The 115,343-nt window shown below is 53.2% G+C and carries 90 protein-coding genes (2 of these 90 cut by a window edge); 49 read left to right on the top strand and 41 right to left on the bottom strand.

Annotation, left to right across the window (positions count from 1 at the left end; genetic code table 11):
* Both F0P93_RS20980 and F0P93_RS20975 read right to left on the bottom strand, forming a co-directional pair.
* Positions 1 to 955 carry the 5' portion of a PP2C family protein-serine/threonine phosphatase gene (locus F0P93_RS20980; RefSeq protein WP_150879569.1) on the bottom strand. The gene continues 497 nt to the left of window position 1, outside the view, so 955 of the gene's 1,452 nt are visible here — the first part of the coding sequence; it begins with the start codon at positions 953 to 955; the stop codon falls past the left edge of the window.
* Between the two features lie 146 nt (positions 956 to 1,101).
* Positions 1,102 to 2,109: an FHA domain-containing protein gene (locus tag F0P93_RS20975; protein ID WP_150879567.1), complete on the bottom strand. Its 1,008-nt coding sequence runs from the start codon at positions 2,107 to 2,109 to the stop codon at positions 1,102 to 1,104.
* Positions 2,110 to 2,342: 233 nt separating this feature from the next.
* Here F0P93_RS20975 and F0P93_RS20970 point away from each other — a divergent pair, with 233 nt between their 5' ends.
* Positions 2,343 to 3,521 carry an aldose epimerase family protein gene (locus F0P93_RS20970; protein WP_150879564.1) on the top strand — a complete coding sequence of 393 codons (1,179 nt, stop codon included), beginning with the start codon at positions 2,343 to 2,345 and terminating at the stop codon, positions 3,519 to 3,521.
* 125 nt (positions 3,522 to 3,646) lie between these two features.
* A complete protein-coding gene (locus F0P93_RS20965; protein ID WP_225309575.1) occupies positions 3,647 to 4,783 on the top strand; it encodes an endo-1,4-beta-xylanase in 1,137 nt (378 codons plus the stop codon).
* A gap of 137 nt (positions 4,784 to 4,920) precedes the next feature.
* Here F0P93_RS20965 and F0P93_RS20960 read toward each other — a convergent pair whose 3' ends face one another.
* From F0P93_RS20960 to F0P93_RS20950, 3 genes are all read right to left on the bottom strand, one after another.
* Complete coding sequence (locus F0P93_RS20960; protein ID WP_114409907.1) at positions 4,921 to 5,250, bottom strand: hypothetical protein; 330 nt, start codon at positions 5,248 to 5,250, stop codon at positions 4,921 to 4,923.
* Between the two features lie 126 nt (positions 5,251 to 5,376).
* Positions 5,377 to 6,588, bottom strand: a complete 1,212-nt coding sequence (locus tag F0P93_RS20955) for an alpha/beta hydrolase family protein (protein ID WP_150879562.1) — start codon at positions 6,586 to 6,588, stop codon at positions 5,377 to 5,379.
* A gap of 101 nt (positions 6,589 to 6,689) precedes the next feature.
* The gene (locus F0P93_RS20950) at positions 6,690 to 9,161 is read right to left on the bottom strand and encodes a S9 family peptidase (RefSeq protein ID WP_150879561.1); all 2,472 of its coding nucleotides are present in this window, start codon (positions 9,159 to 9,161) and stop codon (positions 6,690 to 6,692) included.
* Between the two features lie 133 nt (positions 9,162 to 9,294).
* Between F0P93_RS20950 and F0P93_RS20945 the strand changes: the two genes are divergently transcribed.
* The 3 genes from F0P93_RS20945 (at position 9,295) to F0P93_RS20935 (ending at position 11,205) form a co-directional block, all read left to right on the top strand.
* The gene (locus F0P93_RS20945) at positions 9,295 to 9,582 is read left to right on the top strand and encodes a YciI family protein (RefSeq protein ID WP_150879559.1); all 288 of its coding nucleotides are present in this window, start codon (positions 9,295 to 9,297) and stop codon (positions 9,580 to 9,582) included.
* Between the two features lie 108 nt (positions 9,583 to 9,690).
* Positions 9,691 to 10,377, top strand: coding sequence for a hexitol phosphatase HxpB (gene hxpB / locus F0P93_RS20940; protein WP_150879557.1), 687 nt, complete (start codon positions 9,691 to 9,693; stop codon positions 10,375 to 10,377).
* A 15-nt stretch (positions 10,378 to 10,392) separates the two neighbouring features.
* Positions 10,393 to 11,205 carry a PhzF family protein gene (locus F0P93_RS20935; RefSeq protein WP_150879556.1) on the top strand — a complete coding sequence of 271 codons (813 nt, stop codon included), beginning with the start codon at positions 10,393 to 10,395 and terminating at the stop codon, positions 11,203 to 11,205.
* Here the strand turns inward: F0P93_RS20935 and F0P93_RS20930 are convergent.
* Positions 11,202 to 11,615 (bottom strand): DoxX family protein, encoded by a 414-nt coding sequence (locus F0P93_RS20930; RefSeq protein ID WP_150879554.1) that lies wholly within the window; start codon positions 11,613 to 11,615, stop codon positions 11,202 to 11,204. The two genes, F0P93_RS20935 and F0P93_RS20930, sit on opposite strands and share 4 nt — an antisense overlap.
* A 347-nt stretch (positions 11,616 to 11,962) precedes the next feature.
* On the opposite strand from F0P93_RS20930, the gene F0P93_RS20925 reads away from it, so the two are divergent.
* The 4 genes from F0P93_RS20925 to F0P93_RS20910 all read left to right on the top strand — a co-directional run bounded on the left by F0P93_RS20925 (position 11,963) and on the right by F0P93_RS20910 (position 15,250).
* Positions 11,963 to 12,415, top strand: a complete 453-nt coding sequence (locus F0P93_RS20925; protein ID WP_150879552.1) for a GNAT family N-acetyltransferase — start codon at positions 11,963 to 11,965, stop codon at positions 12,413 to 12,415.
* 79 nt (positions 12,416 to 12,494) lie between these two features.
* On the top strand, positions 12,495 to 13,634 hold the full coding sequence (gene hemW, locus F0P93_RS20920) for a radical SAM family heme chaperone HemW (protein WP_150879550.1): 1,140 nt from the start codon (positions 12,495 to 12,497) through the stop codon (positions 13,632 to 13,634).
* A 106-nt stretch (positions 13,635 to 13,740) separates the two neighbouring features.
* The gene (mtgA, locus tag F0P93_RS20915; RefSeq protein WP_150879548.1) at positions 13,741 to 14,547 is read left to right on the top strand and encodes a monofunctional biosynthetic peptidoglycan transglycosylase; all 807 of its coding nucleotides are present in this window, start codon (positions 13,741 to 13,743) and stop codon (positions 14,545 to 14,547) included.
* Positions 14,548 to 14,770: 223 nt separating this feature from the next.
* Entirely contained in the window at positions 14,771 to 15,250 is a 480-nt protein-coding gene (locus F0P93_RS20910; protein ID WP_150879546.1) for a response regulator, read from the top strand.
* Positions 15,251 to 15,258: 8 nt separating this feature from the next.
* On the opposite strand, the gene F0P93_RS20905 is transcribed toward F0P93_RS20910, so the two are convergent.
* The 5 genes from F0P93_RS20905 to F0P93_RS20885 form a co-directional block, all read right to left on the bottom strand.
* Entirely contained in the window at positions 15,259 to 15,585 is a 327-nt protein-coding gene (locus tag F0P93_RS20905; RefSeq protein WP_150879544.1) for an MGMT family protein, read from the bottom strand.
* Positions 15,586 to 15,602: 17 nt separating this feature from the next.
* A complete protein-coding gene (locus tag F0P93_RS20900) occupies positions 15,603 to 16,166 on the bottom strand; it encodes a DUF3109 family protein (RefSeq protein ID WP_150879542.1) in 564 nt (187 codons plus the stop codon).
* 18 nt (positions 16,167 to 16,184) lie between these two features.
* Entirely contained in the window at positions 16,185 to 18,491 is a 2,307-nt protein-coding gene (locus F0P93_RS20895) for a lytic transglycosylase domain-containing protein (protein WP_150879540.1), read from the bottom strand.
* 6 nt (positions 18,492 to 18,497) lie between these two features.
* The gene (locus F0P93_RS20890; RefSeq protein WP_150879538.1) at positions 18,498 to 19,163 is read right to left on the bottom strand and encodes an O-methyltransferase; all 666 of its coding nucleotides are present in this window, start codon (positions 19,161 to 19,163) and stop codon (positions 18,498 to 18,500) included.
* Between the two features lie 155 nt (positions 19,164 to 19,318).
* The gene (locus tag F0P93_RS20885; RefSeq protein ID WP_150879536.1) at positions 19,319 to 20,566 is read right to left on the bottom strand and encodes a M16 family metallopeptidase; all 1,248 of its coding nucleotides are present in this window, start codon (positions 20,564 to 20,566) and stop codon (positions 19,319 to 19,321) included.
* 132 nt (positions 20,567 to 20,698) lie between these two features.
* Between F0P93_RS20885 and F0P93_RS20880 the strand changes: the two genes are divergently transcribed.
* Positions 20,699 to 21,319: a DUF3575 domain-containing protein gene (locus F0P93_RS20880; RefSeq protein WP_150879534.1), complete on the top strand. Its 621-nt coding sequence runs from the start codon at positions 20,699 to 20,701 to the stop codon at positions 21,317 to 21,319.
* An 86-nt stretch (positions 21,320 to 21,405) separates the two neighbouring features.
* Here F0P93_RS20880 and F0P93_RS20875 read toward each other — a convergent pair whose 3' ends face one another.
* Genes F0P93_RS20875 through F0P93_RS20865 form a run of 3 tightly spaced genes read right to left on the bottom strand, consistent with a single transcriptional unit; the run spans position 21,406 to position 24,831 of the window.
* Complete coding sequence (locus tag F0P93_RS20875) at positions 21,406 to 21,753, bottom strand: hypothetical protein (RefSeq protein WP_150879532.1); 348 nt, start codon at positions 21,751 to 21,753, stop codon at positions 21,406 to 21,408.
* 18 nt (positions 21,754 to 21,771) lie between these two features.
* Positions 21,772 to 24,501: an FtsX-like permease family protein gene (locus F0P93_RS20870; RefSeq protein WP_225309574.1), complete on the bottom strand. Its 2,730-nt coding sequence runs from the start codon at positions 24,499 to 24,501 to the stop codon at positions 21,772 to 21,774.
* A gap of 3 nt (positions 24,502 to 24,504) precedes the next feature.
* Entirely contained in the window at positions 24,505 to 24,831 is a 327-nt protein-coding gene (locus tag F0P93_RS20865; protein WP_150879530.1) for a PadR family transcriptional regulator, read from the bottom strand.
* A gap of 240 nt (positions 24,832 to 25,071) precedes the next feature.
* Here F0P93_RS20865 and F0P93_RS20860 point away from each other — a divergent pair, with 240 nt between their 5' ends.
* Positions 25,072 to 26,070, top strand: coding sequence for a glycosyltransferase family 9 protein (locus F0P93_RS20860; RefSeq protein ID WP_150879528.1), 999 nt, complete (start codon positions 25,072 to 25,074; stop codon positions 26,068 to 26,070).
* A gap of 65 nt (positions 26,071 to 26,135) precedes the next feature.
* Positions 26,136 to 27,011, top strand: a complete 876-nt coding sequence (locus F0P93_RS20855) for a mechanosensitive ion channel family protein (protein ID WP_150879526.1) — start codon at positions 26,136 to 26,138, stop codon at positions 27,009 to 27,011.
* On the opposite strand, the gene F0P93_RS20850 is transcribed toward F0P93_RS20855, so the two are convergent.
* The 5 genes from F0P93_RS20850 to F0P93_RS20830 form a co-directional block, all read right to left on the bottom strand.
* Positions 27,008 to 27,817 (bottom strand): hypothetical protein, encoded by an 810-nt coding sequence (locus F0P93_RS20850; RefSeq protein WP_150879524.1) that lies wholly within the window; start codon positions 27,815 to 27,817, stop codon positions 27,008 to 27,010. The two genes, F0P93_RS20855 and F0P93_RS20850, sit on opposite strands and share 4 nt — an antisense overlap.
* 124 nt (positions 27,818 to 27,941) lie before the next feature.
* Positions 27,942 to 29,345 (bottom strand): tetratricopeptide repeat protein, encoded by a 1,404-nt coding sequence (locus F0P93_RS20845; protein WP_150879809.1) that lies wholly within the window; start codon positions 29,343 to 29,345, stop codon positions 27,942 to 27,944.
* 182 nt (positions 29,346 to 29,527) lie between these two features.
* Positions 29,528 to 30,559 (bottom strand): SDR family NAD(P)-dependent oxidoreductase, encoded by a 1,032-nt coding sequence (locus F0P93_RS20840; RefSeq protein WP_150879522.1) that lies wholly within the window; start codon positions 30,557 to 30,559, stop codon positions 29,528 to 29,530.
* A complete protein-coding gene (locus F0P93_RS20835) occupies positions 30,540 to 31,037 on the bottom strand; it encodes a hypothetical protein (protein WP_150879520.1) in 498 nt (165 codons plus the stop codon). Before F0P93_RS20835 ends, F0P93_RS20840 begins: the two co-directional genes overlap by 20 nt.
* The gene (locus tag F0P93_RS20830; protein ID WP_225309573.1) at positions 31,030 to 32,085 is read right to left on the bottom strand and encodes an AAA family ATPase; all 1,056 of its coding nucleotides are present in this window, start codon (positions 32,083 to 32,085) and stop codon (positions 31,030 to 31,032) included. Before F0P93_RS20830 ends, F0P93_RS20835 begins: the two co-directional genes overlap by 8 nt.
* A 172-nt stretch (positions 32,086 to 32,257) precedes the next feature.
* Here F0P93_RS20830 and metG point away from each other — a divergent pair, with 172 nt between their 5' ends.
* Positions 32,258 to 34,339, top strand: a complete 2,082-nt coding sequence (gene metG / locus F0P93_RS20825; protein ID WP_150879516.1) for a methionine--tRNA ligase — start codon at positions 32,258 to 32,260, stop codon at positions 34,337 to 34,339.
* Positions 34,340 to 34,831: 492 nt separating this feature from the next.
* Here metG and pth read toward each other — a convergent pair whose 3' ends face one another.
* Positions 34,832 to 35,395, bottom strand: coding sequence for an aminoacyl-tRNA hydrolase (pth, locus tag F0P93_RS20820; RefSeq protein ID WP_150879514.1), 564 nt, complete (start codon positions 35,393 to 35,395; stop codon positions 34,832 to 34,834).
* Positions 35,396 to 35,513: 118 nt separating this feature from the next.
* Between pth and pyrR the strand changes: the two genes are divergently transcribed.
* Genes pyrR through F0P93_RS20805 form a run of 3 tightly spaced genes read left to right on the top strand, consistent with a single transcriptional unit; the run spans position 35,514 to position 36,978 of the window.
* Positions 35,514 to 36,053: a bifunctional pyr operon transcriptional regulator/uracil phosphoribosyltransferase PyrR gene (gene pyrR / locus F0P93_RS20815; RefSeq protein ID WP_150879512.1), complete on the top strand. Its 540-nt coding sequence runs from the start codon at positions 35,514 to 35,516 to the stop codon at positions 36,051 to 36,053.
* Between the two features lie 54 nt (positions 36,054 to 36,107).
* Positions 36,108 to 36,473, top strand: coding sequence for a DUF1304 domain-containing protein (locus F0P93_RS20810; RefSeq protein ID WP_150879510.1), 366 nt, complete (start codon positions 36,108 to 36,110; stop codon positions 36,471 to 36,473).
* A 25-nt stretch (positions 36,474 to 36,498) separates the two neighbouring features.
* Complete coding sequence (locus F0P93_RS20805; protein ID WP_150879508.1) at positions 36,499 to 36,978, top strand: group II truncated hemoglobin; 480 nt, start codon at positions 36,499 to 36,501, stop codon at positions 36,976 to 36,978.
* Positions 36,979 to 36,981: 3 nt separating this feature from the next.
* On the opposite strand, the gene F0P93_RS20800 is transcribed toward F0P93_RS20805, so the two are convergent.
* Positions 36,982 to 38,814 (bottom strand): alpha-amylase family glycosyl hydrolase, encoded by a 1,833-nt coding sequence (locus tag F0P93_RS20800; RefSeq protein WP_150879506.1) that lies wholly within the window; start codon positions 38,812 to 38,814, stop codon positions 36,982 to 36,984.
* Between the two features lie 677 nt (positions 38,815 to 39,491).
* Here F0P93_RS20800 and F0P93_RS20795 point away from each other — a divergent pair.
* Both F0P93_RS20795 and F0P93_RS20790 read left to right on the top strand, forming a co-directional pair.
* Positions 39,492 to 44,468 carry a putative Ig domain-containing protein gene (locus tag F0P93_RS20795; protein ID WP_191908878.1) on the top strand — a complete coding sequence of 1,659 codons (4,977 nt, stop codon included), beginning with the start codon at positions 39,492 to 39,494 and terminating at the stop codon, positions 44,466 to 44,468.
* Positions 44,469 to 44,888: 420 nt separating this feature from the next.
* Entirely contained in the window at positions 44,889 to 45,122 is a 234-nt protein-coding gene (locus F0P93_RS20790; protein WP_133299898.1) for a hypothetical protein, read from the top strand.
* 133 nt (positions 45,123 to 45,255) lie between these two features.
* Here F0P93_RS20790 and F0P93_RS20785 read toward each other — a convergent pair whose 3' ends face one another.
* The 3 genes from F0P93_RS20785 to F0P93_RS20775 all read right to left on the bottom strand — a co-directional run bounded on the left by F0P93_RS20785 (position 45,256) and on the right by F0P93_RS20775 (position 48,629).
* Entirely contained in the window at positions 45,256 to 47,214 is a 1,959-nt protein-coding gene (locus F0P93_RS20785; protein WP_191908877.1) for a heparinase II/III family protein, read from the bottom strand.
* Positions 47,215 to 47,491: 277 nt separating this feature from the next.
* Positions 47,492 to 47,848 (bottom strand): LytR/AlgR family response regulator transcription factor, encoded by a 357-nt coding sequence (locus F0P93_RS20780; protein ID WP_114408088.1) that lies wholly within the window; start codon positions 47,846 to 47,848, stop codon positions 47,492 to 47,494.
* A 124-nt stretch (positions 47,849 to 47,972) separates the two neighbouring features.
* Entirely contained in the window at positions 47,973 to 48,629 is a 657-nt protein-coding gene (locus F0P93_RS20775) for a sugar transferase (RefSeq protein WP_150879500.1), read from the bottom strand.
* Positions 48,630 to 49,475: 846 nt separating this feature from the next.
* On the opposite strand from F0P93_RS20775, the gene F0P93_RS20770 reads away from it, so the two are divergent.
* The 18 genes from F0P93_RS20770 (at position 49,476) to F0P93_RS20685 (ending at position 72,388) form a co-directional block, all read left to right on the top strand.
* Entirely contained in the window at positions 49,476 to 51,788 is a 2,313-nt protein-coding gene (locus tag F0P93_RS20770; RefSeq protein WP_150879498.1) for a TonB-dependent receptor, read from the top strand.
* Between the two features lie 271 nt (positions 51,789 to 52,059).
* A complete protein-coding gene (locus F0P93_RS20765; protein WP_191908876.1) occupies positions 52,060 to 52,998 on the top strand; it encodes a DUF4249 domain-containing protein in 939 nt (312 codons plus the stop codon).
* Between the two features lie 86 nt (positions 52,999 to 53,084).
* A complete protein-coding gene (locus F0P93_RS20760) occupies positions 53,085 to 53,423 on the top strand; it encodes a hypothetical protein (RefSeq protein WP_150879494.1) in 339 nt (112 codons plus the stop codon).
* Positions 53,424 to 53,565: 142 nt separating this feature from the next.
* Positions 53,566 to 54,894, top strand: coding sequence for a hypothetical protein (locus F0P93_RS20755; RefSeq protein WP_150879492.1), 1,329 nt, complete (start codon positions 53,566 to 53,568; stop codon positions 54,892 to 54,894).
* Positions 54,894 to 56,675 (top strand): ABC transporter ATP-binding protein, encoded by a 1,782-nt coding sequence (locus F0P93_RS20750; RefSeq protein WP_150879490.1) that lies wholly within the window; start codon positions 54,894 to 54,896, stop codon positions 56,673 to 56,675. Before F0P93_RS20755 ends, F0P93_RS20750 begins: the two co-directional genes overlap by 1 nt.
* A gap of 19 nt (positions 56,676 to 56,694) precedes the next feature.
* A complete protein-coding gene (locus tag F0P93_RS20745; protein WP_150879488.1) occupies positions 56,695 to 57,540 on the top strand; it encodes a serine/threonine-protein kinase in 846 nt (281 codons plus the stop codon).
* 48 nt (positions 57,541 to 57,588) lie between these two features.
* Positions 57,589 to 58,548: an MBL fold metallo-hydrolase gene (locus F0P93_RS20740; RefSeq protein ID WP_150879486.1), complete on the top strand. Its 960-nt coding sequence runs from the start codon at positions 57,589 to 57,591 to the stop codon at positions 58,546 to 58,548.
* A gap of 15 nt (positions 58,549 to 58,563) precedes the next feature.
* A complete protein-coding gene (locus tag F0P93_RS20735) occupies positions 58,564 to 59,091 on the top strand; it encodes a hypothetical protein (RefSeq protein ID WP_150879480.1) in 528 nt (175 codons plus the stop codon).
* A 709-nt stretch (positions 59,092 to 59,800) separates the two neighbouring features.
* Entirely contained in the window at positions 59,801 to 61,030 is a 1,230-nt protein-coding gene (locus F0P93_RS20730) for a caspase family protein (RefSeq protein WP_150879474.1), read from the top strand.
* Positions 61,031 to 61,078: 48 nt separating this feature from the next.
* A complete protein-coding gene (locus tag F0P93_RS20725; RefSeq protein ID WP_150879468.1) occupies positions 61,079 to 61,681 on the top strand; it encodes a hypothetical protein in 603 nt (200 codons plus the stop codon).
* A 15-nt stretch (positions 61,682 to 61,696) separates the two neighbouring features.
* Entirely contained in the window at positions 61,697 to 62,731 is a 1,035-nt protein-coding gene (locus F0P93_RS20720; protein ID WP_150879463.1) for a hypothetical protein, read from the top strand.
* Positions 62,732 to 62,741: 10 nt separating this feature from the next.
* A complete protein-coding gene (locus tag F0P93_RS20715) occupies positions 62,742 to 63,761 on the top strand; it encodes a hypothetical protein (protein WP_150879459.1) in 1,020 nt (339 codons plus the stop codon).
* On the top strand, positions 63,758 to 65,323 hold the full coding sequence (locus F0P93_RS20710; RefSeq protein WP_150879456.1) for a caspase family protein: 1,566 nt from the start codon (positions 63,758 to 63,760) through the stop codon (positions 65,321 to 65,323). Before F0P93_RS20715 ends, F0P93_RS20710 begins: the two co-directional genes overlap by 4 nt.
* A gap of 20 nt (positions 65,324 to 65,343) precedes the next feature.
* Entirely contained in the window at positions 65,344 to 66,855 is a 1,512-nt protein-coding gene (locus F0P93_RS20705; protein ID WP_191908875.1) for a DUF4384 domain-containing protein, read from the top strand.
* Positions 66,856 to 66,910: 55 nt separating this feature from the next.
* Positions 66,911 to 68,668: a M48 family metallopeptidase gene (locus tag F0P93_RS20700; RefSeq protein ID WP_150879454.1), complete on the top strand. Its 1,758-nt coding sequence runs from the start codon at positions 66,911 to 66,913 to the stop codon at positions 68,666 to 68,668.
* 4 nt (positions 68,669 to 68,672) lie between these two features.
* A complete protein-coding gene (locus F0P93_RS20695; protein WP_150879453.1) occupies positions 68,673 to 69,947 on the top strand; it encodes a caspase family protein in 1,275 nt (424 codons plus the stop codon).
* 50 nt (positions 69,948 to 69,997) lie between these two features.
* Positions 69,998 to 70,867, top strand: a complete 870-nt coding sequence (locus F0P93_RS20690) for an LpoB-related protein (RefSeq protein ID WP_150879452.1) — start codon at positions 69,998 to 70,000, stop codon at positions 70,865 to 70,867.
* 9 nt (positions 70,868 to 70,876) lie between these two features.
* Complete coding sequence (locus F0P93_RS20685) at positions 70,877 to 72,388, top strand: caspase family protein (protein WP_150879451.1); 1,512 nt, start codon at positions 70,877 to 70,879, stop codon at positions 72,386 to 72,388.
* A gap of 7 nt (positions 72,389 to 72,395) precedes the next feature.
* On the opposite strand, the gene F0P93_RS20680 is transcribed toward F0P93_RS20685, so the two are convergent.
* From F0P93_RS20680 to F0P93_RS20645, 8 genes are all read right to left on the bottom strand, one after another.
* Entirely contained in the window at positions 72,396 to 74,999 is a 2,604-nt protein-coding gene (locus F0P93_RS20680; protein ID WP_150879450.1) for an SIR2 family protein, read from the bottom strand.
* A 105-nt stretch (positions 75,000 to 75,104) separates the two neighbouring features.
* The gene (locus tag F0P93_RS20675) at positions 75,105 to 76,715 is read right to left on the bottom strand and encodes a hypothetical protein (RefSeq protein ID WP_150879449.1); all 1,611 of its coding nucleotides are present in this window, start codon (positions 76,713 to 76,715) and stop codon (positions 75,105 to 75,107) included.
* 106 nt (positions 76,716 to 76,821) lie between these two features.
* Positions 76,822 to 78,219: an MSCRAMM family protein gene (locus F0P93_RS20670; protein ID WP_150879448.1), complete on the bottom strand. Its 1,398-nt coding sequence runs from the start codon at positions 78,217 to 78,219 to the stop codon at positions 76,822 to 76,824.
* A gap of 5 nt (positions 78,220 to 78,224) precedes the next feature.
* The gene (locus F0P93_RS20665) at positions 78,225 to 80,456 is read right to left on the bottom strand and encodes a S8 family serine peptidase (RefSeq protein ID WP_150879447.1); all 2,232 of its coding nucleotides are present in this window, start codon (positions 80,454 to 80,456) and stop codon (positions 78,225 to 78,227) included.
* Between the two features lie 20 nt (positions 80,457 to 80,476).
* Positions 80,477 to 83,284 (bottom strand): virulence factor SrfC family protein, encoded by a 2,808-nt coding sequence (locus tag F0P93_RS20660; protein WP_150879446.1) that lies wholly within the window; start codon positions 83,282 to 83,284, stop codon positions 80,477 to 80,479.
* 67 nt (positions 83,285 to 83,351) lie between these two features.
* Entirely contained in the window at positions 83,352 to 84,227 is an 876-nt protein-coding gene (locus F0P93_RS20655; protein ID WP_150879445.1) for a hypothetical protein, read from the bottom strand.
* Between the two features lie 45 nt (positions 84,228 to 84,272).
* Positions 84,273 to 87,425 carry a virulence factor SrfB gene (locus tag F0P93_RS20650; RefSeq protein WP_191908874.1) on the bottom strand — a complete coding sequence of 1,051 codons (3,153 nt, stop codon included), beginning with the start codon at positions 87,423 to 87,425 and terminating at the stop codon, positions 84,273 to 84,275.
* 22 nt (positions 87,426 to 87,447) lie between these two features.
* Complete coding sequence (locus F0P93_RS20645) at positions 87,448 to 87,921, bottom strand: hypothetical protein (RefSeq protein ID WP_150879443.1); 474 nt, start codon at positions 87,919 to 87,921, stop codon at positions 87,448 to 87,450.
* Positions 87,922 to 88,200: 279 nt separating this feature from the next.
* Here F0P93_RS20645 and F0P93_RS20640 point away from each other — a divergent pair, with 279 nt between their 5' ends.
* The gene (locus tag F0P93_RS20640; RefSeq protein ID WP_150879442.1) at positions 88,201 to 88,983 is read left to right on the top strand and encodes a hypothetical protein; all 783 of its coding nucleotides are present in this window, start codon (positions 88,201 to 88,203) and stop codon (positions 88,981 to 88,983) included.
* A 67-nt stretch (positions 88,984 to 89,050) separates the two neighbouring features.
* Positions 89,051 to 89,947, top strand: a complete 897-nt coding sequence (locus F0P93_RS20635; RefSeq protein WP_150879441.1) for a hypothetical protein — start codon at positions 89,051 to 89,053, stop codon at positions 89,945 to 89,947.
* Between the two features lie 27 nt (positions 89,948 to 89,974).
* Here the strand turns inward: F0P93_RS20635 and F0P93_RS20630 are convergent, their stop codons facing one another.
* From F0P93_RS20630 to F0P93_RS20610, 5 genes are all read right to left on the bottom strand, one after another.
* Complete coding sequence (locus F0P93_RS20630; protein ID WP_150879440.1) at positions 89,975 to 91,462, bottom strand: C1 family peptidase; 1,488 nt, start codon at positions 91,460 to 91,462, stop codon at positions 89,975 to 89,977.
* Between the two features lie 12 nt (positions 91,463 to 91,474).
* Positions 91,475 to 94,279, bottom strand: a complete 2,805-nt coding sequence (locus F0P93_RS20625; protein WP_150879439.1) for a caspase family protein — start codon at positions 94,277 to 94,279, stop codon at positions 91,475 to 91,477.
* A 13-nt stretch (positions 94,280 to 94,292) separates the two neighbouring features.
* On the bottom strand, positions 94,293 to 95,132 hold the full coding sequence (locus F0P93_RS20620; RefSeq protein ID WP_150879438.1) for an anti-sigma factor family protein: 840 nt from the start codon (positions 95,130 to 95,132) through the stop codon (positions 94,293 to 94,295).
* Positions 95,120 to 95,785 carry an RNA polymerase sigma factor gene (locus F0P93_RS20615; RefSeq protein WP_150879437.1) on the bottom strand — a complete coding sequence of 222 codons (666 nt, stop codon included), beginning with the start codon at positions 95,783 to 95,785 and terminating at the stop codon, positions 95,120 to 95,122. The genes F0P93_RS20620 and F0P93_RS20615 overlap by 13 nt, the downstream gene beginning before the upstream one ends.
* Positions 95,786 to 95,875: 90 nt before the next feature.
* Positions 95,876 to 96,484 (bottom strand): hypothetical protein, encoded by a 609-nt coding sequence (locus tag F0P93_RS20610; protein WP_150879436.1) that lies wholly within the window; start codon positions 96,482 to 96,484, stop codon positions 95,876 to 95,878.
* Between the two features lie 99 nt (positions 96,485 to 96,583).
* Here F0P93_RS20610 and F0P93_RS20605 point away from each other — a divergent pair, with 99 nt between their 5' ends.
* Positions 96,584 to 97,240 carry a LuxR C-terminal-related transcriptional regulator gene (locus tag F0P93_RS20605; RefSeq protein ID WP_150879435.1) on the top strand — a complete coding sequence of 219 codons (657 nt, stop codon included), beginning with the start codon at positions 96,584 to 96,586 and terminating at the stop codon, positions 97,238 to 97,240.
* Positions 97,241 to 97,349: 109 nt separating this feature from the next.
* A complete protein-coding gene (locus F0P93_RS20600) occupies positions 97,350 to 98,813 on the top strand; it encodes a hypothetical protein (protein ID WP_150879434.1) in 1,464 nt (487 codons plus the stop codon).
* 21 nt (positions 98,814 to 98,834) lie between these two features.
* Here the strand turns inward: F0P93_RS20600 and F0P93_RS20595 are convergent, their stop codons facing one another.
* Positions 98,835 to 100,808 (bottom strand): sensor histidine kinase, encoded by a 1,974-nt coding sequence (locus F0P93_RS20595; protein ID WP_150879433.1) that lies wholly within the window; start codon positions 100,806 to 100,808, stop codon positions 98,835 to 98,837.
* A 252-nt stretch (positions 100,809 to 101,060) separates the two neighbouring features.
* Between F0P93_RS20595 and F0P93_RS20590 the strand changes: the two genes are divergently transcribed.
* The 3 genes from F0P93_RS20590 (at position 101,061) to F0P93_RS20580 (ending at position 103,511) form a co-directional block, all read left to right on the top strand.
* A complete protein-coding gene (locus F0P93_RS20590) occupies positions 101,061 to 101,522 on the top strand; it encodes a hypothetical protein (protein ID WP_150879432.1) in 462 nt (153 codons plus the stop codon).
* Positions 101,523 to 101,546: 24 nt separating this feature from the next.
* Positions 101,547 to 101,804 carry a hypothetical protein gene (locus tag F0P93_RS20585; RefSeq protein WP_150879431.1) on the top strand — a complete coding sequence of 86 codons (258 nt, stop codon included), beginning with the start codon at positions 101,547 to 101,549 and terminating at the stop codon, positions 101,802 to 101,804.
* 111 nt (positions 101,805 to 101,915) lie between these two features.
* Positions 101,916 to 103,511 (top strand): SUMF1/EgtB/PvdO family nonheme iron enzyme, encoded by a 1,596-nt coding sequence (locus tag F0P93_RS20580; protein WP_150879430.1) that lies wholly within the window; start codon positions 101,916 to 101,918, stop codon positions 103,509 to 103,511.
* A 53-nt stretch (positions 103,512 to 103,564) separates the two neighbouring features.
* On the opposite strand, the gene F0P93_RS20575 is transcribed toward F0P93_RS20580, so the two are convergent.
* Entirely contained in the window at positions 103,565 to 105,463 is a 1,899-nt protein-coding gene (locus F0P93_RS20575) for an AAA domain-containing protein (protein WP_150879808.1), read from the bottom strand.
* Positions 105,464 to 105,536: 73 nt separating this feature from the next.
* Positions 105,537 to 106,541, bottom strand: coding sequence for a LacI family DNA-binding transcriptional regulator (locus F0P93_RS20570; protein WP_150879429.1), 1,005 nt, complete (start codon positions 106,539 to 106,541; stop codon positions 105,537 to 105,539).
* 318 nt (positions 106,542 to 106,859) lie between these two features.
* Between F0P93_RS20570 and F0P93_RS20565 the strand changes: the two genes are divergently transcribed.
* The 5 genes from F0P93_RS20565 to nagB all read left to right on the top strand — a co-directional run bounded on the left by F0P93_RS20565 (position 106,860) and on the right by nagB (position 113,463).
* Entirely contained in the window at positions 106,860 to 107,957 is a 1,098-nt protein-coding gene (locus F0P93_RS20565; protein ID WP_150879428.1) for an amidohydrolase family protein, read from the top strand.
* Between the two features lie 98 nt (positions 107,958 to 108,055).
* The gene (locus F0P93_RS20560; RefSeq protein ID WP_191908873.1) at positions 108,056 to 109,426 is read left to right on the top strand and encodes a heparin lyase I family protein; all 1,371 of its coding nucleotides are present in this window, start codon (positions 108,056 to 108,058) and stop codon (positions 109,424 to 109,426) included.
* Positions 109,427 to 109,557: 131 nt separating this feature from the next.
* Positions 109,558 to 110,664: a GHMP family kinase ATP-binding protein gene (locus tag F0P93_RS20555; RefSeq protein WP_225309572.1), complete on the top strand. Its 1,107-nt coding sequence runs from the start codon at positions 109,558 to 109,560 to the stop codon at positions 110,662 to 110,664.
* Entirely contained in the window at positions 110,661 to 111,518 is an 858-nt protein-coding gene (locus F0P93_RS20550; RefSeq protein WP_150879425.1) for a sugar phosphate nucleotidyltransferase, read from the top strand. The genes F0P93_RS20555 and F0P93_RS20550 overlap by 4 nt, the downstream gene beginning before the upstream one ends.
* Before the next feature lie 13 nt (positions 111,519 to 111,531).
* A complete protein-coding gene (gene nagB / locus F0P93_RS20545; protein WP_150879424.1) occupies positions 111,532 to 113,463 on the top strand; it encodes a glucosamine-6-phosphate deaminase in 1,932 nt (643 codons plus the stop codon).
* 59 nt (positions 113,464 to 113,522) lie between these two features.
* Here nagB and F0P93_RS20540 read toward each other — a convergent pair whose 3' ends face one another.
* Positions 113,523 to 114,590 carry a LacI family DNA-binding transcriptional regulator gene (locus F0P93_RS20540; RefSeq protein ID WP_150879423.1) on the bottom strand — a complete coding sequence of 356 codons (1,068 nt, stop codon included), beginning with the start codon at positions 114,588 to 114,590 and terminating at the stop codon, positions 113,523 to 113,525.
* A gap of 412 nt (positions 114,591 to 115,002) precedes the next feature.
* On the opposite strand from F0P93_RS20540, the gene F0P93_RS20535 reads away from it, so the two are divergent.
* Positions 115,003 to 115,343, top strand: partial view of a DUF4091 domain-containing protein gene (locus F0P93_RS20535; RefSeq protein ID WP_150879422.1) — the 5' portion only. 1,411 nt of this gene lie beyond the right edge of the window; the window shows 341 of its 1,752 coding nt (coding positions 1-341); its start codon is at positions 115,003 to 115,005; its stop codon lies beyond the right edge, outside the window.

The following is a 115,343-nucleotide window of genomic DNA, read 5'->3' as shown; positions in this document are numbered from 1 at the left end:
CCTGGTTTTGATACCAAACCAGTCCCGCAATGGTTCCCGCCAGCACCAGCCCGATCAGAATCCAGAAACCCGTCAGGCTCCGTTTGGCCGGTTCGGTCTTTCCCGAAGTCGTTTTTGGACTAATGGCTGGAGCCGGTTTTGACGACGGTTTCAACGGCAACGTCTGGTCGGTAGAGTTGGCAACCACCGGTTGCGGGGTGGCTGGCGTCGTGTTTTGGGCCAGAACGACGGTAATGTTGTCGTTGCCGCCTTGTTTATTGGCGAGCCCAATCAACTCGGTTACCTGTTTTTCAAGGGAAAGGTTTTGATCCAGAACGCTCTGAATCTGGGCCTGCGTAATCATATCGGTCAGACCGTCGCTGCACAGCAGCAGCAAATCGCCCGGCAGAAAGTCCGTTTCGCCCGATTCCAGAAAATCCGGATCATCGACCCGGTGCGCCATCGACCCCACTTCGCGCAGGATTTCGTTCCGTCGCGGGTGTTGCATGGCTTCGGCTTCCGTCAGTTCGTTGGCATCCTCCCGGACGCCCACCATCGAGTGATCGTGGGTGAGTTTTTCGAGGATGCCCCGACGGTATCGGTACAGGCGGGTGTCGCCCACATGCACAAAATACAGTTTTTGGGTACGGCTATCAGCCACCGCCGTCGTCAAGACACAACACATCTGCGCCAGTTGGGGGTTCTGCTCGCGCTGCGCATTGATCTGGTTGTTGGCAAACACGACGGCTTCGCGCAGCATCGACAACGGATCGCCGTTGGGCGTCGCCATGTACTGTTCGATCGATTCCTTCGCGATGGCCGCGGCCCGGTCGCCCCCGGCATAACCGCCCACGCCATCGATGGCGGCCAGCAACGCGCTGGATTCCGACCAGATCGTCGAGCAGATGAACGTATCCTGGTTATTTTTTCGGCGTTGGCCTACATTGGTCTGACCGGCAATGAGAAACGGATTCATTTAACTGGGGAAACGTGGCGAAATAAACAGTTCTACTGAATAGAACCGCTGGCAGCGCATTCTGTTGGCTTTATCGGGGTAAATCCTGAAAATGCCGGACCACCAGGATGAGTACAAACAGCAGCAGCAACACGACAAACAGCGCATCAATCATGGCGTTGAAAGGTTAGGGTGACCATGCTATTGAGCAGAATCTGAGCCTGATCCGGCAGCGCGTACCACTGCGGACTGGCGGGTTCGCTGCGCGGAATAAGCTGTTCGTTCACCCGGGTTTCGTTGCGGCTGAACGACGCAATCTGGAAGCCCCGGATTTCGTCGTTGTAGCGAATCCGGGCGTGGGGGTTCGAGACGTAAGCCGATTCGAGCAAAAGGTAGTTGGGAAAATGCTGGTTATCCGGCTCTTTTCGCGCCACCACGATTTCGCGGTCGCGCATCAGGTACGAATCCTCCTTGTTCAATTCCGCAATGTAATGGTTGATCTGAGCCAGTCCGGCACCCAGGCTGCGGGGCAATCCCGGCGCATGGCGGGTCGCGGGGGCTCCGACCGGTGGTCGTGGGGAGGTTGGTGCCGGTGTCGAAAACGTAAACTTCACGACAAACGCACCGGGTTCCCGAAAGTCGATGTGCTGGAAGGTGTTCGGGTCGATGTCCACTTTCTCAAACCGGTTGGTCTGTTTGACCCGGCGTGTAACGTGAATCCGGTCCGGTGATTGCGCCGGGTCGTTTCCGGGTAAAATACCGGTCAGGGCACCCACCACTTTGACATCCGTTGGCGTGACCGGTTCTCCGCCAAATTCACGCCCGCCCCCAAACTTGAAGAACCAGTTGGCGGCCACCGGCACCACGCGTTCGTAGTTCGACTTTTCGGACTCAATGAAAGTCGTAAAGGCATTCACCGCTTCGTTGACAATGACCGGAAACGCATTCTGGCGCGCTTCGTAGGTGTCGGGATGCAGAATGATCAAAAAATGCGCATTGAAAAGCATGCTTTTTCCGACGGATTCCCGCGGTACGGAGTCCTGAAAAGACGCCACCAGTTCGTTCAGAATGCGGGTATTGGAAACGGTAGCAACCGGATTGGTTTTGGGCTCACTGGAGGACGGCACCAGGAGATTCCCTAATTTATTAAGCCAGTTGCTGGGCTGATCTGCCATGAATGAATTCCGTTAGGATGGTATTGTCTCTTTAACGCTGAATGTAAAAGATTTCTTTTGATGGATCAAGAAGTTCCTGCGTCCGGTTTGGAGTAGGTTATACCGGTTCCAGCCCTTTTCCATTCAGATTTATAGTTTTTACAAAATAAGTCTGATATTTGATGCCCGGCTTTCTATTCGAACTCGAAGCGGGATAGCCGTTTTATAAACCCCGATACCTTCTAAACGTTCGTATGAAACAATTCTTTCTCTCCGCCGTCCTGCTGGGGATGCTCGTCGGCTGTAATAACTCCCAAAAACAACAAGAATCGTCAACCATGTCGGATAGTACAAGCACAGCGACCGCTGATTCAGCCAGCGGTTTGCCTGATCGCTCGCGTTTTCAGAAAGACGTCGAAGGGAAACAGGCTGATTTATTTGTTTTGACCAATGCCAGCGGAATGAAAGTCGCCATCACAAACTACGGCGGCCGCATTGTCAGCATTCTGGTGCCGGATAAAACCGGTAAACTACTGGATGTAAACCTGGGCCACAGCAGCATCGATGACTACTTGGAAAACGAATCGTTCTTCGGAACGCTGGTGGGTCGGTACGGCAACCGGATCGGAAAAGGGAAATTTACGCTCGACGGCAAAACGTATCAGCTCGCGACCAACAACGGCCCCAATTCCCTGCATGGGGGTAAAAAAGGCTTCAACGCCAAGATGTGGGACGCCACGCCGGTGGGCAGCAACGGCCTGAAACTGCACTATGTTTCGCCGGATGGCGAAGAAAATTATCCGGGAACGCTGACGGTCGATGTGACGTATACACTGACCGATGATAATGGCATCAAGATTGATTATCAGGCTACTACCGACAAAAGTACGGTCGTGAACCTGACCAACCACGCCTATTTCAACCTGAATGGCGAAGGCTCCGGCTCCGTGGCCGACCATCTGGTGGAAATCAAGGCCGATCGCTACACGCCGGTGGACGCAACCCTGATTCCGACGGGCGAACTGGCTCCGGTGGATGGAACGCCGTTCGACCTGCGGAAACCGGTTGCCATCGGCGAGCGCCAGGATGCCGACCACCCGCAGATTAAAAACGGGGGCGGTTTCGACCATAATTTCGTTCTGAACGGCGGCCAGACCGCTGAACCACGGCTGATTGCCACAGTGACCTCGCCCAAAACCGGCATCTCGATGGATGTGTTGACGACGGAGCCGGGGGTGCAGTTTTACGGCGGGAACTTCCTGAATGGAAAACGGATCGGCAAAAGCGGCAAACCGTACGACAAACGGTCGGCGTTCTGTCTGGAAACCCAGCACTTTCCCGATTCGCCCAATCAGTCCAAGTTCCCAACGACGGTTTTGAAACCGGGTGAAACGTACAAAACCACGACGGAATACCGGTTTTCGGTGAAGTAATTTTTTCTTTTAACGCTAAATGTAAAATGATGAATGCTAAATGTAAAAGTTAGGAGCAGCCAGCCGATCACTTTTACATTTAGCATTCATCATTTTACATTTAGTCTTAACAGTCCTTACAACTTGTGAAAAATCAAATTCAATTTAGACTACAGACTGCTATTCTGGTCGTTCTGGCGGTTTTGTCACTCCAGGCCAGCGCGCAGCAGTGGACGCCCAAGCAGGCTAACGACTGGTATAAAAGCCAGCCCTGGCTGGTGGGGAGTAATTTTATGCCCGCCAGTGCCATTAACCAGTTAGAAATGTGGCAGGCCGAAAGCTTTGATCCGAAAACGATTGATAAAGAACTGGGCTATGCCGAGAAGCTGGGCATGAACACGATGCGGGTTTTTCTGCACGACATGGTGTGGCGGCAGGATGCCAAAGGGTTCAAAAACCGCATTGACCAGTTTCTGTCGCTGTGTGCCAAACACAACATCAAACCCATGCTGGTGTTGTTCGACTCGTGCTGGGACCCGCAGCCGAAGCTGGGCAAACAACATGCACCCGTTATGGGGCGGCACAATTCGGGCTGGGTGCAAGGCCCCGGCGCGGCCATTCTGGGCGATAAAAGCAAGTGGGAAAGTCTGCGGAGTTACGTGAAAGACATCGTGGGTTCGTTCCGGGCCGACAAGCGGATTCTGGCGTGGGACATTGTCAACGAACCGGATAACGACAACGCCAACAGCTATGGCCGCAACGGCAAAATCAAAACCGAATTGCCCAACAAAGCCCAACTCGGCACCGAACTGGTGAAAGCCGGTTTTGGCTGGGCGCGGGAAGCCAAACCAACACAGCCCATTACGTCGGGACCCTGGAAAGGGGATTGGTCGTCGCTCGAAAAAATGGATGATATGAACCGGTTTCTGGTTCAGAATTCCGATGTGATTACGTTCCACAACTACGGAAAGCCGGATGATTTCAAAAAGCGGGTAGCGGATCTTAAGAAATTTGGCCGCCCCCTGATCTGTACGGAGTACATGGCTCGCCCGGCGGGTAGCACGTTTGAAGGCTCGCTGCCGATTGCGAAAGCCGAGAATGTGGGAATGATGAACTGGGGCTTTGTGTCCGGTAAATCGAACACCATTTATCCGTGGGACTCGTGGCAGAAGCAGTACACCGCCGAGCCGCCGGTGTGGTTCCACGATATTTTCCGCGAGAACGGTCAGCCGTATATTCCAGCCGAAACGGCATTTATCAAGAAGATGACTGGGAAGAAGTAATGGTTTTGATGGCTAAAAAAAATGGTTAAATGGTTGAACATGGTTTTGATGACAGAAATGGTTAAAAATTGTTAGTAGCAATTCAACCATTTTTAACCATCAAAACCATTTTCAACCATTTAACACTTAAAAGAATTTTAATTCTCCTGCATTTTCTCACCGGCTTTTTCTACTTTCTTGCCGGTTTTGCGTTTCGCTTCACGCGCTTTCTGCTTGGTTTCTTTGGCCGTTTCCCGAACCTCATCGCCCGCGTCGTCCGCGGCTTTGTCTATTTTCTTACCGGCTTTTTTGGCTTTCCGTTTCGCTTCCTGCTTGGTTTCGCGGGCTTCGTCTCCTACCTCATCGGCGGCTTTTTTCACCGTTTGGCCGGCATGATGCGCGGTCTCCTTCGCTTCCTCTTTCACTGTCTGCGCATTTGCTGTAAAACCGAATGCGGCCAGCAGAGCAACAATCCACAATTTTTTCATGATGTTGGTTGGAATTATTTTAAGTCTCCTCTTATAACCAGCATCCGAGGGCAATTGTTGGGTAAAACCAGAAAATCCTCCTTTGCCGGGAGGATTTTCTGGTTACTCTGAACGTTAAGCGGCTGATTACTGGACGCTTGAGAAAAAGAGATACGTTTGCAGCAGGTAGTCGATAACCGCCGTGCCGTGGTCTTTTCCGGGCAGCGGTTTTATTTCGACATTGGTAGCTCCCCGTTTTCGCATGGCGTCGTAGGCATCCTGCGTATTGAAAAAGAACACCAGATTATCGGCATCACCGTGGAACAGATAGGTTGGCGTTTTGGGCTTCCAGTCGTAAACATCGTTGTCTTTGACCGCATTCAAAAACCCGGTTTCCGTCCCGTCGTTCACCGCTTTCTTGAAACTATCCGTGAAGATATCGCTGATGCTAACGTTGATGTTGATGTTTATTCCATTCTGGGTGGCCTGCGTCGCATACGGCTCTTTCAGATAATAACTCATCGGTTTGTTGAGCTTATACAAGCTGTTATACGTGAGCATTGTCCACAGATACAGGCGGTTATAGCTGGCAATACCGTGCGTTTTCTGGTTGATGATGTACTTCATGAAGGCCGTTTTGTGGTAAGCCCCCGCGCCAATGCTGGAAGCTGCCAGCGTAAATTCGGACGGAAATTCTTCTTCAATCTTTTTCTGCAACGACATCGTGGCAAAACCGCCTTCCGAGTAGCCGGTAAGCAACAGCCGGTTATCCCATTTGATCGACTTTTGCTTGATGAATTCTTTCGCGGCCCGAATCATGTCCAGCGAGGCCGTGGCCAGCCCTTCGCGGTGTTCGTAGGTATGCGGAATAGCCTTCGATTCACCGTAACCGATGTAGTCCGGGCAAACCATGATGTAGCCGTTGGAGGCAAAAAACGTACCGCCAAAAGCGGCATCGCTGCCCGGCCCGAAATTGGACGGCGCATCGGCATCGTTCAGAATGGTTCCGTGTTGCTGGCTGATCATCGGCACCGCCGTCGTGACGGTCGGAACAATAATCGCTCCCGACGCTTTCGTGGCCGTTCCATCGGGCAGTTTGGTGTTGTAAACCAGTTTATACACCTTGACATCGTAGCGCAGAAATCCCTTGATAATGCTCTGGTACTGAGCCGGGAATTGCTGGGCAATCTGCGTCCCAAGCTGATCCTTGGTGAATGCGTTAATGTCGGAACTGCTGACCAGATAAACATCGGGTTCGGGTTTGGGATCAGAACCGGTTCCGGTGGTATCACAGCCCGACAGAAGAACCGTGATGGACAGGAGAAGGGACAGCAGAAACTCCTTGCGATTAATCAGCATACGAATGAGTTGGGTCGTAAAGGGGTAGAAAAAGGGCGTTTTCCGGAATCAGAAAACGCCTGTTTTGACAACAACGCTCCAAAGCGCTTAGTTCGTGTCGGTTAAAGCCGTTCCTCAAATAATTTCAGGATGCGCTTGTACTCGTCCATCCAACTGGTGGGTTCCACAAACGCGTGGTCTTCAACGGGATAGGACGCCACTTCCCAGTTTTCTTTCCGAAGCTCGATCAGTCGCTGGGTGAGCCGGACAACATCCTGGTAATGAACGTTTACGTCGACCATGCCGTGGCAAATGAGCAGATGCCCTTTCAGGCCGTTGGCAAAATAGATGGGCGAACTCCGGCGGTAGGCCAGCGTGTCGCTAAACGGTTCGTTCAGAATGTTGGCCGTGTAGCCGTGGTTGTAGGCCGCCCAGTCGGTCACGGGCCGCAGGGCGGCTCCGGCCGCAAACACGTCGGGCGTCGTGAACATGGCCATAAGGGTGATAAAACCGCCGTACGAACCGCCGTACAAACCGATCCGTTTGGCATCCACGCCCTGGGTTTTGACGAGCCACTGGGCCGCATCGACGTTGTCCGTTAAATCCTTGCCGCCCATGTGCCGGTAGATGCCCGTCCGCCAGTCGCGACCGTAGCCCGCACTGGCGCGGTAGTCGATGTCCAACACCGTGTAGCCCTTGTCGGCCAGTAAGTTATGGAACATGTATTCCCGAAAATACTGGCTCCACCACTTGTGCGCATTTTGCAGATAGCCCGCGCCATGCACAAATACCACGGCTTTTCCATTGGGTTTGGCGGGTTTGTACAGCCGTCCGTAAATGGTTTGTCCATCGCGGGCCGGAATGGTTACGATGGCCGGATCACGCCAGGAATACGCCTGAAATTCAGGGGTTAGTGACATCGTAAGCTGAACCGGCGTTGGTGCAGGGGACAGTTTTTGCTTCCCTTTGTTTACGCTTACTAGTTCGTTTTTCACTAAAAACAACTCCCACGGTTTGTTGCTGTAAGAGTAGCGAATGGCCAGTTGGGTTTCATCGGGCGAAAGCGTCACGTCGTTGGCACCAGTCATCGTGGTCAGTTTCACGCGTTCTCCACCGTCGACGGCCATCCGGTAAAAATGCTGCTCGCCGGGATGAAGCTCATTGGTGGTCAGGTAAAAGAATTTCTTGTCGTTCGACAATTGGATCTGCTGCACCTCGAATTTCCCCTTTGTCAACTGCTTTTTCTCGCCCGTTTCCACATTGACCGTGTAGAGGTGGGAATAACCGTCGGCTTCGGAAGGGAAATAGAAGGTCTGATTATCCGCCAGAAAACCGGTCATGCCCGTCAGAGGGCCAAAACCGCTGACCCACGCTTCGTCGCGCTGACGGTCGAGGAGTTTCAACTGCCGGGTGGCAGGGTCGAGCCGCATGATCCAGCGGTCTTTGTTGTCGAAGGCGCGGATGATCACCACGGCGTATTTGCCGTCTTCCGACCAGATTGGCCCACTGATCGTCACGCTGCGATCCGCCAGTTTTTTCGTCTTTTTGATCGTGTCGGTGGTCACTTCGGCGGCCGATGGACCGCGCCGGTTGCCATCGGGAACGGATGCCGGCGACGGAACGGTTTTGGCATAATCCGGCGAATCCGTAATCCCCGGAATCGATTTGGTCGAAACCGCCTGAATCGTATCCCGCTGAATATCATACACGTAAAACTCGGAACTGGCCAATGGGGCGCCGACTTTGGTGCGGGCGGTGAGGTCTTCCGTAAAACCGGATTCCGTTACGTAGCTCGGCACAATGGCGGTTTTGGCTCCCTGTGCTGACTTTTGCAGTGAGAACGTCACAAACCGGCCGTCGGGGCTGAGTCGCTGATTCTGAACGGTTTTTCCTTCGGTATAGAACTGCTTCGGACGTTTGGGTTGCCCGGCTTTCGTAATTTTCTCGCCCTCGTCCTTCTTCGCTTTCCGTTCTTTTAGCACATCGAACAGCGCCAGTTGGTCGCGTTTGAGCCAGGTTTCCTGATCGTTGGTCTTGGGGTCCGGTTTTTTGGTGCCGGGGTCAAGGTTCGTGACCTGCGTCCATTCGCCGGTTGCCAGCGAAACCGTGAAGAGATTGTTCGACCGGGCAAAAACCACTTTTTGCTCATCGCCACTGAACGATGGATTGCTTTCCCGCTCAACGGTATTGGTCAGTTGCCGGACGGTTTGCCCGCTGGTTTTGCCCGGTTTGCAGTCGAGCAGAAACAGGTCGCCGTCTTTTTCGTAGAGTTTCAGGGTGCGGGCGCGGTTGTAGGTTCCGCCGGTAGCGGGAGGTAGTTTTTGCCGTTCCGCAGCGGCCACTTTGACGGGTTTTCGGTCGCCGGTGAGGGGTATTTTATACAGCGAATCCCCTTTGGCTTTCGTCGGGTTCCAGTTGAAATAAATCGTTTTGGAATCTTCCGCCCAGAAAACCCCCGATGGCGACGTTCCGATCCAGCCCTTTGGATCCTGCATGATTTTTTCGACGGTGAGCGGGGGTGGGCTTGAGGTCGGCGTTTGGGCTGTTGCCCTGACAATCAGCAGACAACCCAATCCGATGAGCAGTTGTTTCATTGATGAATAAGAGGCTAGTACGCTTTTAAACAATGAAATTAGCGAGAAAAAGGGAAAAGGCTTAGATTTGGACAAAAACAAGCGTTGGAACCTCCAACTTTGGTGTTATTTTTTGGTATAGTATTGAAAAAGGATGCGGTACGTTATTCACGCTTACGATTATACCGACGATCAGGCCATGGACCGGCGTCTGGCCGTTCGCCCGAACCACTTCGATGGCGCGCGTCAATTGAAAGCCGACGGGCACTTTGTGCTCGGTGGTGCATTGCTCGACCCCGACGGCAAGATGATTGGCTCCATGATGTTGCTCGATTTTGATACGGAAGACCAATTGAACGACTGGTTGCAGAACGAGGTGTATATTTCAGGAAAAGTTTGGGAACGAATTGACATCAAGCCGTTTAAGCAGGCGGATGTATAAGAAAATGTACGGTTCACGATTTTTGGTTTACGGTTGCTCACGCATGCTATTTGTAACACGCGTCAGCAACCGTAAACCAAAAACCGTAAACCGAATACCGAAAAACGAATGATTCAGGCAGCAATATTTGACATGGACGGCCTTCTGGTCGATTCGGAGCCGTTCTGGCGGGAAGTAGAGATTGAGGTATTTCGTACAGTCGGTCTGGAAATGGACGACGAGATGTGTAAACGGACTACCGGTTTGCCCACCGACACCGTGGTGCGGTATTGGTACGAAAAATACCCCTGGCACAACCGGAGCGTGGAGGAGGTGAATGCCGATATTATTCAGGGTGCCTACGATCAGATTGGAAAACGCGCGGGGCCGATGCCGGGCGTTCCGGCCATTCTGGAGTTGTTTCGGCAGCAGGGCATTCCGATGGCGATTGCGTCGGCATCGCCCATGCACCTGATTGAAGTCGTGCTGGACCGGCTGAACATCCGGTCGTATTTCACCCTCTGGCATTCGGCCACCCTGGAAAAACGCAACAAACCGCACCCGGATGTTTATCTGGGAACGGCCCGTAAACTCGGCGTTGAGCCTCACCGGTGTATTGCGTTTGAAGATTCCGGAAATGGCCTGAAATCGGCTCACGCGGCTGAAATGCTGACGGTTTCGGTACCCGCCGATTATGAATTCGATGACCCGAAGTTCGACCTGGCTACGCTAAAAATTCCGTCGTTGACGGCGTTTACCCTGTCCCAATTGCGGGAACTGGAAAATCAATTGTCAATCACACAAATAACCCGCTGAAAACCTAAACCCACTATGCCTATCCGCCTTTATCAACTTGATGCGTTTACCGACCAGCTTTTTGGCGGAAACCCGGCTGCGGTCTGCCCGCTGACGGAATGGCTACCCGACGAAACCATGCAGGCCATTGCGGCAGAAAACAACCTGGCCGAAACGGCTTTTTACGTGCCGACCGATCAGGAAAACGGTTTTTATCACATTCGCTGGTTTACGCCCACGGTAGAAGTCGACCTGTGTGGTCATGCCACGCTGGCGTCGGCCTACGTGGTGTTTTTCCTGGAAAAAACGGCCGAAGGCGATGCCATTGCGTTCGATTCACGCAGCGGATTGCTGCGGGTTCGGCGCGAAGACGACTGGCTCGTGCTGGATTTTCCGACCGACAGCACGCACATCGCCATTCAGCCACCGGCCCTGGAAACGAGTCTGGGCGGTATCAAACCGGTGGAAGTGTTGAAAGGGAAAACGGATTACCTGATTGTTTTCGAGAACGAGCAGCAGATTCTGGACATGCAGCCCGACTTCCGCGAACTGGCAACCATTCCGGCGCGCGGGGTGATCGTAACGGCACCCGGAAATGCAACCGAAAACGGCCCCATCGACTTTGTTTCCCGGTTTTTTGGTCCGCAGTCCGGCATTGACGAAGATCCGGTGACGGGTTCGGCGCATACGACCCTCATTCCGTATTGGGCCGAAAAGCTCGGTAAAACGGAGCTGACGGCCCGCCAGATTTCCAAACGGGGTGGTTTTCTGCGGTGTAAATTACTGGAGGATCGCGTTGAAATTGCCGGACAGGTGAAACTCTACCTGACGGGCGAATTCGAACTTTAAAGTCCCTCATCGACCGACGGTTTTCCGGGGCCATTCAGGAGCAGAAAGACACTCATTGCCACCAAATTAAGGGCTGGCATGGTGTTTTTGTACGTATCCTGAATGGCCACATGCCCCACCAAAACCGCCAGCACAAAGTTGATCAGCAGGAAAAAAGCCGCCCAGCGCGTCCAGAGTCCGGCAATCATCAGAATCGCTCCCAAAAACTCGGCATAGGCCGACAGCGTTGCCCCGACCAGCGGCAACGGAAATCCCAGACTTTTCAGCCAGTCGGCATACCCTGGAATTCCTTCGGCGGGATGCAAGGCCGTATGCCCGGCCGCGTCGATGAGTTGATAGCCGAACGCCAGCCGGAGCAGGAAGGGCGCATAGGGGCGAAGGCGGGATACACGAGCGGATGCCTCTTTCATGGAAAATTTCAATTAATAGGAGTGGTGATTTATGTCCCGTTTAAAAACAATATTTGTACTTATTCTAAATAAGTAATACTTTTGTTGCGCAATGTTGAAAGCGCCATGAATGAATTGACCGAAAAATCGTTTGAATTCTCTTTTGCAGCCGAAAACGCCAAAGCGTTTGGTGCTAACCCTTTTCTGGGGGAAGCGGACTGTGTGTTTAAAAAGTGCTGCAAAAAATGGAAAAAGAAAGGGAATCACTGCAAAAAGTGCCCCGAAAAGTAAAAGTTTCTTCCAAGATACCTTCTTCTTTTTTAGCCGTATCGTAAAAAGATGAGCGGTATTTCTGCCAACTTTGTGGCATGAAATGCCACTACGAAATGTACGACGGTTTTCCCCCCGAAACCACGCTGCAAGGAATAATTCAATTGCACCAGCGGGTATTCACCGGTCAGACACCCGAACAGCTTTTTCAGGAATTTGAGGAAATGAAAAACCGCCGGTTGTTGACGATCGTGGCTACCGACGATCAAACGATTGTGGGCTATAAAATGGGATATCAGCGTAAACCGGGCCATTTCTACAGTTGGCTGGGCTGCGTAAACCCGGATTACCGGCGGCAGGGCATCGCGGGCGAGCTGATGCGCCAGCAACACGACTGGTGCAAAACCAAAGGCTACCAGACCGTTCGGACCCACACCCGCAATCAATGGCGCGACATGCTCATCCTGAATCTGCGACACGGGTTTGACATTATCGGAACCGTCACCAGCACGAACAGCCACACCACGTTAGTACTGGAAAAGACGCTTTAAAGACAGACTTTTCCGGCAGACCGGGTTCGCTCCGTCGTTCGCGGGGAACTTGATCCGGTTCAGATTTGTAGTTTCGCCGATGCATCTGTACATCCACATCCCTTTCTGCAAACAGGCCTGTCACTACTGTGACTTTCATTTTAGCACCAGTCTGAAGCAGAAAACGGTGCTGGTCGAGGCACTTTGCCGGGAAATCGAACTGCAAAAAGACTACCTCCCCACCCGCCAGCTGGAGACCATTTACCTGGGTGGCGGCACGCCCTCACTGCTGAACGAATCCGAATTGCAGCAGCTTTTCGAGACCATTCACCGGTTTTATACCGTGGCGCCGGATGCTGAAATTACGCTCGAAGCCAATCCGGACGATTTGGTGGGACCGGCGGCAGACCCGCTGGCTCCGTTGCGGCTTTTTCGGCAGTATGTCAACCGGTTGAGCATTGGCATTCAGTCGTTTCATGAGCCGAATTTACGCCTGATGAACCGCGCCCATTCGGCCACCGAAGCCGAAAAATGTGTGCAATTCGCCCGGGAAGCCGGTTTTGATAACCTCACGATTGATCTGATTTACGGCATTCCCGCCGAAACACACGGTGTTTGGGAGGACGATCTTTCGAAAGCGCTTTCGTTTGGCATCCCGCACATTTCGGCCTACTGTCTGACCATCGAACCGGGGACGGTTTTTGGAAATTGGCAGAAAAAAGGCCGGTTGCAGGCTGCCGACGACGAATTTGCCGCCGACCAGTTTACGATCCTCGTGCAAACGCTGGTGGCCCATGGCTACGAACAGTACGAAATCTCGAATTTTGCCCGGCCGGGTTGGGAAGCCCGCCACAACAGCAGCTACTGGAAACGGCGGCCGTACTTGGGCATTGGCCCCAGTGCGCACTCGTTCAACCACCACAGCCGTCAGTATAATGTCGCCAACAATGCGCAGTATGTCCGGGCCATTGAAAAAGGCGAAATTCCGGGAATGGTCGAGGAATTGTCACGGGCTGATCAGGTAAATGAGTATGTCCTGACAGGAATCCGGACGAAATGGGGCTGCGATGTCCGGGAGCTTACGGCGCTGGCCGGAACCGATTTTGAAGCGCTTCGCCGGACTGAACTGCAACGTTTATACAACCGGGGCTGGCTCTCGCTCCAGAACCATCGATTAACCTTAACCGAAGCCGGCAAACTGTTTGCCGACCGCGTAGCCTCGGAGCTTTTTATCAGTTAGGAGTGAAGAATTAAGAGTTATGAGCGGGATGACGTATGCTAACCTAAAACTCATAACTCTTAATTCTTCACTCATAACTCATTACTCTTTACTATTTTTACGTTTAATGAGTACTCTTCGTTCCGCTAAAGTCAATCGTTTGCGCTCGTCAACCCCTTCTTCGGCCTCCTCCCGTTCGGGCCAGTCCCCGCGCATTGGGGCTTCTCTCCGTCAGCGTCCGTGGCTGGAACGGGCGGTTCGGCTGGTTGCTAAATTGATCACGCTGTCTTTTCTGCTTTCGTTTGGCTGGGTGGTGCTGCTGAAATACCTGCCGGTTTCGTTTACGCCCCTGATGATTTCGCGGAAACTGGAAGCGATGGGCGAGGATCAGGACAGCAGGCTCTACAAGAACTGGACGCCCTACGAATCGATTTCGAAGGAAGTGGCGCTGGCCGTCGTGGCGTCGGAAGACCAGGCGTTTCCAGCCCATTGGGGATTCGATTTCGACGAAATTCAGGATGCCATCAAAGACAACCAGCACCGGAAACGGCCGCGGGGTGCCAGCACGATTTCGCAGCAGGTGGCCAAAAATGTTTTTCTGTGGAATGGCCGCAGCTACCTGCGCAAAGGGCTGGAAGTCTATTTCACATTTTTGATCGAACTGATCTGGGGCAAGGAACGCATCCTGGAAGTGTATCTGAACGTGGCCGAAACCGGCCCGCTGACCTTCGGAGTCGAGGCCGCTTCCCGGCGGTATTATGGTCATTCGGCTCAATCCCTGACACGAACCGAGGCTGCCCGCATTGCCGCCGTTTTGCCCAACCCCCGCCTGTTCTCCATCAAAAAACCGTCGGCTTATACCCAGAAACGAACCCGCCAGATTGCCCGCCAGATGCGCTATCTGGGTGGGCGTGCTTACCTTAAAAATTTGTAAAACCGTTAATTTATTCGTATTTTTAATACGAAAGAAAAGTCTGATTTAGAATAGTTATAGACTGATCTAAATCTTACAGATAAGTAAGCTGGTTTTCCTTTTAAAGCGGCTTTTTTTCTTTTCATTCATATGACATAATCTCTGTTAATCGGTTCTGTTCACTAATTTTATTGTTAGGAACGCACACCATCGTAACGGCACCCTTTATCTGATCAGTATCACAATGCCACAGTCGGCCAAGTTATTGCACTCCCCTTCCTTACAGCGAAAAATCTATGTCATCATCGTTGATGATGATGAGGATGATCGCCATTTTATTCATCGGGCGTTTCAAAACGTGGGGGCAAAACACCAGATTCTGCAGTATGAAGATGGTGAGCAGTTGATGCACAGTTTGCTGGAAAGTGACGAAGCCGAAGAGAAAATTGCCCGGTGCGGACTCATTATTCTGGACGTTAATATGCACCGGATGAGCGGAATCGAAGTGTTGGAAGCCATCAAAACCAACGATTCGTTAAAGCATATTCCGACCGTGATGTTATCGACCTCTATTGAGGAAGATCTGGTGCAAAAAGCCTACAGTCTGGGAGCCAATGGGTATCTCCAAAAGCCCAATCTCATGGACGATTACAACCACCTGGTCATTAGCATGCAGGCCTGTTTTCTGGAGGTTCCCAGTGTTCGCTGGTCCAAGCTGCTCTGAGCTTCCGGTTATTGCAATTCGGTTGTCGGGTCCCAAAGCACTTTTCTGAATTCCACGACACGGTCGTCCTGTACCAGAACCCCTTCGGCCGCCAACAACTCCTGCATGGCAGTTGGGCTGCCAAAAAAATGTTTGCCGGACAAAACGCCGATCCGGTTGACAACGCGGTGGGCTGGCACATCGCGCCCGTGGGCCGCATTCATGGCCCAGCCCACCATGCGGGCTCCCGCGCGCAGGCTCAGGTACTGAGCAATGGCGCCGTAGGTCGTCACCCGCCCCGCCGGAACGAGCCGAACCACGTCGTAGACATCTTCAAAGTAATCGCGGTGTTCCATACGCACCCGAATCAGGGCTACTTTTCTTCGATTTCCTTCACCAGCTCGCCATACCAGGCCGGGCCGTACATGCGGATCAGGGGTTCTTTCAGAAACTTGTAGACTTCGACGCCCAGTTGTTCGCCAAAGTCACAGGCCGGACTGCAAATGGGCCAGCGGTCGTAATTGAGGGCGTGAAAACTGTCGTATTTGGTGATCCGGATCGGGTACAGATGGCACGAAATGGGTTTCTTGAAATCCACTTTCCCGTCATTATACGCTTCCTCGATACCGCATTTCAGAATACCGCGTTGGTCGTAATTGGCAAAAACGCATTCGCGCCCTTCGATAGTGGTCGTAACAAAACCGCCGTCCTCGTCGGATTCGTACAAGCCGTCCTTTTCGATGGCGGCCACGCCTTCGGGCATCAGGTACGGTTTGACCAGCGGATAGATCGCGTCCAGTACCGCCAGTTCCGAGGTCTCCAGCGGGGCACCCAGATCGCCTTCGACGCAGCAGGCACCCTTGCATTTGTCCAGGTTACAGACGAAAAACTTCTCGGCCACATCATCGCTGATGCAGGTGTTGTCAATGAGTATCATGGATTTGTCGGACAGACCTTATTTCTTGATTATTTTCAACTGCTGGCCTACGTTGACCCCGCCACCGGATAGCTGGTTCCAGGTCTGGATTTGCTCAACGCTAACGCCGTATTGTTTCGAAATGCGGAACATGGTTTCCCCTTTCTGCACGGTATGGTACACGATTTCTTCCGACACCTTCGCATCGACCGCCGAACGGCCGGAGGTTGCGGGCTGGCTTTTGGATACGGCCCCGTCACCTCTGATCACCAGCGCTTGACCCACCGCCAGTTTGTCGTTCTGAGTCAGGCGGTTCCAGGCCAGCAGGTCATTAACCGACACGTTGTAGAGCCGCGAAATGCTGTAATAGGTTTGTCCCGGTTCTACTCGGTGCGTCATCGGTCCGGCATTTCCCGACCGCGTCGTCGTTGCGGGAGCCAAACTGGTGTGGGTCACTTTGGGTGAAGATTCTTCCAGCGGTTCAGCCGTAGGGCGCCTGGCACTGGCGGTTATGGGAGCGGGAGCAGGTGTTGTCCGGGAATCGGTCGGTTTCCGCTCGGCTGGACGGCTAACCGGTGCTGACGTCGTAGTGCGGCTGGGCGCAGGTTCGCTGCCGAAGTCGGTTGAGCGTTCCGGGCGAACAATGACAACCCGCTGTGTCGAACCGGAATTCTGCGTAGTCACCGTCGGCGTGCTGGCGACCGTTTGGTCAGAAACCGGTGGTTTCACCACAGTATTTACGGTATTCTCCTGATTTTCAACGGGTCGGCTGGCGGGTGCGCTGCTGGGCGTGGTGGTCGTTACGCGCGTATCCGGGGCTGGCGAAGGAGTGGTTGCGGGCGCGTCCTTCGATTCAACCAGTTTGGGTGAATACAGTTTGCGTTCGGAGGCATTTCTGGGAATGGTGTTCGCCGGGCGATCGGAAGGCGTTGACTGGCTCACCCGGTTGTCGCTTGGGCTGGATTGGCTGGCAATCGGTCGGGAAGCGGGGGCCGGTGTGGTCGGCGTTTTGATGATTTCGACGGGTTTATTACCCGGACGGCGTTCGCGCAGCCACATGACCCGGCCCACCTGCAAACGATCCGAACGATCGATGCGGTTGTAGCGCAGGAGTTTTTTCAGCCGGAGTCCGTACATCTGCGAAATGCTCCGCACGGTTTCGCCCACCTGCACTGTGTGGTGAGGAACAACTGCCTTCCGCATCTTCTTCGCCAGATAATAGACTTCATTTTCAGTCACCGGGTCGCGGTCACTCATGTCGTTGTAACGCAGGAAACTTGATACGCTGACCCGGGCTTTGCGGGCCAGTGTCGAGGCATTGTCACCCGCCAGGGCCTGAATCCCGGGCAAGCCGTTGATTTCATACAGCACCACATCCGGTTTGCCTTTCGAATAATTGACCTTGCGCAAAACCGGAAAACCGGTGTCGAATTTCGCTCTCGTCACGACCTCCGGGGCTTTGGTTTGTGCGACCAGCTTGGCTTGCTGGGCCTGACGCCGGAGCGCAGCCGCCTGATCGCCCGTGGCCGGAATGGCCAGAATGTATTCCTTATCGGACGGAATCTGGTCGCCCAGAATCCAGCGATTGTATTTCCGGATTTCCGGTTCGCTAATTTTCAAGTCTTCCGAAACCCGGGTAACGGTTTTTCCACTGCCATACGGGTATTCGATCAGGGCTACGGAATTCGCCGTCTGAAAAGAGGGCAGCACGCTCTCGAAAGCCAGTTTATGGGCAAAAAAACGAAGAATGTACCGGTCGGTTTTGCTGTCCAGCGTGACTTCCTGGGCGTAAGACCATTCCGCCGGAACGAGTTTGCTGATGCCGGTGGTGCCGAGGTAATACGAAAACAGGGACGATACCCAGTTGTTGTAAACCGTGTTGTTTCGTTTGAAATACCGGGCGGCTCCGCGGGTGGAAGCAACGATGCTCTTGCGCTCGTCCACTTCGTCATCAACGCGCATGCCGTGGTCGGTAGCAGTTTCTTTTTTGAATTGCCAGTAGCCAACGGCCGTCGAGGATGAAACCGCGTCGGGAACCAGTGAGCTTTCCTGAACGGCCAGATACTTCAGATCGACCGGTACTTCTTCTTCCGCCAGAATGGATTCGATCAGCGGAAAGTAGAGGACCACGCGGTCGAGTTTGGCGTCCCAGTATTTTTTGTTGGATTGAACCAGAGAGGTAATGTCCTGTCGGATAATCCGGCGGGCGCCTTCGTCAAAACGAACCGTCAGATCGGCGAAGCGGATGGATTCGGGAACGTCGGCGGGCACCTGAGCGATGCCGGAGAGAACGAGAAAAGGGGCAAAGAAAAGAAAAAAGGGGAGAGTCAAAAGTCTCTTTTTCATACGCTGTTATCGTTTGTAAATCATCATTAATCCGTCCCGTACGGGCAGCAGAACCTGCTCGACGCGCGAATCCTCACTCACTTTTCGGTTAAAATCAAGCACGGCCTGCGTGTCTTTGTCGGCCCGGCGTTCGGCGGCCGTTCGTCCCTTGCCAATGGGCCGGACGACCTTGCCGCTCCACAGGACATTATCAGCTAAAATGATGCCACCCGGTCGCACCTTGTCAAAAACCAGGTCGTAATACAAACTATAATTTTCCTTATCGGCATCGATAAAGACCAGATCGAACGGCCCTTCGAGGGCCGGGATCAGTTCGGGGGCCAGACCCAGCCGGAGGTCGATCCGCGACCCTACCGGCGATTGGTTCCAGTAGGAGCGGGCAAAGGATTCCAGTTCGTCGTCTTTTTCGATGGTCGTCAGCACGCCATCATCGGCCAGCCCTTCGGCCAGACACAGGGCCGAATACCCGGTAAAGGTGCCGATTTCGAGAATTCGGCGGGGACGGAGCATCCGGGAAATCATGGCTAAAAACCGCCCCTGCAAGTGGCCGGAAAGCATCCGCGGATAGAGCATCCGGGCGCGGGTATTTCGATTAAGCTGGCGCAGCAACTCGCTTTCGGGCGAGGTGTGCGCTTCGGAATACGCTGAGATTTCAGGTGGCAAAAAATCCATGCCGGTTGACTGTGAGCCTGTATGGCCCGGTTTACTTTAGGCGGTTGAAAACGAAACCCGGTGATCGTGTAAAAATACGACTATTCTGTTAACGGGAATGAGCCGCTCCTATTTTATCATGGCATCTTTATAGGAGCGAACGGGAAGCGCGGTTGTTACTCGTCCTCGTCCGGTTCCGGCACAAAAGTGAGGTAGCTCAATTGGCTTTCGTCGAACATCTCGTTGGCCAGGTCCTGCATCAAACCGGCATCGACTTCCCGGATTTCCTTGAAAATCTCCTCCAGCGAGTCCAGTTTACCCGTGTCCAGAATGCTTTTTCCCATCGTGAGCATAAAGCTCTGGTTGCTTTCTTCCGACATGGCCAACTGGCCCATCAACTGCTCTTTCGTGTTGTGAAGTTGCAGTTTGGTGAGCGATTTTTCACGCAGGGCTTTCAGTTCGCGGGTGATGAGTGCGCTGCTGCGGTCGAGGTGTTTCTGGTCGGTGCCGAAGTAAATTCCCAGAAAACCGGTATCCAGAAAGGGCGTGTAACTGGCTTCGATGGAATAGACCAGCCCGAATTTTTCGCGCAGGTTCATGTTCAGCCGGGAGTTCATGCCCGGTCCGCCGAGCAGATTAACCAGCATGAAAAACGGCAACCGACGGGGATCAGCCAGCGCATACGACGGGCGGCCAATGGCGCACTGGGCCTGCGTAATGGGCCGCTCCACCGTCACCCGCTGCGGTTCGTAGCTTTCCGGGGCCAGCCGTTTCCGCTCCGAGGTGCGGTGGGGAATATCGATCAAGTATTTGGATGCAATCTTTTTGACCTTGCTGAACGGCAGGTTGCTGACCGACGAAAAAACGACCCGTTCGGTGTCGAGATTGTCGACGATAAACGACTGGAGTTGATCCCGCGTAAAAGATTTAACGGTTTCGGGCGTGCCGAGGATGTTGCCGCCCAGCGGGTGATTTTTGAAAACCACCTGGTCGAAATCGTCCTGGAGCGCATCTTCGGGCGAGTCGTAATACATCGCCATTTCTTCCAGAATCACGCTCCGTTCCTTTTCGATCTGCTTTTCGGGAAACACCGAATGGAAGGCAATGTCGGCCAGTAGTTCTGTAGCTTTTTCGAAATGCAACCCCAAAACCGACGCGTGAAAGCAGACTTTCTCCTTGGTCGTATAGGCATTCAACTCACCACCCACGGTTTCGAGCCGGTTGATGATGTGAAAGGATTTGCGTTTTTTGGTTCCCTTGAAGGCCATGTGTTCCCAGAAGTGGGCCAGGCCCTCCTGTTGGGGCAATTCGTCGCGGCTGCCGATGTCGAGCATGATGCCGCAATGGGCAATTTGGGTATGCGGTACTTGTTTATGAACAATCCGGATTCCGTTCGGTAAGGTGTATACTTCGTAATCTTCCATTCTTTTCCAACCCTTTTGGAATGCGTAGGGTCTGATAATCAGCCATACCGGCGGTTGTTTGCTGCGCGTGCAGTTGCAGGTACAGAATTAAAAACTAAATTTAGTCAAAGAATAGTTCATCCCAATACAACGATGAAGACAATCTACCTGCTGTTGCTCGGTTTACTCGCTTTCAGTCATGGGTTGTTTGCGCAACGGATTCGTTCCCAGATTGGGGTGAATGTGGTGCCGTTATTCGATAAAACCGTAGAAGTGAACGCGAGCTGGACGAACAGTCCGAACTATGACTTCTACTTTCAGGGGGGCTATACTTTTCCTCGCCATTACCAGAAAAATAAAAATGATTTTGAATGGCAATATTGGGAAGGGAAATCGAGTGGTGCTTATTTACGGGTAGGGGGAAGAGCTTTTCTAAATCCAAACAGGAAGTTTCGGATGTTTCTGGGTGTGCAGTTAACGGAGAGCTACTTCAAACAGTCTGGCACGAACTATCAGGTAATTGAATGCATTGTGGCGCCTTGTTATCCCCTTGAAAGTGCCGCTGCCCAAAAAAACGATAGGTTGAGTGCCGGCATTACAGGTGGATTCAGGACTAATCTCGCTTCGCGTTTAACGTTGGATTTGGGCATTCAGGCCAATGCGTATGTTTTCGGGAAACCGGATTTATTGAACAATACCGTGTACGTGCCGGGAGTTGGTAGAAAAACGGTGCAAGGTGTCGCGTCGATTCAATACACACTGAAAGGCCGGTGAATTGCCCTGTTTCCGGTTTATGTGGTTTCAAGAATACTCTTCCTTGGAATTTGATCGGTCATCTGTAGGGATGGCTAATTGAATGCTTATAGCGGCCGAAGCCGCGCCGGCTTTACCGGCCGGAACCGGAGGACTAATCCCGTGAAAAATACGACCAAGACTCCTAAAACCGTCAGAATGACCCACGGCATTTCATGCAGTGGTGGCGAAATACCGAGGGACGTGTAGACCCGGTATTTGAGCATTTCCTTGCGCAGCGCACTCATGTCCGACACATCGAATGCCCGGTTGAAATGGATTTTACGTCCGTTTTGCGTGCCGTCGATCCGGATCGAGAGCGTTTTCTCGTCGTCGCTGATGCGCGTTCGCAGCGAAGATTGGGCCATTGCGGCCGTGCCGATGGTTAGTATCAGGCTGAAAAAAAGGAGTTTCATGGAATCTGTTGTTTGGTTTCATTCACTGCGTAAGCTTTTCACCGGATTCACCAGGGCGGCTTTGATGGTCTGGAAACTGACCGTCGCCAGCGCAATCAGAAGAGCAGACAGGCTCACACCGGCAAAAACCCAGAGACTGATCTGAATACGCTCCCGGTAGTTGTCGAGCCACGTATTCATCAAAAACCAGGCAATCGGAAGGGCAATCAGCAGGGCGATCAGCACCAGCTTGACAAAGTCCCGTGAAAGAACCACGATGATGTTCGGAATGCTGGCGCCCATCACTTTCCGAATCCCGATTTCTTTCGTCCGCTGCTCGATCACCATCATGGCGACGGCGAACAGACCCAGACACGACAACAGAATGGCGATGCCAGAAGCCAGGCTGCAGATTTTTGCCATCTGTTCCTCGTTCTGGTACCACGCATCGACATTGGCGTCCATGAACGTACCCATGAATTCCGATTGCGGGGCCACTTCCTGCCAGACCGCTTTCAGCTTCTCCATCGAACCCGCCAGACTTTGCGGAGTGACGCGGATAAAGATGTAATGAATGGTTTCCGAATGGGAAAGATGCATCGTGATGGGGCGGTTTTCATCGGCTAGCGAATACAAATGGAAATCCGGAATGACGCCGATAATTTCCGATTTGGTGCCCGTCGTATCTTCATCTTCGCCCATAAACAGACCCACCGGTTTGGGTTCGCCCAGCATTTTGGCCATGCTTTCGGTAATAATAATCCGGTTTACCGAATCCGTCGAATAGGAGCGATTAAAGTCACGGCCCGCTACGGGTTTTATATTCAGGGTCTTCAGGTAATCATAATCGACCAACAGGATATCCGTCGCCACATCTTTTCCCTTGTATTTAAATCCGAGGGAGGTTCGCGAACTGACCCGATCCCGCCCGCGACCGATGTTGACGCTCGTGCCCGTTACGGCCAGCACCGCAGGATCAGTTGCCAGTTTGTTTCGCAATCGCCCGAGCACCTGCCGGCCGTCCACCTGATTGCCCACCGGAATGCTGATGACCTGTTCTTTTTCAAAACCGAGCGGCCGGGTGCGCAGATGATCGACCTGCTGGGCAGCAATGATGGTGCAGCAGGCCAGCAAACACGACATTGCGAACTGGGTAACGATCAGGGAATTGCGTAAAATGCCCGGTCGTTTCATCGACAGTTTGCCTTTTAGCACTTCCACCGCGTTGAACCTCGCCATTTGCCAGGCCGGATAGCCCCCGGCCACGAAGGTAACGAGTGTAAATACGCCGAGAATCAGGCCCACAAAATCGGGTTTGAGCATGTATTCCAGTTTCAGCCGGGCGTCGAACGTGGCGTTAAACTGCGGCATCAGCAGGTAGGTGAGGAGTATACCCGCTAAAAAACCCATCAGACACAGCAGGGTCGATTCGCCCCAGATCTGGACAAAAAGCTGGTTTTTGAGCGCTCCCAACGATTTCCGGACGCCAACTTCCCGGGCGCGGGTGAACGACCGGGCGATGCTCAGGTTGATAAAATTGATGCAGGCAATCAGCAGGATAAAAAAGGCCATTCCCAGCAGCGTATACACAATCGCAATCGGGGTACCTTTTCCGCCGGCTATGTCCCGGTCAAAATGTACCTTGGAAAGCTGCTGCAATCGGATGGCAAACAAATCACCCCGTTGATCGGGCTGGGCTTTTTTCTCTTTGAGGTCTTTCAGCGCACCGGAGAAGTATTTTTGGGCAAATGGTTTCAGGCGGTTTTCGAACGATGCCTGATCGACCTGGGGCGGCAATTTTAGGTAAACCGTATAAAAATGGCCATTCCACTGGTCCTTGTTATTCTGATAATTCGGCGCATTTTCGATTCGGACCAGGGCATCGTACTGAATCGACGAATTGTTGTAGGGGGCATCGCCGATGACGCCGGTGACGACGTACTGCTTCTGATCGGCGTCGCGGCCCACCAGCACGGTTTTTCCCATCGGGTTTTCAGTGCCAAAAATCGCCGTCGCCATGTTCTCGCTGAGGACGATGCTGCTCAGGTCACGAAGCGCGATTTCCCGGTTTCCTTTGAGGAAAGGAAATGAAAATAGTTTTAAGAAATCCTGATCGGTGTGCAGCAGGAGCTTGTCGAAATACTTCCCTTTCGCTTCTACCAGGCTTTTCCGGCCGCTCATAATCCGCGTTGCGGCTTCCAGTTCGGGATAGTCGGCTTTCAGAGCCGGTACAAAGGGCAGCGGCATGTTGGCACTGCGCGTCGCTTTTTCCGGGTCATTCGAGAAAAGATAGGTCTTGAAGATCCGGTCGCCATCCTGATGAAAGGAGTCGTAGGTCAACTGTAGATAGGACGTCAGGAACAGAAAAACGCAGATGCAGAAGGCCACCGAAAGGCCCACCACATTGATAGCCGCGTAGCTCTTGCTCTTCCAGAGGTTACGAAAGGCGATCTTTAAATAATTACGGAGCATGTCTGGTTGCAGAAAAAAAGGTTGGCGTTCGTCACTAAAATGGGATCGGTGAGCGGTTTTTGAAACTGGATTGGCAGACGGTTTTATGAAAGGGGCCGTTCGTCGTTTCAGGAAATACGGTCGGCAGAATTTGATCACTTCCAGCGTGTACAGCCGACGGGCTTTCCGGACACCAAACTCGGCGACCTGATCGGCAAACTGCTCGTGCAGATCACCCAGGAGTTCTTCCTGCAAAGCGGGAGGGCACAATCCCTTCAGCAAACGGTCGGCCCAGGCGGGTGGTTGAGGAGTGTTCATGGGCTATGACCAGGATGGGTTTGGAATGGATTCCCAGAGTTCGTTGCGTACCTGCCGCATCTCGCTCAAGGTTTGTTTGCCGGCGGCCGTGATGCCAAATAGCCGCTTTCGGCGGCCACCCCGCGCGGCCGTGGCCCCGCCCAGTTCGGAGCTTACAAACCCCTTATCTTCCAGGCGGTACAGGGCAATATGAACACCGCTCAGGCTGATGACGCGATCCGTGCGCTGCTTGAGTTCAGCCGCAATCGTCACGCCATACGCACTTCCGTCCAGCACCGCAACGGTGAGTAAAACCAGTTCTTCAAATTCGCCCAGATATGGTCTTCCCATGGTTTTTTGCATTTCCTTGTTATTTGCTAAACAAATGCCTTGCCAAACTGCCAGAATGCCTTTCTGGTTGCAATAGAGCCGGTTTTGATGGCGGACTGAAGAAGAATTTGTCCAGAAACGGACAGCGGATGTACACAAATGGACAGAATCCGGTCTCCGGTTTTTGGAATCAGGGGTTTTTAATCTAATATTGGATGGATTAACTTGTTGAGAGGTAAAGGCCATCCTGAAATTTGTTAAATGAATCAACCTGCCCGGTTTCTCATTGTCCAAACCGCTTTCATCGGCGATGTTATTCTGGCCACCTCACTGGTGGAAAAACTCCATTTCCATTTTCCCGACGCCACCATCGACTTTTTGCTTCGAAAGGGGAACGAAGGGTTACTAAAAAATAACCCTCATGTGAACGATGTACTGATTTGGGATAAAAAAAACGGGAAATACCGCGATTTGCTGCGCTTGATCCGGCTCATTCGCTCCCGTCGCTACGACAAGGTGATCAACCTGCAACGGTTCGGCGCCACGGGTTTGCTCACTGCACTGTCGGGGGCCGAAGAAACCGTCGGGTTTGAGAAGAATCCTTTCTCGCGCTTCTTTACCCACCGCATCGAGCACCGGATTGCGCCTGACGTTCACGAGATTAACCGCAACACGGAACTGGTTAGCTGGTTCACCAATCACACGGCTTTGAAGCCCCGGCTGTATCCATCGCCCGGCGATTTTGAGCGCGTAAAACCGTATCAGACCCAACCGTACATTTGTCTGGCACCGACATCGGTCTGGTTTACGAAACAGTATCCGGAAGAAAAATGGATGGATTTTCTGCGGCAGATACCACCTTCGCTGACGGTGTATTTGCTGGGCGCTCCGTCGGATTCCGAAGCCGCGGAGCGAATCCGGCAGGGTGTCGGCAGCGAACGGGTGGTGAATCTTTCCGGTAAGTTATCGTTTCTGGAATCGGCGGCTTTGATGAAAGGGGCGCAGATGAATTACGTCAACGATTCGGCCCCCCTGCACCTGGCGACGGCGGTAAATGCCCCGACAACGGCTATTTTCTGTTCGACCATTCCGCAGTTCGGTTTCGGGCCGCTGGCCGACGATTCGCAGCGGATCGAGATCGAAGAAATGCTCGACTGCCGTCCCTGCGGTCTGCACGGGCGTAAAACGTGTCCGCTGGGCCATTTCCAGTGTGCCTACGGAATTCGGACGGAGCAACTGATCCAAAGGCTGCCCAGGTGAGGTCCGTTGAAACACATCGGCTTCGGCATCGGTTTCTACCTTATCATACCTTGTCTAGTGTGCCTATGCTGAATCTAGGAGACGTAGCGCGGCTCATTTTCGAACGTCTGGAAGGCTGGGTCAAAACCGCCGTTCTGTATGTACCGAATCTGGCGGTGGCGCTGCTGGTTATTTTGGTTTTTAATTTCGTATCCCGGTATTTCCGCAGGCTGGTGGTACGGGCTTTCGACCGGTTTAGCGATAACCTGTCGCTCATTAACCTGACCGGAACCGTCGCCCAGTTGGTGGTGATGACGCTGGGTTTGTTCATCGCCCTCGACATTCTGGGGCTCGAAAAAACCGTGGCGTCGTTGTTGGCGGGGGCCGGTGTGCTGGCGCTGGCCATCGGTTTTGCGTTTCAGGACCTGACGGCCAACTTCATTTCGGGAACGATCATTGCCCTTCAGCGACCGATTGAAGTCGGCGATGTGGTAGAAACCAACGGTTTTCTGGGGAAAGTGGTCCGCATCAAACTGCGTTCAATTGTGCTGGACAATTCGGCGGGGCAAACCATCGAAATACCAAGTAAGGATATTTTTCAGAAACCGATCACCAACTTCTCCCGCACCGGCGAACGGCGGATCGAACTAACGGCGGGGGTGTCGCACCTCGATGATTTAAGCAAAGCCCAGCGGGTGGCGATCAGCGCCGTAAAGGCCCTGCCGTTTATCCGGAAAGACAAACCGGTTGAAATGCACTACAAGGGCGTTTCGCTCGAAATGATCCAGTTTCTGGTCTGGTTCTGGATCGATCCAACCAAAGTGGATGCCACCAAGGCGTTGAGCGAAGCCATCATGGTCGTCAAAAAAGCCTTCGGCGAAAACGAGGTACTGATGCTTTTTCCGCCCCACACCTACGACCTGAAAAAACGCGCCAGTGAGTCCGCCGAATCGTCCAATTAATAGGTTTCGTATTCGTACTGCTCCAGAAGGGTGGAGTTGTCGGCCAGCAACCGCCTGACCGGCAGGTTGTTGTCGTAAACATAGCGGTATTCGCTTACCGACGGTTTACTCAGCGTCCCTGCTTCAACCTGATAGGTAGACGTCCGAATGCAGTTGTTTTTCGACCAGCTCATCTGGTCGAAAATGGGGCATTCGGCCAGGCAATACGGATTCGGTTTATTGTCGTATTCGTACACGATCCGGCGGGTGGTGGTGGTCGCGGCTGCGTTCCGTTGCAGGGGGGTGGTCGTCACGGTTTCTTCGATCAGGTTGCCGCTGGCGTCGTAGCGGTACTGGCTGGCAGTCAAAGTAACCGGTGAGCGCCCGGCCATTTCACCCCGGGGCGGGTACGTATACCGCTGACGGCCCACAATCTGACCGGTGGCATTGTAGATCAGGGAGTCTGAAAAAAAGAGCGATTTTTCGGGTTTATCCAGTGAAAGCCCTCTGCGGAGCAGGTAACGTTCTTTCGAATTCAGGCGTCCCTCCCTGCTGTAGTTATACTGTTCCGAATAGCCGTAATTCCACGGCGTTTCGGGCGTTTGGTACCGCATCGAATAGGTGGTCAGTTTGCCGCCGGTGCCGTAACTGTGCTGAAACTGACTGAGGGGTGCCTGTTCGCGGGTAAGTTCTTCTTTACTGAGTTTGCCGTCGGCATCATAAAAAAACTGCCGGGTCGTGCCATCGGTGTAGGTGATTTTTTTGAGTCGATTTTGGGCAACGGCGGGTTGAACACTGGCGAATCCGACTAATAAGCTAAGAAACAAGAAAGATATGAACGTTTTCTGCATAACGTTGAGTCTGTATTGGGTTTACGAGTCGATTGCAAAAACTATGCCCGTAAAAAAAGCCACTCTAAAAAGGGCGGCTTTTACGGCGGAATACGCCAAATTAATTTTTACGGTACTGCTCGATGATCTTGTAGAGCGCTTTCTGTTTTTCCAGTTCCGGAAAGAAATCGAACAACAGAACGTGCTGGTCGTAGTTGAGCGTTAAAGCCGCTTCCAGACTAACGAGCGCTTCGCGGTAGGAACCGGCATGGATGAGGTAAATCACGGCCCGGTAGTACAAATCCGCTTCCTGCGGCAGTTCCTCGATGCCCATCTCAATGATTTCGTGGGCGCGGGTGAAATCCCCCTGGTCGAACATCACGAGTGACCATTGCAGGTATACATCGACATTGGCCGGATCGGCTTCCACGGCTTTCTCAAACGCTTCGAGACTCGATATGCCATTGCCCAGCTTGTACTCGGTTTCGGCCAGAGCGAGCCAGTATTCGGCATTTTTCTCGTTCAGTTTCAAGGCTTTCCGCAAAAACGGAATGGATTCGTGCCATTTGCCCAATTCACTCAGGCAAACGCCAATCCCGTAGTAGCCCTCATCCCAAAGACTATCGAGATGAACGGCATCGCGGTAGCGCGTAATGGCTTCTCCGTAGCGGTTTTGTTTCTCCAGACTAGCACCCAGGTAACAATACGTTTCGGGCGTAGCTTCCTCGTACTTCAGCGTACTGCGGTAAGCTTCCTCTGCTTTCACAAATTCGCCCAGGTTCATGTACGTGTTGCCGAGATTGAAATACGCCGACGCAAAATCTTCTTTGATAATCGTCGCGTAGTCATACGCTTCGGCCGCGTCTTTATACCGGCTCAGTTTGCTGTAGGCAATACCAATGTTGTACCAGGCGTTGTGCGAGTAAGGGTCGCGGTCGATGAGTTGCTGGTAGTAATCCAGACTGTTTTCCAGTTCGCCGATCAGGTCCAGGCAAAACGCCAGTTCATAAAGAGAATTTTCGTTGTTAATGTTGTGGTTAATCGATGTTTTATAATTCTCGATAGCCTGCTCGTATTTTCCCCAATTCTGATAGGTTTGCCCAATTTGAAAATAGATGTCGTCCTTCTCGTCGGCGGTTTCCAGCAGATCATTTAAAATCTCAACGGATTGTTCGAAATTCCCGGCGAGGTTACTGATCGTTCCCTGCATGTATTGAATATCGGGGTCGCTGGGGTTATACAGGGCGGCTCGATCCAGCAGACCCAGGGCCTGCTCATACTTTCCGTTCGTAGCCAGCAACTGGGCTTTATCCAGCATCAATTCCAGCGAGTAGGGGAAATTTCCGAGTCCGGCTTCGCAGGCTTTCATGGCCTTTTCCAGATCGCCTTCTTCCATGTAATGTTCGACCATCTGCTCGTAGACATCCAGATCGAAAAATTGGTTTTCGGAGCCGTCCAGCATACTCTCAAATCGCTGTATCGAGGCCTTTATTTCGCTTTCTCTTTCCTCAAACTCTTGCTCCATATTCACTTCGTACAGGGGTTACGTATATACTATACACCACTATTCAGCGTGGAAATGTAGTAGAAATATACAACTAATAATCTATTCCGCAACTATTCGCGCAAAAAAAGGAGGCAGTGGTTTTGGGCCGGTTTTCGCATGAATTGGCGATCAGTATTTTAGATCCGATTCACGGCCAGTGGTCACTGCTTCTGCTTGAAAAACACAGAAATCCGGTGAATCGTTTCGTCGGTATTGCGGTAGCGGAAAGGGAGCCTTTTTTCGATCTTCCGGCCATCATACTGGTAATTTCCCGATGCCGACCGAGCGGTTTCGCGGGTAATCAGCGGGGGCTTGCCCGTGATCCAGGAGCGGATGGCTTCGACGGGCCACAGCAACTGCGTGAGTTTGGGGGCAACGCGGTATTTCGTTCGTTTTTTGCCCATCGCATCCGCCATCTTGTCCAGAAATTCCTTATACGTCAGGCTTTTCGCGCTTAGAATAAACCGTTCGGCGGTGATGAGGCTCTGCATGAGCTGAAAAACTGCTTCGGCCACATCCCGCACATCGACCAGATTGACCATCCCGGCGGGGTAGAACGGTTTTTCGTCGTAGGCATACTTGAAGAGCTGGGTGCTGCTGCGCGTCCAGTCACCTTCGCCCAACACCAGCGACGGGTTGACCATCACGGCGTCGAGTCCTTCGGCAATCCCGCGCCAGACTTCCAGTTCGGCCCGGTATTTGGTTTGGCCATAAAAGGAGTTCTGGGGCGACTCTTCCCAGCGTTGCTCTTCATCGATCACGATGGCTGCGTTGGAGTTCTCACCTTTGATCGTCGGGCGACCGACGGCGGCCACCGAACTGACGTAGCCCAGTTTCCGAACGCCCTTCGCCAGACAGAGATTAACCACATTGGCCGTTCCTTCCACATTGACTTTGTCCATGCGGTCGCGGTCTTTCGGCGAGTAGGAAATCATGGCGGCCACGTGAATCACATCGACGGTGCCGCGGGTCAGCACGGTTTGGAGCGCGTCTTCCAGCGATGGGATATCCAGAATATCGCCTTCGAGCCAGGTGACGCGGTCCTGGCTGTCGTTCAGTAAACTCAGATCACTGTTGGCGCGCCGGAGAGCCGCCACGGTTCGGCCTGCGTCGAGATACCGCCGGATGATGTGGCTGCCGATGAGGCCGTTGGCGCCGGTGATGAGGGTGATATCAGGGAGTGAGGAAGTCATTCAGGATGTTTTCGAGGGTGATGAAACCGGGTGCCTGGCGGGTTTGGAGGTCGGTGAGGAGTTGGAGGTAGTTAGGATCGGTTTGGATTGATGGCGTTTTTAGCTTTTCTCCCAATAATTTGGGCTTAATGGGAAAACCGTACAAAGCTAAGTCTAGATTTACTTGCTCCGCATTCCAAATCAGGAAACTTTCAATGGCTTTATCAATGATAATGACATATTCAGCCGAGTCAGGCTTATGCATGAAGCAGGTTTTATTTTGCTCATTTAGCTTTACAAACAAATCGAAATAGCGTGGTTTAACCTTGTCATTATCAATTATTCCGACTACTACATCTGCCGATTGGATGCCTATTTGCATGTCTTTTGCCACTTCCGTACCTGCTGAATGTATAAGTAGGTTTTCATCTTTTACTAAAAACCGTATTAAGGCCGTATCAGCGTGACATTCAGGATATAATAGTACGGTCTTAGGCATTAGGCTCAAATTTATTCAGATTGAAAAACACATTGGTACTATAGTCCAGAATGTCACGGAATTCTTCTTGTGTCAACGCTTTTACTTTTGTCTGGTAATCATGGTAATACGTAATAAAAACATTCAAATCCGAGTAATCCATTTTGGCGATAAATGGATGAAGCATGTAAGGGCTGTGTGTTGAAATGAAGTATTGGTTATCTTCATCGTAAATCATTCGGTAGGCTAGTGACTGCGTATACGGCGGAAATGAGTGTACTTCCGGTTCTTCGAAGATAAGTACTGAATCCTTATTAGACTCAATGGCTGATATATAAAACATATACCGCCGGAAGGTGTCAGCTATTGAGAAGAATGGATATTGTTTGACATAGGGCCCTTCCTTTTTTTGTAGAATAAACTCCTGCTTTGCATCAAATAAAACGAGTTCCAATTGCTGCTCGGTAAACAACTTCGCAAACTCGCTCCATAAATCTTTGTTTCTCCTTACTATTTCATACAAGTTTGGCCCTCCTGGCGGAAGGAGGTATTGACTAAAAGTACTATCGAAGGTATTCAATGAAAGAAAATCATACTTTTTAACAGGACTTGTACGGTATGTATCAAAATGATCCCGCTCACCACGATTAGAAAATATACCTGCTCCAACTGTTGTTACCTTACCTTTGTTTTTGATGGTAAAACTTCTGTTGCTTGAAGAGTCGATATTGCTTCTTCTTGTAAGCATAAAAGATTTTTCAGTAGGATCTTCGAAGTAATTATCCTGTTTGAGTTCGGCGGAAAGTTGGTTTGTCGTTATTTGGATAGGGTGCTCAGGATCATTATCGGTAAATAAATCTCTTACATCCTCATACCGAATCGCTCCGCTCAAGTACTTATCGTCACTATAATTCGCCCCCAACAACCCCAACCCCTCCAAAATATTCGATTTTCCCACATTCGGCTTGCCGATGAAGACGTTGACGCGCTTGCAGTCCAGCCGCAGGTCTTTGATCGACTTGAAGTTTTTGATTTCAACCCAGTTCAGGAAATTATTCGTGCTTTCCATGGTGTTATCCAGATCCGCCCGGTGACGAGCATTTTTGTAAACATAACAACGTTTGCCGCCGATTTGCTAATTTCGCGCCAAAATTAGGTTTTGAAAGGTGCGTTTGACGGAAGATGGAACCCGCCATTGTTTCTGTGTTGAACCGAATACCGAAAACCGTAAACCGACGAACATGTCACTCGAAAATCCGCAACGCTATACCGTCACGGCGGCCCTGATTTACGCCAACGGCCCGATTCACATCGGACACCTCGCCGGTTGTTACCTGCCCGCCGATATTTATGTGCGGTACCTCCGTGCAACGGGCAAAGACGTGGCCTTTATCAGCGGCACCGACGAACACGGCGTTCCCATCACGATCCGCGCTCAGAAAGAAGGCATTACGCCCCAGCAGGTGGTCGATAAATATTACGTCCAGATCAAACGCGCTTTTGAAGATTTTGGAATTTCGTTCGACCTGTACTCCCGGACGTCGAAACCGATTCACCACGAAACTTCGCGGGAGTTTTTCCTGAATCTGTATCACAACGGGCATTTTACCGAAGAAGTTACCGAGCAGTACTACGACGAAACGGCGAAGCAATTTCTGGCCGACCGCTACATCGTGGGCGTTTGTCCGGTTTGCGGAAACCCCAATGCGTACGGTGATCAGTGCGAAAACTGCGGTTCGACCCTCAGCCCGACGGAATTGAAAGAACCGCTGCGCTCGATGCTGTCGGGGGCCAAACCGGTTTTGAAAGCCACCAAAAACTGGTATCTGCCGCTGGACCGGATGCAGCCGCGCATCGAGGAATACGTCAACAGCCATCCGGAGTGGAAAACCAACGTGATGGGGCAGTGCCAGTCGTGGCTGAAAGAAGGGCTGCGGCCCCGCGCCATGACCCGCGACCTCGACTGGGGCATCAAAGTGCCGCTGCCCGATACGGACGGCAAAGTGCTGTACGTCTGGTTCGATGCGCCAATTGGCTACATTTCGATGACCAAAGAATGGGCCGAACAGCAGGGGAAAGATTGGGAATTGTACTGGCGCAATAAAGACACGAAACTGGTTCATTTCATCGGAAAGGACAACATCGTGTTCCACTGCATCATTTTCCCGGCGATGCTGATGCACGAGGGAAGCTATATTCTGGCCGACAATGTGCCCGCCAACGAGTTTATGAACCTGGAGGGCGACAAGATTTCGACCTCGCGGAACTGGGCGGTGTGGCTGCATGAGTACCTGGACGAACTGCCGGGCAAGCAGGATGTGCTGCGCTACGTGCTGGCGGCCAATGGCCCCGAAACCAAAGACAGCGAGTTTACGTGGAAGGATTTTCAGACCCGCAACAACAGCGAACTGGTCGGGATCTTCGGCAATTTTGTGAACCGGGCGGTGGTGCTGACGCAGAAATTCTGCGAAGGCAAAGTGCCGGCCAAAGGCGAGCTGAACGAAACCGATCAGGCCGTTTTGAACGAACTGGCCCAGTTTCCGGACCGCATCGGTCAGGCCATCGAGCAATACCGTTTTCGCGAAGCGCTCACGTATTTGATGGATCTGGCGCGGCTGGGAAACAAGTATCTGGCCGAAACAGAACCCTGGAAAGTGGCCAAAACCGACTTGCCGCGCGTCAACACCATTCTGAACATTGCCTTGCAGATTTCGGCCAGTCTCAGCATCGTTTGCGAACCGTTTCTGCCTTTTACCGCCGAAAAATTACGGAAACTGCTGAATACCGACCGGATTACACCGGAAGACGCCGTCGGATCGGCTTTTCACTGGATCAATGCGGGCAAACCGGATTTGCTGCCGCACGGCCATGCCCTGGGCGAAGCGGTTTTGCTTTTTGAGAAACTGGAAGATGAGGTTATTGCCCAACAAATCACTAAACTGCACGAATCCAAACGCATGAACGAACTGGCTACCAAAACCATTCCGGAAGCCAAACCGGCGATTCAATACGATGATTTTGCCAAAATGGACATCCGCATTGGAACCATCCTGGAAGCCGAACGCGTCCCGAAAAGTGATAAACTCCTGAAACTGAAAGTGGAGGATGGCACCGGCCCACGCCAGATTCTGAGCGGTATTGCCAAACATTTTGCCCCCGAAACCCTCATCGGCAAGCAGGTAACATTCCTGGCTAACCTGGCCCCCCGGAAAATGATGGGACTGGAATCGCAGGGAATGATTCTGATGGCCGAAGACCGCGATGGCAGCCTGTCACTGATCGGGCCGGATAAGGCGGTCTGGAACGGGGGGACGGTGTCCTGAAGAAGATTACCTGAACCGCTCAGGCGGTTCAGATAGCTATAAAAAAGATAAAGCCTCCCGATCATTGCGAGAGGCTTTATACTGACTATTCCTAAACCCTTAACCTTTTCTTCTTGAATAACTTAGCGGTTTCTTCCTGTCTTTTAAATCATACCGTCTGGCCGCTTTATACTCTAACTACACTTAAGACGTAACAATAATTCAGAAGTAACGCAACAAAATCTTTTTATTTCAAATTAACTTAGAAATTCCTGATTTTGTTCAATTGCTCTCCCGTTGAAGAACAATGCAAATATCGCAATAAATTTTAAGAGTACAAATTTTATTTTTTAATAATACAGGTAGGGATAGGGGGTATGGTATTGATTTGTAATGCGTTATAACCCCATTTCTATGCTGTTTAACCGCTATATTGAAACAAAATACTACAAATCACACAATTTACCCAAAGGAAATTTTTATTTTAGAAAATGAAAAAATCTTCAAATAGTTCTATTTTTGGTTGAAAAAATTCATCGTGTGTTGTAGCCCGGAAGTACAAAAACTGAGGACTGCCTCTCCCGCCCGGTCAAGATGGTCTGGCAATTCCGCTAGTTCTTCGGGTGGAAACGTTCCCAAAACAAAGTCTACCTGTCGGCCTTTCGAGAAATCGTTGCCAATTCCGAATCGAAGCCGGGCGTATTCCTGCGTACCCAGCACGTCATCGATGCTGCGCAGACCGTTGTGACCACCCGCCGACCCCTTCGGCTTCAGTCGCAGCTTTCCAAACGGTAAATCTTTGTCATCGGTGATAACCAGCAGATTTTCAGTGGGTATACTGAAATGTTTCAGATATGAACTGACCGCCCGACCGCTCAGATTCATGTACGTCGTGGGTTTGATGAGGTGGATAACCTTTCCCTTGTGGCGCCATTCGGCGGTGTAGGCCAGGCGGTTGGTGGAAAAACTAAAACCGTGGTGAGCCGCCAGCCGATCCACCACCATAAAACCGGCGTTGTGGCGGGTCAGCATATATTCCGGGCCGATGTTGCCCAGCCCGGCGATGAGAAATTTCATAGAAAACCGTTTTTGAGGGGTCCGTCAATCGAATCCGGTTGCAAAGTTCGCAGAAACCTTTCAACAAAAAACACCTCCTGAAAACCGAAAACTGAAAACCGACTACTATCTTTCGTTCATGAACCAAAAACGCCTTATCCTCGCCAGTCCGTTGCTGGAGATTGTTATCAGCCGGTTGTGTCAGGAACTGATTGAAAACCACCAGGATTTTGCCGAAACGGTGGTGCTGGGCATGCAACCGCGCGGTATTTATTTTGCCGAACGCATTGCGCGGGAACTGAGCCGGACGCTGCAGAAAGAAATACCGCTGGGCTACCTGGACGCCACTTTTTACCGCGACGATTTTCGCCGGCGCGAGTCGCCCTTGCGTCCCAACACGACGCATGTGCCGTTTCTGATTGAAAATAAGAAGGTCATTCTGGTCGATGATGTAATTTCGACGGGGCGGATGGTGCGGGCCGCGCTCGATGCCATGACGGCTTTCGGGCGGCCCCGAACGATTGAACTGCTGGTGTTGATCGATCGGCGGTACAACCGCGATCTGCCCATCAAACCCGACTACATCGGCAAGCGCGTCAACACGCTGGAGTCGCAGCGGGTACTGGTGGAATGGACGGAGCAGGGCGCGGAAACCGACCGGATCTGGCTGATGGAGTAAACGGTTCTCTTCTGTTTAAAAACTTTTGCGGTTACGATTCTAAATCCTACGACCATGCTGGTTAAAATCCTGATTGGGTTGGTGGCGGTGCTCCATCTCTACATCCTCTGGCTCGAAATGTTCGCCTGGACCACCCGGGGGCCGAAAGTGTTCAAGAACTTCCCGGCTCACTTATTTCCGGCAACCAAGGCCCTGGCGGCTAATCAGGGCCTGTACAACGGTTTTCTGGCTGCCGGTTTGATTTGGTCACTGCTCATCAGCGATCCGGTCTGGCACGCCAACGTGGCGCTCTTTTTCCTGTCCTGCGTGGCCGTCGCCGGGCTCTATGGAACCCTGACGGCGGATAAAAAAATCTTCTTTACCCAGGCTCTGCCAGCCTTGATTACGATCGGGCTGTTGCTGGTTCAATACAACTGGTGAAGCTGGAGCCACTGACGACACAACGATGAACGAACACACCACCCCCACGCTGAACGACTGGCTGGGCGGTACCAACCGGCTGGAACAACTAACGACGCTCTTCTATCAGAAAGTTTTGAAGGACGAACTGCTCGAACCCGTCTTCCGGCACATGTCGCCCGAACACGCCAGCCACGTCGCCCATTTTATTGGCGAAGTTTTTGGCGGACCCAAACACTACACGGAAACCGACGGCGGAAGCCACGCCAGCATGGTGGCGCATCACCTCGGAAAGCAGCTCGACGAGCCCAAACGGCGTCGGTGGATGAGCCTGCTGCTTGAAAGCGCGGATGAAATTGGCCTGCCCGACGACCCGGAGTTCCGTTCGGCGCTGCTGGGCTATCTGGAATGGGGAAGCCGGATTGCGGTGTTGAATTCGACAGCGACCGACAACCCTGTTCAGGCCGATGCGCCAATGCCGGTCTGGGGCTGGGGCGAAACCGGTGGCCCGTATGTCCCGGAGTAAGGGTCAGGCATAGATGACAAAACCGCCCGGCGGAACGGTGAGCAGAATGGCGCGCCCATTGCGAACCTCCACCCGGGTCGTTGACTGAACCTGGGCGGGAAGGGTCGAATACAGGCACGTCAACAACGTTCCGGGCCGGTGGAGTTCATGGTCGATGGTTACCCAGGCGGTTTGCTCGCTGTCCGGGTCGGAATTGATGGCACAGACGATTTCCTGCCGGTTGAAAAGCCGCGACCAGGGCACAACGGAGCGCAGTGGGTCGCCAGGCAGGGTGGGGAGCCCGAAATGAATACCGTCGCCGGAAATGGGCCGCAGGTATTGCCGTCCTCTCCGCAATGCCAGGTGCTGTTTTCGCAACGCCAGAATCCGGGCGATGGCTTGAAACGTGGGGTGGTCTTCCCGAAAAAAATGACGCTGGCGGCTCCGGAAAGCCCCAAAATCCCCGCCAAACAGGGCTTCCCGAACGGAATGCTCGTCCCCCTGCCCGTCGAAACCCTGTTCCGTGCCGTAATAGAGGCACGGGATTCCCAGCGTGGTGGCCAGAAGTCCCACCGCGGCAAGGAGTTGCGGGCTGGCATCCGGGTCGGCGCAGAACCGGGTTTTATCCTTACCCATGGAATTGGAATCGTCGAAACCAGTCACGAACCGGTTTCGAAACCAGGTGTGTGACCCCTTGCCGATCGCTTCAGAATGGCGGAAAAGATGAAAGTAATCGGTGGGGTTCCGGTATCCTTTCACCACGGAGGCAAATTTTTCGGGTAGATTGTCGATGCCCGAAGCCGCATCCAGTCCGATTTGTTCCAGCGTCTCGCAGACCTGCTGCCGCTCCCCGGTCAGTTCGCTGATCAGGTAAAAATTCTCTTTGCCGATGCCGGCGGCAAACTCCTTCAAAACGCCGGTGAAATACCGGATTGCGCCGGGGTCCAGGAGATAGGCCGGGTCGATCCGGTAGCCGTCGAGGTCGGCGTAGGCCATCCAGAATTTATACACCTCACAAAGTGCTTTCAGAGCCGGGGCCGGGTGGTAGTTGGCCCCGCAACCGTGGCCGTGGTGGATGTTTTTCAGAGACGCCACATCGCCTTCGATGCGTTCGGAAGCGGTGGCCGACGCCCGGATTGCTCCTTTTTGCGAAAAGGTCGATGGCTCCTGAAAATCGGCGGGCCAGACGGCGCCGTCGGGCCAGGCATCCGGCCGTTTGGTAAGGTCAACGGGTTTAAACGGCAATGACGGATTGCCATGCTGGTCGCGGTAGCCCATCACCGGGTGGGGCAGGTCCCCTTGGTGGTAGTTCGGTTGCCCGGACTGGTAGACAAACACATCGCCCACGTGATTAAGGATAATATCCAGGATAACGTATAGACCATACGTGTGGGCCGTTTCCACCACTTCGCGGAATGCTTCGGGCGTGCCAAACCGGGGTTCGACATCCAGAAAATTCTGAATACCATCTCCCGTATACGTTTCCTGGGCATGGGCCTGTTTCAGAACCGGACTGATCCGGACGACGGTGACCCCCAGCCGTTTCAGATAGCCCATCTTGCTTTGTAACCCTTTCAACGTTCCGCCGGCAAAACGACGCCCTGCCACCCGCCACGTTTCTGCTTCTGACGCGGTTTGTACGGCATTTTCTGCATCGGAAGGGGCGAAAACCGGGGTCGTGCCGGAATGAACGATTTCGCCCGCATTCGACAGAAAGCCCTGTTCATGCCCATCCGAAAACCGATCCAGCAGCAGAAAATAGAGAACCTGGTCTTCCCAGGCTCCGGGCGATGGGTGGAAAGTCCGGTTGGTCAGGGCTTCAAAATTGATCTCGTTAATCTGTCGGTACTGTAGCATGGTTTTAGGAGGCCTTTAAACGCTACGGATTGGGTGGGTCCGGTTCACGCCGATTTACGGCTGAAAATAGTCGGTTTTTTGCTCATCTGGGCAATAGGATCGACTGATCATTCCGCAATACCGGAACATTCCTTATCCGCAATTGCCCTTTCTGAAACCGCCCCGCGCTGGTTGCGAGCGGAAGTTAGACGTCACCCTGCCAAGTCGTTCGACGGCTGGATTTATCGGTAATTGTGGTGTTCTAAAATTCGGTTGATTCTCGGTTTTGAGTGGCCATTACTGTGAGAAAAACCGTTCTCTAAATTTTTTCAAATAAAATGATTGGTATGCAAATGTCTGAAATTCAAGTATTTGTACCAAAGAATAACAAAAAATTCCATTGGCACCGCTTTTGCATTATTCATCTCGCTAGCAAATCGAATACTGATTATCAGACAAAAGGATTCATAAATCCATACCTATGTCCATAGTTTAATGGCAAAGGATGGCCTGTATGAAGTGTAAGAGAAGAAACGGGGTATTTAGGCAAATACCCTTTTGTTGGATCACAAAATTGCTCAACGGTACTTATGATTTCAAATCTACCTGTACGCATTACGCGTTCTCACTTCCCTGTCCAGTTTCCGAAGCATGTTTTTAAAATAGCCTTGCTTCTTGTTGCATCTTTTCAGTTTGCCATGGCCCGACCGGCGGATACTCCGCCCCCGCATGCTGCAAAAAATGCCCGGTTTTCTCCGCCCGTAATCGATAGCCAGCGGTATATCGGTCTGACGATTTTCAATTTCGAGACGGATGCGCGCATCGACGACGAACGCATCGAACATTCGGCCGCCACGGGCTGTAATGCCGTTGAAATCACCATCAACTGGGACCGGGTTTATCCCACGGTCGAGAGTAGCGCAAGCTGGGATGTGATCGATTCGCACATTCAGACTGCCCAACGGCTGGGTCTGAAAATTGCGCTGCGGGTCCATGTCGGTCGCGACGCGGTGCGGCTTGGCGGCTTCTGGGGGCTCCACGAAACCATGCAGGCCGCCGATAGCTCCCGGAACCTGACCAAGGGAATTATTCAGTTTTCGTTTTCACACAAACAAACCGTCGATCGGGCCAATTCGTTTGTGCTGGAAGCTGCCAACCGCTACCATTACCTCCAGGAACAGGGTCAGCTTCTGTTTTTCTCGGTCGTGTCATCGCCCGCGCTGGAGGCTGAATATTCGCCGGTTTACGATCCCCCGTCGGGCAACAAATACGTGGTTCCCTACGATTACAGCGTGTCGGAGCTGGAAGCCTTTCGCCAGTATCTGCAGGCCCGCTTCAGTTTGGCTCAGCTCAACCAACGCTGGGGAACCGACTTCAGTGAGTGGAGCCGCGTGCGACCGCTGCCCCACATTCCTTCCAATCCGTATGCATCGCACACGGGGATTCGGGGCGAGGACTGGTATGTGTTTCGGCACCGCCAGTTAAAAGGGTTTATCGACAAGATCAACAACACCGTCAAAGGGGTCGATCCGGGCATCGTTGTCGTCAACCAGCACGGGTGCGTCTGGGACCGGCTCTCGGGCTTGCGGGCGTCGCTGGCTTTCAAAAACCTGGGCCAGTCGGTCGATGGTCTGAAGTTCAACGACGGGCCGGATTACAACCACCGGTTTTCGATGGATGTGGTTCGGACGAACCTCCGGCCGGGCGCGTTTATGATCAACGCCGTGGACGGGATGTTCCACACGTCGGTATCGACCGAGAAATATTACGAACAGATTTCCCAGTGTTTCGAACACGGCGCCAAGATGCTGACACTGGCCAACTTTGGTGGCACAAACGCCCGGCAAAAACTGACGGATCTGATTACGATGGTGGTCAACAACGGGTTGTTGAACCAGCCCGTCACCCAGGTTCAGACGGTCGGGGCAGCCATTGGCTATAAACTGTCGGATATTTTAAAGAACCACATGATCGCCCAGGAGCGGTGGGGGCAGCGGTATGCGCAGAACGGGAACAAACCGGTACGAATTGAACTGGATGAAGATTTGCTTCGGAATGAAGCCCCGGTGATCAATAACCTGCCCGTTTTGAGTCAAACCCTGACCGACCAGGCGGCTTCCGTGGGGCAACCCTTTAGTTATTCGATTGGACAGGCTTTTACCGATACGGATGGTTCGATTGTGAGTGTTGAAGCGAGCGGCTTGCCGGAAGGCATCAGGTGGGTGAGTGCAACGGGCGAGTTTACGGGCACCCCCACGCGGGTACAGTCGGCCATGGTGACGCTGACGGCCCGTGACAACCTGGGTGCCACGGTCACCGGAAGTTTCCGGATGACGGTCACCGATCCCGGCGGAACCAACCAGGCTCCGGTTGCCCCGGTTGTTGCTGTTCCCCTGGGAGAAGTCGGGAAAGCCTTTTCGCACGTACTGCCACCGTTCACCGATCCCGAAGCGCAACCTTTGATTCACCGCATTGCGGGTACGGTACCGGGGTTGACCTATTCGGCAGAAACGAACGCCCTGACTGGCACACCAACCACGGTGGGCGTGTTTTCGCTGACCTATACGGCGGCCGACCCTTCCGAAGTGGTTTCCTCAGTTCCGTTACAGGTTACCATCCGTGAAGCCGCTCCGGTGGTGAAACGAACCGGTAATTTTGAAGGCTACCTTGACAAATACAACTGTGAGGGCGACATCTGGGGCTGGGTCTGGGACCGGAACCTGCCCAATACGCCCATGCCGGTGGAAGTACTCGACGGTCTGAATGTGATCGGCACCTTTACCGCCAATGTCAACCGACCGGACCTGGTGGCCGCCAAAAAAGGCAACGGTCTGCACGGGTATCAATTCCTGATTCCGGCCAGTATCAAGGACGATAAACCGCACGTCATCAGCATGCGGATCGAGAATTCGGATTATTATCTGAAGGGCTCGCCGATCACGCTGAACTGTCCGTCCAGTACGGCTCAGGTGGCCGAACCGGGCAATACGCCACCCGTTGCCGTTCCGATTCCCATCCTGTATGCATCGGTCAATGTCCCATACTCGTATACAATTCCGGAATTCATTGACGATGAGAACCAGACGCTCATATACGCCATGTCCGGGGGCGTGGTTGGACTGACCTATAACCAGGCTACGCATTCATTTAGCGGAACACCTACCCAACTCGGTACGTTTACGGCCAGTCTCATTGTATCGGATGGTCAGGGCGGATACACGCCCTCGCTGGTGACGATTGTGGTAACGACGGCTCCCCAAAACCGTCCGCCGGTGGTGAGCCAAACCATTCCGGATCAAACGGCGCGCGTGGGAGAACCCTTTGCGTATACCCTGGCGGCCGGTATTTTTACCGATCCCGATAACAACCTGAGCAGTATTCAGGTGAGTGGGTTACCTGATGGCCTGACCTACAACGCCGGCAGCCGGTTGATCAGCGGGACGCCAACCACCGATGGGGTGGCCACGGTAACGGTGAAGGCGACGGATGCGTTGAGTGCAACGGCCGTTACATCGTTCAGGATTACGACCAATGCCGCCCCCAAACCGGCCCCCATTCCCAATCTGCCACCGGCCATTGTTCAGGCTCCGGTCGATCAGACGGTTACGGTTGGGCAGTCTTTCATTTTTCAGGTTCCGCTTGAAACGTTTGCCGATTCCGACGGAACCATCGCCAGCATCGCCGTCAGCGGTTTGCCCGCGAGCCTGAGTTATAACCAGAGCAACCGTACCATCATCGGAACCCCGACCGCGCCCGAAACCGCAACCATCACGATAACGGCCACCGATGACGACGGCGGAACCGCCACGGTTGCGTTCAAACTGGTGGTTGTGGCTTCGCCCTCACCGCCGGAAAACAAGGCTCCGCAGGTCAGCAGCCTGATTCCGAACCAGACCGCTACCGTCGGACAGCTTTTCAGTTATACGCTCGGAGCCGGGGTCTTCACGGATTCGGATGGCAGCATTTCGAAAGTAGAAATTGTGAACGGCTTGCCCAACGGACTGACGTATACACCGGCTACGCGGGTGATCAGTGGAACGCCGACCGCGCCCTCCACCACGACGGTGACGGTGAAAGCCACCGACAATCAGGAAGGCTTCGTAACCACCACCTTCCAGCTATCGGTGAACCCGGCGCCGGTTCCGGAAAATACCCTGCCCGTGGTGGCACAGACCATTCCGGATCAGACCGGAACGGTCGGACAGGCGTTCAGCTATACGATCGGAGCCGGGGTCTTTACGGATCCGGATGGCAGCATTTCGAAAGTGGAGATTGTGAGCGGTTTGCCCACCGGGCTGACGTATGCGCCAGCTACGCGGGTGATCAGCGGAATCCCTACGGCTCCCACCACCACCACAGTGACGGTGAAGGCCACCGACAACCGAGAAGGCGCCGTCACAACGACCTTCCGGCTGGCGGTGAACCTGGCTCCGAATGTCCTGCCCATCGTGGCGCAGACCATTCCGGATCAGACCGGAACGGTCGGCCAGGGGTTCAGCTACGCGATTGGCGCCGGGGTCTTTACGGATTCGGACGGCAGCATTTCGAAAGTGGAGATTGTGAGCGGTTTGCCCACCGGGCTGACGTATGCGCCAGCTACGCGGGTGATCAGCGGAATCCCTACGGCTCCTTCCACCACGACGGTCACGGTGACGGCGACGGATAACCGAGAAGGCTCCGTCACGACGACCTTCCGGCTGACGGTGAACGAGGCTCCTGTCAATCAACTGCCCGTTCAGGCGCGTGACTTGCCTGGCCAAACGGCAACGATCAGCATTGCGTATTCCTACACAATTGGCAAGTCGCACTTTTCGGATCCGGATGGGAACATCGCGTCGGTCGAGGTCACCAATTTGCCAAAAGGACTTTCCTACAATCCGACAACCGGTGTCATCAGTGGCGTTCCCACAACGGCTCAAACCGTTGCGGTCAGCGTGAAGGCAATCGACAACAAGGCGGGTTCCGTGGTCGTCACCTACAACATGACGGTAAAAGAAAACATCGTCATGAAACTCTACAAGGCTGGGAAAGGGCCGGAACCGCAGAACTTCATTCAGGAATTGAACCACGAGACGGTTTTGATGGCCAATACGCTGCCAGCGATGATCAACATCTTTTTCGAAATTGAGACGAAGGTACAGAGTGTGAAGTTTGAGCTCACGGGTCCTAAAAATGTCAATTTTCAGGAAAATTTTGCGCCCTGGGCACTGGTGGGCGACAACGGAGGAATTCCGCCCCTGGTTGGGGTCTACATGCTGAAAGTGACCGGTTACAAAAACCCCAATGTGCAGGGCAACCAGCTTGTCACACGGCTCATTACATTCTACATCAGGAATATTTCCGGTAAACGCGAGAACGCCGAAGTTTCGGTGGCAAACCCCGGCCTTACCGCCGAATCGGCGGTCTGGGGTGTTTATCCCAATCCGTTCCGCGATCAAATCACGGTTAACCTGCCTCAGGAATCCCAGGAGCAGATCGTACCCCTGGCACCGTATCGTTTCTCGATCGTTTCGCCGACGGGACAGCAAGTACCGGTTTCGGATCAGGACACGCGAATTGAAGCGGGCAAGGCTACCCTCAATGTACAATCGAACAACTTGCCGGGGGGAATGTATCTGCTCCAAATTCAACGGGGAGAGGGGCTTCTCCGGACGCTGAAAGTACTCAAGGAGTAATTCCAGCGAGCCAATCAATTTAATAACCTGGACTAACAGAAAAGCCTGCTTCCTCTGGAGGCAGGCTTTCTATATAAAAAAGGCTCTGTATTTCGTTGTAGAAAAACCGTTGGAACGGAAAGGCAATACGAAATGTAAACTGCTAAATGAAACGTAAAGCGTGCCGGGCCACCTTGACCGGTTGCCTTCCTTTCCAGGGACCCCCCAGCAGCTTCCACAGAATCCTTGTGTTTGGGTGGAGGCTGGTTCGGGAAAATAGGAAAATATATTTACGTTTTTCAGTAGTTGGCTGGTTTGTAACCGTATTTGAGGTTTTATAGCTTTAAAGTTTACTACCGAATAATAAATTTGATAAGTATTATTACTTAATTTATTTGCGGATTATTACCTTTGAACTGTCTTACCGTAACTGTACTTTTAATGAACACGCTCAAGAACGCATCCTACCTGACGACTTCAAATCGGTCACGCAATCAATTGCAGTCCTGTAGTTTTACGAATTTGCCACAAGCCATCGGGTGTGCCAACCAGTTTTTTATGGAAGGCCTGAATGCCCAGATTGTTGCCCGCGACAATACGTCTTTTCTGGTTGTTTCTCCCGAAATTGCCCGCCAAATGTTTACAAAAGGATTTCGTTTGCTGTATGGCAACTAATACTTTGGAAATAGATTTTTACTAGTGAGAATATCAGGTTATTTGAAAAGAAAAAACCAGTCAATTGACTGGTTTTTTTCTTAACTACTCTATCCATGTTACTATCTTTTTTTGTTCTTGCCCGGAGTTTCGTTCAGGATTGCACGGTAATCTGATGCTGCAGTTCAACCCGCCGTTCGGCTCCCAGGGTTAAGTAGGCCCGGAAAACGCAGGTGGCCTGTTTCTGATACAATCCCGCCGAATACCACCCCAGCAAACCCGGCTGCTGCTGGCCATTGACGACCTCGACCTGTAAGGCCGGATCGATTTGCAGGACTACCAGCCGTTTTGTTTGGGGGTGAGAAAGGATAAAATGGTTGCGGCCTTTGGCCCGGAACCGGATGGCCGGATGAACGTGGAAAAGGACTTCAACCGTATGATTTCCATTCCGTCGGCTTTCGACCTGATCGTCGATCAGCAGGCGGTTGTTTCGTTTATCGAACTCCATCCGGCGCTGGTGTGAACAACCGATCCGGTCATATCCATTGTGGGAGGCAATAACTTCGTCAGAATAGTCACTTATTTCGGCTTTGTGGGTCGTGGTGACATACGGGTTCAGCCACCGCAGATCGGGGTCCTGCAACGCCTGATTTTCGGAGTCGATGCAAACCGTATTGTGGGCGCGGGTGCTGACAAAATACCGGCGCCAATCCGAATTGGTGTGGTGTACATACGTGCCTGAATCGACGAAAAAAGGCTGTCCATCGACGTGCATGACGAACGACAGCGCATCCGCGTGGCCGTGGGGAACCAAAGCCGAAGCGCCCAGCGTGGCAGCGTTGAAATGGACGTAAATTTCACTTCTCCCGGGCTCCTGTTTGCGGAGGATGTAATGCCCTTCTGCCGGGTAAAACTGGCTGCCCAGGGTCGTTTCCCGCGCCGGAACGGCCTTGAATTTCTGAAGACCTTCGTCGCCGAAAAGCAGGCGGTTTTTCAGGTCGAAACCGTGCGATCGTTCTTTGGAAAGCGGATCACCAAACAGAATCGCCGAGGCCGTGAGCAGCGACCGGAAAGGGCCGTCCGGTGTCGGGTCATCCAGACTCCACAGGCATCCGCTGCCTTCATCACCATAGGCGGGTACATGGCCCTGGTCGTCGAGCAACTGGGCGATGTACGAAAGGATGTTCTCCAGTTGGTGGGTATACAGGTCTGAAAACGGATTTCCGGTGCGTAGACCGGTCAGGTAAGAGAGCAGCAAAAGGTCCGTAATGAACGGAATAGAACCGGCGGATTCCGCCCGATTGATTCCGTTGGGCCCCTGTTGTCGCTGCATTTCCTGCTCCAGACCACTTTGAGCAAACGAATTCCAGGCCGGCGATTCCGGGAACTTCCAGAACGAACTGGCGACAAACAAGCCCGCATAGCCGGCAATGAGCTGGTGGCTGGCGGTCGAATGAAACGGGAGGTTGTTGCGACTGTAGAGGCAGTGCTGGTAAATGATCGGGAGCCAGACTGATTCGACAAAGCGTTGAAAAACCGGGTCGGTTTTTGCCAGAATAGACGCATCCAGAATATTCCAGCAGATAAACCAGTTGACCAGCCGGATGTTCACTTCCAGATTGCTGTACCAGTTGACACCGAGCAGATAAGGATTGGCCTTGACCCAGGTCGAAACGAGGGTAATAAGCCGGCTTAATTCCCGCGGGTCGGCCGTGAGCTGGTAGCGCAGTGCCAGTGCCGGCAGAAAAAGGAACCGGTTGACCTCCCAGACGTATTCGACATTCCCAAAAGCCGCGTTTTGAATATTGATTTCCTTCGCGTAGGTCAGCGGAAACCGTTTGTTGGTACTCAGGTCGAGGTGCCAGTCAACCGGGTAGCTATAGTCAAGTGTCTGCTCAAATATCTTCTGCTCGTTTAAAAGCGGAAAAGCCGGAAGGATGTCGGAGGAAATGGCGAATATACGCTCGGGCCAGGTGGCTAATAGAACGGTTGCTTTCCAACCAACCTGTTGTTTATCAGACTGTTTCTGGAAATACTGTCGCAGCCGGAAGCCCACTTCTGCGGTCGATAAGGACCGCAGCCGGTAATAAAACCAGTGATACCGATTCAGCATTTTTACGTTACACGTTGAGTAAGAATCAGAATAAGCCCGTTGCAGACCAACTCTGTGAAAGATGAATGAGTTGGGCGTGCCGAAGCGATGCAGGGGCATGAAAGCAATCGGTGAAGGGCCCGGTGGTGCTTCTATACGCTCTTTCGAACGGCTTGCAGCAACACACCAGGCCATACCGGTCTTTCATCGTTTGCGTTGAGTAAATGGCAGTATGGGTGTCGACGACCGCTTACCGGGCATTCTCATTCGTTTCCCGGCAGGCAGCATCGGCCTGTTTTCAGGAAACCAGTAGGTTGAAGAATTTCGCCAGTGTGACAATGGATTTAACTCTCCGACGACTGACCGAAAGGCGGGTTTCGTCTGATAATTCAACCCAGCTATTGTGCATATCGTGCAAATCCATTTGAATAATATGCTCCGGATTGACCAGATGCGACCGCGAAATACGCCAGAAGGAAGGGTGATATTCTTGTTGTTCCTTCAGGGTATAGCTAGAAACAAAACCGTTCTGTTTGTTGAGAAAAATGCGGCTATAGTTACTCCAGCCTTCAAAAAAGAGGATTTGTTTGGCAGAAATCGTGACAGCTCTCCCTCTGCGGTCTCTAACTTTGATACTGGTGCGTGCGGTATTCATGGAAAAGTAACGATGAGTACATAGCTTTCTTTAACGTTAGCAAACACTATGCCATTATGTTACTATTTTTCCTTTTTAGTCACAATTGTTGTCCGTTAATTAGCGAATGCCATACCCCTTTACCTCAATTTAGGGCTTTCATTCGGCCCCTGATCGCCCACCAGCAAATTTTAAAATCCAGCCAAAGGGAGTGCTGGCGAGCATACCACCGGTCGTAGCGAAAAGCATGCGGCATTTGAATCAGGCCCGGTGTTGCAGCGGTCTCAAGGCGGGTTTGAACCAGGCCGGTAATGCCCGGACGCACCGTCTGGCGTTCGCGATAACCAGAAACCGTCCAGTATTGCGCATCATACTGAAGCGTGTGGGGGCGGGGGCCAACCAAACTCATGTCGCCCAGCAACACATTGAAAAAATTCGGTATTTCTTCCAGACGGCTGGTTCGCAGAAACTGACCCACCGGCGTGACGTCGGTCTGCGGCTGGTGAGTAGACTGGTATTTTTTCCGGGGATGATAAACCGTTGTGCGAAATTTAAGACAACGGAATGGGCGACCGTTCCGGCCGGTGCGAAGTTGGGCAAAAATAACGGGCCCCGGTGAGGTCAGGCTGACGGCCAGCGCAATGAGGGGAACGAGCCAGATGAACACAAGGGCCGTCAGCAGTAAGGTAATGAAAAGGTCAACTAGGCGCTTTCCGACCCGTGCATACACCGTGGGTGCGCCCTTTCCCGTGCTGTCGGCACGGGAAGGAAGGGTATGAACCCTGGATACAAGACTAATCATACACGTTGAGAGTAAAAAGAATCAATATTAAATAAGTACAGTTTATGCGTTTGACTGAAATCACCGGCTATTCCCCTGAAGTGGACAACATTTAGTTGTATTTAACCAACATAAATAGTTGATTATTTAAGGTTTTCCGGGTAGGGAGAGTATCTTTTGGATCAGAGATAGGACAAAAAGAAGGACTTTTTGACTTAAAATATATTTTTTAAAAGAAATAACGGGGTCAAAACCCACCCAAGCCTACTTGAACACGATTATTTATCAGACAATAATAACCCTCAAAAATTCCCCGGACAACTAATCACTTTGAAAAGTGAGTGAGTGGTTTTTCTTCGTTTTATTATTTTTTTGGATTTTCTGGCCGTATGGTGGCCAGATCCCGTTTTTGCCCGGGAAAGACCATCGGCGGGGTGTTTCGATGGGCCAGCCTACTTGACCTCCCGGCGGTTACTTAGTCAGTACTTAGTAATTATTTATGCAGTTATTTGCAGGAAGTCATTGGGAAAAATGTATTTATTTCTGCTTTGGGTAGTATCTGAAAGATTAAAATTTAATTAAAATTAGTGTCTGATAAAAAATCTACTGTTCTTTAATTGAAGTGTAAATTACTGTAATTCATATAGTTAAAAGATTTTATTTGCTCCTTCAAATAGATGAAAAAATTATTTTATTTACTTTTTTTTCTAATCGGTTACCCAACATGTCTGATAATGTATTTACTTTGCATTAAGTAAAAGTACTCAGTATTATTCTCTGTCTGATATTGTGAAAGCATCCTCTACTCTTGCAAAGCTATTTTTTGCATTAGCGACCATTTCGGCGGCAGCGCAAACCCCGGCAACTATGTCGGGGTTTGTCTGGGAAATGGGCAATCGCAAGCCACTTTCCGGCGTCCACGTTTATTGGGCCGGTCACCAGACGGGAACGGTTACTGATGCCGCCGGTTTTTACACCTTATCCGTTCCGGCAAACGATAGCCTCACGGTAATTTTTTCATTTGTAGGTTACGAAACGGTTACCCGCAACCTCCTTGCTAAGCCATCTAAGCAGACACTGGATATATACCTGACGCCCGGGCAGACCCTGACCGAGGTGTCGGTTAAAAGCCAAATGGCGCGGCCAAAAGATAGCGACAACGCCCAACTCAGCCGCATCGAAGTTCCGATTGCCCAACTTCATAAAATACCGGCTTTGCTGGGCGAAAAAGACGTACTGAAAGTGATTCAGCTTCTGCCGGGTGTTCAGAAAGGATCGGAAGGAAACGCGGGCGTCTACGTCCGGGGCGGTGGGCCGGATCAGAACCTGATTATGGTCGACGAAGCCGTGGTCTACAATCCCAGCCACCTGCTCGGCTTTTTCTCGATATTCAACGGCGACGCCCTGAAGGGAGTCGAACTGACGAAAGGCGGTTTTCCGGCGCGGTACGGCGGCCGGCTGTCGTCGGTCATCGAAATGGGCATGAAAGAAGGCGATAAGAACAACCTGCATGGTACGGGCAGCATCGGTCTGATTGCCTCCCGGTTAACGCTCGAAGGCCCGTTGCAGAAAGGCAAAGCGTCGTTTCTGGTGTCGGCGCGGCAGTGTTATTTAGGATTGCTGACGCAGGCACTCTCGCCGGGCCCGGAATCCGGCCTTCCGTCCCGTTCCGGTTTCTACGATTACAACGCCAAACTTTCGTTCGATCTGAGCCCGCGCGACCGCGTGTATCTGAGCGGGTATACGGGAGCCGACCAGTTTACCAGCCAGCGGATTTACAACGACCGCACCCTCGAATCGGGGCTTGGCTGGGGAAACTCGACGGGTACCCTGCGCTGGAGCCACCGGTTTTCCAACCGCGTGTCGGGTCATACGGCGCTGGTTTTCAGTCACTACAAAATGCAGGTTTCCAACGAAGAAACGGCCACGATTGCCAACCAGCCCGGGGCGGTTTTCCGGCTGGAGTATCTGTCGGGCATCCGGGATTTTACGCTGAAACACGACCTCGATGTCTATGCCGGTTCGACGCATCAATTGCGGTTTGGTTTTCAGGCAACGTCTCACCGGTTTACGCCCAGCGCGGTCGTTTCGGCCAAACTGGAAACCGGCACACCGTCGGTGCGGGGCGATCAGGCCATCGAGGTGGTGGAATCCGGGGCGTATGCCGAAGATTTCTGGCAGCCGACGAACCGCTGGCGCATCAACGCCGGGTTGCGGCTGAGTTATTTCTGGCACAAAGATGCACAGTATTTCCGGCCGGAACCCCGCCTGTCGGTGGCCTACAAACTACCGGCCGACTGGACGGTGAAAGGAGCCTATGCCATGATGAACCAGTATGTACACATGCTGTCGAGTTCGGGTGCCGGGCTGCCCACCGATCTGTGGGTGCCTACTACCGACCGCGTGAAACCGCAACAATCTGAGCAACTGGCTATTGGGGTCGTGAAAGATTTCAATGCCGACATTGCGCTCACCGTTGAGGGCTATCACAAAACGATGACCAACAACATCAGTTACAAAGAGGGCGCCAGTTTTCTGCTGACCAACACCACAGCCACGGGCGCGCCCGCCCGTTGGGAAGATAATGTGACGGCGGGCAAAGGCTGGTCGTACGGGGGCGAGGTGATGCTCCAGAAAAAAACCGGTCGCTTATCCGGGTGGCTGGGTTACACGCTGTCGTGGACACAATGGCAATTTGCGGATCTGAACGGCGGCCGGAAATTCTTTCCGCGCTACGACCGTCGGCACGACTTCTCGGTGGTTGGCGTATATGAGCTCCGTCAGCGGTGGACATTGTCGGGAACGTGGGTGTACGGAACCGGCCAGGCCCTGACGGTTCCAGTGTCGCGGTATGCCGTGAGTGCCAACAATCCGGATCATTCCAACCCCAGTGCCAGCCCGTTTATCGACACCCGAAACGTGAAAGATTACGGCGAGAAGAACAGTTTTCGGGCCGAAGCCTTCCACCGGATGGACCTCAGCCTGCAATACCATACCAAGAGAAAGTCGCGCGAAAGTATTTGGGAATTAAGTGTTTACAATGCTTACAACCGGCGAAATCCTTTTTATTATTCGCTGGAAGGGAAAGTGGAAATCGACAACAAACCGTCGAAGTCGGTGCTCTATCGGTATTCGCTTTTTCCGGTCGTTCCCACGGTTAGTTACACGTTTAAGTTTTGATTTGAATACAACCGAGTATCCTTGAATACAATCACGTACAGCTAATGCAATGGAGCATTTCTGTACGATCATTAAAGTACAGTGGGTGTAATTGAGTGCTCCTGTGCGGTTTTTAAAATGCAGTGGGTGTAATTGAGCACTCCTGTGCGGTTTTTAAAGTGCAACAGGTGCAATGGAGCACGGTTGTGCGGGTTCTGAAGTGCAAGGGGTGCAATGGAGTACTCCTTGTGCGGTTTTAGTGAATAACTCTCTGTCTTACCCACTTATTACCATGAAACGGATATACGTCGTATCTCTGCTTGTTATGCTATTGGCCACCGGTTGCCAGAATATGCGTCAGGAAATTGAGCCCGAAGGGTTAACGCAAGTCGCTAAAAAGCTGGTTTTGATTGGATTCATTTCTCCGCAGGACACGGTTTTAGCCATCAAAGTGAACAGTACCCGCCCCGTTGCCGATCCCAATTACACGACGAATTACGGCGTGGTACGGGATGCCAAAGTAACGCTCACGGCGGGTGGCCGGTCAATTCAACTCACGTATAACGGCAAGAACGATTATTACCAGGCCGATCCGAAAAAATTTCCGATTCGGGCGGGCGAGACGTATCAGCTCACGGCGCAAACCCCCGACGGGCTGAGTGCCTCCGGTGTCTGTACGATTCCGCAGGCCCTGCGCCTGCAACAGGTTCGGCTCGATTCGTCGGAGGATGCCAGCCGTCAGAAAGAATATTTTGTCCGGTATTATTGGCAGGATGCGCCGTCCGTAACCAACTATTACCAGACAATTGGGGTCTTTGCTTATGCCAAGTCGTGCCCCACCTGCAAAGCGGAAGCAGGCACGAAGCCCAGGGCCGAAACCACGCCGGTTCTTTTTGAATCGCTGGGAACCGTTAACACGCTGTTGTCGGACGGTGCCAGAGACGGCAAAATGCTGGAATCAAACCGGGGGCTTCTGAACCAGAGTACGACGACAACCCAGACTCTGTCTGACAAAATGACCTTCGTTAATCTGTATGACAAGGCTACTGTGAAGGCGAGCTTACTCCATGTGGATGAGGCCTATTACAAGTATCACCAGGCGCTGGAACTGCAAAAAAAATCGGATGGGAACCCGTTTGCGGAGCCGGTTTTATTGCCCAATACGATCACGGGTGGTCTGGGTTGCTTCGCCGGTTATAACCAATCGACGGTTACGGCAACCTTTAAATAACAATTTTTCCCGGGATATTAATTTTTATCAAATTTTATTCCGTACAAATACTCAATTTTTGTTATCATTGTATACTTCTTTGAAAGATGCCCCAATCAGCCATGAAAGACTACATCGTTGTCCATTATGACGGCAACAGCACGAATCTTACCTACACCGATACGGAAGAAGATGCCCGCGCTTATCTCGCTGCGTTGATTACTACGAATCAGGTACGTAAAGATGATACTTTGTCCATCGTTCGGGTCTGTGACGATTATTTGGTCTATTTCAAGCGCCGGAATAACACGCTCAAAACCGTTCTGGGAAAAAAAGCGCAGACCTCGGTAAGCTGGAGCGAGTTCTGGCTGGGGCCAACCCAGGAATTACTTACAAAGCTGTATAAAAAATTAGCCAATTTAGGCATTGCTTCCGGGGGGCGGTAGGGTATCTCTTCCTCAGCGTTCTTCCGGGCGGTACACCGAAACTATAGGTTTTCCTGTACCCAAAATGTAGGTCTTTGCGGATTGAATGGGGGAGCCCCGAACTAGACCTTTGTGATGGTCAATCCATCTAACAAAGGCTCTCATGCACGCTGTTTCGTCTACCCCTGCTCCTCAACCGGTTCGTACCGCCGAATCCGATCCCAAAAATGACGGCTTTTTTGCGGTCCTCTACGACATCATCCGGAATCACCCGCTGCTCTTCACGGCGTTTTTCATGATTCCTTTTCTGGCATTACTGATTTCACTGGGGTTGAAATGGTACTATGTCTTTCACGATACGACGCATTATTTGTCTGATTTTCAAATCGATCCCGTAACCGGAAAGTGGACGGACGCTCGGGCGTATTTTAATCCGGGGCTCGACAAATACATCCGTGAACTCGACATTGCCGGTTTGCTCGGCGGGATTGTCGGAATCTTTATCGGTTTATACGTCACGGTCACGACGGAGAAAGCCAACCGCCTGAAGGAACGGCTGAACCAGCAGGAAATGGAGCACATCAAAACCCAGACCAATCTGCTGGTGCAGGCTACGCAGTCGCTCAACACGCTGATGATCGACGTGAGCGGCAAAGTCAACGAAAAAGTGTTGCTGATGGAAGGCTCCGACGAGGTGCTGAAAGGCATTGGCCGGGTGGTGGAATCGGCGCAGTCGCAGGGCAATGATCTGCTCGTTCTGTCCAATACTGCCCGGGTGGAAGGCATTGCGCCGTTTCGGATGGATTACGTCGCCAAACATGCCGACCTGAAACCGCACGAACTCCGGAATGCAACCCAGTTCGACTACGCCCGCAAAGCCGAAGGGCTGCAACGCGACTGCACGGACGTGGAAAACAAGCTGAAAGGAGCCGCCATTTCCCTCCAGAACATGGGCAGCGACGCCCACGTCGAGTTTGTGACCCTCAACGACCAGAACGAAGGAGCAAGTCACGCTTTTCTGAAATACCTCGGCAAAGTCATCAACGAACACGTTCTGGTGGAAACCTACCGCCCCGGCAGCAACGCCCTGTTGAGCCAAACCGACAGCGTTCCGCATCACAACCGGTTTTTGATTCCGTCGTCGGCGACCGAACCGACCGATCCCAAAGCCTTGCTGGTGAACCAATTGTATACCGAACACACCCAGGCCATTCGGGAAATGCAGGAACTGGGCATCCGGATTACGAAAGCCAACAAGACGCTGCCCGTTCAGTTGTTCATCAGCGCCCCCCGCGAAAACAAACCGGGAATCTACCGGGGTCTGTGCGTTTGTATTCTCGGCAGCGGTTCCAGCACAAGCGGCCGGGCCACCAAACTGACGGCTTTTTTGACCGAAGACCCGCACATCGTGGCCTCGATGACCGAGCTTTTCTACGACTACCAGACCGACGGCAAACTGAACACCCAGGAATTTATCCGCCAGATGATCTGATGAATACCTTCCTGTTGATCCAAAAATTGTGGCCCTTCGTCCGGAGCTACCGGGGAAGTCTGGCCCTGGCCCTGCTGCTGACGACCATCGGTGCCCTGCTCGCTCAGGTGACGCCCCTGATGATGGAACACACGGTCAATACCGTCCAGAAGGTATTGAAACAACCCATTGACAAACAGGAAGTAAGCTGGGTAGTCGGGACGCTGGTCGTGATTCTGCTGGCCAAGGAAGTGCTGAGCTTGCTGGTGCAACTGGGGCAGAAGTTTCTGAGCGACCGCATCCGGTTTCGCATGGCCGCCGACCTCTACGATTACACCATTCAGCGGATTGTTTCGTACCACCTGTCCTTTTTCGCGTTGGGCCAAAACCAGACCGGGAAGCTCGAAAAACGCATCGACAAGGGCATCGAGAGCCTGACGAAAACCGTCAAAAACCTGTTCGTGGACATTGTGCCGATGCTGGCCAATGCCGCTTTTGCGCTGATTCTGATTTACAACAAAAATGTCGGGGTGGGCGTTGTCGCCACGCTCGTGCTGCCGGTTTATGCCTACATCAGCCGGGAACAGACCAATCGCCAGAAGCAGATTCGACGGAATATTCAGGAAATCCGGGAAAACAAGGCCAATGCGCTGTTTGGGCTGCTCGAATCCATTTTCGTGGTCAAATCCTTCGTGCGGGAAGGCTACGAACAGGGCCGCCAGCACGACCTGAACCACCGGCTGGCCGAGAACGAAATCCGCCACCACCGCACCAATTACCTGTTTGACGGGCTAAAAAGCGTTGCTGAACAGGTGGGAATCGTGCTGGTTTTTGTCGTAACGATCTATTTTGTCCTGAATCGTCAGATGTCGGTCGGTGCCATTTTGCTGCACATTATGCTGTTCAACAACGTGTCGGCGCCGGTTCGGCACCTGCACCGCATCTACGACGAGTATACCGAAGCCCTGGTGTATGCCGAAGGATTTTTCGATATGATCGAGAACAATACCTATGTGCTCGAGCGCGGTTCGCTGAAATCACCCACCTGGAAGGGGCATTTTACCCTTCAAAACGTGGATTTTGTCTATCCCAACGGCAAACAGGCGTTGCGGAACATTACGCTCGAACTGCAACCCGGCAAAGTGACGGCCCTGGTGGGTTTGTCGGGCGCGGGAAAAAGCTCGGCGCTGAATCTGCTGGCCGGTTTTTATGACCCGACGCGGGGCCGCGTGCTGCTCGACGGCCAGCCGTTATCGGACTACAACAGCGAATTTGTCCGGGAAAATGTCGGGCTGGTATTGCAGAAAAACCACATTTTTGCCGGCACCGTCGAAGAAAACATCCGCTACGGCAAGCTCGACACGCCGTTTGAGGCTGTGGTGGAAGCCGCCCGCCAGGCCAGTCTGCACGATCAGGTGTTGCAGTTGCCGCAGGGCTACCAGACCGAAGCCCGCGCCCTGTCGGGTGGTCAGCAGCAGCGGATTGCGATTGCCCGGCTCTTCCTGAAAAATCCGCCGGTGCTGCTGCTCGACGAACCCACCGCCAGCCTCGATGCCATTACGACCGAACAGATAAAGGATAGTCTCGATGCGATCAAGCAGAACCGGACGGTTTTGATCATTTCGCACAACATCAGCCAGATCATGGACGCCGACCAGATTTATGTCATGCAGGAAGGGGAAATTGTGGGTCAGGGAACCCACGAATCGCTCTACCGCGACGGGGGTTTGTACCGCGACATCATTGATTCCAACGCCCGCTCGATGAATCTGACCCGTTTGGCGGCCACGGTTCTGGGGTAAGAAAAACCGCATGTGAGTCATGAACCAACCGATACGAGGATACACGCTGACCCAGTGGGTGGGGTCGGGCGGGATGGGCGAGGTATACCAGGCCTACCACACCGCGACGCAGCGAACGGTGGCCATCAAGCTGTTGAGCCGGATGGAACAGGCCGAACGGTTTCGGAACGAAGCCGCCGTACAGGCCTCGCTGCGGCATCCGCACATTGCGCTCGTGTACGAGTTTTTTGTGGAAAATGGCCTTTCCTGCCTGGTGCTGGAATACATCGAAGGGCCGACGATTGAGCAGTACATCCGAAAAAATGGGCCTTTTCCCGAAGAAGCCGCCTGGAAACTACTGGCCCAGATTGCCTCGGCGCTGGAGTATCTGCACAGCCGCGACATCGTTCACCGGGATCTGAAAGCGGGAAATATCAAAATTGCCCGACCCGGGAAAGCCAAATTGCTGGATTTTGGACTGGCGCGGGCAGCTACTTCACCGAAGCTGACGCACGAGGGCCACCTGATCGGGACGGCGTCTTCGATGGCCCCCGAGCAGTTTTCCGGCCGGAGCCGTTCCGCGTCCGACTGCTGGGCGCTGGGGGTTTTGCTGTATGAAATGCTGACGGGGCAGCCCCCGTTTGGCGGAAACACGCAGAGCGAAATCGGCCGCCGGATTCAGAAAGGCGATTACCTCGCTCCCCACAAGCTGAATCCCGGGCTGTCGAAAGCGAGTGAGCGGCTGATCGACCGGCTGTTGACGGTGTCGCCCGACCGCCGGATGACCGCCCGGCAGGTGCTGGAGGCCCTGCATCACCCGGCTTTGCTGAATGCTCCCGACTGGATGGGTCCGGTTCGGAAGTGGTGGGATCGGGTGAAGCCTTGAATTGGTGGCAGAAATCGTGTAGTTTTAAACGGCTAACCCGTTTGCTCCATGGCTGTCCGATTTCTACCCGTCTTCTTTTTTCTTTTCGTATTCTCCGGTGCCGTTGCGCAAAAACCGTCCGGGTCAACCTTCAAGGTGGTTCCGTTGGGCGTGAAAGGCGGTATCGACGAAAGCAACCTTTCGGCCTATCTGCTGGCACCGCACGGAACGGACGCGTATGTCTGCCTGGATGCCGGAACGCTTCATGCCGGAATTGAGAAAGCGGTTCAGAATCAGGTATTTAAAGTCAGTTCCGAAACCGTTCTGAAAGAGTACATCAAAGCCTACCTGATCAGCCACGCCCACCTGGATCATTTGTCGGGCCTGATCATCAACTCGACGGAAGACGCCCGGAAGCCGATTTACGCGATGGCGGCTTGCCTGGAGGTGCTCAAAAAAAACTACTTCAACTGGAAAAGCTGGCCCAATCTGGCCAACGAGGGCGATCAGCCAGCGTTGAGCAAATACCGGTATACGGTTCTTTCGCCGGAGAAGGAAATTCCCATCGAAACGACGGGTATGAGCGTGCGAACTTTTCCGTTGAGCCACGGAAATTCGTACCAGAGCGCGGCTTTTCTGATCCGAAACGGCGAGCATTATATGCTGTACCTGGGTGATACCGGCCCGGATTTAATCGAGAAATCGAGCTATCTGTCGCAACTCTGGCAGGCGGTTTTCCCGCTGGTTCTATCGAAAAAGTTAAAGGGGGTATTGATCGAAGTTTCGTATCCTGACGAGCAACCGGATAACCAGTTGTATGGGCATTTAACACCCCACTGGCTGATGCACGAACTGACGGCTTTGAGTAAATTGACTGGAACGAAGGCGATGAATGGATTACCGGTTGTCATTACGCATATCAAACCGACGGGAACCAACGAAACCGTGATTAAAAAACAGCTTCAGGAAAGCAATACCCTAAACGTAAAACTGATCTTTCCCAAACAGGGATCTCTTCTGGAATTTTAATATTTCTCTTCACCCATGTTTCCATTCTGGTCAACGGTTTTATTCGCCTTGCTGATGGTAGCTGGTTTCCTGCTGCTCTTCAAAAGCATTGGCAAATTGATCCGCGTTTATACAGCCGGAACGAAAATTGAAGACTCGGCGCTGGTGCCGGATTTTGAATTTTCGTTAAAAGAGCCCGGCGCATACGAAATCGCGGTCAAACGCCCTTCGTTAACCGGTATCATCCCGACGGATATTCCGTTTGAAGTGTCCGATTTAATGACGGGAAAAACCGTGGCTGTGCATTCATTTGTCAACCTGCTCGGGCAGCGGAAAGATGGGTTGGGTAGCCGAATTGTTCCCATTGCTGAATTTACCATCGAGCAGGAAGGGCGTTTTAAGTTGATAAATCCGCAAACTGGTCGGTTTAAAGAGAGAGATTCCCTGATGGTGATGCCCAAAACCGGTAGTCGGGGGTTTCGGATGATTTTTGCGGTTTTATTTTCGGCCATCCTCTTCATTGGCGGGCTGGTGTTGTTTATTCTGTCGCTGGTGAAGCCTTAAAAACCATAGGCCTGCCTAATAGAGTTGTAGTGATCGGTCAGGTAATTTTATGAAATTATTCACGAAGGGTTTGATTATCAGTTGGCATTGTTTCGCTAATTCCACGGCAATTCTGACCACCCGGGCTTTATAACCTAACCGGAAAGAGAATAGAAATTCCTGATTAATTTTAATCAAAAAACCGTATTTATTTGTAAGAATACCGCGTATTTTTGCTCTTCACTCGTAGTTTCATTCCACACACTTCCAGTCAGCATTCGCGTAACACTTCCATCTCTAACAGACAATGAACTGAGTGCGCAGGTTGGGTCGGGCGCAAGCCGATGCTTTTCCTGTAGCGACGAATGGTGCAGATTCCAGTTACGCTAAACGAGTTATAATCCTCAAAATCAGCACGAGAGAAATGGGCCGAAATGAGTGAGCACGCATCAACGCTGCGTCCAGCGAGCGCCGGTTCTGCTTTACACTGCCGATACCAGCGATTATTCCCCGTTTCCCTTAGTTGAAATACCCGAAAGTAGGTATTGTTAGCCTGTTTGGGATGGCTAATTTTACCTTGTTTACCAAAATGCGAATTAAGTAATATAAGGGATGCCGCCCGGTTAGAACTACCTCCGGCCATGGGCCTTTTTTAGTTTCACATTTTTTCAAAAAGGGTGATAACCTGCGTCCGGTTACCGGCATTGATGGGTACAAAAACAAATTCTTTATGCGATCGATCGTCTTGTTTTGCATTTGCCTTATCAGCCTGACTACGCTTCAGGCTCAATCCCAACCCACTTTCCACGTCATCATGGTGGGGGCTACCGAGGATAAAACCCTGGCCCGGGCCTGCCAACTGGATCTTCTTCGCTTCCACGAGCAGTTTAGTAAAATTGCCGAAAGCATTGGCTACGTCTATAAGCCGGGCGTGTTGGTGAAAGACCGTTTCAGCAACGATGCGATTCGGAAATCGATCCTGGGATTGACCTGTGGTGCGGAGGATATTGTCGTTTTTTATTACACCGGACACGGTTTCAACCTGACCAAATATGCGGGAAACTTCCCGATTATGGCAATCGATACGACCGGCGACGGAAACTTTCCCCTTATGCTCATTCATGAGGAATTGATGAAAAAGAAGGCCCGGTTCTGCCTCACCATCGGCGATTGCTGCAACAAAGTGATCGATGAGAACGTCCCCCAGGACCGCTCTATGGTGAAAGGGACGGCCTGTAATCCGGCCATTTTTCGCCAGTTATTCCTGCAGCAGCGGGGGGGCGTCATTGCCGCCAGCAGCAAACGGGGGCAGGTTTCGGGAGCCGCTCCGGGCGGGAGTTTTTATACCTGGTCGCTCCTGCAATCGATCGATTATGCCTGCCATTACAACGAACGGGTGACCTGGGAGCAATTGCTCGACGATACCCAAACCCGGATGTGGAGCATTCAGGCAGCCCGTTTGGCTAAACAGGAGTCGATCTTCACGGTTGGATTGGCCGGTGATTCCACCGCGACGGCGCCGGACAGCCAGGTGGCAGTGGCTCCGGCCAATCCGACAGCCACACCTGCATCAGCTTCGGTCGATTCCAATGCGGCTGCTCCCGTCCAGACACCGGTGGTCGCCGGAGTCCCGCAGCCCGCGGCTCCGGCATCGGCTCAACGACCGGATTTCAGCGACGTCAACGGTTTTCTGAATACGCTGGCGGATGAGTCGCTCACGTATGCCGTCCGCACCTCGAAGCAGACGCAGGCCGGGCAGTATTTTGTTCACAACGCCCGGGTAAAAGTATACGTCAACGCGACCCAGGTGGCGCTGATACCGCTGGATCAGTTGATGAGCCGCTATTCGACGCTGGCAAAAAGCATCCGGCAGGTCAACATCGTGGAGCGGCTTTCCAAACTGGATCCATCGGGCCGGTTTTATACCGAAGTCGCCGTTCAGGAAATCTGGAATCAATAAAGGCACGGTGCTGATCTATAAAACTTTACAGGTAATTACTCCATCATTATGAAATTCTTTTTTCTACCCGTCTTGCTGAGTCTGATGCTGACCGGAGTCCAATCGGTATCGGGGGCCAACGCCACCACTGACATGAATCCGGATACGCTGACCCAGCAGCAACTTCAGGACTTTGGCGAAGAAGCTAAAATCCGGATCAAGGCCTTCGTGGACTACCTGGGAATCATCGCGGACAAAGACCGTCCCTTCGATGAACGCAATGGAGCCATCCGGCAGGCCCTGCTGATGTTCAAGAAAGATGTCAGCGTGGAGGTTTCCAATATCAATACGGGGGGGCGTATCACCTTGCCATTGCGGCAATACCTGGAAAAGATCAAGGCACTCAAGTACGATAAAGTGCAGATTACCAACTTCGAATCGGTCCGGTTGAGTGATTGGAAAAAGCAGCCCGATGGGTCCTACCAGGCGGCCGGGCAGTATTTTCAGGCCTTTAAAGCCTGGCGAAATGGCGTCCCGGTTTATCAGGATAAAACCACCAAGAAGATAGAAGCGGACCTGCGAGTGCGGGAAGACCCCTTCTACAAAGAGAAAAACTGGATGGTTTTGTTGGGGAATATCACGGTGGATGCCACTGTTCGGGACGATAACTAATTGCACACAACGCGAATGACAATTTGGCAAGTAGTAATGGGAGCCATTCCGCTGCTGGCGGTTTTGGGCCAGACGCCGGCGGTTATCGAGGGGCCACGAACGATGGAACCGGCCGATACACTCCGGCAAGCCGGGGTGACGGACACCCTCAAAAAACCGGCGACGGATTCGCTGACCAGGCTCTCCACGGATTCGGTGGCCAGGCCGGCCTATCTGTCCGTGGTGAGCCGACCCGCCGAACCGTTCATGATTCAGCGCGTGGCTTTTGTGAGTGATTTTCTGCACCGGCTCAATTACCAGCAAACGCCGACGCAGCAGGCTTTCGACTCCCTGAGTCGGCTGACCTACCCGCGGGAACGTTACCTTCGGATGCTTTTCAACGAAGACGACCCGCGGCTGAATGCGCGCTCGGGCCGACACAGCCCGGCCTATCAAACCCTGGTGGATGAGTTTGTGTCAACGATTGCAAACGACACGGCCGCCGTTTTGCTGCCGAAGGACACGGAGCAGTTATTTGGCGAAGTGGAATACGCGGTTTTGTATAAAAATACGCCCCAGAAGGTTACCTTTTTTCTGAAAAGAAACCGGACGGATTCCTATTCGGACTGGAAAATTATTGACGCGGAGGCTCCGTTTCTGAAGGCTTCGCGGACGGATACCATGCGACTGGATACGTCCCGACGCAACGATCGTTCGCTGTTTATCGGTTCTGAAACGCACGAAACCCGGTTTTTGAATCTGTTTAATTTTTTGCGCAACCGCGAAAACCTCCTGGCCTTTACGCTTTCAGCCTATCCGGTTAGTAAAACGCTGATCCGGCTGTCGAAGGCTGTTCAGGACGGTAGCCTGACGTTACAACAAACCCAGAAAGTGCATCTGTATCTGGACATTCGCCGGGGCTGGCTGCTCAAACTGGAAGATTTTCACCGGGAAAAAGAGAATGCGGGCTGGCTGATTACCGACCTCTACAGCGTCGAGTACCGAACGCCCCTGCCTGCCGCCCTGAGCCGGTACATGAAATGGTCCGCATCGTCTAAAAAGCCTGACTGACATGAATAGCATGAAAAACATACTGGTAGGAATTCTGATCGGTGGCTGGATTTCCAGTACGACCGGTTGGGCCGCCCCCGATAAACCCGCCGGATTCAATCTGGTGAATCCGGCCGTGGCAAACTGGCTGGCGAAGTGGGAAAACCGGGTCAATCGACTCAGCAGCCGGGTCGATTCGGCCGAGACCGACACCCGGAAGCTGGCTTCCTGGCAAGACTTTTTTGTGGCCGATACGGTGAAGATTCCGGATCTGCGCCAGCCAGCGGTTATTTACCAGCACGTTTCGCCCCAAACGACCGCCCGGAACTGGGCCAACGGTTTTTCGCAACGGTTCTGGGAAGATGTCTTTCATTTCCAGCTTCAGCCGACCCGGATGCGGCAATTGGCTAAAAAGAAGAACCGCACTCGCCTTGAGGTGACTGCGTCAGTGGCGTTGACGGGCGTATTGAGCGAAGGCCGGCAACCGCTGCGGCAACGCGACGAATGGGTGCTTGAATTGGAAGCGACGGAGTTGAAAGGAACCTACCAGGATTTGGTTATTCACAGCATCCGGCGGAAAACCGGCTCGGTCGATCTGCCGGGATTGACCATTGCGAAAGTGGCCGACTACCACGAGCAGATGCAGCATTGGTTTGTTCGGTTTCTGGCCGACTCAACCCGGCAAACCCAGGCCCTTGGTAAACTGAAACAACTGATGCGCTCGGATACCGTGGTGGTGATCACCGGTGAAAAAGCCGATACGCTGACGCTGGCCCAGCTTCTGGCGCTGCGGCTGAGGCCCGAAGCCATCGCCCGGTTTCAGATTCAATCGTTCGACCTGGAATATTGTGATGACTTTATCGAGAACCCGGATAAGGTGGTGGTCGGACAGCTCATTGTGCTGGAAGGCGTTACGGTTTCGGTCGAAAGCCCGCAGCTTTACCGGCGCAAACGAACGGATGCCGTGCCGTTTCCGGCCGGTCGCCGGGAGCCCTGGGTTCAGGCATCCAACCTGATCGTTCACTGGAATCAACCGAGTCAATTGCGATGAAACACCTGTCAATCTTCGTGCTGCTGCTGGGTCTGGCTGTTTTTTCCGGGCCACCGATTCAGGCCCAGTCGGCCCGGACGGCGCTGCAATGGATGGAGCTGGCCGACCGGGAAACCGATCCGCAGAAGGCCATTGCCTACTACCGCGAGGTGCTGAAAATCCAGCCCGATGGCCTGACGGCCGCCGAAGCCTACCACGGGAGTGCAGTGGTTCGCTCGTTGCCCGCCGTAAAAGCGTACCGGGAGGCCCTGGAGGACGTCAATCAGGCCATCCGCCGGGACGAGGGGCCGGCCAAATACTACGCCCAGCGTGCCTATATCTACATTCAGTTGAGCGAGTATGAACGGGCCGCCCGCGATTACCAGCAGGCCATCAACCGCGCGCCCTCCAAAGCGGATTACTACAGCGGGTTGAGCTACTGCCAAACCAAACACGGCCGGTTCGACGAAGCCGAAACCACAGCCCAGAAAGGCATCGATCTCAACGCGAACTCGCCTTATGCGTATCGAAACCGGGGCCGGGCGCGGTTGCGGAAAGGCCAGGTCGATGTGGCCATCGCCGATTTTCAGACCAGCCTGAAATTGAAACACGGCCAGCTTTTTCGGGTGTATTGCGATCTGGGTGAAGCTTATGAACAGAAAGGTGAACCGCAGCAGGCGCTCAAATACTACCAGCAATCGCTGGACATCGATCCGGATTTTCCGGATGCGCTGGTGGGCAAGGCACAACTGGAGCAGAAGCTGAAAATTGGCGGCAAAACCGGTGCGCTGCCAGCTTCCAATTTCAACGGTCGGCGGGTGGCCCTGGTGGTTGGCAACTCCGACTACAAGAACGTGAACAGCCTGGAAGGGCAACCCCGAAACGACGCCAAAGCCATGCAAAAACGGCTGGCCGACCTGGGCTTCGAAACCATACTCGTTACCGATGTGACGCGGGAAGGCATCGATAAAACGCTGCTGGAATTTTACAAAAAAGCCAGTAAAGCTGATGTCGCACTGGTATTTTATGCCGGCCACGGCGTGCAGCACCGGGGCGAAAACTATCTGCTGCCCGTTGATGCACAGCTTAAAAACCCGGAAGACATGGATTTGCAGGCCATTTCGGTGACGAATCTGATCGACGCGATTCAAAAACAGGAGCCCCGCTATTGCATCATTATCATCGATGCCTGCCGCGACGACCCGTTTGGTAAACCTGCCGGAACGACCGTTCCGGCCCAAAAAGACAGCCCGCGGTCGGTGCGGCTTTCGGCAGTTGCGGACGAGCAGCCCCGCCCGGGGTCTCAGGGCGGACTGAGCCGCGGATTCAAGCGGATTCATGTCGAAAACAGCATCAACAACTGCTACGTAGCCCTGGCCACCGCACCCGGCTCCACCGCCCGGAATGGCCCGAAGGAGAATGGATACTATACGGCGGCCCTGCTCGCGCACCTTCGGCGGGGACGACGGATCGGGGATGTTTTTCAGGATGTACGCAGTGAGGTGATTGCCCAAACCCAGAAAAATGGATTTTCCCAACAACCGGAATACATCGACCGAACCGTCGAGCCCCTTGTTCTGTAACCCTAATGCTGATGAAACTTATGAAAAAATATACGGCTACTGCATGTCTGCTTTTCCTGTCGCTGTGGGGTGGTTCTTCGGCGGTCTGGGCTCAGCAACGCTTCACCCGGGGAGATAGCACTGCGTTCATTGTCAATTGCCGTACGGCCCTGGAAGACTATACCAGCGCCCTGAACGCAGCCGGTTTTTACTGCCAGTCGCAGGGGGAGTTCAACAGCAAACAACAGATTCTGATTGCCCAGTCGTTTGCTGGCAAAGAGACGTTTGTGTTCAGCGATCTGATGGGCGAGTCGTATCCCGTCGAGCAGTATTCGCAGCAGTTTCGCCTGTTCAAGGGCGATGCGGAAACCAACCTGGACCGGGAGAGATACCTGCTCAGCCGCAACAAGGAAGGAAAACTGGTGATGGTCACCTATGTGACCCAAACGACGGAGTTTAACAAACCGGGCACGCCCCGAACCAAACGGGCGACTCCGCTGGCGATCCATTTTTCTTTCGATATCCTCACCGAATCGAGCGGTTTTGAGCCGCAGAACTACCGGATCGTCAAGATTGAAAAAACCGCCGTCATTCCGCCCCAGGCCGTTCCATTTCCGGTGGATGTGAACCTGGCCGAAATTCGCCAGCGTGAACGCAGCCTGAGCTGGGCGGTATATCGCCTGGCCAAAAGCATCACGGAAAAACTGCCGGACAAGAAGAAACCGGTGGTAGTAAGAAAATTTTCGTATGACAACAGCCAACTCACCAATGCGTTTTCCGACCAGTTGGTGAACGAGCTTCGTCAACGGCTAAAAACCGACGAAGGCCTGACTGTGGTGGCCGACGATCCGGCCCAGGGGCTGGGGATTCGCGGAAGCTACCGGCAACGGGGCGGTCAGGTTGAAATCATGACCGAACTCTTTGACCCGGCTACGGACAACAGTTTCGCCAAACTCACGCCGAATCTGGATTTGCCCGTTATCTGGGTGCAGGAGAAGGGTCTCCAACTGAAACCGGAACAGAACGACGAGGTGATTGCCACCCAGCAGACCATTACGGCCGGAGCACCACCGGCTTCGGCTCCGCCCGTGGAGGCCAAAGCCGAACCCTTTCAGATCACGATGAAGGCTTCCGGGACGGCCCGGAAAAACCTGGAATTCTGGGAAAAAGACACCATGACGGTGCAAATCCGGGTCAACAAGCCCGGCCACGTTCGGCTGCTCTACGTGCAGACCAACGGCGAGGTTGCCCTGCTCTGGAACGACTTCGAGATTAAACCGGGACAGGAAAACAAGGACATCGTGTTTCCGGATCAGTTTGAGTGCATTCCGCCTTTCGGTCAGGAAACCCTGATTGCTGCGGCATCGACCACCCGGTTTTGTACGGTCGAAACCAAACCGAACGAACACGGCGCGGACATCATCGTGGGAACGCTGAAAGACGCGCTGAAGAACGCCCGCTGTGTGGACCGGGGCATGGCCCGGTTGCCCCAACTGGCCGAGACGCGGCTGGTGCTGACGACCCGCAGTGCGGTGGCCCAACGCACGAAATGACGTTTTAAATCCGCCGTTGACGCGGCTCACGCCTTTTTATTTTATCCCTGGTCCTATGAAAATCATACGTATTAACCTGTTGTTGGGAATGCTGCTCGTTCTGCCGTTGACCCTGGTGGCCCAGAAGGGCAAGAAAAAAAAGGAGGAATCGAAGCCGGAAACCACGGCTCCGAAGCCTGTAGCGCCGGTAGTGGATGACACGCCGGTGGATGAAGTGCCCCTCGATAAAACCGAAAAAGGGATTATCATCGAGTTTAAACCGCCTTATAAATACATGCTGGTACTGGCCGAAAACGATGAAGAAGGGCGGTATAGCCACGTGTTCATGACCGATTCAACCCTGTTTCCGAAGCGTAAGGTCAGCTACTCGAAAGGAATCCGGCGGAAAGTGAAACCCCAGGATATACTGACGCCTTCCTCATTCCGGGCCGGTATGGAAATCACCTTCCATTTCGACCACCGCCAGCGGACATTGCGGAACATCGCCAAAGAAATTTACCTGGATGATGAGTATTTCGGGAAGGCCAAGGTCAGCGGTATTCTCGAATTTCGGGATGGAAACCGGGCCATCATCGACGGACAGGAAGTGCGGATGGACCCCAAAGCCGAGGTGAAGGGACTGGACGAATGGAAAAACAAAACCTTTACGACGTTTAACCAGATGCAGTTGGGAGCCGAACTGACCGTGACGGGTCGGCGCGATACGAGCGGGGTGATTTTTGTCAAATCCGGCACCATGCGCCCGGTTGAAATCAGTAAGGATGATCTGTTGATGCGCCGGGCCATCAACAAGGCTTTGTTCATGAACAAAGATGTTTTACAGATCGGGAAAGACATGTCGTATCGTTTCGTGACCGAACGGAACCTGTTTGCGTATGTCAATGATGTGGGCCAGAAACTGATTCCGGAATACCTGAAATCACTGGACCCCAATCACCCTGATTTTATCAACTTCAAGTTTTATCTGGTTCACGACGATACATTCAACGCGTCGGCCTATCCCAACGGAACGGTCATTGTGCATACCGGTCTGATCAAACAACTGGAAAATGAAGCCCAGTTGGCGGCCATTTTGGGCCACGAGATTGCCCACGTTACCCAGCGTCACCACACCAAAAGCTACCGAACCGGCAAAGACTGGCAGGCACTGGCCGATTTCGGCAGCACCGTGACCGGCTACCAAACCGGCAGCGATGTGCCGGCCAAGCTGATTCAGGCGGCCAAAGACATGTACCACAGCAGTTATAACCGTGAACAGGAAACCCAGGCCGACCGCATCGGGCTGCAATACATGTTCATGGCCGGTTATGACCCCCGGCAGGCGGCCAAAGTCTGGAGTAAACTGGCGCGGGATGAAAAAGAAGCCGGTGAATCGCCGGAGGAAGCTGCGGCTCTGCAATACGTCATGAACGCTTCGGAGACCGGCGAACAACGGCAGGACAACAGCCAGCGAGCCTCCGACCTGGCGGCCACCGGTTATGCGTTGAGAAACCAGAACTACGCCATGCTCGCGTTCCGGAATGTGGCCGCCAAAAAAGGCGAGTCGGTGTATTCGTCGCACCCGCGCTCCCTCGACCGGTTCAACCACGTGAACTTCCTGCTTTCGACAGCCTTCGCCTATACGGATTTTAATACGCTGGAAACCAACGAGTCTGACTTTAAAAAGGTCCAGGCTCAGCTCAAGAAGATCGTCGTTCAGCCCGCAGCGGGGGTGAAAACACCGGACAAACCCGGTGACAAAAAGAAGAACCCTAAAACACCGGTGAAGAAACCCGGCAACAACCGGGGAAAAACATTCGTAAAACCGCAGTAGCCCTATGCGCATCGTAGCCCTTCTCTTTCTACTCTGTTTCGCCGGCCCGGGGACGTCACCGTCTCTGGGGCAGGCGAAACTGCATTTCATCGTTTTTGCCGACACGGATGATCCGACCCTCGGCGATGCCAACCGCAAAACCTACAACTATCTGACCGGCAATTACGGACCCATCGTTGCCCGATATGCCGGTTTATCACTCGAAATGGCGGCCTACAGCGGGGCCAAATGCCTGGCCACCGAACTGGACCAGAAGCTGGACGCGCTGAAAGTGGACGCCGACGATGTGGTGCTGTTTTACTTCATCGGACACGGCTGGAACAACCGCCAGAATGAGTATCCCTCCCTGATTTTCGGAAAAGCCAACGCCGACCGCGCCACGCTGGAAACCAGTTCCCGAAATCTGCAAACGATTTATGAACGGATTCTGGCCAAAAAACCGCGTCTGGCGCTGGTGATTGGCGAAGCCTGCAACAAAGAACGGAGCGATGAGCCGCCCGTCACCAGCAAACGCGAGGCCATTCCGATGGATGCGCCGGAAAGTGCCGATGCCGCCAAATACATCGCCTTGTTTCGGAACTATGCCGGGAGTCTGATTCTGAGCAGTTGCAAACGCAACCAGTATTCCTTCAGTGATCCGAAAGGCGGCTGGCTGGGGGTTTCCTGGCAGGTGGCGACCAACCAGTTGCTGTCGTCGAAGGCGAAGGAAAAACCGACCTGGGATCAGTTTGTGAAAACCGTCGTCAAACTGACCGAAAGTGCAGCAGCGAAGAACAACCAGAACCAGAATCCGCAGCTACAGATGGCTATTCGCCCCGTCAAGGGAGGAGGGGGCGGTGTTCCGCCAAAACCGCCGGTTCCGCCCGTACCACCGGATCAGGCGCCCTGCCCGCCTTTGGACAGCTACGTGAACGAGACGGCGCTGGCCGGTATTCGGGAAGATTTGCCGTTTTTAAGGCGGATGGACGAGGAAATCAGTACGGATAATGCCGAGCAGTTTGCCGAAAAATTCGACACGTTTTACCGCAACCAGAAGAATTTCTATGATTCCCTGAACCAGATGCTTTTCTACGACCAGGCCGATATGCCGGAACGCTGCCGGGTTGGCTTTCAACAGGATACGCGCTGGGTAAAACCCAAAACGACGGAAATCATCCGGCGGTATCAGATCGTGGTCAAAATGAGTAAACAACCCCAACAACTTGTGGCCCAGGCCCGGAGCGAATTGCCCTCGCTCATTCGTCGGCTGGAGGAAATTCTCGAAAAACTGGATAAATAATCGCGCACCCAATACCAATTTTCTCTCGTTAAAAACAAATCACGTTTACTATGAAAGTTCTCTTTACGTTAGCTGCATGGCTTTTTGTGGTTCCCCTGACGATGGCTCAGGTTTCGTCGCAGCCGGTTGTGAGCGTGTTTCCGTTCAAAGGAAACTACAGCGACCGGGTCACCTCGGCCGTTTTTTCGGGCCTCACGAGTTCAAGACGGGTCAAAACCGTCGATTCGTCCACCCTGGATCAGATTGTTCAGCAGCAGAAAAAGTCGCTGGACGACAAATACGATCAGACCAACGCCATTCAGGCCGGGCAGTTGGCAGGAGCCCAGTTCATGATCAACGGCGAAGTAACGGCGGTGAATTTCAGTAACCAGCGGATCGGGAATGTAACCTATAATAACTGCAATGTGGAAGCCAAAGTGCAGGTGACTGACCTCGAAACCGGCGTTAGTGAGTTCGAAACGCTTCAGAGTTCGTCCAGTTCCAGCAGCAATTCGGATCGGGATTACCTGGTCAACATCGCCATGAGTTCACTGATGTCCAAAGCAGAAAGTTTTGCCCGCCGAAAATTTCCGGCCAGCATGCAAATTCTGGAAGTGCTCGAAAAAAGCGAGAAAAAAGGCATCATCAGCTTTCGGGTCGAAGGCGAGGGGCTGACCTCGAAAGCATCGGCGTCGGACGGAGACGAGCTTCCTTTTCCGTTTCCACTGCCGGGCATGCGCACGCGCATCATCATCACCAACCAGCGCGAAGTAGCCCGGCCCGATGGAACCAAACGGATTGTGAATGAAGAAGTTGCTTTTGCCAAAATTAAAAAGGTCGAGGATGGCGGCACGGCGTTGTGCACGGTGACCGAAGGCGGAAAGAGGCTGCAGGAATTGTGGGATAAACAGGCCCGGCTGATGCTTAAAACCACCAATTAAGAAGATACGATGATGAGATTCCGATTGAGTGTGCTGTCGGTTCTGATGGGGAGTTGGCTGGCGTGTGCCACGGTTTTTGGGGCCGTGGCCGAACCGCCGGTAGCGGTCGTGGTGAAGACGGGAAGCGCCCACGACCTGACGTCTGTCCTGCCGGTTTTGCAGGGATTGCTCCGCGAGCGAAAATTTTCGGTGGTGGCGGGTTCGCAGGCTGGCGAGGCCGGGTGGCGAATCGAGTTGAGCTGTCTGACGGATAAATGCCCGCTGGATGCGTCGGTGCCGCGGGTGATCGTCAAACTGGAAGCCTTCGACCCCGGGCAGCCGGAGCCGGTCGCCGTTGTCAGGGCTCCCCATTGCAGTGTTCAATCGATTGATCAGGCGGCTTCCCAGGCGGTTACGATTCTTTTCAAAGGCCGGGGGGCGTATGAACGCGACCGGGAAGCGTTTTTTCGGCAGATTGGCTTTCATTTTTCCGGAAAACAGGCGGCACCGGTGTTGGCCGTGCGGGATACCGTTGGCCCGCAAATTGATGTGATCAGCCCTCCGCTGCCGGAAGCCCCGCCCCGGGGGATGCGGTTAGCAAGGGCTAAAACGGGCGAGGTCACCATCATCGGGCGGGTCACCGATCCCTCAAAAGTAGACCGGCTTACACTCAATGGACAGTCGGTTGTGCTCGACGAAAAAGGGACTTTTCAGCCGGTGGTGCAACTGACCGACCGGGGTGACTACCCCATTCTGCTGGAAGCGTATGATGCGGTGGGCAACGTGAGTCGGCTGGAATTTACGCTGACGCCCCAGATGGCCCAGCGGATTGCGGCTGCGAAGTCGACGGTCGATAAACGGCTGGCTTTGGTGATCGGGAACGGCGGTTACACGGGCGTGCCAGCGCTGGGCAATCCGGTCAACGATGCCGACGCGATGGCCAGCTCGTTGACCAGCCTGGGATTCAGGGTGATCAAATGTACAAATGTCGACCGGATTGCCCTCATTAGTGCCATCAATACATTTGGCGAGGTGCTGAGCAAGGAGAAGTATACGGTCGGGATGGTCTATTATGCCGGTCATGGTGTTCAGCGCAACGGATTGAATTACCTGGTTCCGGTGGAAGTGACGAAGCAGAGTGATGTCGAATCAGAATGCGTTGGCTTGCAGCATATTCTGAATAAAATGGAAGTTGCCAACACCCGCGTCAACATTCTGGTGATGGATGCCTGCCGAAACGATCCGTTCGTCAAACCGGCCCAGCAACGGGATGCCGGCAATTCGGGCGGCCCGGCGTCGATCAAAGCCCCCACCGGCACGCTCATTGCCTTTGCCACCGCGCCCGGCAGTACGGCCGCCGATGGAACGGGTAAAAACGGTACCTACACCGAAAGTTTACTGCAGCACATTCAGAAGCCCAATGTCTCGATCGAGTCCGTTTTCCGGCTGGTGCGCACGGATGTGATGCAGAAAACAAACAACGAACAGATTCCCTGGGAATCAACTTCGCTGACGGGCGACGAGTTTTATTTCCGGCGTTGAAATTTAACTACGCACGAACTTCCTCAGGGGAATCTTTCACTGGGGTTGTGCCTGTTATACTTTTTATGATGGGTTTAACAGATAAAACTTCACGGAGAATATCGTTTATTAAATCGATAGCATACCGCTGGTAGGCATCATATTTCTCAGATAGAATTTTTTCTTTGATTACATCTCCTTCTGGATAATGGTTATCTGCCGAAATGAATCCCAGTAAAACGGGTTCTTTGGTGCGCCGTGAAACAATCGGTCCCACAATCCATTTTCCATCCGGATCTTTATGAAGTCGTTTTGTATTGACGTCTTCAGCAGGAAACATTTTTCTGTGCTGATGCATGGCATACGGATTGTCTTTAAACCGGTTAATGGTGAAGCTACAGTAAGGATCATCAGCCCTGGACGTCACTCCCACGTATTCATTGTCTTTTTTACAGTTCTTTAGCGTTGCACTTTGAGTAGAATACGAATAAATGCACGTAAAAACTTTTGCCTCTTCGTTATAAACCCAAAGCCTAATACGGGCGAGTTCACAATTTGAGCCAGTTAGGGGTTTTAATAACGCTTTTATGAAGCCAAATCTATTATTTTCATCTTGCAAGAAAGCAACCCACGATTTTCTGTTAATATTTTGGTCTAATCTTTTTATTGATTCGTTAATCTCAATAATAAATCTTTTAGCCTTATATTTTTCTCCGGCTATATTGTTTGAAAAGTCGCGATCAGGGGAATTGGTGATGAAGTGAGCCATTCTTGATATTCTGCTGGTTACCTCAACAAGTTGTTGAGAATCTCTGGACCACGCAACAAGAATAAACGAAGTATAGTGGCCGACCTTTACAGGCGTTGCATAGATGGAGCCTTCGATGTTGAAAAATTTTATACCTTTCGGCGAGATGATAGTTTCATTATTGTCCTGCGTACTAATGATAATGTCATCAATATACTTCTCGTTTTGTTGTTTAAGAATATGGGTCGCCAAACTAGTTTCGTCAAATTTATAACTGAATTCTAGCTCATTCAAAGTTGATAAAATTTCAGGGTCGTACCGGGCTACTAACTCACCCTTCCTATAGTTTATTTCGTAAAAAAGATAGGAAATTTTGAAACGCTTTAAACGGATGCAATTATCCATTAATCCCTGCAGGGCTATTGCATTACTGAGTAAGTCAATTTCTTTGACTGATTTTTCGCGTAACTCGAGTTCTTTGAAAATAGCACCGAATGAACTTGACTGACTTTCAATTGTTTTGAGGTGTTCAAGTGTAAAAGCGTCCGCCATAGAACTCTCAATTGCAACGACACCGACAGGGCTGCCATCGGAGAATACTTGTGTGATTAACACGGATTTAGTTTCCGAACTTAAAGGGCTATACTGGTATTTTTCCGGAATGGTATCAATATTTGAAATCTTTTGGTTCTTACTGATGTCGCTATAGTATAAATATTTTCTTTCTCTACCACCCAGAGAATAAATGAACCCGAGGATGGTATCGTGGCTTATTCTTTCAGCATAGTTTTCAGATTTGTAGTATTCGTTTTTTTGGTACAAATCATCTTTAAAGATATATTCCAGTCCTGGGATATTTCTACTTTCAACGAAGGAGACGATTCCTCTTTCTGCACCGGTTAACTTAAGCGTTTCTCTTAATAGATTGTGGATAATGTCGTTAAAGCTAAAGGACGCTGAGTTTATATTAACTATTTTGTTGCTCTTTACGAGCTTTTGGGAAACACTACCTGAAAGAGTTTTTAGAAAAGAACATACAATATCTGTTAACATATCACCAGTATAATTCTCGGGAATACGGCAAAGTATTACGTTGATGTTGTAAGAATCCTTTAGGTATTTTATAAAAGATTCATCAACTTCATTTTCAAATAAAATTGCATAGTGAGGTCCGAAATTTGATTTGTACGTTAGTTTTGCATCATCCATTAGCCTCAGCAAATCGAAATCTTTTAATGAGGATCCAATAAATAAAAATGTTTTCAATGAAAGCAGGATGGTCAAGCCGTCATTAAATGACTTATTGATTTGCATTAAATCTCTGTATTGTGTTCTCGTAAGAACCAGTGAACTTAAGTCTTCGATATCACCATGTGTTTTTATGATGGCAAAGGTGTTCTTCTTAATTGATCGGAATATATTTTCTGCCAGCCTCCAGGTATACACTGGGTGGGTCTCATTATAAGACATCTCCAGCAGTTTGTCATAATTTGTGGTGATGGCTGTGGAAAAAGGAATTCTGGAGATTGCTTTATGAATTTGTGATGGTTGTGATGTTTTCTTGAAAATTTCCCAAATGTGTTCACCAAGTTCGTTGCCAAGTACTTGCTGAAGCAGTTCCGCAGACATCAGAAAGTCACCTTCTCTTAATAGTTTCTCCGCTAGGTTGAATGATTTAGAAAAGTTGGAGTTGTCATTATCGAATTCTTTCAGATTGGCCTTTGCCTTCATAAGACTGCTAACCAACAACGCTTTCCAGTCTGGAAGCCCTGCCGATATTGAAGCGCCAGCTCCAACATAGACCACCGCTTTCTGACTCGATATGGCATCCACCAGCGGGCGGATATCAAAGTTTATCTCAATACTTGAGAGTAAATTATGCATGATCGTAAGGGTTTGGATAAACAGGACAGAGTACGAATGGCACGGTAAAATCAGCCTGGTTGACCGAATAGAGTCACGAGACTATAATCATTTTACTAAGTAGGCTCAGTTCAACGGGCAGTTGACCCGGTAATTCCAGATGGTTTGCCCCGTCACCCGGACGGTTACATACTGGCTTTTGGTTTTGATGAGTTGCTGCATGGATGCCCGCGACCAACTGTCGTAGATGGTGCTGCCGTAGTAAATGAACAGCGGTTTCGAATCCTCATCGATATCATCTTTGCGGCCTTCAAATACCTCGATCTGATCCGGGACGGCATCGGTGTAGTAGTCCAGCGCGAAGGTGGCGTCTTCCTGGCCCAGATCGTATTCCGCAATCACCACCTTGATGTCAGGGCTTTGATAATCCTGCCCGTCCTGCCCGCCATTGCATTGAGACAGCGCAATGTCGTCGTGAATTTCCGGGCCGGCTTCGTTCCGGGTATCCGGGGACACGGCGGTCGAATCGGGGGCGACGGCGTTCAGGCTATCCGGCGGGGAAAGGCGGTTTTTATGCCCCCGGACCGATGCGTTCAACTGATCCTGGGAGAGCGGTTTTTCGTCATAGGCGAAGTAGTAGTAGGCAATCAGCCCGGCCACCAGCAGCACCAGCAATCCCACCAGCAATCCCAGACAGCCCAGGCCGCGCTTCACCGGTTTGAGCGGGTCCGGAATAAAAACCGGAATTACATAGTCGGCCTGGCCGCGTTCGTGGACGTAGGTCTTGACCAGCGGCTCTTTTTTATCGACGAGGTCGTAACACTGCACACTTTCGCCATAGTAGGTATTGTTCAGCAGCAACCGTCCCTGTTCGTCAGCCTGGACGGGCAGTTGCATTCCCTGATAATCGAGCCGGATGTGGTGTTTGGGAACGGCCCGCCCGTGCTGGTCTACCACCCGGAAAAACATGGAAAACGGCAGTCGTTCGAGCAAAACCGGATACGGTTCCGCCGGATTCCGCTCATCCACGAAGACGGTTTGCCGATTCACCGGTTGCCCACCGGCGTCCTGCTGATACACCGTTATTTCGCTCAGATACGGAACCTCCGCAATCGTTAACACGCCCTGTTCGTCGGTTGTCAGCGTCCGTTTATGGGTTTCAAACTCAACCGCCAGCGGCTCGTTGGCTGCAGGCAGGTTCGTTGGCCGATACGTGCCCCTGATCACCACGGGCGTAACCCCAAACGGCACCAGTTTTCGGATGATGTTGCGCTCGGGTTTTTCCGTTTCGAACATAAACCCCCAATTGGTCAGCGTAAACCGGGGGCCGTCGGGCGTATTGAACACCAGAATGTGTTCCGTCGAAGGTACTTCCAGGAAGCTCTCGACACTTTGGCGCAGATTCCGGTAGCTGGCCCGGTCGTATTGCCCCGGCCCTTTTTTGATATACCGGATGATGTCGCGAAACAGGTAGTTGACCTGCTCGTTCAGGATCGGCAGGAGCTGCTGCTGTTCCTCGGGCGAATACGACGCCAGCGTCCGGAAATCGCCGGGATACTCCCCATACCAGGTAATTTCGTCGCGGCCAGCTCCCGTTACGAGCGGTTCGGCAAACAACCGGTCGTGGCCATTGACAAACAGGCCGCGCACCTGTTCATACCGTTTGACGTTTTCACCCACGTTAAAAAATACCGGCCGAATGCGTTTCAGGGGGGTCGTAAGGAGTTCGCGTTTCATGCGGAAAGGGCTTTCTGATGGTTTGGTAAAGCGCCGGGAGCGCCCGGATGTCTATTGATGCCCGTCCGTAAAAAAGGTTATCACGGTCGGTCGTTTTTTTGAGCGGTCAGAGGTGAAACCGGTCCACAAAAACACGCTCGCCCTCTTTGGATGTCTCCCGTTGCAGGACGTACTGCTGGTTGCCGTGCTGAACCGTGATTTCGAACGGAACGGCCTGCCCTTTCGGCGAACGGCGTTTGTAAAACGAAACCTCGATGGTGTAATACCCGGCGTGTGCTTTCTCCCAGTAGGCGTTTTCCTGCGGTTCGGTCGTGGCCGAATCGTCATCGGCGTTGGCGTCCAGATCCAGGATTCCGAGGTGGTCTTTGAAATTCACTTCCCGTTGCTGGTAATTGAGCAGGTTGCCGCCGGGGTCAGAAACGAACAGATCCAGGTCGTCGGTCGAAAACCAGCGGAGATTGACGCTGAATGCCCCGCGACGACCCCGAAGCCCGGATGGATTCAGTTCCACAACGTGGGTTGGGTCCCCGGCCGCCAGTTCCAGGCGCTCGTCGGCAAAATCCGGATGGGTCACATAGACCACTGCCTTTTCCCCGGCCAACAGCAGAACCGGGTCGAAGGAAACGAGGCCGGTTTCCGAACTGATCTGGGTGAGGTCGGAATTGGCGGTCGTTAGCCGCACGGTGGCACCGTTGACCGGTTCTTTCGTAGCAAGATCGATGAGCTGGAGCGGGAAGGCGTGTTCTTCAAGTTGCGGGTGCAACGTTAAGGTGGTGATGAGGGGGTAAAAACCGTCAAAAATGAGGTCAACAACGGTTTTTTCGCTGGTCAGCGTGGCGGTTGCCACGGCATAGGAGTCGGCTGCGGCCTCCACCTGAAACACCAGTGGATCGATGGGGATGATCTGCTGGAAACTGACGTTGCCATCGGTGCTGGTCGTCAGGTTATACGTCTGTCCGCCGTGGTGCAGGGATACTGTCGCGTTGGCAACGGGCTTCTGGTCAACGGCTTGCACCACTTTGGCGTTGAGCATCATCCGGGGCGCAACGGTCTGCTGCGTCAGCTTGCGAACCAGACCACGGGCGGGGTTGAAATCACTGCTCAGAAAGCCCCACAGGATTAAAACCGGGCGTTTGCCAATCAGATACAGGTTTTTAACCTGCGGAATTTCAAGGCAGTCGGCCAGCATCCGGTGCAGGTCGTCCGCGTCGTGGTAGCGCTGAATCTGGTCATACGCCAGATCGGTATAGTACCGCAAAACCGCCCGGGATTTGGCCTGCCATTCGGGCGACAGTTCCTGATAGGGCTGAATGGTGCCGGGCAGATCGCTAAACCAGCCAATCTGACCGGGTTCGATAACGGGCTCGGCAAAAACCGCATGGCCGCTGCCCACCGTCAGCAACTCCCGGAGGGTCTGATACCGTTTGACGCCTTCGCCAACGTTCGATCCGAAAACGGGGCGCAGGCCGGCGGTGGGGGTAATGGCAATCAGTTGCCGGGGCATAGGCGTTAGGGCTGGCGTTTGAGTTTGGCAATTTCCCGTTTCAGACTGTCGAGCGTCGCGGCACAGGCATCCTTCGGTTCCAGCCGACAGGCTTCCAGGGCTTTGTGTAACTGAATGAGCGGTCCGATGTGTTTGCCGCTCCCGCCCAGGTGCGGATTGCCGGTTTTTACCAGAATAGCCCGGATTTGGTCGGGGCTCAGGTCCGGACGCAGGGAACACATGAGCGCCACGCCACCGGCCACAATGGGGGTAGCCATGCTCGTGCCGCTCATGTAGTCGTAGCCTCCACCCGGCACCGCGTTGTAAATCTGCACTCCGGGCGCCGACACGGTCGACAGCGGGCCGTAATTGCTGAACGATGCGCGTTCGACCTCGCCTGCCTGATTGGGTGGGCCGTCCGCCGACACATTGATCGTGTACGGCGTATCGTTCATTGGATCGAAACCGGCCGGAATATTTTCGTTGCCGGTTGCTTTCACGATGACGACGCCATTGCGCGAAGCCTCGCCGAAAAGGGTTTCAAACAACTGACGTTCGGTTTGGTAGGCCGGGCTTTGCTGATAACTCGCCAGCAGGGCGTTTTGCCGGGCTTCGGGCATAGCCGCCAGTTTTGCCGCTGCGGCAGCCGGAATGCTGCGGCCCAGCGATAAACTGATGACGCGGGCACCATTTTTAATGGCATATTGAAGGCCAAAAACAATCGCTAACGTACTCGGTTTGTCGGTGCCTACCTGAACAGCCATGACCCGGCAGTTGGGTGCAATTCCGGAAGTACCGGCGGCATTGCCCGCCCGCCCGGCTATGGTGGCTGCGACGTGCGTTCCGTGTCGGCCACCCACGGGGCTGTCGGTGTTGATCTTTCCTGATTCGGCGGTCATGTTGCGGGGTTGCACGATCTGGTTCTGGAGTTCGGGATGGCCCGTATCAAAACCGCCATCCAGCACGGCCACCGTCACCTGATCGGAGCCACGGGTGATGTCCCAGGCTTCAAAAGCACCAATGGCTTCGAAATACCAGTTTTTTGTCCGGTTCGCCAGATCCGGGTCGTTGGGCAGGCCGCTCGACTGGAACAGGCTTTCGTCGAAAACCAGGTACACTTCCGGCATTTTCTGAAGCCGGTCGCGCCAGACATCCCGCTGATCGGTCGGAATCTGGACTTGCAGGGCGTTCAGGGTGGTATCGAAGGCCACGATCTGCAATTCGTTGTCGGTATAACTGGCTTTCACTTTGTTGACAAACGCGACCAGATTGACCTCTTTTTTCAAAAAGACGTTCAACCGGTTGCCAATAATCGGGCGTTGCAGGGAGTCTTTCGGGTTGGTAATAATCTGGGCCGAGTCGACGGGCGCGACAATCCCCTGCGGGCGATCCGGCAAGTGGGGGCTGAGGGTTCGTCCTGATTCGGGCATCTCGCCCGGCCCGGTTTCGACACCCGGTACGCCCACCCCAACGGGCCGACCCCACTGCGCGGGCCAGAACCAGTATAACAACCCCAGCAGGAGCAACAACAGAAACAGCCCCAGCAGCCAGCCGATGCACCCACAACCCACCGGGCCATCGGTTTGTCGGCGCCACCAGAACCAGCGCGGCCACCGCCAGTCCCACCACCACCGCCGGGTTTTCACGGTGTCCGCCACTGACTGAACCGAAACCGGGGGCGGGGTCGGATTGGAGGGCGGCACCGGATTCGTGGACGTTGCCAGCGGCACGCCCGGCGGCACGGCTGGCGGTTCGGGAATCTGGTGTTTGAGGTACTGATTGACCCGAAACCGTTCCTGGCGGCTGCGATCGGATTCAAATCCCCACAGCACCAAAACCGCCTGATCGCCGTTGGTCAGCACGCATTCCGGCCCCGGTATTTCGATGGCGAGCCGCAGCAGGGTGCCCAGTTGCTGGTTTTCCGTCTGCGAAGTCCGTTCGAGTTCATCGGCCAGTTGGCGGATGGCGGAGAGCTGGGTATCCAGCAACTGGCTGACGCGGGCGCGATCCGGGGGAATGAGGTTGGGTAAGGGCGTTCCCTGCCGAAAACTATCGGAAAACCAGCGCGCTTCGGTGCGCGTCTGTTCGTAGGGCGGTGGAATGAGCGGCTCGGCCAGAAGCTGCGCGTAGCTTTCGCCCAAGCGGCTGCGGAGCAAATCCCGAAGCTGGTTGTAGCGCGTGTAAACGGGTTGCGCTAACCAGATAACCGGTCGGTAAGCGGAGAGCGACGTACTGAAGATGGGATAGTGGGCGGGCATGAGAATAACGGGCTAACCGATTACTGGCACTGATAACCAAGGTCTTTAATGATGGTGTCGAGCAGGCCATTCACCCGGGCTTTTTCGGGGTCGGTGAGGTTGGCTTCGCGCAGGACGTTGTATTCAAACGACTTGTCGAAACCGCTGAACCACTGGCTGTAGAAGACCCGCGACGGATCATCCACCGTGGTTGTCAACTGGTTTTTCGCCGGTACGTCGGCCAACGGATTGCCGTAAATGGGAGCCACCACGTTGGGCGCCGACTGGTAGACGGCCTTGTTGCTGAGTTTGTCGTCGGCACTCACCCGCGACCAGCCCAGCGTATTGACGAAATCGTTGATGGCGGCCCGGCCCAGCGTCAGAACCACTTCCAGGTTATCGGATTGGTGAATGTAGGGGCTAACGTCTTCGGCAACCCGGACTTTCAGGCTGTCGCGTTCCATGCTCCGCTCCATTTCATCGACCAGAATCGTTACCTCGTTTTCGGCCAGACCAAACTGCCCCTGAAACTGCCGGTCGCTGCGCAGTTGCTTGAGCTGCGTTACCCACTGGCCCAGCAAACTTTCGGCATAGCGGGTGGCCAAAACCGAGCCCGACGCTGGTTTGGGAGCGGGTGCTGCGCTGACGGGTTCAAAATTCAGAAGGTCATCCAGAAAACTGTCCAGTTCGGCGGAGTCTGCCGGAGCATTGGTGACTGCGCTGGTCGATTCGGCCTGTTTCAGAAACAGATCGGGCTGGCTCATCACCTGACGAACCAGCTCGCGGTCCCACAGGCTGTTTTCTTTGCCGTTCACAAATTGCTCGGCAACGGTGAAGGAAGCCAGGAAGCGGCCAAACTTTTTCTCTTTGATCAACCGTCCGACCGGTTTGCGAAGCTGATCCCGGCGTTCGCGGGCGCGGATGAGCTTTTCTTCCACCGATCCGCCCTCGTAATGGTGGCACAAAGCTTCCCCCACTTCCTGCCGCACCCGATTCAGGGCTTCCCGGATTTGTTCCTGTTTGATGGCCGGATGACAGGCCGGTAACAGGTATTTCAGCAGGTAATCGATTCCGTTCCGGCCCGGCTGCGTGGCTTCATACCAGGCCGTCATCGGATCGTGAAAGTGCCGGTTGGTGTGTTCATTGTTTACAAACGAGTGTTCCATGTCGGCAAAGGCCGGGGTGTAGCGTTCGTTGTAGGTTTCGACGCCGTCGGTGATCTGGTAGGAGACTTTGCAATACCGGGGGTCGCGAATCATGAACGTGTTTTTGAAACTGTCGTTCGGGCCGTTCCAGCTTCGCGTCCATTTGTCGGTCGAAACCTTGTCGAATTCCTTGTCGAAAAACCGCTCCAGCCGTTTTTCCCAGATGTGGTCGTAGAGGTCCGTGCGGCCGGTCCGGGTGGGGTCGCATTCGTCGATCTCGACGTTGATCTTGGTCAGCACCAGAAAGAACGGATTGATCCGGTCGACCCCGGCGCGGGCATCCAGCGGCACCAGGTTGTTCAGAACGCGTTCGCGTTTTTCGCGCTCCTCCGCCGAGCGGCCCACATTCATGCCGATCCACTGGCTGATCATGCTGTTGATGTTGAGCGTGCCTTTCACCTCCGACTGCATGTTGTGCATGCAGAAAAGCAGGCTGCTGATCCCGAACGAATCGTTGTAGGCATTGAAGAGGTAAAAAACTTTTCCGCGCAGAAACGGGTCCATTTTTTTAGAAACGTCGGTTTCCTGCTGAAAAACGTTTTCCGGGGAGCCTTCCATGCTCCGCGCACCCGGAAAATCGAGGATGTCGGCGTGTTGCAGAAACCGGCGGCTGGGGTGATTTTCGAGGGCTTTGGGCAGGGGCAACACCAGCTCGGAGGTCAGCCCGGTCAGAATGCTTCGCGTGAGCGGAATCCGCTTTTTGTCGCGGGTGACCACCGTGACGGTGTTGAGCTGACTGTCGGTCTGGTCCATTTCATACAGCCGCATGACGTCGACAATCGTTTGCTTCTGGGGCGCTACGGCTTCCAGACCAACCCATACTTCCGACTCAAATCCCAGTTCGATCAGCCCCTGGCTCAGTTTGTTGAACAAGTTGGTCATGAACTCGTCTTCGTGCCAGAGCGGGGCGAAAATGGCCCAGCGGTCGCCGGGCCGTACATAGGGCGCAATCGCGGCCACTTTCTCCCAGTAATTGTATCGGCGCAAGGTGCCGATGAGGTCCATGCCCTGAAAATATTTCGATAGATAATCCCGCAAATCCAGGATGTCGTCTTCCGTCATGCCTGGCTGAATCGTGGCCTGGCGTTGCCGTTCCAGGCGGTTTTGCAGTTGATCCAGTTGCTCGAACGTGAGCTTTTCGGGGTATTTCGAATTGATGATGTTGTACTGATACCCAATGGCCATGGTTTTCACGATGTCCGACTGATTCAGCAAGCGCAGCAAATAACCGCCCTCGTTGTTCTGGTGGTAGGTCGTAAAGCGCGTCACCACGCCGGTGGCCTCGGTGCCGCCCCCCACGGGGTTAATGTCGTCGATGAAGCTGATCGGGCCATCGTGTCCTGTGATTTGCCGGACGGTTTCGGCCGGTATTCCCGCCGATTCGATCTGCAACAGATTGTGGCCGGGAATGCGGGCCAGATTGGAAACCAGGTACGATTTTCCAACCTGACTGATGCCAAACAGGGCGAGTGCCGGGCGCATTTTGGCGGCCTGTTCGAGCCGTTTGGCGCGTCGGCGCAGCTTGCCCAGTTCATCGAGCGTACTCAGCCGTTTTTCGGGTTCTTCGTATAAACTCAACCATTCGGTGCCGCGCCGAATGCTCTCCTGTAATTGCAGACTTTCCTGAGATAGAGTAGGAAACATAGTGAATGGGTTTCGGGATGTTTTCGAATATTTATGCCTGAACACCCGTTCAGGTTATCAAAAATCTTTATTCGGTAACGATGTCTGCGTAAATCACCACGGTTCGTGATTGCCGCCGGATGACGGCAAACGACCGGCCTTCGCGGACGGTATTTCCCCCCAGACCCTGCACGTTGTGAAGGGCCGGGTCTACCTGCCGGGTTTCTTCGGGCGACACAAAAACGAAATCCTCAAAGCGGTTCGACGCCCATTGGGCCACCTTGTCCAGCAGGGCGCGACGCTGGGGAATATACAGGCCCGTTAAGGCGCTCAGCAAATCGGTCAGCGCCTGGTGGTATTGCCGAACCGCATCCTGTGGCGATTCGTTCGGGCTCGTTTCCAACGCCCGCAAGGCCGTCCACCCGCCCACAAAAGCCGCCAGGAAACCGTTGAGGTCGGGCGTGGGCGACTCGGTAGCTTCGATGAGCAGGTTTCGGATGCCGGCTTCGGCGGCAGTACTGAAAAATAACCGTACAAATTCAGCCGCTGGTAGCATGGCCGCCCGCTCTTTCCGGAGTCGAAACACCTCGATTTCGGCCTGCTCGCGACCGGTTTCGGCGGTTTGCTTCTGCTCCAGGGCCAGTGTCAGTGCCTGCTGCTGTTTCAGTTGCTCCCAGCGCAAATTCTCGATTTGCTGCTGCAACGGTCGGCTGATCGTGAGCGGCAAATCCTTGGCCCGGCTGCCCACGGTTTCCAGATCGTCGGACGACAGAATGGTTTGCAACCCCCGGCGGAGCCAGTCACCGTCGCTGCTGTTTTCATCGGCGTAGGGCAGGGCCAGGTTGGGGTTTTGCCGCAGACGCGCAATCACCTCCGGACCCAGCAGGTCGCGGAGGTGATTGACGAACGAATCAAGCGGAGTGGGCAATGGATCGGGTGGCGTAAAGTCGGATTGAGCGTGCATACGGATTGAAAGAGCCAATCAAATCATGGAAAAACAGCCTGATTGTCAGTTCAGATAAGGGTCCAGGTAGAAATTTCCGGTATCGAGCCAGTAGCCGTGCGGATCGGTCAGCGTGCAAACCGTCAGCTTCAGTGCCGGAATGTCGCGGCCCGTTTGCGGGTCCATCACCGTCAGGTTATTGCGCAGGATCAACCCTTCCTTGTCGCGCAGGTTCGGGCGACCAATCCGGACTTTGAGCGGCAGTTTGGGCATGAGCAGCGTTCTGGCCCGTTCGCTGTCGAACTCGATTTTGTACAAAGGCGTGGCAATCCACTGATCACTCGCCATTTGGCGCATTCCCAGGAACGTATCTTTGGCACCGGTCAGCTCGATTTCGTCGATGGGTTCGATGGGCGAATCATCGGGAACGGCCAGCACATGCTCGTTTTTGATGCGGGGCGGCTGGCCGTCCGTCAGCAACCCAATGTAGTCGGCGGTGGAGGTCATGCGGGCTGCCAGGAGACGTGTGTCGAGCCGGAAACCGTTCAGGTGGCCCAGTTCCGACAGCAGGGCGATGGCGGCCCCGACCGAAACGCAGGTTTTGGGATCCTTGATGGTGTATTCGTGCGGATCGCTGAAGGGATACCAGAATTTTTCGCTGGTGGCGACCCGGATGCGGTTCATCGGCACAATCCGGTCGGGCGAAACCGGCATGTTTTCCAGAAAGAGATCCAGCACCACCGGCAGCGTCGAGGGGCGGCCCGACAGCAGGACGTAATCGCACTGGTACTGGGAAATGATGCCGCACAAATCGCGGAGCATGGTTCCGATGACGTTGCGGATGGCTTTCTGGTTGATTTCCTCCGGCGACACTTCCCAGCTCATCAGCCGGATGTCGAAACCGGTGGCCCCTTCGCGCCGGAACCCTTCGTTTACATACTGCAACACGCTTGGAATCGGGGCTTCGTGTTCCTGAAAAAACTCATCGAAAGCCACCTGACGGGTTTGATCGGGATGGGCAGTAATCTGTCCCAGCATGCCCTGCGCAATAACCGTAGCCACCTGGTTGGCAAAATGTTTCTTGAGCGTGCGTTTGTGGTCGGTATCGGTGCTCTGGAACGGGCCGAAGAGCGAATACAAAACCTGCCCCGCGCGGCCACAACCCAGTCGGCGGGCTTCGCGGGCAATTTGCGGCAACACACACTCTTCAATGAGTTTCTTGATGATGTGGTCGCCGGCCAGGTTGAATCCTTCCCAGAAAACCGGGTTCTGGTAGAGGCTGGTGACCGCGCCTGGTTCATATTCATAGTGACCAATCATCAGGTCGGTCGTTCCCCCGCCAATGTCGACGCTGGCGATCATCAGCGATTTGCGGGATGGGTCGAGGTCGTCGGTGCGCCGACGGCCCATGGTCTCAAAAAACCGGGGGGCATTTTCCGGCCCAAACCGGTGAACGATCTCGTTGTACATAAAGACCAACTGGCTGCAGGTGGCTTCATCGTAGCCCCAGGAGGTGCGCAGCCGAACGGGGTCGTGGTTTTCCCGCAGGTCTTTCAGGTTTTTCGGAATGCGGCTTTCAACCGGATCATTTTCAGCCAGTTTGCTGTAGTCGGGAATGATTTCGAGGTCGGGCGAAATCAGTTTATACTTGTCCCCGTAGTAGTCACGAAGGGCCTGAAGGGCGTCGGCGGCACACTCGCGCAGCTTGACCCGTTCGGTTTTTGGCATGGCCGTCGGGCAGGTCAGCACGATCCGGCGCAACCGCCGGGGCACCCCCGCTTCGCCCCGTTCGTTGCGGAACTCGTAGCTGTTGATGTAACTCAGCGTCTGGAGCAGGATTTCGGTCAGCGCAAAGGTCATCAGCGCGCTGCGGGCGTAGAGCGGATTCTGGCCACTTCGGTAGATCAGTCCTGGGCCGTTTGCGCTGGCCAGTTTGTTGGCCTTATCGACCAGCATACCGTCGCTCGTAAAGAGGTTGGCGAGGGGAAGGCTCGACGCCGAATTCTGCATCAGCTCGGTGTGTTCGGAAAAATAACCCCAGGGTTTTTCGCGCTTTTTGGCGTCCCACAAATAGCGTTTGGGGCTGGAAAAGGTCATTTCATACTGGTCGTTGACGGCCTGGTTGTCGCCGAAAATGACCCCGTATCGCGTGGCTTCCGTTCCTACCCGAACCATGCTGGGCCAGCGGAACAGGAAGTCGTCGGTTAGCCCTTCTTTTTTACCAAAAGACGCTTCCATAAACGCCAGCTTCATCTCGAACGGTTTGTTGCTGGTGTGAGTCGGATTGCGGAGTTCCCGGATTTTCAGGCGTTTGGCGTCCGTCAGGGCGAGTTCGGCATCGCGCTCGCGGGCACTGCTTTCCAAAACCAGTCCACAGGTGCGCGAATTGCCGACGTCGAGCACCAGGTTGACGTCGATGCTCCGGCCCAGGGCGTCCTGTTGCAGCGTTACGACGGGCCAGCTATTGGTCTGCTCGATCATTTTCAGGAGCGTCATATACAGACCCAGGTGCAGCAGGTGGTAGGGTTCGCTGGTAAGCTGGCGCGGAATCCGGCTTTTGCGCTTCGTGATCACTTCTTCCAGCCAGTCGTTGACGCGCTTCTGCGACAGAAAAAAACCGTTGGTGTCTTCGTGGGTAGCACACTTGAAGCGGGTGTTGCCGCCTTCCGGATCGCTGGAATCCGGCACGACGTAATACGTGTGGTTGAGCCGCGGGTCATACTTGTCGTCGCAGTGCGTATCGAACGCCAGCACCAGTTTGTGGGTATACGGGCTGCCCTCGGCTTTTTCCTGTGAGCTGATCCGGCCGAGGTACATGCGCGCCCAGGACTGCGGGCCAGGCATCAGTTTACCGGCGTCGTAGTGATCGGTGCGGAAATAGGGCAGGGGGAGCCAGACGCCCTCCAGAACATCGAGCGCATAGCGACCCTGAAGATTGATCAGGTGATCTTCCCGGATGTAGTTCAGGTTTTCGGGCCTGATTTTGCTTTCGTCGATGGAGCGGTCGGGGCGGAAGGCTTCGGCGTTGATGTCCAGACGACTGATGTACTTTCCGTTTTCGAGCATGTACGGGATGATCAGATACACCCGGTCATTGTCGGGGTCTTCCTGTTCGGCATACTCAAACCGCAGTTTGGGGGCCGCGCTCGTATCACCGAGGTTCAGGGGGATATCTATAAACTGGATGCCGGAGTTGGCGATCAGGGAAACCATGTTCATGAGTGGTAGGAAAAAGGACCGGTTAAACGGTTTTGTAGATGATCTCGAAAGTTGTACCGGCACACTGGCGGCAGACGACCGCATCCAGCCGGTTCGGGGTATGGCAGTTGTTACATTTTTTGTAGTCGGGTGGGGGGGGAGGGGGCGTTCCGTTTAGGCGTTTCAGCCGGATGTATTGCTGATTGGGCTGCCAGCCGTCGAGGCTGAGCCACTGGCCGTTCTGCTCGATGGTGCAGACATCGCCACTGATGAGCGGAGCCGCACTACCCGGTTTTTTCAACGGAATGCCCACTTTTTGCGGAACGGATTGCAGGTTGGTGAAATCGGCCTCGTACGGAGAACCGTCTAGGTGGATTCGGACGGATTTGCTGGCACTGCCGGCCAACTGGTTGATAATTTCTTCCTGAACCAAATCAAATTGCTGGTTTACGGGCGGAAAGGTTAGGGTTACTTTTTTTGGGTTTTGGGTTGGTTGCTCCCAGATAACTTGTGGCATAAATGGATTCCGTTTTAAGTCAACGTTCTTGGAAAAGGATGGAATTTATCAGGGATAATCAGCCGGGGTAAATCAATTTTTAAAACTGCTAAAATTGGGTGGTTACATCGTCATTCGCAATACCATATTCCATGATTCTTTCTAAGGGGATTCATGATTTTACAAATGGATCATCAACCTTTTAGACATATTGTGTAATATTGACGCGTCGGCTCCTGGGATTTGCTAATTTATGCCGCTTATCTACGAAGGTTATCATCTTATTCCGAAAATATTTCTATGCAGCCACCGTCTACCCCACCTCAGAAATACAACCCCTATTATTTGCCCGTACCGGAAGGCTGTGGAAAACGAACGGATTGCCCGTATAAGTCGATGCCGGAATATTTGCAGCCTTCGGATTTCAAAAATGAAATTCTGAGCAGCTTTGATGATCACTACTGTTCACTTTGCAAAAGCCAGTTGAAGCTGGTGCCACCACCACCTCCTCCGCCAAGACCGCACGTTGAAGAAACCACTAAAAAAGATCCGGATTTGCGACCTTGGTATCGTAAATACCGGTGGGCTATTCTGGCAGCCCTGCTGCTCCTGATTGCGGGACTTGTGTATTGGTTTTGGTTCAGAAAGTCTCTTTCTCCTGCTCCGGTAAAGAAGAAAGAAGTGTGTCAACGGGGGGACGTTGTTGCGGGAAGGGATACGTGTGTAAATGAGGTCAGGTATCAAGTTGTCTGCGATGGAAAAGGAGGGTACGATAAAGGCAAAAAGGTTGGCAGTTGTGGACCGGTTGTCGTCTTTCCGGCTGCCGGAAAAATTATAGGTACTGATTGCAGGGGTAAAACATTACATAATAAAGTAACCGACGGAAAAGGAGGGTATAATTTGGTGCATGCACGAGACAATAGCATAACCTGTTTCGAGCCGGATGTTCCACACGTGGTAAAGCGTGGTGGAAGATGTCAAATTGAAATATATCATAATGGAATGCTCAAATCGCAAACTTCTGTCCCTGTCGAAAGGCAATCAGAATGTGCCAATGCCCCCAAAGCACCCAAATTACGATGATTGTAAAGCGAGCAGATAACCTTTCATGGTCTTAGGACATCGATGGATGTATAAATCTCTGACACCCATGAAATCGATTCTCTATGCATTACTGATTCTGACGTTGCCGACTACGGCCTGGGCGCAATTGCCTGCCGGGTTTGTCCGCCATACGAGCTACATCTATACTGGAAACTCGAAAACGCCCCTGACGACCAGTTTTGTGGTGGAAAAAGACGAATACGTCTACATCGAAGTCTCCGGCGATGTGTATCTGGGGCCGTTTACGGGGGCTGCCGACGCGACCGGAAAACCGGCCCTGGCGGCACTCCGGTTTAACAAATACAAGGACTATTACCACGGTGCGCTGGTGTGCCGGATTGGTGATCGGACTACGCCCTGTCAGGAGATGTTTCGGTTTGTCGATGCCGTCTATGACCCGGTTGCAGGGGGAACGATGAATTACTTAATTGACGGCAGTCGAATGGTCCGGGCGCAGGGTATCAATTACATTCCGGGGGTTCATTTTTTGTCACCCACCACGGGCCCTCTGACTTTCGAACTGAACGACACCGATCCGGATAACAATGACGGGTCGTTTCTGATCACCATCTACGCGATCAAAAAGAATGCACATTTCAACCGGAACACGCTGAACTACTGCCCGGTCAGGATGCCGCCAGAGTCGGAAACAAACGAGTGGAAGCGGGAAGCAACGGGGTTCTTCTACCACCATCCGGACACGTTTCGCGGAAAAGGGCGGTACAAAGGCTGCCAGTGTGCTTATTTTGAAGATAATGCCCATACGCTGGACAACTCGACGTCAAAAAAAGGAACGTTCGATTTTGGCTATTTTCTTTCGCAGGACAAAACGACGGCGGATCATCTCCACGTCGTTCTGGATATGCTGCCGCACGAATTGTATGGAAAACGGTTTCCTGCTGAATTCTACCGGCCCATGCCGAATGCAAATCTGACCCGCTGATTCACCTGAAAACCGATTGATCGTTTCTCAACGGTGGTCGATGAGCACCACCACCGGCACGACACTCCCGGTGGCCTGGCCTTCCACCTGAAACGCGATCCGGTTCGGCTCATACCGGATTTTGGTGAAATCGATCAGGCTCTCCGCGCTCAGGGTTTTCTGAAGCCGGTCGAGCAATCGCCCCCCCTGCGCACTCCGCAGCGTTCGGTTCATGCGGCCGCTGTCGACGGGTCGATTCGCGAACAGCAACAAAAAATAATCCGTCCCGGTGTTGTTATCCAGCTCAATGGTGTTGGTGGGTGGGTAAGCCACGGTGGTGTTGGCGCCGAGCAACGGACTGTAATCCACCAGCTTCCCGTCCGGCCGTTTTTCGCTGTACGGAAAAAGCCGGGTCAAATCGGAATTGGGTCGTTCGTCGGTACCGAAGGCAAACAGGTAGGCCTGCCGGTCGTTGTTGATCAGAAACTTGAATTCGTCGCCCGACACATTGGGTTTGTTCATGCGGTAAACCAGCATCCCGGCGGTTTTCGAAGCGGCTTCGTCGATGTGAAGCCCCATTTCGCCCATTCCCTTCTGCTCAAATTGCACAGCCGCCTTGAAGCCGCCAATCTGGTAGGTCGCCAGTTGCTGCATCGGCGGGTAGAGTTGCACACCGTAGCGGGTGAACGTCGCCAGATCGGCGTACCGAATCCAGCAGAAGCCCTGTTTGCCCCAGCCCGGCCCCCGGCTGTTGACGATCCGGAACGCTCCGCCAAACTGCTCATCGTCGTAGCCCAGAATGCACAGCGCGTGGCCCATGCCCGACTGGCCTTTGGTTTGCAACTGCTTCTGTTTGTTCGCCAGCAACGTCAGATCCTCCTGACCCGGTTGCCAGACCTCCTGATTCAACTGGTCGAAAGAGGGCGTCATCAGAATGCTGACCACCACCGGCAAACCCTCCGCCAGCACATTTTTCAGCTTGGACACTTTTTCACTGACGGGATCGTCCAGCCGCAGAAACCGCTGCGATTCGGCCACCCGGTAGCGCATCGCCAGTGTTCTGAATTTTTGTATATCGGCCTGACTGCAAGCGGGATAGCCCAGGTAACTGAACGGGATAATGCCCTTGTGCTGAATGACGTTCGTCGCCGAATCGATTCGCAATCCATTCTGACAATACGGATCGTTCCTGAGCTTGGCTTCTTCGTAGAGATAGGTCGGCGAAAACGCCAGCTTGTTGATTTCCACCCGATTGGTAGTGTTGAGCCGCCGGGCTTCCATGATGGTGCGGAGGTAGTAGCCCAAAGCAAAGGCTAGACAGGTACCGTGTTTCCCCTGGTCGAGGGGTTGGGGGCAATAGGCTTCGTAGGATACCCGCGCCGGGAGTTGCTGTAGCCCGAACTTCCGGATAACCGGCGGTTTGGCCGGAATCCGGAGGTAGCTGTCATCGTCCATGATGAGTCCGTAATTAAACGCATCCTGAGCAAAAAGGGGCCGCGTTAGCAGCAGGCAGAACAGAAAAGTGAGCCGTTTCATGGACAGAAGGGGTTATCGGAAATAAAAATCATCGCGCATCATGTTCACATCCTGCGTCGTCTGGCGTTCGGCCGTTTCATTCTCGACATCGGTTCGAACCCGTTGCAAAATCTGGGACAGCGACAGCCCGCCCTGGCGGATGTATTTGACGAGGGCTTTGGTAAACGGGCTATTGGTGCCGGTTTTGGCCCGGTCGCGGGCGGGTTCGCCATCCGAGGCCGCGTAGGCAATCAGCGTGCCCTTGGGCGGAGGCAGCAGGGCAAAACCGCCCGATTCACCGAGGGCCCGGCCCCAGGTGCGGGCAAACGGATTGTCGCGGCAGGCATCGAACAGGATGATGTTGGTCAGGCGGTTGGCTTCTTCCATCTTGCGGACGAGCCGGGTGGTCGGAATGCCCTCAAACTCCACCTCATCCTCGCTTTGCGGATTGGCGTCGGTGGGCAAAAAGTAATTCATCCCCCGAATGCTCAGTCCGTGACCGGCGTAAAATACCAGCCCGACATTGTACGCCTTGAGCTTCAGGCCAAATTCCTGAAAGGCGGTAATCATGCCTTTTTTGTCGAGATCAGCGTAATAAAGCACCGTAAAACCGCATTCTTCCAGAACCGCTTTCAGGGCCAGCGCGTCGTTGACCGGATTGGCAAGCGACCCGGCGTGTTGATACCGGGCATTTCCGATCACCAGCGCCAGCCGCTTTTGTTGCGGAGCGGTTTGCACCGTCAGGGGCGACGGCGCAGGCGGCTGGTAGGTAATATACCGGCGTTCGGACGAAACGGTGCCGGCCGCCGTGGTGGCTGTGAGATACAACTCGTTTGGCCCGATGCGGAGCGTAATCACCTGGTCGATGCCCAGGGGGCAGCCGAGCCGTTTGAAACCCCGGAGGCTGACCGGTTCGCCATTGAGGTAGAGCTGGTGGGCGGTTATGCCGTCGCCGGTGATACAGGCCTTCACCCCGTAGGCATTGTTGGCCACGGTTTCGTCCGAGCGGGTCGGCAGTTCCCAGGTAATCGTCGGGGGCAGAGCGGTTTTGGGTGGAGCGGCCACCACGGGTTGCCCGGCCACTTTTTTCAGGAAAACCGACCGGAAATAGGGATAAATTTCGTAGAGACCGTCGGGTGTTTGGGGTGCTTTAAAGTTCGCATCCGTAAAGAAACCGACCTGGTCGAGCGTTTGAATCAGCTTCAGGGTTTTGGCATCGCGAATTTCGATCAGGTTGTCGAAACCTTGAACCACCACGTAGCGGTCGTTGGGAGTATAGGTGATGTTGCAGATAAACCGGTTGACAGGAACCGTTGCCGTGGCTTTGTTTTCGGCCGTATTCCATAAACGGAGGGTATTGTCGCCCGTTGCCAGCACAAGTTCGCCAGGGTTGTTTCCCACACCGATGGCTCTGATTTGAGGAAGATCAGGAGATTGATACGTGGATGTGAAGAGGGGACCAAATTTGCTGCGGGAACGAAGCGTTAGAATTTGAAACCGGCGGTTATCAAGTTCAGAAATGAGGTGGGAGCCATCTTTCGAAAAACGAACGGCATTAATGATTCCTGCTCCCGTCGGGAGTTGCCAGGCCTTCCCGGTTTCAAGGTTCCAGATGCGAATGGTATCCAGTGCTGCTGCTGCCAGGAGCGTTCCGTCGGGGCTGAAATGGGTCGAACGGGTTTCAAACCGATCATCGGCTTTGTCTTCCAACAGTTGAGAAAAGTCTCCGGTTGAGGGGTTCCAAATTCCAACCTTACCGGCTGAAATTCCCAACGCGATTCGGTTTCTTTCCAGATCGAAATCCCCTGAAAAAGTTTTAGAAATCAATGGATTAAGGCCGCGAAAGTTTTGCAGGGTTTTGCCGGATTTAATGTCCCAGGCGACCAGGCTCTCTGTGCTACCGGTGTCTGAAGCGATGGCCTGGGTTCGGTCCGAATTGAGGGTCAGTGTGTGCGTGGGGAATGATACTTGTAAAGGGAGGGCATGCTGCAGGAGGCCGGTAGTGGCATCCCAAACGTTTACGGTATCCTCACGACTGCCACAAAGGATGGAATGGTCACTGTTCGCAAACTGGAGGGTTTCAATATTTTTACTGGAATTGATAAAGGATCTCAGGAGTTTCCCGGTGTTGACATCCCAGATTTTTACCACGTTGTCGTGCGCAGAAGCTATCTTTTTTCCGTCCTCACTGAATGAAACGGATTCGACTGGATAATAACTGTCTTCTTTTGGGTTAAACGAGCGGATGGCCTTGCCCGTTTTCAAATCGATGATTCCGACCGTATTATTGCTAATGCCGAGCGCCAGTCGATTCGTACTGGAATCATAGCTGATCGAACTGACACTGCCGCTTCCCGAACCAAATAGTAAATGCGTAAAGAGGGTTCGAACCAATTTCCCGGTTTGGGCGTCAATCAGTTTGATGGCATTTTCCTCCCAGGAGACTGAAATGATCAGGCGGTCGTTATCAACAAGTTCGACAAAATAGGGGTCAACATCGCTGGGTATGCTTTTGATCATTTTTCCGCTCTGCCAATCCCATATTTTAAGCGTTTTATCGCTCGAACCAGATACCAAAAATTTTCCATTTTTGTAGAACCGGATGGCATAAACGATACCGCTATGTCCCGTTAAGGTTTTGACTACCTTCCCGCTTTTGAAATCCCAGAGTTTAATGGTATTGTCGTATCCGCCCGAAGCAACTAAACTGCCATCCGGGTTATAGGCAGTCGATGAAATCGTGCCTACATGCCCCGCCAGCGGAGATTTGGACAAATCCGTGACCTGAGCCAAACCGGGCAGCGCCAGCAGGCTGATCAACCAAAAGAACCTTTTCATGGCAGGGAACGGGTTATTCGTTTAAACGGCTGCGTAGTTTTCGGGCTTCTTCCTGATACGGGTGCCCATCCGTTCGGGCAATGCGCGTCAGAATCGATCGGGCTTCCCGGCGCTGCCGGTTGCGTAAATACGCCAGACTGAGGTACCACTCGGCACACGCCCGCCAGTGGCCGGGATAGCCTTCCAACACGGTTTTCTGCAAAATCGGGATGGCCTCGCGGAGTTGCCGTTGCTGCAGCAGCCGGGCACCATGCCAAACGGCCAGCGAGTCCTGCGCCACGGCGGCTGAGTCGGCCGTACCGGCGGCATCGGTTTCATCGGGCGGTTCGATGGGCAGCGGGGCGGCTTTGGGCGTGGGTTTGAAAAGGGCGTCGGCCAGCAGCAGACCCGGATCAGCGGGGGGAGCGGGCGTCGGCGGTGGGGGCAGTGACCGAACCGTGTCGGCGGGCCGGGGTTGCGTAGCGGTGGTGTCTTTTTGGGCAACCGGCGTTTCCGGGCCGTCCAAACCGTCGGTTTTGTAGAGTCGCCAGAACAGCCCAAGGGTCAGCAGCACCGTGGCTGCGGCCAGCCAGACGGCGGGGCGTTGCCAGAGCGGGCGGACGGTCACCTCGGCGGGTTGGGCGGTTTTTTCCGTGGCCAGTTCCTCCTTTGCTTTGGCGTAGAAGGCCGCGGCTTCCTGCTCGAAAGACAGGAGCCTCATGCCCCGCCGAACCCGCTGCTGGACTTGCAGTTCCCGTTGCAGGGCTTCATTCTGGCGGAGTTGTTCTTCAAAGGCGGTTTTTTCGCCGGGCGTCATCTGGTCGGACAGATAAGCCGCTAGATCGTCGTGCTGTTGATCCGTCAGTTCTTCCATGATTGACAATCGGAAAGGTAGTGTTTGAACAGTCTGACGAATTCTTTTTTAGCGCGGTGATGGAGTAACTTTCCGTATCCATCTGATTTTTCTTCCATTGTTTCAAAGTCATTCAATTTCATTCCATTGACATAATGCTCCCACATCAGTTTCTGCTGAACGGGCGTTAGTTTTTCATAGGCTTTGCGGGCGGCAATCCGAAGGCAATCGTCTTCTTCGGCAGCCTCATCCGTGGCGGGTTCGGACCCCAGCGGCCGGTCGTCAAATTCCCGGAAAAGCGAATCCCAATCGACTTTGAGGGACATTTCTTTTTTGTATTTTTTCCACCAGCCCCGCCATTTATTAATACAGATCCGACCGACATAACTGATGGGTTTATAGCCCCGGCAAATAAATTTTCCGGAATAAATATCGTCCATAAACTGGACCAGCGTATCCTGAATCAAATCCTGAATATCGTCTTCACTGGTGCCGAATTTCTGGGCATAGTTAAAGAAAAACTTATACAAACGTTTCGTCAGACACATCCAGGCCGTTTCGTTGCGCGGATCTTCATGAACCAGTGCCTGGCAAAACAGATCGGGATTATTTTCAAGGTGAAGGCAGGGGTTAGTAGGGGCAGAGGAGGAAGATTTCTGTAGAAATTTAAACATACATACAAACAGGAAAGATGGAGGTCAAGTAGCAGTTAAAACTACTAAAATCTCTCCATCTGACCATTTGTAGTTAATTAAATTTTCAGATCAGGCACTTTGGCGATACGGTGCCGGACGAAGGCTTATGGTGTCGCGCGAGACATGCCGACGCATTTCCGGGACGGTGAAATTGAGGAAGTCGAACCACATTTCTTCGCGGTTGGCGTAGTATTCCCAAATCCGCTGCACCTGACCCGCCAGTTCCACCTCGCCCTCAAACAGCGGGTGTTTGACCACCTGCATCTGAAAGTCCCGGATCTGGGCGTGAACGGTTCCGCCGACGATGAAGGGTTGGTTGGTGGCGTAGGCATCGGCCAGCATGAACAGATACACCTGCCAGCGCCCGAGCCGTCCGAGGGCTTTGACGTCCATCCAGATGGCGCCGATTTCGGCCACGTCTTCTTCCCGAATTTGGCTGTCTTCCAGCATCTGGGCTTTGATCGCGGCCGGCAGCACATCGAAATACCGATGCGGTGGGCGGGCGTTGACAAAATAACCGGCCGTCCATTCCCCGGGTTGATCGCTATCCTGAAAGACCCGCACGGTGGTGTGTTTCAGGAATTCCGGGTCAACTCTAATTCCTTGACTGCGTTGACGATACGTGTCGATAAACCGGTGAAGATCCGTTGTGCTTTGAAGCAAAAATGTCTGTAACATGATCGCAGATGGTTTGATTTTTCATCCATCTATTGCGGTTATGACAAGAAGTTATCATCTCGTTTGACTAATTTTGACGGTCTACTATTCCTCCCTATCGTGAAAGGCAAAATCAAAGTGCTACTCCTCGACGACCATAAAGTGGTGATCGACGGTCTGCTGAGTTTACTCCGTGACGACCCGCAAATTGAAATCGAAGAGGTGTTTACCAATGGCGAGGAGGCCCTGCAGTTTTTTAAAAATGGAACGGGCAAAGAACCGCTGGTCGATGTGGTCGTGGCCGATTTGCGCATGCGCCGGGGAATCAGCGGGCTGGAATTTGTGGTGCAGCTACGATCCGTGTCGCCCCGAACCCGGGTTATTATTCTGAGCATGTCCGAAGACCCCAAAGACATTCATGCCGCCATTCGGCTGGGCGTATCCGGGTATCTGTTCAAAAGCCAGGACGTCGATCTGGTTCGGAAAGCCATTTATGAGGTGATTCGCGACGACCGGCCTTATATGAGCCAGGAAGTATTGCGAACGTTTGTCGATTCGCAGGAAGAAAAACAACCCGAGCAAATCCGCCAGCTCACGGCCCGGGAAATTGAAGTGCTGCGGCTGATCGCCCAGGAGTTTACCACCGCCGAAATTGCCGATAAGTTGAACATCAGCGAAGCGACCGTGGATACGCACCGCCGGAATATGATCCAGAAACTGAAAGTGAAGAGCATTGTCGGACTGGCCAACTTTGCCATTCGGAACGGGCTGGTGTAAAACCGGGTAGCGAAAATCTTTTTTTCGCCTGATAACCTCCCCCCTGAGCGGGTCATAGATGGGTGTTCCCGGACCAAACCGGGCGTTCCAACCCAACATTCCCAGCTCTATGAACTTCTCTGGTACATTTTTTCGCTTGCCGGTCGCCGTCCGCCGATTCGTGTTCGGCCCGCTGACCCTGGCCGGTTTTCTGGTTCTGATGACCGGTGCCTGTAAAAAAGAAACGGACCCGGCTCCGGTTTCCCATTCACCCATCACGCTGTTCACTTCCCCGAATAACCCGCTCGTGGCCCGCATCGACAACAAAGCCGACGGGATTCTGGAACTGTACGGCACGAAAAATGCCGCCGGTGTAACCCAGCAACTCACCATTCTGGTTCACCAGATGGACCCCGGTTCGAAGGATGCGACGTATTTGCTGCTCGATGAGCAATCGAGGCTGAAAATCATTCTCGGTCAGGATGGCTCTAAAATCGCGCTGAAATGGCAGACGGAAAGCCGGGCGACGGTAACCTACATTTCGGCCGATGGGGAGAATCAGGTGAATACCGAAATCGATCTGGATGAGGAAATCACCGGAGGGCGGCTGGCGGCCCCGGCGATCAATCCGGTTTTTCGGGCAGGCAGCGGTACTTCGGTTCGCAACAACCAGCCGCTGCGACTCCGGCAGGAGTTTGCCAACGACGCCGTTTCTATTCCGTCGGGTGCGCGAAAAGCCGCCGGACAGCAGGAAGTTACCATCAACCTGACCAATTGCGGAGGCTTACCGTCCGATGCGGAATTCGTATCGATCATCATGTATAAAAGCCCGGCCAGTAAAGGCAACCGGGTTGGCGAATTTCGGGCTCATCGGGTGACCAAAGGGATGTATAGTGTGATTCTGCCGACGGACGTGAGCGCCGAGGTAAATCTGTCGAATCAGGATATTTGCAAAGGCGTCGGCAAGGTTTTCGACAAAATTTTGTGCAATAAAGTGACCAAAGCGCTGCGGAAAGTAGGCTCAAAAGCGCCGAAGGCTACGCCCTGGACGCTGATTGGCGGGTTTGTACTGGATAAGGGATTGGGAAAATTGTGTGAGGTCATTACGCCGGAGGGCGAACTCTGCAAAGCCAATTTTGAGGATGAAAAGAAGAACTACTGGACCGGTAATGTGCTCTTCATTGCCAAAGCTGTACCGACTTCCGGGGGTGAACCCAGGTATTCCAGACTCACCGATCCAATCGATGGAAAAGCATCGTACCCGGATTTGTCCGTCGAACTGGGCGCCGAACTGAAGGTGCAGCCGCTGGCACTCTCACCCGACCGGCCCGTGGCCCAACAGTCGTATGTGGCGCGTGCGTCCATCCATTGCGTTCCGGTCAATGCCCGGGTGTCGCTCCGTGTGGTAGGAACCGATTCGTATACGGATGAAGTATCAACGGTGGTTTATTCGCTGGATGCCAACGGGGCTTTCAATTTCAGTCTGACCATACCGGGTGCCAAAACGTCCGGTATTCAGGACGAAATCAAGTTGACCGTGACACTTCCCGATGGAAAAGTGATCACCAAAACGGCCTCGCTGATTTTTGGGTAATAAGCTAAAAATCAGGGCAACTCAACGGGCTGGACTCACCAACGGCTCGTTGAGTTGTTGATGGATGGGCGGTTTTGGCAGATTGATCTCGATCAACGGAATCCGAATCTGCACCCAGGTGCCTCCGCCGTCCGGCAGGTTCGATACGTTGATGGTGCCGCTCATCAATCCCGCCCGTTCGTTGATGCTTCGCAGTCCTTTTCCCTGTGGAAACTGTTCCGGATCGAAGCCCAAACCGTCGTCACGGACGCTCAGTTTCAGGAACTTCCGGTTTTCGTCGACCATAAACCGGATGGTGGCTTCACTGGCCTGGGCATGTTTCAGAATGTTGGTGACCAGTTCGAGGCAAACGCAGTAGAGATGAAACTTGGCAATCCGGTTCAGTTGCTCTTCCATACCACTCAACTGGAGAACAAAGCTGGTTTTGCCGGCCCGGTTCAGGCTGTTGGTCAGTTGTTGCAGGCTGCTGCCCAGCCCGCGTTCGTCGAGTTCGTCGGGCCAGAAATTATGGGCGATCAGCCGGATGCCGTCGTAGGCGTCCTGTACGGATTGCAGCAGCGAATGCAGGGCCGAACGGTCGATAATGGGCTGTTTGTCAGGGTTATTGAGTTCGCTCAGGCGGGTGCGGATGCTAAACAGGACGCTGCCCAACTGGTCGTGTAATTCGTCGGCCACCCGGCGCCGTTCCTGAATCTGTCCGGCAATGAGGGCTTCTTCCATTTCTATTTTTTTGCGAATCTCCTGTTCGTAAGCGGCCAGTTCGGCGATTTCGCGTTGGCGTTTCATCTGCCGGACCGACCGTCGTTCATTCCGGATGTAGTCGGCCAGCCCCACCGACATGAACGTAAATTCCAGCAGCGAACCAATGTTCTGGGAATAGTGAATCAGAAGACCGGTTCCGGGAATGATGCCGACCCGGTTGAGCACAAAGAGCGCAAAACCGAGGGAGTAACACATGGAAGCAATGACATAAAATTTCGAGGATGTCTGCCCCTGCCGCCACGTCAGCACCCCGGCTACAAACATGCCGATGACCAGCGGACAGGAACTCATCAGGGCCACAAACTGGAGTGACAACGGCAGCAATTCGAGCAGATTGATCCCGACCAGGATCACGCTCAGGCCACACAGAATCCAGAGGGTGAAATACAGGCGGGGAGTCGTTTGCCGCAGGTTCAGCGCCCGGGAATAAAAAACGATAAACGTAAAAAACACGCCCAGCGAAAACAACCCCAGACCGTGTTCGGCCAGCCAGGTCGAGTTGGGCCAGAGGTAGCGGATGCCGATGTTACTCCCCCGGCAGGCTTCGTAAAACAGGTAGGAAAGCAGGTAAAACGCCAGGTAGAGGTAGCTGATAATCCGGGTAAAGAGCCAGATGACGAGGTGATACAGCAGCATCAGACACAACGTTCCCCAGTAAAAGCCCCACAGCAGGGTAGCCACCTGGGCATGGGCCTGAAATCCCTTTTCTTCCCAGATGATGAGCGGGAAGTAGCTGTGAAGCTGGCGGTTGTCGATGTGGACATAAACGCTATACGGTTCTCCGGGCCGGAGCGGCAGCGGAAAGACGTAGGTATTCGACGAAATCGGTCGGCTGTTGCGCCCCAGGGCATCGCCCGCCCGGAAGCGGGTTATTTTGCCGTTGCGGTCGATTAGGTAGAGATCGATTTCCCTGATGTTACCAAAGCCGACTTCGAACAGGTAGCGGCTTTCCGGCCGAACGTCCTGATTCAAAAGCTGAAAGTGGAACCAGTAGCTGCTGTTGGCAAAAACCAGGTTGGGGGTTTCCTGCAAACTGGGTTGAAAAAGGCGGGCCAGTGCGGGTTTGCATACATCGTTGATCGTCAGATGATCCAGGGTGTCGGCCAGAAAATCCACCCGCCGTCCCAGGCTGTATTTCGGTTGCGATGCCGACAGCAGAACCGGAAGGCTGGCGTAGACGTCTGCCGCACGAATGCTGATAACGAGGACGAGCAGAAGAAACCGGAAAGGCATACGATCAGGCTGAAAAGAGGATTCTACGTCTTTGAATGCCAGAAGTTTACGCAGAATTACCCATTCCCTCCAACTAAATGCTGTAAAATCATGGCAGGCTTGAGTACAAATAGCAGAAAGTGGGTATTTTTTGAAAGGAAGCTTTTCCCGTAGTTAAAAAAAAATTAATGGAACCGATAACCTTGAAACCGTAGACAGAATAGATGGTCAAACGCTTCGGACGGGGCGGAAAACCATAAACTATTTTTCGGTATGAAGTCATTTGTCACCTTTCGCAATCGGACCGGAATCACGGTCGCCTGTGTCGCCGGTCTGCTTACACTGTTCTCCTGCAACACGACACGAGAACCGGTTTATCAGGGCAGTTATCAGGAAGCCAATGCGTTCGTCGGCCAGTATGCCGGTCTGCTCATGAACCAGTATTACCCGAATACGGGCCGCGATTACCAGGGCATCACCCACCAGTGGAATTACGACCCGAACACCCGTCGCTACACCATCGACATGACCTCGACCTGGGTGGGGCGGGGGTGCTGGATTTGCGACGAGTGCCAGGTGGAAGCCCGGGGGTATCTCTACGTCAACGACGATGGCACCCAGCCCCAGTTTAAAATGGAGCGCGTGAACGACTGTGCGCTGGGCCACGATTTGCAGGGGCTGATGATTGGCACCCTGATCAACGTGGCGGCTGATGAACTGAGCAAAGGGAATTAATAGGTTTCTTTCAAAAAAATAAGCATGAGCATTCACAACTCTTCCGCTAAGTATCATTCTTTTGCATTACACACTGGTTTTTGGGTAAAATTCTCTGAAGGAATACTCGATGAAATCGAAAAAGTCGAAGGTGTTACAGGTGCTTACATCGGGGGCGATGATTGGGTATCCGTCGATTACGATCCGAATTATGACCTTATTCAACTCCAGCAACGTCTTAAAATCGTCGTTGATGAATACACGGCAAAATATAATCCTAATTGGCCCTATGAGTCCTGGTAAATAAGAGAGCTAATGCACTAGGCAACGTCGATTTTTACTTTGTTTGTGACTCTTAAGGATTATGTTTGAAATGGCTATTTTTAGGATCAAAATTCGTTATCAGACCCACCAATGAAATACTTTCTATTCCTGTTTTTGTGGAGTTTTTCTTCCTTGCAAGCCCAACGGGCATTTAAGCCCATTGCAAGTACTAGCCAACCGCAAAAGGGTCGCCTGGCTCTGGTGATTGGCAACTCTACTTACCCCGGACAGGCACTCCCCAATGCCGCCAACGACGCCCAGGACATGGCCGCCACACTGCGGCAGTTGGGCTTTGAGGTGATCCTCAAACTGAACCTCAACCAAACCGAACTGGAAACCGTGGTGTCCGGGTTTACCCAGCGGCTGAAAAATTACGAGGTGGGCCTGTTTTATTTTGCCGGACACGGTTTTGAAGCTGGCGACAACCTGAATTATCTCATGTCGGTCGAGGTGCGAAGCGATCTGAATGAAACCCTGGCCAAGCGAAAATCCCTCTGCCTCAACGACGTGATGAGCAGCATGAAGGAGGCCAATAGCCATACCAATATTCTGCTGGTTGACGCGTGCCGGAACAATCCCTTCCGGGGGTGGGATCGGAATACGGCTTCCGGCCTGGGAGCCGTCAATGCGCCCAGCGGCACGATTGCCTTTTTTGCGGCCTCGCCCGGCCAGACAGCCAGCGAAAACGCGGGGCAGCGGAACGGTCTCTTTACGCAGGAATTGCTCAAGCAACTGCGTCAACCCAATCTGGAGCTGATCAGTATTTTTAAAAATACCGCCCGGGCGGTGAAAGTGAAAAACACCCGCCAAACTCCCTATCAGGCCGGTTTTATTACGGATGATTTTTATTTTAAACGGACTGAGAGCCCGACAACACTCGCCAGGCAGCAAGAGCCTGCCAAACCGGTCGTGGACTTAGAACCAATTGCGATGGTGAGCGTAGCCGAAGGAAGTTTTTTGATGGGGAACAATACAAATGATTGGGAGAAACCCATTCACCGTGTGACGCTCAGTAGTTTTCGGATGGCGAAGTTTGAAACGACCGTGGCCGAGTTTGAACGCTTTGTCGAAGCGACCGAACACAAGACAGACGCCGAGAAAGGTGAGGGAAGCTATATTAATGATGGTAAACTTAAACCCGGAGTGAATTGGCGATGCGATGCGGAGGGAAAAATTCGTCCTCGTTCGGAATATAACCATCCGGTCATTCACGTGAGTTGGAACGATGCGGTGGCCTATTGCGAATGGCTGACGCTCAAGACGGGCAGAACCTATCGGTTACCGACCGAGGCCGAATGGGAATATGCGGCCCGGGGTGGTCAGCAAAGTCGCGGAACTCTCTACGCTGGTAGCAATGAATTTAAGGAGGTGGGTTGGATTACCATCGATAAAGCCAAGCAAGCCACTCGCGCCGTGGGTCTAATGAAGGCCAATGAATTGGGTCTATATGATATGAGTTGGAATGTAGACGAATGGTGCAGTGATTTTTATGAAAGAGACTACTACGCCAGCAGTCCCGACAATAACCCAACAGGTTCGACTACGGGGTCTGTCCGCATACTACGTGGCGGTAGCTATGGCGACAATGCCTATGATCCACGTTCAGCCAGAGTAGCGCATCGCTTCTTTGCCCCGCCCAATTTAAGCAGTTGCCACCATGGCTTCCGAGTCGTGTCTGTTCCGTAAACTGGGGAGACAGCCCGGCATACCAAAAATTTACCAATCTTGAAAACCGACCCTCACAGCCACTCCCAGGCACTCTGATACGCATCGAGTTTTTCGGAATAGGCAATGAAGTCGGCATAAAACGGCAGACTCGCCAGCGTGGCACTGTCGCCCACAATGACTAATTTCTTCCGCGCCCGCGTCATGGCGACGTTCATCCGGCGAATGTCGGCCAGAAAACCGATTTCGCCGTCGGCATTGCTCCGGGTCATGGAAATGTAGACAATGTCGCGCTCCTGCCCCTGAAAACTGTCGATGGTGTTGACCGCAATCTTTCCCAGATACGGCTGTAAATCAGGTGCGTGGGTCAGTTGCTCATTCAGCACGGCAAGCTGTTGTTTATAGGGCGAAATAATCGCAATGCTCGGGAAATTCTGCGGACTGTAAAACGGCCCCAGCTCGGCCACCAACTGCGTTAAGTGCTTCATCAGCAAAGCGGCTTCCTCCGGATTGGTGGAACTGGTGCCTTCCAGTTTCTCGTCAAAACCGCAGCCCGCCGTGTCGATAAACCGCAGCGCACTGTCGCCGGGAAACAGCGAATGAGCCGCCACCGACGCGTGCGCTTTGAGGAGATTCGCATAAAAAACCTGCGACGAGTAGCCCATGATGTGCGTGTGCATCCGGTATTGTTCTTCCAGTACACTGACCGCTTCGGGATGCAGCGCCACGCCTTTTTCGAGCAAAGTTGTGCTCAGGCCTTTCCGCGCGGCTTCATTCGATTTGATCGTCGGCGACAACTGGCAGTGATCACCGGCCAGCACCACCTTTTGCGCTTTCAGAATTGGAATCCAGCAGGCGGGTTCCAGGGCCTGCCCGGCTTCGTCGATGACCACGGTATAGAACGTCAGGTTCCGGATCATGTACTGGTTGGAACCGACGAGTGTGGCCGTAATCACCTGCGCTTTGGCCACCAGATCGTCGATGATGTACTGCTCCGTGTTTCCCACCTCCTTCATAATCCGGTGAGCCTCATCAAACAGAGCTTTTCGTTGATCGCGCTCGGCTTTGCCAAAATTCCGCTTGTACTTATGCGCCATGTTTTTAAACTCATTCGCCTGCTTTTTTAGTTTTTTGGCCTCTTTCATCAGGTGGTGCTCTGCCATTTTGTGGTCCAGCGTAAGCGCCATCAACCGCTCCGAAACGCGCGCCGGATTGCCCACCCGCAATACGTTCAGCCCCTGTTCGTGCAATTTTTCACTCAACAGATCGACCGCCGTGTTGCTGGGTGCAACCACCAGGATTTTCCGGTTATCCTGTTTCAGCAGGGCTTTGATGGCCTGCACCAGCGTGGTGGTTTTGCCGGTTCCCGGAGGGCCGTGAACAATCGCCAGTTCGTTGGCGGCCCGGATTTTTTCAACTGCCCGGTTTTGGCTTTCATTCAATTGCGGAATCGGTAGCGGAGGTAAATCGGTCTGAAAGGTGGGCGACGACTGGCCGGTCAGGATCTTCACCAGGCGGTGTTGCGGCCCTTCGCTCAGCGAATTCGCCAGCTTGAGCGCGTCCTGCATTTCGTCGTAGCTCTTGTCGTCGAAAAGCAGTTCAACGCCCAGTTTTCCATCCCGCGACCAGTCGGGCAGTTCGTCGGTCAGCAGGGTAATTTTGAGCCGATTGCCGCTCTGGTGGGAAATTGTGCCTTCGATCCGGTCGTTTTTCGGATCGTGGTTGCTGAAAAATACGGCGGGCATGCCCGACCGGAATTGGTGCGAAACATCCTGGTGCGTGGTCCGTTCCACTTCCACCGTCAGGTAGTCGCCCCGACTCATTTCGGAACCCCGGATGGCGATGGGATACCAAGTCAGGCCGTTGGCCCGGCGTTCGGCAACGGAAGTGCTTTCCGTCTGTCGGCGGTATTGATTGCGATCTTCTTCCCGTTCAATTTTTAAGACGTCAAGAAGATTTTTAAAGTAATCCATTCCCAAAAGTAGTGCATATTCGGCCGGGCAAAAAACGGGTGCGGTTTTCACGCGTCAAAACCAGTCCGGCGGTTTATTCCCGAACAATAAGCTGATACGGAATAATCACTTTTTCGGGCGTGTAGTGCTGCGGGTCTTCAATGGCCGGAAGTAGAAGCTGGATGGCTTTGGTGCCCATTTCGTACGGAAACTGCTCGATGGAGGCAATCGGAGGCTGTTCGAGGTACGAGCAGAACGGCAGATTGGAAAAGCTGACAAAATGAATGTCCTGATTGATAACCAGACCCCGCTGGCGACACACCTGCATGGCATCCAGGGCCACGTAATCGTTGAAAGCCAGAATGGCCTGCGGAGGCTCATCGAGATCGAGCAGCTCGTTCATTTTTTTGGCGGTGTCCTCTTTGGTCAGGTTGACACTTCGCACATAGGGCCGGCTGATGGCAATACCGTGTTTGTTCAGAACCGTCACATAACCCTTCAGTCGCTCATCCGTAGCCTGCAGGGTGCCGGGGCCGTTCAGCAAGGCGATTTTGGTAAGTCCGCGCGCAACCAGGTATTCGACGGCTTCGATGGCGCCCGCCGTCAGATCGACATACACGCAACTGTTGGGCATATTTTTGGCAACCCGGTCAAAAAAGACGATGGGGATTCCGTGTTTGTTTACCTCCAGAAAGTGGCTGTTATTCTGGGTTTCGGAAGCCAGCGACACAATGATGCCATCGATCCCGTGTTTAACCAGGTTGCTGATTGCCAGCCGTTCGCGCTCGTAATCATTGCGCGACTGCATCACCACCACGCTGTACCCTTTGCCGATGGCAACGTCTTCGATGGCCGAGATGGCCATCGAAAAAAACTGCTCCGTTAGCGCGGGCAACACCACGCCGATGTTGTACGTGCGCCGTCGCTTCAGGTTAATGGCCGTTGGGTTGGGAACGTAATCGAGTTGTTTCGCCAGTTCATGAACCCGCTCCCGTGTACGAAGTCCGATGCTGGGATGATTTTGCAAAGCCCGCGACACCGTAGATACGGTTACGCCCAGTTGCCGGGCAATTTCTTTCATGGTTGTTGCGTGAACCATAAGCCGTGTGGATGACGATTGCCCCTTTTAAACCGGGCTATTTCAGAATATGACAAAAACCACACAACCGATTGCGTACCGGTACGCAATCGGTTGTGTACCAAATTCGACGCTATAAGTTCCCATATAAAATTTTGATCCCCATAGGAATCTCCTACTTTTGTTTTGAATAAAAGTAACCAGGTGTTATAAAATTTTACAGCTTCGGTAATCAGACTGACTGTAACCTACACCCGGCGATCTTTTACTGGATAAACCGGAAACCGGCTATTCTGTTGGCCATGAACCACCCGTTGAATCGAAGAAATTTTATAAAAGATGAACAAACGACTGACATACGGGTGGATCGGGTGGTTGCTTTTAGGAACGTTATCCGCTCTCGGGCAGGGCGTCGAAAACCTTCGTCTGATGGATTACCGGCCGAAGTCTATTTACCGAATTCCGAAAACAACGGTTACTAAAGCCAAATATCCGGTAATTGACGTGCATTCCCACGATTTTTTGATGAAGTCAGGGGCTGACCTCGGCGGATGGGTCCGGTTGATGGACCAGTACGGCATTAAAAAGACCATCGTGCTCACGATGTCGACGGGCGCCCGCTTTGATTCGCTGGTGGCCAAATACAAAAGGTATCCCAATCGGTTCGATCTCTGGTGCGGTTTTGATTTTACGGGTTACAACAACGATCCTACCTGGACCGATCACGCCATCAAAGAGTTGGAACGGTGTCAGAAAATGGGTGCAAAAGGCATTGGCGAAGTGGGCGATAAAGGATTGGGCCTGTTTTATGACCGCCCGACCCGCGCCTACGGAATGCACATTGACGATCCGCGGATGAAACCGCTGCTGAAGCGCTGTGGCGAACTGGGCATGCCAATCAATATTCACGTCGCGGAATCGTACTGGATGTATCAGAAAGTGGATTCGACCAACGACGGACTGATCAATGCCGCCAAGTGGCACGTCTATCTGAACCAGCCTGATATCCTGAACCATGAGCAGATGATCAGCACGCTCGAACACGCCGTTCGGGACAATCCCGGTACAACGTTTATTGCCTGCCATTTGGCCAATTGCGATTACGACCTGTCGATTCTGGGAAAGATGTTCGACCAATACCCGAATCTGTACGCCGATATTTCTGCCCGCTACGGCGAAACCGCTACGATTCCGCGCTACATGAAGAAATTTTATGAGCAATACCAGGACCGGCTTTTGTACGGAACGGACATGGGCATCGACGATCACATGTACCAGACCACGTTCCGGATCCTGCAAACCGCCGATGAACACTTTTACGAAGTGGAACACTATTACTACCACTGGCCTCTGCACGGTTTTGATCTGAGCGATCAGGTGTTGAAAAAAGTATACAGCGAAAACGCCGAAAAACTGCTGTATCGTAAAAAACGCTGACCAATCCGGTTTTACAGGTTTCATTCTATCCCGACAATCCAATGATTGCCCGATTCGTCGTGCGCGCTAAATCAGTAACCTTTATAAACAACATACATATGAAACGTCACAAACGGTATGCCTTCTGGCTGCTGGCAATGCCCCTGGCCTCCTGTTTTCAACTGGTCGATCACCGGCCCGACACGGAAGGTCCCGCCCGAAAATTCAGGATACCAGCCGCCAACGTCAGCACACCGGCTGCGGTCGATGGAGTCAATGTGAAAGGCAATGTCGTCGATGGAAGCCTGTCGACCCGCTGGTCGGGCGAAGGCAATCCGCAGTACATTACGCTGAACCTCGGCCAACCCGGAAAAATCGATTACATCCAGATGGGCTTTCATACGTCGGGCAGCGCCACGCGCACCTCGTCCTTCGATGTCGCGGTTTCGGGCGACAGCCTGAACTGGACCACGGTGCTGGCCAACCAGCGGAGTGCGCCCGGCAATACGGATCTGCAAAAATTTGATTTTCCGGATATCGAAGGGAAATATCTGCGGATTACGGGGTACGGAAACAACCAGAGTGCCTGGAATAGTTACACCGAAATTGAAGCCTGGGGGTGGGGACCAACGGTCGAAATACCCGCCGATACCAGCACGGGAGAACCTCCCTACCAGGCGGGAACGCTCGATGTGATCGGTGACTGGGAAACCGGCGATGCCAGCCAGTGGGACGGCATTTCGGCCGGGAGCGTGGCCGATCAGTTTGCTGCGGTGACTTCACCGGTTCGGCAGGGCACGTTTGCAGCCCGGTTTACGGTGCGGCCGGGCGATAAAGTCCGGAAGGCCAACGGGACTTACACCAGCGGTGAGCGGGCCGAAGCAACGCTCTGGAATTATCAGCGCGAAACCCTCAATGACGAGTATTACTACGGCTGGTCGACCCTGTTTCCGGAAGACTGGACCGAACCGAAGCAGTGGGGTATTTTCATGCAGTGGCACGCCCACACGCCCATTTCGCCCCCTGTTGCGTTCAGCGCCCGGGCCAACAGTGTGCGGGTGGAGGTCAGTACGGGCAGCATCGTGAATGCGTATCCAACGGAATTTGAAAAATCGTATCCCATCCTGACCGATCTGCACAAGGGCCAGTGGAATGATTTCATTGTCCGGATCAAATTCCGGCCGGATGCGACCGGTATTCTGGAAGTGTGGCACAAACTCAAATCCGAAAGCACGTTTAAAAAAGTATTGTCGCTGACCAACATTCCCACCCTGCAATGGACGTCCAACCTGGCCCAACTGGAGACGAATTACCAGATACCGTTCAAAAAAGACGGCGTCGATGGCTACACCACGGGCTGCTACGTCCAGCACGGTTTGTATCGGCAGGATACACCGACGGTGGAGAACGGAGGAAACATCAACGTTCTCTACCAGGATAACTGGTGCCGGGGTACTTCGTTCAGCGCCGTCAAAGCGCGTTTCAACTAAGGAAAACGAAACCGTATTTGTCAGGTAGTAATTCATCCGGGCAGTTTTTCCTGGACGGATTACGCCCGAAAAACAAATGCGTATAGTATATACCGTTAGAGAAAACTATTTTTCTTTTCATGCATTTCTCTATGTTATCTTCTGAAATCATTACGTCAGCGCCCGGTCGGATTTGCCTCTTTGGCGAACACCAGGATTATTTAGGATTACCGGTTATTGCGGCTGCCATTTCGCGACGGGTCCAGGTTTCCGGGCGGTTGCGGCCGGATCGTCAGGTGATTATTCACATGCCTGATACCAGCGAACGGGCGGAGTTCGAGCTGGAAAACGTGATTTCCTACCAGCACGCCCGGGAGTATTTCAAGAGTGCGCTGAATCGGTTGGTGCAGAAGGGGTACTCCTTTCCCACCGGTTTTGAGGTGACCATTCGTGGAAACATTCCCATCAATTCCGGCACTTCCAGTTCGTCGGCTCTGGTGGTTGCCTGGATCAACTGGTTGTTGACCAGCACCAGACAGGGAACTGGCGTCACGCAGGCTGAAATCGGGGAGCTGGCCTATGAAGCGGAGGTGCTGGAGTTTGGCGAACCCGGTGGCAGGATGGACCATTACGCCACCGCCGTCGGCGAAGTGATGTACCTGGAATCGCAGCCAGCGATTCACCTGGAACGTTTCCAGCCCGGTCTGGGCGCGTTTGTGCTGGGCGATTCGCTGGAACCCAAAGACACGATCGGGATTCTGAAACACGTCAAATACGGAATGCTGGAAGCTATTCGGAAAATTAGGCAACAGGAGCCGCATTTTTCACTGGCGACGGTTTTGCAGGAAACCGCCCCGGACTACCGGAAGCTGCTGACTGACCCGGAATTCAGGCTGTTGAAAAGCAACCTGTCCGACCGCGACGTGCTGCAGGAAGCCCTGACGATGTTTCGTACTGACCGTATCCACCACCAGCGACTGGGTGAACTCCTGAATACGCATCAGGACAATCTGCGCGATCACAAACAGGTTTCGACGCCCAAAATCAACCGGATGATCGAAGCATCCCTGAAAGCCGGAGCCTATGGTGCCAAGATCAACGGGTCCGGGGGCGGAGGCTGCATGTTTGCCTACGCCCCCGAAAACCCCGAAGCCGTCGCCGAAGCCATTGAACGGGCGGGCGGAAAAGCCTACCGGATTCAGGTCGATACCGGCACAACGGTTCAATACGAATCACACCCTGTTTCTGTACGTTTATGAAAAAGAGATTGTTAATTCTGGCGGGCGGCATGTCGTCCCGCATGAAAAAAGCCACTAACGTGGTACTCGACGACCAGTTGATTGAACAGGCCAATACCTTGACAAAAGGCATGATTGGCGTGGGTCGGTCCGGAAAATCCCTGCTGGATTACCAGATCATGAATGCGCAGGAAGCCGGGATGGACGAAGTGTTGCTGCTGTTGCACCCCGACGATGCGGTGACGCAGCCGTACTATGAATCCCGGCAATTGCAGGGCGACCTGGGGACGCTGGCGGTGCGATTTTCCCGCCAATACATCGCGTCGGACCGGACGCGACCGGCGGGGACAGCCGATGCGGTTTGGCAGGCACTCCAGCAGCATCCGGATTGGCAGGAGGGACGTTTAATCGTCTGCAATAGCGATAACCTCTACTCTGTCAGGGCGTTAACCCAGCTGTGGGAATGCGCGACGCCGAACGCGCTGATCAGTTACGACCGCGACGCGCTGGGTTTTCCGGAGGAGCGAATCAAATCTTTTGCGCTGATGAAAACCGACCCGGCCGGTTATCTTCTCGAAATCATTGAAAAACCGACGGAGGAAGAAGTAGCGGCAATTCGGCAGACGCAGGGCCGGTTGGGCGTCAGCATGAACGCGTTTGTTTTTGATGCCGAATCCGTTTTGCCCTATCTGGAAAAAACCCCTTTCAATCCCCTTCGGAACGAAAAAGAATTGCCAACGACCGTCAGCCTGATGGCCCACGATCAACCGAAAAGCGTCGGAACCGTACCGTTGGCGGAAGTAGTCCCTGATCTGACCAGTAAACACGACATTGCGATTGTACAGGCGTATTTAGCCAGCAGTTTCCCGGTTTAAGCATCCCCAATTTATGATCTCTGAACGTAGTCAACGAACGATCCGGCCGGAAGTGCGGTCGTTCGAGAAGGTTCCGACGGCCCTTTATGCCTCGGCAGACGAAGCTTCGCGGGCGGTTGCGGAAGAAATCGCGGCCCTCATCCGGCAAAAACAAAGCGAAGGTGCGTCGGCTGTGTTGGGTCTGGCAACGGGTTCGACCCCCAAAAAAGTATACGCCGAACTGATCCGGATGCACCGCCAGGAAGGGCTTAGTTTTCGAAACGTCATCACCTTTAATCTGGACGAATACTATTCACTCGGGCCGGATGCCCTGCAAAGCTACCACCGGTTTATGCGGGAACAATTGTTCGATCAGATTGATATTGATCCGGCCCATTGCCACATTCCCGACGGCACCCTGCCGATTCAGGAGGTGTACCAATTCTGTCTGCAGTACGAGCAGCACATCCGTGAGTTGGGCGGTCTGGATTTTCAGTTGCTGGGCATCGGGCGGAATGGCCACATCGGGTTCAACGAGCCGGGTTCGCACGTCAACTCCCACACCCGCCTGATGACGCTGGATCAGACCACCCGCGCCGATGCCGCTACCGAATTTGGGGGTTTGGCCAATGTGCCCCGCAAAGCCATTACGCTGGGAATCCGGGCCATCATGCAGGCCAAACGGGTGGTGTTGCTGGCCTGGGGCGAACACAAAGCCGCTATCGTGCAGCAGGCCGTGGAAGGGCCGGTCACGGAAAGTGTTCCGGCTTCGTATTTGCAGGGTCACACCAATGTGGCGTTTGTGCTGGATGTGTCCTGTGCCGCCAGCCTGACCCGCCAGAAGACGCCCTGGCTGGTCGATGCGGTCGAGTGGTCTCCGCAGATGATCAAAAAAGCGGTGACACACCTGGCGTTGTCACTTGGAAAACCGGTTTTGAAACTGACCAATCAGGATTATAATCAACACGGTTTGAGCGACTTGCTGGCACTTTACGGGCAGGCTTATGACATTAACATTACGGTTTTCAATGGCTTGCAACAGACGATCACCGGCTGGCCGGGTGGCAAACCCAATGCTGATGACCGCAACCGCCCCGAACGCGCCAACCCCGCCCGCAAACGGGTTCTGATTTTTAGTCCGCACCCCGACGACGATATTATCTCAATGGGCGGCACGTTTCAGCGACTGGTCGATCAGGGGCATGAGGTCCACGTGGCCTACCAGACGTCCGGGAATATTGCCGTCGCCGATGACGAAGCCTACCGGTTTATGGAATTTGTAGCCGATTTCAACCGGCAGTTCGGCATCGAATCTGAGGAAGCAACCGCCATTTTTACGTATTCACGCCATTTCTTACAAAACAAAAAAACATCCGAAAAGGACTCTGAATTCGTTCGGCGCGTCAAAGGGCTGATTCGCCGGGGAGAAGCCAAGGCCACCTGCCGGTTTGTGGGCATTCCGGCCGAACAAATTCACTTTCTGGATTTGCCCTTTTACGAAACCGGTCTTGTTCAGAAAAAACCGCTGAGCGAAACCGACTACCGGATCGTGGCTGAACTGATTGAAACCGTGAAGCCGCACCAGATCTTTGCCGCCGGTGATCTGGCCGATCCGCACGGGACGCACAAAGTGTGTCTGGATGCGGTTTTTGAAGCCGTTAACCGCTTAAACAACGAACCTTTCATGCAACAGTGCTGGCTGTGGCTGTATAAAGGTGCGTGGGACGAGTGGGATATTGACCTGATCGAAATGGCCGTTCCGATGTCGCCCGATCAGGTGATGCGGAAGCGGCTGGGGATTTTCAAACACCAGTCGCAGAAAGATGGGGTTGTTTTTCAGGGCAGCGATTCCCGCGAATTCTGGCAGCGTGCCGAGGACCGGAACCGCACCACGGCCCGGCTGTATAACCAGCTTGGACTCGCCGAGTACGAAGCGATGGAAGCCTTCGTGCGCTGGTATTTTTAAGAAAAAAAGCCTGGAATAGCGTATCAGAAGCAAAGCTGGTGGGATCAGGCTTTGCTTTTTTATTGACTGAAATCGATGTTACTCAGGTAAGAATCAAGGTTTTCGCGGGTAACAATACTGAGTGGTAAATAGCGCAGGGCGGGAATGGGTTTTTGAAAAACCAGGTAATCCGTCAAATACGAAATGCCGAGAAAGCCCTGCCGATCTGAGTTCTGGTGAATCAGACTGTTGATCGTGCCACTCCGCAAATAGGTCAGGTTGTCGTCGATCAGGTCATAGCCAATCAGGCAAACGTGCGTCTTGCCCAATTTCTCCAGCGTTCGGGCAATCTCGTAGGCTTTGGACGTTGTGACGTAAATCCCTTTGGTGTGCGGGTGCGTTTCCAGCGTTTGCGCCAGAGAGTTTTCAAAATCCGGACTTGTCGGGCTGGCAAGCTGAACGGTTATGACTTCGAAATGATTTCGCCCTTTTTGCGCCATAAATTCCCGAAAACCGGTTTCTTTCGCACCGATGTGCACCGAATTTTGCACCTGTTCGCCGATGTGTGTCACCAGAATGGTACCGGGCGACGCCATCATCGCCATCAGTTCAGCCGCCACGCGACCGCTCTGGTGCAGGTCCTGTCCAATAAACGACAGCATCGCCAGTTCATTGATGTGCGTATTGAAGCACACGAGCGGAATCTGGTTGGTCTGACAGGCTTCTGCAAAGGCAAGGGCTTCCTGCCGAAGCGTCGGAGCCAGCAAAATGCCGTCCGGCTGCCATTCCAGGGCTTTCCGGGCCTGCTCGCGGAACGAATCTCCCGAATATGGATCGAACAGATACTCCGAGACGGCGACTCCAAACTGGTTATGCTCCGAATACGCCTGCCGGATGCCGAGGATCGAACTCCGCCAGAACGGGTCCAGATCGGCATCGGGCAGCAGCACGGCCAGGCGTTGGGTTTTGGAGGAGCTTAGCGTTCGGGCAATCAGGTTCGGTTTGTAATTGATCTGCTCCAGTACTTCCAGCACTTTTTTGAGCGCATCTTCCGACACTTTCCCCCGGTTGTGAATCACGCGGTCGACCGTGCCCATCGAGACGTTCGCCATCTCTGCGATGTCTTTGATCCGTATAATTTTCGTCATGGTATTCTCCTCTGATGCCACAAAGATACAATCCTAAACCCGTCACCTGTCAATTATTATCAGGGAAGGAGCGTTGACGGTTTTTCATTTTTTATGCAAAATAGTAAATCTGCCAAATATTCGCGTGTTTACGTACACATACGCAGTGTGTACGTAAACATTTTTTAAAAAATGCTTGCATTGTATAATTTTATCGCTTTATTTTGGTTAAGAAAGTTACTGAACGCTGATCGCCGTAAATCAGCGAATGTCCGATCCGGTAATCCGATCGCCCACTGGAAAAGTCTCCACTCCGTCAGCCGGTTTTACAGAAACCGTAATTAGCGGAGCCGGATATTGATTTGTCTTTGCAACACGCTTGTTATCCCGTTTCGCATCTTCCTTTCGGATTGCGGACAGGAAAGTGATGACTATGAAAAAACACCTTGCCTTTCTTCTGTTGCTGTCTGCGTTCGGGTGCCTGGCGCAGTCAGCCAGCCGCGACACTTACGCGGAATTGCCCGATCCCCAACCCGCCGATCAAGCCAGTTGGGCGTTGGTCCAGCCCGGTTTTTACGTTCGGTTTGCCAGCGCCGATGTCCGTTTTCCCAAACGGGCCGCTCCCGCTCCCCAAACCGTTCGGGAAGGCTGGAATCCGCAGGCCTGGAAAGGTGAAAAAATCCATACGCAAATCGTGATCTGGAGCCAGTCAGCGTTGCCGCAAACCCGGCTGAGCTGGTCGGAGCTGAAAGACACAAAAGGAAACACGATTCC

Source organism: Larkinella humicola (assembly GCF_008727875.1).
In the GTDB taxonomy this organism is placed as follows: Bacteria; Bacteroidota; Bacteroidia; order Cytophagales; family Spirosomataceae; genus Larkinella; species Larkinella humicola.
Note: the sequence above shows the minus strand (reverse complement) of the source record. Positions and strands in the feature narration are given on the sequence as shown.

What these genes read in the sequence shown, in the direction of transcription:
- F0P93_RS20585 (WP_150879431.1), top strand. Translation starts at nt 101,547, where the DNA reads ATGAGCATTCACAACTCTTCCGCTAAGTATCATTCTTTTGCATTACAC.
- F0P93_RS20695 (WP_150879453.1), top strand. Translation starts at nt 68,673, where the DNA reads ATGCGCATCGTAGCCCTTCTCTTTCTACTCTGTTTCGCCGGCCCGGGG.
- F0P93_RS20700 (WP_150879454.1), top strand. Translation starts at nt 66,911, where the DNA reads ATGAAAATCATACGTATTAACCTGTTGTTGGGAATGCTGCTCGTTCTG.
- F0P93_RS20640 (WP_150879442.1), top strand. Translation starts at nt 88,201, where the DNA reads ATGCAGCCACCGTCTACCCCACCTCAGAAATACAACCCCTATTATTTG.
- F0P93_RS20960 (WP_114409907.1), bottom strand. Translation starts at nt 5,250, where the DNA reads ATGAAAAAATTGTGGATTGTTGCTCTGCTGGCCGCATTCGGTTTTACA.
- F0P93_RS20735 (WP_150879480.1), top strand. Translation starts at nt 58,564, where the DNA reads ATGTTTCCATTCTGGTCAACGGTTTTATTCGCCTTGCTGATGGTAGCT.
- F0P93_RS20885 (WP_150879536.1), bottom strand. Translation starts at nt 20,566, where the DNA reads ATGGAAGATTACGAAGTATACACCTTACCGAACGGAATCCGGATTGTT.
- F0P93_RS20655 (WP_150879445.1), bottom strand. Translation starts at nt 84,227, where the DNA reads ATGCACGCTCAATCCGACTTTACGCCACCCGATCCATTGCCCACTCCG.
- F0P93_RS20925 (WP_150879552.1), top strand. Translation starts at nt 11,963, where the DNA reads ATGAAATGCCACTACGAAATGTACGACGGTTTTCCCCCCGAAACCACG.
- F0P93_RS20800 (WP_150879506.1), bottom strand. Translation starts at nt 38,814, where the DNA reads ATGCTACAGTACCGACAGATTAACGAGATCAATTTTGAAGCCCTGACC.
- pth (WP_150879514.1), bottom strand. Translation starts at nt 35,395, where the DNA reads ATGAAATTTCTCATCGCCGGGCTGGGCAACATCGGCCCGGAATATATG.
- F0P93_RS20650 (WP_191908874.1), bottom strand. Translation starts at nt 87,425, where the DNA reads ATGAACATGGTTTCCCTGATCGCCAACTCCGGCATCCAGTTTATAGAT.
- F0P93_RS20840 (WP_150879522.1), bottom strand. Translation starts at nt 30,559, where the DNA reads ATGACTTCCTCACTCCCTGATATCACCCTCATCACCGGCGCCAACGGC.
- hemW (WP_150879550.1), top strand. Translation starts at nt 12,495, where the DNA reads ATGCATCTGTACATCCACATCCCTTTCTGCAAACAGGCCTGTCACTAC.
- mtgA (WP_150879548.1), top strand. Translation starts at nt 13,741, where the DNA reads ATGAGTACTCTTCGTTCCGCTAAAGTCAATCGTTTGCGCTCGTCAACC.
- F0P93_RS20625 (WP_150879439.1), bottom strand. Translation starts at nt 94,279, where the DNA reads ATGAAAAGGTTCTTTTGGTTGATCAGCCTGCTGGCGCTGCCCGGTTTG.
- F0P93_RS20830 (WP_225309573.1), bottom strand. Translation starts at nt 32,085, where the DNA reads ATGGAAAGCACGAATAATTTCCTGAACTGGGTTGAAATCAAAAACTTC.
- F0P93_RS20905 (WP_150879544.1), bottom strand. Translation starts at nt 15,585, where the DNA reads ATGGAACACCGCGATTACTTTGAAGATGTCTACGACGTGGTTCGGCTC.
- F0P93_RS20620 (WP_150879438.1), bottom strand. Translation starts at nt 95,132, where the DNA reads ATGGAAGAACTGACGGATCAACAGCACGACGATCTAGCGGCTTATCTG.
- F0P93_RS20630 (WP_150879440.1), bottom strand. Translation starts at nt 91,462, where the DNA reads ATGAAACGGCTCACTTTTCTGTTCTGCCTGCTGCTAACGCGGCCCCTT.
- F0P93_RS20910 (WP_150879546.1), top strand. Translation starts at nt 14,771, where the DNA reads ATGCCACAGTCGGCCAAGTTATTGCACTCCCCTTCCTTACAGCGAAAA.
- pyrR (WP_150879512.1), top strand. Translation starts at nt 35,514, where the DNA reads ATGAACCAAAAACGCCTTATCCTCGCCAGTCCGTTGCTGGAGATTGTT.
- F0P93_RS20635 (WP_150879441.1), top strand. Translation starts at nt 89,051, where the DNA reads ATGAAATCGATTCTCTATGCATTACTGATTCTGACGTTGCCGACTACG.
- F0P93_RS20680 (WP_150879450.1), bottom strand. Translation starts at nt 74,999, where the DNA reads ATGCATAATTTACTCTCAAGTATTGAGATAAACTTTGATATCCGCCCG.
- F0P93_RS20755 (WP_150879492.1), top strand. Translation starts at nt 53,566, where the DNA reads ATGCACGCTGTTTCGTCTACCCCTGCTCCTCAACCGGTTCGTACCGCC.
- F0P93_RS20550 (WP_150879425.1), top strand. Translation starts at nt 110,661, where the DNA reads ATGAAAAAGAGATTGTTAATTCTGGCGGGCGGCATGTCGTCCCGCATG.
- F0P93_RS20975 (WP_150879567.1), bottom strand. Translation starts at nt 2,109, where the DNA reads ATGGCAGATCAGCCCAGCAACTGGCTTAATAAATTAGGGAATCTCCTG.
- hxpB (WP_150879557.1), top strand. Translation starts at nt 9,691, where the DNA reads ATGATTCAGGCAGCAATATTTGACATGGACGGCCTTCTGGTCGATTCG.
- F0P93_RS20565 (WP_150879428.1), top strand. Translation starts at nt 106,860, where the DNA reads ATGAACAAACGACTGACATACGGGTGGATCGGGTGGTTGCTTTTAGGA.
- F0P93_RS20600 (WP_150879434.1), top strand. Translation starts at nt 97,350, where the DNA reads ATGAACTTCTCTGGTACATTTTTTCGCTTGCCGGTCGCCGTCCGCCGA.
- F0P93_RS20810 (WP_150879510.1), top strand. Translation starts at nt 36,108, where the DNA reads ATGCTGGTTAAAATCCTGATTGGGTTGGTGGCGGTGCTCCATCTCTAC.
- F0P93_RS20760 (WP_150879494.1), top strand. Translation starts at nt 53,085, where the DNA reads ATGCCCCAATCAGCCATGAAAGACTACATCGTTGTCCATTATGACGGC.
- F0P93_RS20715 (WP_150879459.1), top strand. Translation starts at nt 62,742, where the DNA reads ATGAAAAACATACTGGTAGGAATTCTGATCGGTGGCTGGATTTCCAGT.
- F0P93_RS20705 (WP_191908875.1), top strand. Translation starts at nt 65,344, where the DNA reads ATGAAAAAATATACGGCTACTGCATGTCTGCTTTTCCTGTCGCTGTGG.
- F0P93_RS20955 (WP_150879562.1), bottom strand. Translation starts at nt 6,588, where the DNA reads ATGCTGATTAATCGCAAGGAGTTTCTGCTGTCCCTTCTCCTGTCCATC.
- F0P93_RS20790 (WP_133299898.1), top strand. Translation starts at nt 44,889, where the DNA reads ATGAACACGCTCAAGAACGCATCCTACCTGACGACTTCAAATCGGTCA.
- F0P93_RS20670 (WP_150879448.1), bottom strand. Translation starts at nt 78,219, where the DNA reads ATGCCCCGGCAACTGATTGCCATTACCCCCACCGCCGGCCTGCGCCCC.
- F0P93_RS20665 (WP_150879447.1), bottom strand. Translation starts at nt 80,456, where the DNA reads ATGCCCGCCCACTATCCCATCTTCAGTACGTCGCTCTCCGCTTACCGA.
- F0P93_RS20750 (WP_150879490.1), top strand. Translation starts at nt 54,894, where the DNA reads ATGAATACCTTCCTGTTGATCCAAAAATTGTGGCCCTTCGTCCGGAGC.
- F0P93_RS20835 (WP_150879520.1), bottom strand. Translation starts at nt 31,037, where the DNA reads ATGCCTAAGACCGTACTATTATATCCTGAATGTCACGCTGATACGGCC.
- F0P93_RS20555 (WP_225309572.1), top strand. Translation starts at nt 109,558, where the DNA reads ATGTTATCTTCTGAAATCATTACGTCAGCGCCCGGTCGGATTTGCCTC.
- F0P93_RS20675 (WP_150879449.1), bottom strand. Translation starts at nt 76,715, where the DNA reads ATGAAACGCGAACTCCTTACGACCCCCCTGAAACGCATTCGGCCGGTA.
- F0P93_RS20580 (WP_150879430.1), top strand. Translation starts at nt 101,916, where the DNA reads ATGAAATACTTTCTATTCCTGTTTTTGTGGAGTTTTTCTTCCTTGCAA.
- F0P93_RS20875 (WP_150879532.1), bottom strand. Translation starts at nt 21,753, where the DNA reads ATGAAACTCCTTTTTTTCAGCCTGATACTAACCATCGGCACGGCCGCA.
- F0P93_RS20805 (WP_150879508.1), top strand. Translation starts at nt 36,499, where the DNA reads ATGAACGAACACACCACCCCCACGCTGAACGACTGGCTGGGCGGTACC.
- F0P93_RS20930 (WP_150879554.1), bottom strand. Translation starts at nt 11,615, where the DNA reads ATGAAAGAGGCATCCGCTCGTGTATCCCGCCTTCGCCCCTATGCGCCC.
- nagB (WP_150879424.1), top strand. Translation starts at nt 111,532, where the DNA reads ATGATCTCTGAACGTAGTCAACGAACGATCCGGCCGGAAGTGCGGTCG.
- F0P93_RS20855 (WP_150879526.1), top strand. Translation starts at nt 26,136, where the DNA reads ATGCTGAATCTAGGAGACGTAGCGCGGCTCATTTTCGAACGTCTGGAA.
- F0P93_RS20740 (WP_150879486.1), top strand. Translation starts at nt 57,589, where the DNA reads ATGGCTGTCCGATTTCTACCCGTCTTCTTTTTTCTTTTCGTATTCTCC.
- F0P93_RS20770 (WP_150879498.1), top strand. Translation starts at nt 49,476, where the DNA reads ATGTCGGGGTTTGTCTGGGAAATGGGCAATCGCAAGCCACTTTCCGGC.
- F0P93_RS20895 (WP_150879540.1), bottom strand. Translation starts at nt 18,491, where the DNA reads ATGAAAAAGAGACTTTTGACTCTCCCCTTTTTTCTTTTCTTTGCCCCT.
- F0P93_RS20795 (WP_191908878.1), top strand. Translation starts at nt 39,492, where the DNA reads ATGGCCCGACCGGCGGATACTCCGCCCCCGCATGCTGCAAAAAATGCC.
- F0P93_RS20660 (WP_150879446.1), bottom strand. Translation starts at nt 83,284, where the DNA reads ATGTTTCCTACTCTATCTCAGGAAAGTCTGCAATTACAGGAGAGCATT.
- F0P93_RS20765 (WP_191908876.1), top strand. Translation starts at nt 52,060, where the DNA reads ATGAAACGGATATACGTCGTATCTCTGCTTGTTATGCTATTGGCCACC.
- F0P93_RS20890 (WP_150879538.1), bottom strand. Translation starts at nt 19,163, where the DNA reads ATGGATTTTTTGCCACCTGAAATCTCAGCGTATTCCGAAGCGCACACC.
- F0P93_RS20595 (WP_150879433.1), bottom strand. Translation starts at nt 100,808, where the DNA reads ATGCCTTTCCGGTTTCTTCTGCTCGTCCTCGTTATCAGCATTCGTGCG.
- F0P93_RS20780 (WP_114408088.1), bottom strand. Translation starts at nt 47,848, where the DNA reads ATGAATACCGCACGCACCAGTATCAAAGTTAGAGACCGCAGAGGGAGA.
- F0P93_RS20540 (WP_150879423.1), bottom strand. Translation starts at nt 114,590, where the DNA reads ATGACGAAAATTATACGGATCAAAGACATCGCAGAGATGGCGAACGTC.
- F0P93_RS20720 (WP_150879463.1), top strand. Translation starts at nt 61,697, where the DNA reads ATGACAATTTGGCAAGTAGTAATGGGAGCCATTCCGCTGCTGGCGGTT.
- F0P93_RS20710 (WP_150879456.1), top strand. Translation starts at nt 63,758, where the DNA reads ATGAAACACCTGTCAATCTTCGTGCTGCTGCTGGGTCTGGCTGTTTTT.
- F0P93_RS20610 (WP_150879436.1), bottom strand. Translation starts at nt 96,484, where the DNA reads ATGTTACAGACATTTTTGCTTCAAAGCACAACGGATCTTCACCGGTTT.
- F0P93_RS20785 (WP_191908877.1), bottom strand. Translation starts at nt 47,214, where the DNA reads ATGCTGAATCGGTATCACTGGTTTTATTACCGGCTGCGGTCCTTATCG.
- F0P93_RS20560 (WP_191908873.1), top strand. Translation starts at nt 108,056, where the DNA reads ATGAAACGTCACAAACGGTATGCCTTCTGGCTGCTGGCAATGCCCCTG.
- F0P93_RS20870 (WP_225309574.1), bottom strand. Translation starts at nt 24,501, where the DNA reads ATGAACACTCCTCAACCACCCGCCTGGGCCGACCGTTTGCTGAAGGGA.
- F0P93_RS20575 (WP_150879808.1), bottom strand. Translation starts at nt 105,463, where the DNA reads ATGGATTACTTTAAAAATCTTCTTGACGTCTTAAAAATTGAACGGGAA.
- F0P93_RS20730 (WP_150879474.1), top strand. Translation starts at nt 59,801, where the DNA reads ATGCGATCGATCGTCTTGTTTTGCATTTGCCTTATCAGCCTGACTACG.
- F0P93_RS20845 (WP_150879809.1), bottom strand. Translation starts at nt 29,345, where the DNA reads ATGGAGCAAGAGTTTGAGGAAAGAGAAAGCGAAATAAAGGCCTCGATA.
- metG (WP_150879516.1), top strand. Translation starts at nt 32,258, where the DNA reads ATGTCACTCGAAAATCCGCAACGCTATACCGTCACGGCGGCCCTGATT.
- F0P93_RS20865 (WP_150879530.1), bottom strand. Translation starts at nt 24,831, where the DNA reads ATGGGAAGACCATATCTGGGCGAATTTGAAGAACTGGTTTTACTCACC.
- F0P93_RS20900 (WP_150879542.1), bottom strand. Translation starts at nt 16,166, where the DNA reads ATGATACTCATTGACAACACCTGCATCAGCGATGATGTGGCCGAGAAG.
- F0P93_RS20685 (WP_150879451.1), top strand. Translation starts at nt 70,877, where the DNA reads ATGATGAGATTCCGATTGAGTGTGCTGTCGGTTCTGATGGGGAGTTGG.
- F0P93_RS20950 (WP_150879561.1), bottom strand. Translation starts at nt 9,161, where the DNA reads ATGAAACAACTGCTCATCGGATTGGGTTGTCTGCTGATTGTCAGGGCA.
- F0P93_RS20880 (WP_150879534.1), top strand. Translation starts at nt 20,699, where the DNA reads ATGAAGACAATCTACCTGCTGTTGCTCGGTTTACTCGCTTTCAGTCAT.
- F0P93_RS20615 (WP_150879437.1), bottom strand. Translation starts at nt 95,785, where the DNA reads ATGTTTAAATTTCTACAGAAATCTTCCTCCTCTGCCCCTACTAACCCC.
- F0P93_RS20860 (WP_150879528.1), top strand. Translation starts at nt 25,072, where the DNA reads ATGAATCAACCTGCCCGGTTTCTCATTGTCCAAACCGCTTTCATCGGC.
- F0P93_RS20645 (WP_150879443.1), bottom strand. Translation starts at nt 87,921, where the DNA reads ATGCCACAAGTTATCTGGGAGCAACCAACCCAAAACCCAAAAAAAGTA.
- F0P93_RS20970 (WP_150879564.1), top strand. Translation starts at nt 2,343, where the DNA reads ATGAAACAATTCTTTCTCTCCGCCGTCCTGCTGGGGATGCTCGTCGGC.
- F0P93_RS20745 (WP_150879488.1), top strand. Translation starts at nt 56,695, where the DNA reads ATGAACCAACCGATACGAGGATACACGCTGACCCAGTGGGTGGGGTCG.
- F0P93_RS20725 (WP_150879468.1), top strand. Translation starts at nt 61,079, where the DNA reads ATGAAATTCTTTTTTCTACCCGTCTTGCTGAGTCTGATGCTGACCGGA.
- F0P93_RS20590 (WP_150879432.1), top strand. Translation starts at nt 101,061, where the DNA reads ATGAAGTCATTTGTCACCTTTCGCAATCGGACCGGAATCACGGTCGCC.
- F0P93_RS20775 (WP_150879500.1), bottom strand. Translation starts at nt 48,629, where the DNA reads ATGATTAGTCTTGTATCCAGGGTTCATACCCTTCCTTCCCGTGCCGAC.
- F0P93_RS20690 (WP_150879452.1), top strand. Translation starts at nt 69,998, where the DNA reads ATGAAAGTTCTCTTTACGTTAGCTGCATGGCTTTTTGTGGTTCCCCTG.
- F0P93_RS20570 (WP_150879429.1), bottom strand. Translation starts at nt 106,541, where the DNA reads ATGGTTCACGCAACAACCATGAAAGAAATTGCCCGGCAACTGGGCGTA.
- F0P93_RS20945 (WP_150879559.1), top strand. Translation starts at nt 9,295, where the DNA reads ATGCGGTACGTTATTCACGCTTACGATTATACCGACGATCAGGCCATG.
- F0P93_RS20935 (WP_150879556.1), top strand. Translation starts at nt 10,393, where the DNA reads ATGCCTATCCGCCTTTATCAACTTGATGCGTTTACCGACCAGCTTTTT.